This window comes from Stakelama portus (assembly GCF_003171655.1).
Classification (GTDB): domain Bacteria; phylum Pseudomonadota; class Alphaproteobacteria; order Sphingomonadales; family Sphingomonadaceae; genus Sphingomonas; species Sphingomonas portus.
Window position 1 is genome coordinate 909,103 of the sequence record NZ_QFZL01000001.1, and the last position, 112,665, is coordinate 1,021,767.

The following is a 112,665-nucleotide window of genomic DNA, read 5'->3' on the forward strand; positions in this document are numbered from 1 at the left end:
GCTTGATCAGGTCGCCTTTGATCGGCGAAGCGACTGCGATGCCGGCGGCACGGGGCAGGGGGCACCCCGCCATGCGGCCAAATGCCTGCCATGCAAGCTGAAGGCTGCCATGATCGGCGGTCTTGAGCTTCACTTCCTGGCCGAGCGAAACGACCCGACCGCCCTCTACTTCGGCAATGGCGAAGCGGGCATGGGTGCCGCCGATATCGACTGCTACGACTTCCATCGAATTCAGGCCCTCTTCGAACCGTTGCCTAAGATTACAATCCGGCGCCCGCCAGTACCGACGACGCGCCCTGTTCGGCTTCGTCGGCAAGGTGGCGCATCATGCCGAACAGCTCGCGGCCGGTGCCGATTGCCGGCGCGGGAGCGGTGGCGAGATTGCGGCTGTCCCATTCGGCGGCGTCGACCAGCGCTTCGAGCGTGCCGGCTTCGGCATCGAGCCGGACGACATCGCCATCCCGCAGTTTCGCGAGCGGGCCGCCCGCCACGCCCTCTGGCGTGACATGGATCGCCGCCGGCACCTTGCCGCTCGCGCCCGACATGCGCCCATCGGTGACCAGCGCGACCTTGAACCCGCGGTTCTGCAGCACGCCGAGCGGCGGCGTGAGCTTGTGCAATTCGGGCATGCCGTTGGCCTTTGGCCCCTGAAAGCGGACAACCACGACGATATCGCGGTCGAGCTCGCCTGCCTTGAACGCGGCCTGTACTTCGGACTGGTCGGCAAAGACGCGGCATGGCGCCTCGATCGTCCAGCGCTCACGCTCGACGGCGGACACCTTGATGCAGCCGCGCCCAAGATTGCCGGTCAGGATGCGGAAGCCGCCTTCGGGAGAGAAGGGGGTGTCGACCGTGCGAACGATGTTGTCATCGCCGCTTTTTGCGGGCAGCTCGTTCCAGACGAGCTGATCGTCCTCGATCGCGGGTTTGCGTCCATAAGCGGCCATGCCGTCCCTGGCGATGGTCAGGACATCGGCGTGCATCAGGCCGCCCCGCAGCAATTCGCGAATCACGAAGGCGGGGCCGCCGGCTTCCTCGAACCCGTTCACGTCCGCCGAACCATTGGGATAAACCCGCGTCAGCAGCGGCACGACCCGCGACAGCCGGTCGAAATCCTCCCAGTCGATGACGATTCCCGCAGCACGCGCGATCGCGGGCAGATGGATCAGGTGATTGGTCGATCCGCCGGTGGCGAGCAGCGCGATCGCCGCGTTGACGACGGCTTTTTCATCGACGCAATGACCGAGCGGGCGATAATCGTCGCCGTCCCACCCGATTTCGGCGAGCCGGTGCACCGCGGCACGCGTCAGCTGCTGGCGCAGCTTGCCCTGCGGGTTTGCAAATGCCGAAGCCGGAATATGCAAACCCATCGCTTCCATCATCATCTGATTGGAATTGGCGGTGCCATAGAAAGTGCAGGTGCCCTTGCCATGATAGGCCTGAATCTCCGCGTCGAGCAGCTCTTCGCGGCTCGCCTTGCCCTCGGCATATAGTTCGCGGACATGCGCCTTTTCCTTGTTGGCCAGGCCCGACGCCATCGGCCCGCCGGGAATCAGCAGCATCGGCAGATGGCCGAAACGTAGCGCCCCCATCAACAGGCCCGGCACGATCTTGTCGCAGATCCCGAGCAGCGCGGCGCCTTCGAACGTGCGGTGGCTGAGCGCGACTGCCGTCGAAAGGGCAATGGTGTCGCGGCTGAACAGCGACAATTCCATCCCCGAATAGCCCTGGGTCACGCCATCGCACATCGCCGGGACGCCGCCCGCCACCTGCGCCGTCGCGCCGACCTCCAGCGCCCAGATCTTCATCTGTTCGGGGTAGCGATAATAAGTCGCATGCGCCGAAAGCATGTCGTTATAGGCACTGACGATGCCGATATTCATCCCGCGTCCGGTGCGCAGCTGATCGCGCTGCTCGTCGGTGCCGGCATAGGCATGGGCGAGGTTGGCGCAGCCGAGCCGGGGCCGGTCGGCGCCGCTTTCGCGTTCACGACGGATCAGGTCGAGATAGGCCTGACGACGGTCCCTGGAACGGTCGATGATGCGATCGGTGACCGCCGCGATTTCGGCATGGAGAGTGGCCATAAACGCTTATCCCTGAACCGGTTGCTCTGAACGTGTCGGGGCGCGGCCCATTACGCGCTCCAGTGGATGTCGACCGGCAATTCGGCTTCGGCGAGGACGCGACCGATCGGGTAGGGCGATCCTGCACCTTCGGCGATCGCCGCTTCCAGAACCTCGCGCTTCGTGTCGCCCGACACGGCGACCATCAGCGCGCGCGCCGACTTGATCGCTTCGAGCGAAAGCGTCACCCGCGCAACCGGCGCTTCGGGCGGCAGCGGATCGGGCATAAGGCCCAGCGCGCGTCGCTCCTTGGGGCCGGTAAGCGCTTCTTCGAGGTCGGGGCCGGGAAAGATCGACGCGGTATGCCCGTCGCCGCCCACGCCCAGCAGGCAGAGGTCGAGCGGCCAGTGCACGTCCTGAAGCCGCGCATCGGCGGCGCGGCCCGCAGCCTTGTAATCTTCCGCCGCTTCGCTGGTGATCGGAATCACGCGCGCGCCCTTGGGAATGAAGGTCTTGCCGATCATCGTGACGTTCGAAAGATCGTCGCCCATCGGAACCAGCCGATCGTCGGTCGGGACGATGGTGACGCGTTTCCAGTCGATCTTGGCAGCGGCAAGCCGTTCATAGATCGGCAGCGGGGTTTTGCCGCCGGGCAATGCGATCACGCAATTGCCGCGCGTATCGATGGCGCTTTCGATGATGAAGCCGATGTCTCCGGCGACTGCGTCGGCCATTTCGGCCGCGTCGTCATATTCCCACCATTCGATCTCAGTCATGCAATCTCCATTGGCGCGGCATGTGGCACGCGCCCGATTTTCCTACCCTTGCGCGCCCCCAAAGGTTCCGCGCATGCGAAGTTCATTCGTGCCAGGTCACGCCATCGCGCTCGGTAAGCGCAATCGCGGCCGAAGGGCCCCAGCTTCCCGACGAATAGGATTTGGGCTTGATGCCGTTGGCGGCCCAGCCTTCGCGAACCGCATCGATCCAGGCCCATTGCGCTTCCACTTCGTCGCGCCGGACGAACAATGTCGGATCGCCTTCGATCAGGTCGAGCAGCAGCCTTTCATAGGCGATGCGCCGCTGGGTCCCGGCAAATTCGGTGTCGAGCGAGAGGTTGAGCGGCACTTCGCGCAGGCGGATGCCTTCGCGGTCGAGCCCCGGCTGTTTGGCCATCACCAGCAGACGGACATATTCTTCGGGCTGCAGCCGGATCACCAGCGTATTGGGCTGCAGCATGCCGCCGCGCTCGGCGAAAATCGAATGCGGCACCGGCTTGAACTGAATGACGATCTCGCTGCGCCGCTCGGCCATCCGCTTGCCGGTGCGCAGATAGAAGGGCACGCCCTGCCAGCGCCAGTTATCGACATGCGCCTTCAGTGCGACGAAGGTTTCGGTGTCCGATCCCTTCTCCAGTTCCTCGTCATATCCGCGCACGATCTTTCCGGCGACGGCGCCTGCGCCATATTGGCCGATGACCGTCAGATGCCCGACATCCTCGGCTTCGATCGGGCGGAGCGAGCGGAGCACCTTCACTTTTTCGTCGCGGATCGACGTGCCGTCGAAATGCGCCGGCGGCTCCATCGCGATCAGCGAGACGAGCTGGAGCATATGGTTCTGCAGCATGTCGCGCAGTGCGCCGACTTCGTCATAATAGCCCGCGCGCCCCTCCAGGCCCACGGTTTCGGAAATCGTGATCTGGACGTTGTCGATGCCGCGCGCGTTCCACACCGGTTCGAACAGCGAATTGCCGAAACGCAGCGCAAGAATGTTCTGGACGGTTTCCTTGCCCAGATAATGGTCGATCCGGAAGGTGCGGTCCTCGGGGAAAGCCTCCGCGACGATGTCGTTGATTTCGCGGCTGGTTTCCAGATCCTTGCCGAGCGGCTTTTCCAGCCCGATGCGAACGTTCTCAGCGGTGAGCCCGGCGCTTTTCAGCCCCTTGATGGTGGGGCCAAACAGCCAGGGCGCAGTCGACAGGAAAATGGCAAGGCCGCCCGAAATATCGCCGAGCGATTCGGCGAGCGCCTCATATCCCTCGGGAGAGGAAGCATCGAGCGCGTGATAACGCACGCGATCGAGAAACGCCTTGACCATGTCCGGGTCGAGCCGGTCCGCGGGCACGAATTCGTCGAGGGCCTTGGCCGCGAATTCGCGGAAACCGGCATCGTCATATTCCGACCGCGCGGTACAGGTGATCGTCAGCGTTTCGGGAAGCAGCGCATCGGCGTGAAGACCGAAGAGCGAAGGCAGCAACATGCGCTGCGAAAGATCCCCGGTCGCTCCGAACAGCAGCAGTTTCTCGACGGGCTGAACCATGAAGTTCCTTCAGATTGGGCGCGAGGGCCGAAAAGCAACCGCCGCAGCGATACGGATGCCGTAGGGGCGATACAAGCACCGCAGCGCAGGAACACGTCCGATTTCTTCGAACGCGTTGTTCCGAAAGCTCAGAGCACCAGCCCGGCGGTGGGATCGAGCCCGGCCATGATGTTCAGATTCTGAACCGCCGCGCCGCCCGCACCCTTGCCCAGATTGTCATAGGTGGCGATCAGCCGCGCATGACCGGTATCGGGATTGGCAAAGACGCGCAGCGTCAGGCGATCGGTGCCCGAATCGGCTTCGATATGGACCGCGCTGGTGTCGACCGTCGGCAGCACGCGCACGATCTTCGAATCGCGATAGGCCTCCTGCAACGTTGCTTCGATCGTCGCGGCAGACGGGCGACGCGGCAAGGCGTTGAGCGGCAGCGGCACTTCGGAAATCATGCCCCGCATCACCCGCGCGACCGCAGGTTGAAAGATCGGCGGTTCGGCGATCCGGGCGTGCTTTTGCATTTCGGGCAGATGCTTGTGCGCAAGCGTCAGGCCATAAGCGCGATAGGCAGTGTGCGTGTAGTTCGCGGCGCTTTCGTCCTCGAACTCCTCGATCATGCTGCGTCCGCCGCCCGAATAGCCCGATGCGCCCGAATAGGAGAGGGGCCAGTCGTGCGGGACGAGCCCGGCGCGTACCAGGGGACGGACCAGCGCGAGGAACCCGGTCGGCCAGCAGCCGGGATTGGTGACGCGCGCCGCTTCGGCGATCGCGGCGCTTTGTCCCGGTTCGAGCTCGGCCATGCCATAGACCCAGCCTTCGGCTACCCGATGCGCCGAAGAGGCATCGATCACCCGCGTGCGATCGTTCGCGATCAGCGAAACGGCTTCGCGCGCGGCATCGTCGGGCAGGCACAGAATGACGAAATCGGCGTCGTTCAGGATTTCGGAGCGCTTCTTCGCATCCTTGCGATCCTTGTCGGCAAGCGTGAGGAGTTCGATCTCCTTGCGCGGCGCCAGCCGTTCGCGGATTTCAAGACCGGTGGTGCCGGCAGCGCCGTCGATGAACAGGCGAATGGTCATGCCATCCTCCGCCGGGCAACGATGTCGCCATAGCTGCCGCTGGTGCAGATATCGGCGAGCGGTTCGCGCACCACTTCCTTGGCGGTCACATGCACGGCATTGTCGCCGTCCACCATGATCGCGACATGGTCGTCGAAGAAAATCAGGTCGCTGCGCTCAAGCGCTGCATCTTCGGCGAGCGCACTGCCCAGCTGCGAACGTTGCAGATCACAGAAGCGTGGACATTGCCTGCCCGCGCCGGCCAGCGCGTAGAAGACCAGGCCGGTGCAATTGAATCCGGCAGGCGAACGCCCGCCGGGCTTTGCCGGGGCCCCGATCTGGGCTTCGGCAATCGCAACGAAATCCGAACCCTTATCCGAACCCTTATCGGTGGTGCTGTCGGTGGCGCCCGAAACGTCCGGTGCCGTTTCGCTCAGCGCAGCTGCGGCAACATAGCCGACCGATCCGTCCGCGACGCAGATTCCCCAGCCATATTCGCTGGACAGCTCGAGCAATTCGAAACGCTCGCCCGGCAGGATTTCGGAAAGAACCGGAGAATCCTTGGCGCGCGCGGCCCGAACCGGCGAAGCGGTTACGGCATAAAGCGGCTCGGCACGCGAATAATGCGGCGCGAAAATCCGTCCCGCGAGACGCACATCGGCAAGGTCGCGGCGGACGGCGTCGATTCGCGGGTCAGCGCGCCAGGAACGGCCCTGGAGTTCGAAACGGCTACGCGGTGCCTCTGCCGGTGACGGCATCGTCGAATGCGTCGCCAGCGAGGAAATGCCCGAATTCTGCAAGAAAATCTGCCCCTTCAGCGGTGCGTGCGACGAATATGTTGCGTTTGTCGGTATCGTCGCGCTGACGACGGAGATAGCCGAGCGCGCCCAATCTGTTCAAGGCGCGCGTAACGACCGGCTTCGAGACATTCAAGGCTCGTGCAAGGCCGCGCACGGTATGCGGCCCCTGTTCGAGGTACACCAGAAGCAGCAGCGCCATCTGGCGATTGGTAAGATCCGGCTCGCCGGACCGGACATAGCCGACCAGCGTGTTCTTCCAGGACGACAGCGATTGCTCGGACAAGGCGTTCACGGCATATACTCTTATGGTTACCCGGCCCGATACTGTTGGGCCATTCGAGCGTATAACGCGTTCCGGCGGCCTGGGTTTCAGTGCGCGAGCGAAATGTTCGGGAAACGGGCCGCAACGGTGGTTGATCGTGCGGCGACCCTCGCCTATGTCGCGCCTTTCCACGCAAAGGTCCGCTTGCTGTCATGTTCACTTTCCTGCTCGTCGTTCAGGCCATTATCGCCGCATTGCTGGTGACGGTCATCCTCATGCAGCGTTCGGAAGGCGGCGGTCTTACTTCGGGCGGCAGCCCGGGCGGCCTGATGTCGGCGCGTGGCGCGGCGGATTTCCTCACCCGTTCGACCGCAGTGCTCGCGACTCTGTTCATCGCGATGAGCATTTTGCTGGCGGTGCTCGCGGCGACGCGCGGCAGCTCGACGATCGACACCAGCCTCGCGCGCCAGCCGGCGCCGGCGCAGGTTGCACCGGCCGAGGGCGATGCGGCGGCTCCGCTTGCGGAGGGTGCGGCGCCTGCCAATGGCAGCGACGACGCCGATATTCCAATCGCGCAATAACGCGAACCGCACAGTTTTTTTGGCGGCGCCCTGATTCGGGCGCTTGCCGTTCCTATGTTTTCGGGGCTAGGCCGTTTCTCCCATGGCGCGGTATATTTTCATCACCGGCGGCGTGGTCTCCTCGCTCGGTAAAGGTCTTATGGCGGCAAGCCTTGCCGCCTTGTTGCAGGCACGCGGATATCGGGTGCGGATTCGCAAGTTCGATCCGTATCTGAACGTCGATCCGGGGACCATGTCGCCCTATCAGCATGGCGAAGTCTATGTCACCGATGACGGGGCAGAGACCGACCTCGATCTGGGCCATTACGAACGCTTTACCGGCGTTGCGTCGCGCCAATCGGACAACATCACTTCGGGCCGGATCTACAAGACGATCATCGAGCGCGAGCGGCGCGGCGACTATCTGGGCGCCACCGTCCAGGTGATCCCGCACGTCACCGATGCGATCAAGGCATTCGCGACGGCCGATACCGAGGATCTGGATTTCGTGCTGTGCGAAATCGGCGGCACGGTGGGCGATATCGAGTCGCTGCCCTTTATCGAGGCGATCCGCCAGCTGAAGAACGAGCTGGGCCGCGGCCAGACGATCAGCGTGCACGTAACCCTGGTGCCCTATATCGCCGCCGCGGGCGAGCTGAAGACCAAGCCGACACAGCATAGCGTGCGCGAACTCGCCTCGCTCGGCGTCCAGCCCGACGTGCTTGTCTGCCGCTGCGAACAGCCTTTGCCGGAGAGCGAGCGCGCCAAGATCGCGCTGTTCTGCAACGTCCGCAAGGAAGCGGTGATTCCCGCGCTCGATGCGTCGAGCATCTATGCGGTGCCGTTGCAATATCATGGCGAGGGGCTCGACAGCGAAGTGCTCAACGCCTTCGGCATGCCCGCGCAGGACAGCCCGCCGCTCGACCGCTGGACCGAAATCGTCGAACGCCTCCAAAATCCGGAAGGCGAAGTGACGATCGGCGTCGTCGGCAAATATGTCGGCCTTCCCGATGCCTATAAATCGCTGCACGAAGCGCTGGTGCATGGCGGCATCGCCAACCGCGTGAAGGTGCACGTCCGCTGGCTCGACGCCGAATTGTTCGAAAAGGACGAAGCGGAAATCGCCGCGCAGCTCGAACCGATGCACGGCATCCTGGTCCCCGGCGGCTTCGGCGAGCGCGGCAGCGAGGGCAAGATCAAGAGCGTCAGCTTTGCGCGCGAACGCGGCGTGCCGTTCTTCGGAATTTGCCTCGGCATGCAGATGGCGTGCGTCGAAGCGGCGCGCGGGCAGGGGCTCGATCACGCCTCCACCACCGAATTCGGCCCGACCGACGAACCGATCGTCGGCCTGATCACCGAATGGATGACCAAGGACGGACTTCAGAAGCGCGAGGAAGGCGGCGATCTGGGCGGCACGATGCGGCTTGGCGCCTATCCGGCGAAGCTGACCGGCAACAGCGTTGTCGGGTCGATCTATGGCAGCGACAATATCAGCGAGCGCCATCGCCACCGCTATGAAGTGAACACCGGCTATCGCGATACGCTGGAAAAGAACGGCCTCGTCTTTTCGGGCATGTCGCCCGACGGCGCGCTACCCGAAATCGTCGAACGGCCCGACCATCCCTGGTTTATCGGCGTACAGTTCCACCCGGAGCTGAAGTCCAAGCCATTCGACCCGCACCCGTTGTTCGCAAGCTTCATCGAAGCAGCGGTCAAGCAGAGCCGGCTCGTCTGATCGCCTGACCACAAGCAAAAGGCGCCCGGACAATGTCCGGGCGCCCCTGCTGCGACGCCCAAAGGGAGAAAGACGTCGCAAGCCGTGGTGAGCGATTTTATGCCGCGTTTGCAGCCTTGTGCTCGATCGAAGGCTGCGCTTCGCCAGTCGTCACGGCAATCTTTTTCGGTTTCATAGTTTCAGGCACTTCGCGAACCAGGTCAATGGTGAGAAGGCCATCGGCCAGATTGGCGCTTTCAACCCGTACGAAATCGGCCAGTTCGAAACGGCGTTCGAAGCTGCGATTGGCGATGCCGAGATGCAGGAACGCGCTTTCGTTCGCGGCCCTGGATTCCGATTCCTGCTTCTTGCCCGAAACCGTCAGCAGATTCTGCTGCGCGGTGATGTCGATCTCGTCGCTCTTGAAGCCGGCGACCGCAAGCGTGATGCGATAGCGGTCCTCGGCAAGGCGCTCGAGATTGAACGGCGGATAATTTTCGCTGCTCGCCTGGCGCGCACTGGCTTCGAGCATGTCGAAGAGGCGATCGAAGCCGATGGTCGAGCGGCGGAAGGGAGTAAAGTCGAACTGACGCATGTTTCAAATCCTCCAATGAGCAAAATGGTACGTCCATTCGGCACCCAGACATTGCGATGCCGATATCTGCATGGCCCCGCAGGCACCATGCGACCGTGAAATTGGAATGCGCCGGCGCGGTTTCAAGAGGCCGAATCGGACGACGCCCGGGCAAGGTTCGGCAACAGGCGGGATGAAGGTGCGCCGGGCGTGCGCCAGACGGTAAAAATGCGGGGCCGCACAATGTCGCTCCGCGGTTTCCGGAAACGCGAAACGCCCGGACCGTTTCCAGCCCGGGCGCCTGCGTGACGAATGCTCGTCAGCCCCCTTTGTCGGCTTCGCCCACACGCCCGTCCTGAGACAAGCGGGGCGGTAAGCCTCCCCGAACCACGGCCTTTTTGCCTGCGCTTCGATGAGCGTTTGCTACGTGCCCGGACCGCGTTTGTCACCGGCTATGCGCATAAGTGGCGCAGATTGGAGTCACCCTGTGGCGCGTGCGCAACAGCTTTGCCATTTGCCAGCAGGGCCGAACCTGCCCTAGAGCAACGGCCTTTCCAGAGGTCCAGGGTCCCACTGCATGCTGTTATCGCGGTACGAGCGAATGATCGCCCGACGCTATCTTCTGCCCGGGCGGGGCGAGGCGTTCATTGCCATCGTCGCGGGAATCAGCCTGGGCGCGGTGATGCTGGGCGTCGCCGCGCTGATCGTCGTCATGAGCGTGATGAACGGCTTTCGCGCAGAGCTGTTCGACAAGATCACCGGCCTGAACGGCCATGCGGTGATTCAGGGCTATGGCGGGCAGTTGCGCGACTGGCGGGCGATCGTCGAGGAAGCGCGCCAGACGCCGGGCGTCACCAGTGCGACGCCGCTGATCGAACAGCCGCTGTTCGCGACATTCAACGGTCGCGCCGAAGCGGTGCTGGTGCGCGGCATGGAAGTGCGCGACATCCGCGACAATCCCGTGCTCGACGGCAAGGAAGTTCTGGGCTCGCTCGATCAGCTGACGCCGGGTTGCGAATGCGTGGGTATCGGATCGCGCCTTGCCGATCAGTTGGGGGCATCGATCGGATCGAGCATTTCGATCATGAACCCGCTGGGGTCGAGCACGCCGTTCGGAACCGTGCCGCGCATCGTGAAATATCGCGTCGCGACGATCTTCGAAGTCGGCATCTATGATTATGACAAGGCATTCGTGCTGATGCCGATGTCGCAGGCGCAGACACTGTTGCTGCTCGGCGATGCGGTCGGGATGGTCGAAATCGACACCAATGATCCCGATCGCGTCGATCAGATACTCGCGCCGCTGGAAAAGAAGATCGGCGACAAGGGGCAGCTGGTCGACTGGCGGATGATGAATTCGGAACTGTTCGAGGCGCTGGCGGTCGATCGGGTGGTGACTGCGACCGTGCTGTCGCTCATCATCCTGGTGGCCGCGTTCAACATCCTGTCGTCGCTGATCATGCTGGTGCGCGCAAAGACGCGCGACATCGCGATCCTGCGCACCATGGGAGCGACTCGGGGCAGCATGTTGCGGATCTTCATCACGGTGGGGACGACGATCGGCACGATGGGGATCGGCGCGGGACTTGTCCTGGCGGCGATCTTCATCACCTTCCGCCAGCAGGTCGTATCGTTCATCGGCCTCGTCACCGGACAGAATATCTGGGACCCGCAGATGCGCTTCCTGAGCGAATTGCCGGCAAAGACCGACCCATGGGAAGTGTTCGGCGTCGTGGTGACGGCGTTCATCCTGACCTTCCTCGCAACCCTGATCCCTGCGTTCCGCGCGGCGGGAACGGATCCTGTCCAGGTGCTCCGCTATGAGTGATGCCGTTGTCGAAATCCGCGGAATGCGGCGCAGTTTCACGCAGGGCGGCATCACGATCGAAGTGCTGCGCGGAATCGACCTGACCATCGGCAAGGGCGAAATCGTCGCGCTGCTCGGCCCATCGGGATCGGGCAAGTCGACGATGCTGCAGGCGGTCGGGTTGCTCGAAGGCGGCTTTGAAGGATCGCTCAAGATCTGCGGGCGCGAAGCATCGCAACTCGATTCGCGCGGCCGGACCGAACTGCGCCGCGAGACGCTGGGTTTCGTGTACCAGTTCCACCATTTGCTGCCCGATTTCACGGCGCAGGAGAATGTCGTCCTGCCCCAGCTGATTCACGGCGCAACGCGTGCGGAGGCCGATGCGCGTGCGGAAAAGCTGCTCGGTGCGCTGGGGCTCGCTCAGCGGCTGACGCACCGCCCGAGCCAGTTGTCGGGCGGCGAGCAGCAGCGCGTGGCGGTGGGCCGCGCGCTGGCGACGCGGCCGGCGCTGGTGCTGGCGGACGAGCCGACCGGCAATCTGGACGAAGCGACCGCCGATGTCGTGCTGATCGAATTTCTGCGGCTGGTACGTGAGGAAGGGTCTGCGGCGCTGGTCGCGACTCACAATGAACGGCTGGCGGCGAAGATGGACCGGATCGTGCGGCTGCACGAAGGATATCTGGGATAGCGACCCCGCGTGCGGGGATAGGGGATATGGTGGTGAGGCACGTTCGGCCTCACCACCGCCCCCGGTGCGCTCGCGGAGGAAGCGAGCGCCCGCAAAGTTTCAATGTCCGTTGCCCGCCTGGGGCAGCAGGATCACATATTGCCCGTTCGCTTCCATTGCTTCGGTGTCTGCGGCGGCTTCGCCATTGCGCAGGAGCCGGCCCAGTTGGGTCAATGTCCCGAACATGTTGATCGCCCCTTGCAGCGGCCGCCCGCGACGATCGCGGCGTGGCTTTGGCGCTGCATTGCGCGGTTCGCGGCGTGGGGGCACCGGGGCGTTGCGCTGCATCCGCGCGGCCACCGATGCGGCATCCGCGGTACGCCCGAATTCGCGCCAGACGACGCGGAAGCCTCGCGGAACCTCGGTCCATTCGCCTTCGGGCGCGCGGATCAGGTCGCAACCGCATTGGTGACAGCTGGAAAAATCCAGCCCCTGATTATGATGGTGCACCGAATCGGCCATATGGCCCATCAATTTGCAAAGCCCAGTCATCTCAATGACCTCCATTTGCGTGGTCCGCGCCGGCTGCCTGAACCTGCCAGGCAGTGATTTCGCGGAGATTTTCGTCTTCGCTCTCAAGAGCGAGATCGGGATTCCAGATTTCGAAATTTTCGCCGGCGCCGACAAACAGCGCGCGGTTGCCGATGCGGCCGAGATGGCGCATCGCAGCGGGAATATTCGCCGTGCCGCAGCCCTGACGCAGCGGTTCGACGACACCGAAGGCGCGACGCACGCGGCGATGATGTCCGCGCGGATCGCGGCCCGCGCGTTCATCGGCAATCCGCCGCCGCTCGGTCTGACGCCGCAGCGTGCGCAGATGATCGCGACGATAGCTGACAAGGCAGGGATCGGCCTCGTGCCGGGCCACCATCAGCTGGTTTCCGTCGGGTGCTTCGTTGAGCGCGTCGGCGACGAAACCGGGCAGGGTGACATTGCCCTCGCCATCCACTTCGCAAAGTGCGCTGCCGTGAAACAGGGTTACCATTTTTGCCCTCATGAAACCGTTACTGAGTTCACTGGAAGTTCAGAGCTATTTCCCTAAACCTCTGTCTTGCGGGGCATTTTTCGAACTGCCCCATATTTGCCATAATAAAGCCTGATTCTGATCCTGCGATGAACCGTTCATTTTGGTCGATGAAATGTTAACGATGTTCTCGCCCGAAATTGGGTTAATTGCCACTCCGGTGGAATCCTGTTCCGTGTTCGCACGCTAGGGGTTTTACCCCGTGGTCAGAGCGCCGCGCGCGTTCTAGCCGACGAGAAAGCTGTGGATTTCCGCAAGCATCGCTTGGCAAGGCGGGGTCCGCCATCCTAGGTTCGGGTATGGCGCATTCGGGTTTCGTACCGCTTCGGGTTTTCTCCTCCTACACGATGCTGGAAGGGGCCATCGACCCCAAGGCGATTGCCAAGCGCGCGCGCGAGCTGGGTTTCCCCGCCGTGGCGGTGGTCGATCGCAACGGCCTCTATGCCGCAATGTCCTTTTCCGACGCGTGCATGAAGGCGGGGGTGCAGCCGATCGTCGGCACATTGCTCGCGGTCGCGCGGCCCGATACGCCCGAAGGCAAGCCGCCGATCATCGACTGGCTGGCGCTCTATGCCCAGGATATGGCGGGATATGAAAATCTGTGCGCGCTGGTGTCGATGGCGCATCTCGACAGGCCGATCGAACTGGACGCGCATGTCCCGTTCGAAGCACTCGACGGGCGGGCCGACGGACTGATCGCACTGACGGCGGGCGGGGAAGGGGCGCTGGCGCGCCTCTATGCCGATGGGCAGGATCTGGCTGCGGCGGCCTATGCCGACCGGCTGCAGGGCCTGTTCGGCGACCGGCTCTATATCGAATTGTCGCGGCGACTCGACGAAACCGAAGGCGCGGCGGAGCCGAAATTGCTCGATCTCGCCTATGCGCGCGACATTCCGATCGTTGCGACCAATCCCTGCTGTTTTGCCGAAGAGGATTTTCATCAGGCGCATGACGCGATGCTGTGCATCGCCAATTCAAGCTATGTCGCCAGCGACGATCGCCCGCGCAGCTCGCCCGACGCGTGGATGAAACCGGCCGGCGAAATGCGCGATACCTTTGCCGACCTGCCCGAAGCGATCGCCAACACGCTGATCGTCGCGCAGCGTTGTGCGGTGGCAGCGCCCAAGCGCAAGCCGATCCTGCCAAGCCTGGCCGGCGACCGCGAAGGCGAAGCGGCCAAGCTGCGCATCGATGCGCGGGCGGGCCTGATCGACCGGCTGCGCAAGATCGTGGCGTTGCAAGACGGGCTCGCCCGTGCCGAAGCGGGCGCCGGAGACGGGCTGGAGACCGCAACCGCACCGGTGAGTGAGGAGGCGTTGCTCGCGCGCTTTCCCGAATATTTCAAACGGCTGGATTACGAGCTCGACATCATCGTCGACATGGGATTCCCCGGCTATTTTCTGATCGTTGCCGATTTCATCAAATGGGCGAAGGATCACGACATTCCGGTGGGGCCGGGACGTGGTTCGGGCGCGGGTTCGGCGGTTGCATGGGCGCTGACCATCACCGACCTCGATCCGCTCGATCTCGGGCTGCTGTTCGAACGATTCCTCAATCCCGAACGTGTGTCGATGCCCGACTTCGACATCGACTTCTGCGAAACCCGGCGCGGCGAAGTGATTCGCTATGTCCAGCAGAAATATGGCCGCGACACCGTCGCGCAGATCATCACCTTCGGTACGATGAAGGCGCGCGCGGTGCTCAAGGATACGGGCCGCGTGCTTCAGATGAGCTATGGCCAGGTCGACCGGCTGGCCAAGCTGGTTCCCAACCATCCCACCGATCCCTGGACGCTCGACCGCGCGCTCAACGGCGTCAGCGAACTCCACAGCGAATATCACAATGATCAGGACGTGCGCCTGCTCTGGGATCTCGCCGCCAAGCTGGAAGGATTGCCGCGACACAGTTCGACTCACGCTGCCGGCGTGGTGATCGGCGACCGCCCCTTGTCGCAACTGATCCCGCTATATCGCGATCCGCGATCCGACATGCCGGTGACGCAGTTCGACATGAAATATGTCGAAGGCGCAGGGCTGGTGAAATTCGACTTTCTCGGCCTCAAAACGCTGTCGGTTCTGCAAAAGGCCGTGCAACTGCTTGCCCAGCGCGGTGTCGAAGTCGATCTGTCGGCGCTCAAATGGGACGATGAAGGCGTCTATGAACTGCTCCAGCGCGGCGACACGGTGGGCGTGTTCCAGCTGGAATCCGAAGGCATGCGCCGCACGCTTGCGGCGGTGCGTCCGTCCAATTTCGGCGACATCATCGCACTCGTCTCGCTCTATCGGCCGGGCCCGATGGACAATATTCCGACCTTTGGCGCACGCAAGAACGGCCGCGAGCAAGTGGTCTATCCGCACGACCTGCTCGAACCGATCCTGAAAGAGACCTATGGGATCTTCGTCTATCAGGAACAGGTGATGCAGGCCGCGCAGATCCTGGCCGGATACAGCCTGGGCGGCGCGGATTTGCTGCGCCGCGCGATGGGCAAGAAGATCAAGGCGGAGATGGATACCCAGCGCGAAATCTTCGTCGCCGGGTGCGCCGAGCACAATCAGATCCCGGAGGCAAAGGCGAACGAGCTGTTCGACTTGATCGACAAGTTCGCGGGCTATGGTTTCAACAAATCGCACGCCGCCGCCTATGCGCTGCTCGCCTATCAGACCGCCTGGCTGAAAGCGCATCATCCGCAGGAATTCTTTGCCGCGTCGATGTGTTACGACATCGACCAGACCGATAAATTGTCGGTGTTCGTCGATGATATGAAGCGCGCCGACATTCTGTGCCTGGCGCCCGACATCAACGCCAGCGAAGCCGAGTTTTCGGTCGAGCAGGGGGATGCGGGACTGGCGGTTCGCTATGCGCTCGCCGGGCTGAAGGGCGTGGGCGAACGCGCGATGGAACAGCTTGTCGCCGAGCGCGAAGCCAATGGCCGGTTCCAGTCGCTCGACGAATTTGCGCATCGCGTCGATCCGCGCCTGATCAACAAAAGACAGCTGGAAACGCTGGCGAGCGGCGGCGCATTCGATTCGATCGACCCGGACCGGGCGGGTGTTCACGCCGCCGCCGAAACCATATTGGCGGTGGCCCAGCGGACCCATGAAAACCGCACGAGCGGGCAGGGCGGGCTGTTCGGCGACAGCGAGCCCGCGGGCAATGCGATCCAGTTGCCGGGCAATGTCCATTGGTCGCTCGCCGAACGGATTCAGGCGGAGCGCGATGCCTTCGGCTTCTATTTCTCCGCGCACCCGCTCGATCGCTATGCGCATCTGGCCAGGGTGCATGGCGCCCGATCGCTCGCCAGCCTGTCGGAAATCAGCATTCCGGAAGGCGCGCGCATCGGCGCAACCGTATCCGCGTTGATCGAGGACGCGCGCTGGCGCACCTCCGCGCGCGGCAACCGCTATCTGATGGCAACGATTTCGGACGCAACCGGCCAGTTCGTTACCACCTGTTTCGACGAAAACGCTTCCACGGATCTGGAAGATTGCGCGCGCAATGGCGGCTGCGCGGTGCTGACCGTCGAGCTGGACCGGCGCCCGGGTGAGGAAACGCCGCGCGTTACGGTGCGCCGCGTGCAGTCGTTCGAAGCGCTCGCCAATTCGGCGCGGCTCGTGCTCGATCTGGCGATCGACGACCCGATGGTGCTGCCCCGCCTTGCCGGCATCGTCGGCAATCAGCGCGGGGGCCGGGGCGAAGTGCGCGTGCGCGCGGCCCTGGGCACCGATGGCGAAGCGGAGCTGGTGCTCGGGCGCGATTTCCTGCTCGATGGCGAACTGACCGCGCGGATCGAAAGCCTTGACGGCATTCGCCGGGCCGAGTTGCGCGATGCGGAGGAACCCCGGCTCGCTTCCGTGGCGTAACCCGATCCTTCCCTCTCGACTTCGTGTGCAGGCCGGCTAGGCTGGCGAAAACGAAAACAGAGAGGTGAGGTTATGCTGGGCGGTATGCAGGACCATGAGCTGCGCGTCATGCGCCTGCTCGAACATGCGGAACGCGAACATTGGGACCGCGAGCTGGTCAGTCACTGGGCCGATGGCAGCGAAACGCGGACGACCTGGGCCGGGGTGGCGCGCGACGCGCGCAAGCTGGCACAGGCGCTGGAGCGGATGGGGTGCAAGCCCGAAGACCGTATCGCCACGCTGGCGATGAACCATCATCGCCATCTGGTGGCATGGTATGGCGCAATCGGCATGGGCGGCGTCGTCCACACGATCAATCCGCGCCTGTTCGAGGATCAGCTCGCCTTTATCGGCAACCATGCCGAGGACAAGATACTCCTCTATGACAAGGCATTCGCGCCGCTGGTCGAAAAGATGAAGCCGCAATGGAAGACGATCGAGCGTTATATCGTCTTCGACGGCGACGGTCCCGACAGTTTCGAGGCCGTGATTGCGCAGGAAGACGGCAATTATGTCTGGCACGAAGGGCCCGAACGCGATCCGTGCATGCTCTGCTACACCAGCGGGACGACGGGCAATCCCAAGGGCGTCGTGTATACGCACCGTTCCTCGGTGATCCACGCGATCACCGAGTTGCAGCCCGATGTGTTCGACCTCAGCCAGAAAGCGGTCTGCATGCCGATCGTGCCGCTGTTTCATGCGGTCGGATGGGGGCTGCCCTTCGCCGCGCCCGCATGCGGGTGCAAGCTGGTCATGTCGGCAGTGAACGATGCGCAGATCCTGTGCGAATTGATGAACCGCGAAAAGGTGACGCACAGCGCCGGGGTTCCGACGGTCTGGTTCGCGATGTTCGGCCATATCGACAAATCGGGCGATTCACCGCGCCATCTGGAGGTTGTGACCATCGGCGGATCGGCCGCGCCGCGCGCGATGATCGAACGGATCATGAAAATGGGCGTGCGCGTCAATCACGCCTGGGGAATGACCGAGACTTCGCCCATCGGCACGATCGGCGCGCAGCCGCCCGATTGGGACGAAATGGATTTCGACGCGCAGGTGGCGCATGTCACGCGGCAGGGAAAGGCGCCGTTCGGCGTGGAAATGCGTGTTACCGATGACAATAACAAGCCATTGCCACGCGACGGCGAAAGTTCCGGGCATCTTCAGGTGCGCGGCCCCTGGATCGTCGATACCTATTTCAATGACGAAGGCGGGCCCTGTCTGACGGCGGACGGATGGTTCGATACCGGCGATGTCGCGGTAATCCATCCCGACGGGACGATGCAGATTACCGATCGTGCGAAGGACGTCATCAAATCGGGCGGCGAATGGATCAGTTCGGTCGATCTGGAAAATGCCGCTGTGGGGGCCGAAGGCGTGGCCGAGGCTGCAGCGATCGGCGTCCATCACCCCAAATGGGAAGAGCGGCCGATCCTGCTGATCGTGCGCAAGCCGGGCAGCGATGTGACCGAGGAAGCGATCCGGGCATATCTGGCGACACAGGTCGCAAAATGGTGGCTGCCCGACGAGATCCATTTCGTCGACGAATTGCCGCATACGGCCACCGGCAAGCTGCTCAAGACGGCGATCCGCGAGAAATATCGCGATTATAGTCTGGCGGCTGCCTGACAAAAAAAGAGCCGGCCACATAGGCCGGCTCGATGGGTACGGATCTATCGATGGCCGGGCGTGTCACCACGCCCGGCCATTTGCTTTATTGCTGCATCGCTTCGAATGCTTGGCTGACGGCGTCGGCCTTGGCATCCTTGAATTCGGCGCAGTTGCGGATCTGCTCGATCGCACGGCGCAGGCTGAGCGTGCCGCCTTCGAGTTCGGGCAGGATCTTCTGTTCGATCGTATCGGCGGCTTCGCGGGTGCACAGCTGGCTGAAAGCGCCGCCGGCACGGGCGAAGAAGATGCCGCCGCCGCTGGTTTTCAGCGTGCCGAAATTATCCGCCAGATAGCTGAACGCCGCATCGCGCGCGCCCGGGCTGCCGAGCAGCTGATAGAGCGCAAAGATGCGCTGGTTGGCGGGCATCGCATCGCTGGTGAACACCTTCAGGAAGAACTGACCGATCGCCGGATCTTCCGAATCCATCAGGCCGCTGGCCGCGACCTGCTGGAAATGCTGGTCGGCACCGGCATAGGCCTTCTGCATTACCTTGGCAGCGAACGGAGCGCCGCGTTCGTCGGCAGCGATACGGATCGCAGTACCACGAAGCGCCGGGGCGAGCGCGGCATCGTCACCGGCCAAGAAGGCGTCGAGCGCGGTCAGCAGCTTGGCACGAAGCGCTTCGTCCCCGCCGGCACCGGCGACGAGCGCGATCAGGTCGCTGCGCAGCGCACGACGGTCGCTATTGTCATCGGCATAGGCACCGGTGGTAACGTCGCTGCCAATGGCTTCGAGTGCCGGACGATAGATGTTGGCGATGGTTTCGCGCCATGCCGGTTCGGCCGCTTCGCTGATCAGGCCGCGTTCCTTCAGCCCGGCCAGACGTTCGCCGTTATCGACAGCGACCTGATGGTCGGGATGCGTCGCCAGCACGCGCGCGGCCTCAACCAGTTTCTCAACCGGAAGATGCCCGGCATGGAACGACGCCCAGAGGCTGTCGGTCAGCGCAATCGCCTCGCTGGCGGGCAGCGTGTTCGCCGAAGCGATCAGCGCGTCCCAATCGGCATCGTCCAGCTCGAAGCGATAATAGCCCTGGCCACCGGCATTGGGCATCAGCGCCCCGTCACCCGGAACGGCGGCTACCGCCATGCTGGGCTGGTCGACGAGCGTGCAGACCCGCTCTGTATCGCCGCGACGCATGCACAGCGGCACGATCCACTGGCGCGGTTCCTGGGTGGTCCCGAGATACGCATAGGGCGCCTGGGTGGCGACATAGCCGTCCCCCTGACGATGGAGCGTGATGACGGGCACGCCCTGCTGATCGACGAAGCTGCGCAGCGACTGAAGCACGCGCGGATCCTGCGCCGCAGTGGCGAGCGAATCGAAGAAATCGTCGGTCGACGCCGTGCCATAGGCATGACGCTTCATGTGCAGCCGCACGCCTTCGCGGAATTTCTCGTCGCCCAGATATTCGGCGATCATCGCGACGACCTGTCCACCCTTGCCATAGGTGATCTGGTCGAAGGCGGAATCGACTTCGGAATCGGCAGTGATCTGTTCGTGGATCGGGCGACCGACCTTCAGCGCATCGAGCACCATCGCTTCAAAGCCTTCGCGGACAGCACCATTGTTGATGTCCAGATCGGGGCGCCATTCGCTGCCGATGCGATAGCCCATCCAGTTGGCGAAGCTTTCGTTGAGCCAGATATCGTCCCACCATTTCGGCGTCGAATAGTCGCCGAACCACTGGTGCGACAGTTCATGCGCGACGATCATGCCGAACGTGCGCATATCCTCGCGCGTCGGGTCCGAACTGAGCAGCAGGATGTCGTCGCCATAAACATCGGCCCCGGCATTCTCCATCGCGCCCGGCATGATCGGCGACCCGATCTGGTCGAGCTTGGGGAAGGGGAAGGGCTGGTCGAAATAATCCTCGAGCAGCGCGACGATCGGGCCCGACTGGTCGAGCGCGAACTGCATCCGCTCGGCATTGGGCTTGGTCGCCACGATACGCAGCGGCATCGGTTCGGGCCGCTGCGGCGTTGCGGGGATCGTCGTTTCGGCCGTCACGAACGGGCCGGTGATCATCGCGACCAGATAGGTCGGCAGCGGCGGCGACGTCCGGAAATGGTGGCGGACCAGATTGCCTTCGGTTTCCTCGCTGACCTCCGGCATGTTCGATACCGCGACATTGCCCGGCGCGGTCGCGATGCTGACGGTGAACGGCGTCTTGTATCCCGGCTGATCGAAGCCGGGGAAGGCCGCGCGCGCGTCGATCGATTCGAACTGCGTCCAGCTATACCATTCATCGTCGACATTGACGCGATACAGGCCCGAGGGCTGATCGTCGTTGAACTTGGCTTCATAGTCGAATTTGAGCGTGATCCGCCCGGCGGGCAATTCCCGCCCGAAATCGATCTGCGCCAGTCCGAACGGGTTCACCTGTTCATAGGTGATCGGATAGCTTTTGCCGTCGGCTTCAACCGAAGCGCTGGCGACATCGAGGTCGCGACCATGGATATAGATTTTCGTCGCGTTCTGGTTCAGCGTCGCGTCGATTTCGGTGTGACCGGAAAAGGTCGGGCTTTCGGGCAGGATGGTGAAATCGAGCCGATAGGCAGTCGGGGTGGCGATATCGGGAAGCTTGCCGGTCGGAACCGTTTCTTCCTGCGTAGTCGGTGGGGACGGCTGAGTCTGTGCCGACGCCGTGCCGATGCTCAGGGCAACGCAGGCGACAGAGAATATCCGGCGCATCAAGAATCCTTTCGTACCGCGGAAGTGCAAGGGCTTAAGATCGCGGCGTGTTTCGTGCAAGGTTACATTGTATCAATCGAATAATTCTCCCTGCGCACCGCGCGGCGGCCGAAACAGGTCGGTGCGCACGCGCGGAACCGGCCTGTCGAGTCCATGGCGCCGCGCGGCGATATGGAAGCGCCTGCGCATCAGTTCGCCCCAGACACCCTGGCCGCGCATCCGCGAAAAGAAACCGGGATCATTGTCGCGCCCGCCGCCGCGCATTGCCTGGATCGTCGCCATCACCTTGCCGGCGCGATCGGGGAAATGCGTGTCGAGCCAGGCCCGGAACAGCGGGGCGACTTCGTGCGGCAACCGAACGGGAATGAAGGACGCGGCCCGTGCGCCGGATTCCGCAGCACGCTCCAATATATGTTCGAGTTCGTAATCGGTGATCATCGGGATCACCGGAGCGATCGATACGATGACCGGTATGCCGGCATCGGCCAGTCGGCGCACCGCGGTCAGTCGCCGTTCGGGATGTGGCGCGCGCGGCTCGACCGTCATCGCGATCCGGGGATCGAGCGAGGTTATCGACACCATGACCGACGCCAGCCCCTTCGCCGCCATCGGCGCGAGCAAATCGATATCGCGCAGCACGCGATCCGATTTGGTGGTGATCGTCAGCGGATGGCTGGTTTCGGCGAGTATTTCCACACATCCGCGCATGATCCGCCACTCGCGCTCGATCGGCTGATAGGGATCGGTATTGGTGCCGAACGCGATATTCGCACAGACATAGCCCGGCTTCGCCAGCGCCTCGCGCAGCAGGGCAGGGGCATCGGGCTTGGCGAACAGCCGGGTTTCGAAATCGAGACCCGGCGAGAGGTCATGATAGGCATGGGTCGGCCGCGCGAAGCAATAGATACAGCCATGCTCGCAGCCGCGGTAAGGATTGATCGAACGATCGAAGGGGATGTCGGGCGATTTGTTGCGCGTGATGATCGTTTTCGGCTTTTCCACCGTCACGGTCGTGCGCAATTTGGGCGCGCCGCCATCGATTGCTTCGCGCGCGTCGATCCAGTCGCCATCCGCCTCGCGCTCGGCAAGGCCGAAACGCGTGCTTTCGCGGTTGAGCGTCGCACCACGCGAGGGCCGTGGTTTTCCCATTGCGCAAAGATAGGACTAGCGTTAGAACATATCAAGAACATTGGAGTGTGATATGGCCCGCATCAACTATGTCGAACTGCCGGTGCGCGATGTGCCGGGGCTCAAGCAATTCTACACCCAGGCCTTTGGCTGGAGCTTCACCGATTTCGGTCCCGATTATGCCGGCATGACCGGCGGCGACGTCGATCTGGGCCTGAACGGCGATACCGATCAATGGACGGCGCAGCTGTTGCCGGTGATCGAAGTCGAGGATCTGGAAGCGGCGCTGGATCAGGTGCTGGCGGCGGGCGGTACGGTGACGCTGCCGATCTTCAGCTTTCCCGGCGGTCGGCGCTTCCATTTCAAGGACCCGCACGGGCATGAGCTCGGAGTGTGGAAGTCGGAAGCGCAGTGATCCCGCATGGCGGGAGCCCGGTCAGCGCTCGGTAAGGCGGGGCATCAGCTCGACGAAATTGCAGGGGCGGTGCCGGATGTCGAGCTGGTCCCTGAGGATGCCGTCCCAGCCATCCTTCACTGCTCCGGTGGAACCGGGCAGCGCGAACAGATAGGTGCCGCGCGCAACCCCGGCGGTCGCACGCGACTGGACCGTCGACGTGCCGATCGACTGAAAGCTCAACCAGCGGAAGAGTTCGCCAAAACCGGGAATTTCCTTTTCCCACACCATGGCGAAGGCTTCGGGCGTGACGTCGCGGCCGGTAACGCCGGTGCCGCCGGTCGAAATCACTGCATCGACACCCGGATTGTCGATCCAGATGTCGAGCTGCGCGGCGATCCGCACGGCATCGTCGGGAAGGATCATGCGATCCGCCAGCTCGTGCCCCGCTTCGGTAAGCCGTGCGACCAGCGTGTCGCCCGACCGGTCATCCTCCGGCCCGCGCGTATCCGATACCGTCAGAACTGCAATGCGAACCGGACGGAAGGGGATGTTCTCGTCAATTGGCACCGTTTGCCGCCGAAAAACCGGGAGCGGCGGTCACACGCACCGCCGCATCGCCGGGGAGACCCGGGAAGCGCGGCCACATGCCCTGCGCCAGCGCGGCGCGGCTGGCCGAAGCCTTGCCTTCCTGCCGCTCGTACATCCAGTAATTGCGCAGGACGATCATCACATATCCCCGCGTTTCCCAATAGGGGATGCTCTCGATATAGAGCAGCGGGTCGCCATTGTCGTGCGTGGTCGAATTCCATTCGGCCACCGGAGTCGGTCCGGCATTATAGGCCGCGATGACCTTGGGCAGCAGCCCGCCGGTGAAGGGGGAATCGCGCAGCTGCTCAAGATAGCTCTGCCCGATTTCCATGTTGACCGAGGGATCGGTGAGATCGGCATTGGCGTAATCGACTCCGTGCCGACGGCTGACGTCGATCGCCGCACCCTGCTTGACCTGCATCAGCCCCATCGCCCCCGCGGCGCTGCGGATATCGGAATTGAACCGCGATTCCTGCAGCGTGTGCGCATAGACGAGCGCGCGATCGACGCGCCATCCGCCGTCGGGCGTCCAGTTCGGAGCGGGATAGCGCGCCAGTTCGGCCTCGGACGTGCCGTTGGGCGCATTGTGCGACAGCCAGAGCTGAGTCGCCGGCAGGTTGAGTCGTCCGGCCAGGCGGACAAGCGCGGGATGTTCCTCGGCGGTTTCGAGCCGCGCCTGATGGCGCAACACTTCGTCCGCAAGGTCGTTTTCGCCGATTTCGGTCAACGCGGCGGCGACGCGGATATTGGGATAATGTTCGAGCGTCCGCCAATCCTGAACGACATAGGCTTCGCCATTGGCGGCGGCATCGAAAATGCCGAGCGCTTCCTGCGCAAGCATGCCGTAGAAGGTTTCGCCATATTGGGCGGCAGCCTTCAGGCTGGGCGACACCCGCTCGGGATGGCCGCACGCCATGTCCGCGCGCGACAGCCAGTACAGCCCCGCCGAACGCATATCGCCATCGGCGGCGCGCACGCTGACCGCATTGAACGCGGTCGCCGCGCCTTCGCAATCGCCCTGACGCCATGCCGCGAGCCCCTGAACCCAATCGCCCAGTGCCGCGAAATCGCCGACGCCCTGCTGCGCGAAGGCCGCCATGCGGCGGGCATTCGCGTCGTCATTCGCGGTATAATATATCCACGCGATCTTCTGTTGCCATTCGGTCAGTGCATCGGGCGGCAGATCGGCGGCAAATTGCCCCAGCAGCGCCTCGGCCCCGGCGCCGTCATCCTGTTTGATATAGGGCTGCATAGCGAGCACGACTTCGGTCGCGGCGCTGTTCGTGCTGATCGAGCGCAGCCGCTGGCGCACCGGCGCACCATTGTACCAGCGCAACGCCTGCTCATAGGGAAGCGCCGGCGTCGAGGTCGCGCCGCGCAGGTCGGCGAGGCGCGACAATTGCCCGGCCTGCGGCAATTCGGGCGCCTGAGCGAGCAGGTCGAGCAGCGGCTGAAGCTCGACGCGCGGCGACCCTGCGGCAGTATAGAGTTCGGCACGCGCAATGGGGTGGAGAATGCCGGGCCGCATCGCGTCGAGAAGCTGCGCCGCTTCGTCCCAGCGCTGTGCGCGGATCGCGGCGAACACTGCCGCATATTGGCGGCGCTGTTCGGCATTGAGCTGATCGGGAATGCCGTCATTGTCGCGCGCGTTCGCTGCGGCCTTGTCGCCGTCATGGGTCAGCGCCAGAACCGATGGGGGCAGTTCGAGCCCCTTGTCCCCGGCATGAGCCGCGGCGGGCATCGCCAGCGCAGCGGCAGCTAGAATGATACGCATCGTCACAGGCTGCTCCCCCGGATCAGCAACATTTGAAGGTTCTTCCAGGCGTCCGCCTTGTTGGCGGGATGCTTCAACAAAAATCGGGGATGAAGGCACGCCACTGCCGCCATTTTGCCCCGCGAATGGTTTACATAGCCTAAACCATCGTTCGCGTCCGCCCCGTCCGTCTCAAGCAGGAGTCGTTCCGTCGTACGACCGAGCAAAAGCAGCTGTTTCGGAGATGCGAGCGCAATGTGATGCCGGGCCAGGTCGGCAAGGCGCGTTTCGGAATCGGGCGGCAATTGGGTGGCGACCGGCGCCGCCCATGCCACCGGCGCGATATAGACGTCTGCGCGCGTCATCCCGATCGCCGCGAGCATCCGGTCGAACAGGCGCCCGGGGGCTCCGCCGATCAGTGCAGGTGATTCGCCATTTCCCGATTCGGGCATGTCGGTGACGATCATCAGCGGCGCCGAAGGATCGCCTTCGGGAGCGACGCGCGGTGCAAACCAGCCATTTTCGGGCGCATGTTCGCTCATCCGCCACGCCAGGAAGGATTCGAGGGTCTGAGGCAGCGGCTCCGGCGCAGCAGCCTCGCCGCCGCCGGTCGTCGCCGCCGTTGTTGCCGTAGCGGCGGCGGGCGGCGGCGCGCGCGTCAGCCAGTCGCGCGGCGCATCCTGCAACAGCATATCGACGCCGGCATCATGCCACCATTCCAGCGTACTCGCTGCCTCTGCTCGCCAGTCAAGAATTGGTTCTGCCCCCATAAGCCCTTTAGAATCCCGGGTTGACGTCGCGGTCAATCTGCCTTCATCCGGTCAGAGACAAGACGTGGCGGACACGCGACGACAGGCATAACGAGTGTCCCGGAAGGAGATGAGCATGAGCGAACGCGAGTCGATGCCCTATGACGTGGTGATCGTCGGTGCCGGTCCCGCCGGGCTGTCGGCGGCAATCCGGCTGAAGCAGCTTGCCAATGAGGCCGGCAGCGAACTGTCGGTCTGTATCCTGGAAAAAGGGTCCGAAGTCGGCGCGCATATCCTTTCGGGCGCGGTGATCGATCCCAAGTCGCTCGATGAATTGCTGCCGACCTGGCGCGACGACGGCTGCCCGCTGGCGCAGACGCCGGTGACCGAGAATATTCACTGGCATCTGTCGGCGAAGCATAAATCGTCGATGCCCAATTTCATGATCCCGCCCTTCATGAACAACAAGGGCACCTATACCGGATCGCTCGGCAATCTGTGCCGCTGGCTGGCGGGCAAGGCCGAAGAACTGGGCGTCGAGATTTTTCCGGGCTTCGCCGCTGCCGAAATCCTGTTCAACGACGATGGGTCGGTAAAGGGTGTTGCCACCGGCGACATGGGCGTTGCGCGCGATGGCGAGCACAAGCCCGATTATCAGCCCGGCCTCGAACTCCATGCCCGCTATACCCTGTTCGGCGAGGGGTGCCGCGGTCACCTGTCCAAACAGGTGATGCGCATGTTCGATCTGCGCAAGGATTGCGACCCGCAGATTTACGGCCTGGGCATCAAGGAATTGTGGGATATCGATCCGGCCAAGCATGTGCCGGGGCGTGTCATCCACACCCAGGGCTGGCCACTGGGCGAAGACGCCGATGGCGGCGGCTTCCTCTATCATCAGGCGGACGGGCAGGTGGCGCTCGGCTTCGTCACCTGGCTCAACTATTCCAATCCCTATCTCTCGCCGTTCGAAGAGATGCAGCGCTGGAAGACGCATCCGGCGATCGCGGAGATCCTCGCGGGCGCCAAGCGCGTTTCCTATGGCGCGCGCGCGATCAGCGACGGCGGGTTCCAGTCGGTGCCCAAGCTGGTGTTCCCGGGCGGCGCATTGATCGGCGACAGCGCCGGATTCCTGAACGTGCCGCGTATCAAGGGCACGCATACCGCGATGAAAAGCGGCATGATGGCCGCCGAAGCGGCGTTCGAAGCAGTCAAGGCGGATCGCAGCGCCGACGAACTGACGGCCTATCCCGCCGCCTATGAATCGAGCTGGGTTTATAAGGAACTGCGCATGGTGCGGAACACCGCGCCGCTGGTGAAGAAGTTCGGCGACGAATGGGGCACCATATTCGCGGGCATGACGATGTGGGCCGAATATCTGGGCATCCGCATGCCGTTCACCATGCACCACCACCCGGATCACGAAAGCCTGGTGCATGCCAGCCAGGCGAAACCGATCGCCTATCCCAAGCCCGATGGCGTGCTGACGTTCGACCGGCTTTCCTCGGTATTTCTGTCGAATACCAATCATGAGGAAGATCAGCCCTGTCACCTGACGCTCAAGGATCCGGACATTCCGATCGACTATAATCTGCCAGTGTACGCAGAGCCCGCGCAGCGCTATTGCCCTGCGGGTGTATATGAAGTCGTCGGCCTGGAAGAAGGAACCCCGCGGTTCCAGATCAATGCGCAGAATTGCGTCCATTGCAAAACCTGCGACATCAAGGACCCCACCCAGAACATCAACTGGGTCGTACCCGAAGGCGGCGGAGGCCCCAATTATCCCAACATGTAAATGGCTGGTATCGGCGCTGGCCCTGCTGACGATGGTCGGCGCAGGGCCGGCGCTGGCGCAGCAAGTCGACGGACGCGCCTATGTCCGCGCAATGGCTGCGGACGCGGACGGCGACGTGCGGACCGCGGTTGCCGCCTATGCCAATGCGCTGAACAATGCGCCCGACGACGAGATGGTTGCGCTGCGCGCCTATCGCGAAGGGCTTGCCGCCGGCGACGAGGCGCTGACGACGCGCGCGGCGCGGGTGCTGGCATCGGGCGAAGCGACGCCACCCGATGTTTCGCTCTATCTGCTGGCGGTCGCGGTGCGCGACAAGGACAGTATGGCGATCGACCGGCTGATGGCCGATATTGCCAAAGGGCCGTTCAATTTCATGCTGCCGTCGCTTCGCGCCTGGCAGGCATATGAAAATGGCGGCGATCCCTTCGCGCCGCTTTCCGAACCGAGCGACAGCGGGCTGGAGCGCCGTTTCAACGCCGAAAATCGCATGCTGCTGGGGCTGGCGACCGGCGATGTCGCCGTCGCATCGGGCGCCATCCGTGCGCTGATGGCGACGGGGCGGGGCAATCCCGATCTGGCGCTCGACGGTGCCGTCATCCTGGCATCGACCGGCCAGCGCGATGCCGCGCGCGCGCTGGCGATCGGCGCACAGGGCGAACTTTCCGAATATCTCCGGCGCATGGGACGGCAAAAGCCCGGCATGGCATTCGCGCTGTCGCGGATAATGCTGCGCGTCGCAGGGGATCTGGCGCATGAGGACGCAGTGGTGCTGTCGATCATGCTGACGCGGACCGGGCTGATGCTCGATCCGCTGGACGATCGGCTGCGGCTGTTGCTCGCCGACGCGCTTTCGCGCGACGGTGCCGACCAGGTCGCGCTCGAAGTGCTGGCGCAAATCCCCGCGTCCAGTCCGTTCGACGATGAGGCCCGGATCGTGTCGATCGACGTGCTCGCGCGCGCCGGGCGAACCGAGGAAGCGCTGACGCGCGCCCGGGAAATCGCCAACCGGCGCGGCGCGACGAGCGAGGACGCGCAAAGCTATGGCGACCTGCTGGCGGCGAACGAGCGCTACGAAGCCGCCGCGCAAGCCTATGCAATGGCGATTGCGCGTGCCGAAGGCTCCGCCAATTGGGTGTTGTATGTTTCGCGTGGCCGCGCGCTCGACGCGGCAGGGCATTGGGACGATGCGCTGGCGGCGCTGCGGCAGGCGGTGGCGCTGGCGCCGGATGAACCGGTGGCGCTCGACACGCTGGGACGCGCGCAGATCGAACGCGGCGTCAATCTGGCAAAGGCGACGAACCTGATCGAACGCGCACATGACCTGCGCCCCGACGATCCGCAGATTACCGATTCGCTGGGCTGGGCCTATTTCCTGCAAGGCGATGTCGATCGTGCGGTGCCGCTGCTGGAACTCGCGGCAAAGGGCGCGCCGGGAAGCACCGAGATCAACGAGCATCTGGGCGATGCCTATTGGCATGTCGGTCGCCGGTTCGAGGCGCGTTATGCCTGGCAGGCGGCTTCGGTCTATGCCGATGCCGAACAGAGCGCGCGGTTGCAGCGGAAAATCAGCCATGGCCCCGGCACGGCCATGGCCGCCGACTGATCCGAAATGATCGTCGAACAGGCGCGGGCCAAGCTCAATCTGGCGCTTCATGTCCGCGCGCGGCGCGCGGACGGCTATCATGAGCTGGTGACGCTGTTCGCTTTTGTCGATCATGGCGATGCGGTGTCGGTGAAAGCGAGCGATGCTCCCGCATTTGCGGTGAGCGGAGACTTCGCCGATGCCCTGGTCGGCGAAGCGGATAACCTCGTGCTCCGCGCCGAACATGCGTTTTGCGCGGTTTTCGGCATTGCGCAAACGCATGCGATCCATCTGGAAAAGCGATTGCCGGTGGCGTCGGGTATCGGCGGTGGATCGGCCGATGCGGCGGCGACGCTGCGTGCGCTTGCGCGGTTGCATGGCATTGCGGCCGATGACGCCCGTCTGTGGCAAATCGCCGACGATCTGGGGTCGGATGTGCCCGCCTGCCTTGCCAGCACGACTGTGATTGGAAAGGGGCGCGGGGAAAAGCTGCAGCCGATTGCAGGCGCGCCCGGCACTCCGGTGTTGCTGGTGAACCCCGGCATCGCGGTTTCGACCGGCGAGATTTTCCGACGCTGGGACGGCGCCGATGGTGGCGCGTTGCCGTCGGGACCGGTGATCGAAGTCGCCATGGCGTCGCGCAACGACCTTTATCCCCCCGCGCGGGAGATCGCGCCCGCGATTGGCGATAGTATCGCCTGGCTCGAAACAATGGCCGGAGTCCGGATGGTGCGGATGTCGGGTTCGGGAGCGACCTGTTTCGCGCTGTTCGACACCGCGGACGATTGCGCGGCGGCGCATCGGCGCGCGCGCGCAGAGCATCCTGATTGGTGGGCAGTCGCTACCCAATTGGTGTGAGCATTTACCAACGATCCTAACCCGCTGTTGACCAGCGTGCGGCTATGCCGTCGGGCAGCGGATCGAACGCCGGGAGCGCAACGTCCGTCGGTGGTCCCCGCTTCGGCGGGCGCCATCCCCGGTGACAAGCCGGCCAACATGCGGCACATGCCGCTGCGATGATTCACCTGACACGCGAAGGCCATATCGCCCTGTTGACGCTCGACCGGGCGGCTGCGCGCAATGCCATTCCGGTTTCGGGCTGGGACTCGCTCGCCGCCGCCGTGACCGAAATCGCCGCGAGCGACGCACGCGCGGTGATCCTGCGTTCCGCCGCACCGGGGATTTTCAGCGCGGGCGCGGATATCGGCGAGTTCGACACGCTGCGCAACGACCCCGATCAGCGAACCCGCTTCCGCCGTGCGATGCGCGCGGCGATGGATCCGCTGGCGGCGTTGCCGATGCCGGTAATCGCGGCGATCGATGGGGGATGCTATGGCGCGGCAGTCGCGCTCGCACTCGCATGCGACTTTCGCATCGGCGGCGGCGCGGCGGAATTCGCAGTGACCCCGGCGAAGCTCGGCATCGGCTATCCGCGCGAGGATGTCGCCCGGCTTGCGGCCCAGGTGGGGAAGGGGCAGGCTGCCCGGATGCTGTTCACCTGTGAAATCATCGACGCGATCGATGCCGAGAAAATCGGGCTGATCGAGCTGCGGACCGAAGATGCCATACCGCTCGCCACGGCCTTTGCCGATCGCATTGCCGCCAACGCGCCCGAGGCGGTGCGCCTGCTCAAGCGCACGCTCGGTGATCCGCGGCAACAGGCGCATGACATGGATTTCGAAGCGAGCTTCGGCGGCACCGAATTTGGCGAGGGGCTGGCGGCATTCCGAGCGCGGCGGCGACCGAGCTACTGATGGCGCCCGAAGTCCTTAACGGCCACGACACGGGCCTGCTGGTCATCTGCGATCATGCGTCGTCGCATGTTCCGGACGACATCGATCTCGGCGTCACTCTGGACCCGGACGATTTGTATCAGATGCATATCGCGGTCGATACGGGCGCCCGGGACGTCGCAAAACGGCTCGCCGAGGGTTTCGATGCACCGGCGGTGCTCGCCACAGTGTCGCGCCTTGTCATCGACCTGCATCGCGAGCCTGACCATCCCAGGCTGATCCCCACCGAAAGCGACGGTTGGGATATTCCGGGCAATATCGGTGCCGATCGCGCGGCGCGGATCGCGCGCTTTTACGATCCTTATCACGAAGCAATCGCCGAACGCGTGGCAGCCGATCAGCCCGAACTGATCGTTTCGATCCACAGCTTCACGCCCAGGCTGGCGACCAGCGATGCTGCGCGGCCGTGGACGGTCGGCATCCTCTACAATCAGGACGAACGTGCCGCGCGGATCGCAATCGACTGGTTGCGCGGGCAAGGGCTGGAGGTGGGCGACAACGAGCCCTATTCGGGCAAGCTGCTCAACGCGACGCTCAATCGCCATGGCGAAGCGCATGGCATCCCCTATCTGGCCGTCGAAGTCCGGGCGGACGGTATCGCCGATCCCGATGGCGTCCGCCTCTGGGCCGCGCGGATGCAACAAATGATCGGATTTGTGCGCAATAGCCTTGCGTCCGAAGGGTCTCCCGCGACATAGGCGTTCGCGCCATGACCAATCGTTTCGATAAAAGCCGGCTTCCGAGCCGCCATGTAACCGTCGGCCCCGAACGCGCGCCGCACCGCAGCTATTATTATGCGATGGGCCTCGATGAGGCCGATATCGCCAAGCCGTTCGTCGCGCTCGCCAGTGCGGGCAATGACAGCGCGCCGTGCAACACCACGCTCAACGCCCAGGCCGATGCCGCGCGACAGGGCGTGATCCAGAATGGCGGCACGCCGCGCCGGTTCAACACCATCACCGTCACCGACGGCATCGCGATGGGGCATCAGGGGATGAAATCCTCGCTCGTCAGCCGCGAGATCATCGCCGATTCGGTCGAGCTGAGCGTGCGCGGCCATTGCTATGACGCGCTGGTCGGCTTTGCCGGGTGCGACAAATCGCTGCCGGGCATGATGATGTCGATGCTGCGGCTCAATATCCCGTCGATCTTCGTCTATGGCGGGTCGATCCTGCCGGGCCGGTATCAGGACAAGGACGTCACCGTCGTCGACGTGTTCGAAGTGGTGGGCAAATTCGCCGCCGGGACCTGCCCGATTTCCGAAGTCCATGCGCTCGAAAAGGTCGCATGCCCGGGCCATGGTGCCTGCGGCGGCCAGTTCACTGCCAACACCATGGCGTGCGTGGGCGAGGCGATTGGCCTGTCGCTGCCCAATTCGAACATGGTGCCCGCGCCCTATTCGACGCGCGAGCAGATCGCGGTTGCGGCGGGGCATCAGGTAATGGAACTGATCGAGCGCAATCTGCGCCCGCGCGACATCTGCACGCGCGAAGCCTTTATCAACGCCGCGCGCGTGGTGGCGGCGACCGGCGGATCGACCAATGCGGCGCTGCACCTGCCGGCAATGGCGAATGAAGCCGGGATCGAATTCGATCTGCACGATGTTGCGGAAGCCTTTAAATCAACGCCTTACATCGCGGACCTCAAACCCGGCGGCAATTATGTCGCCAAGGATATGTATGAGGCCGGCGGCGTCTATATGCTGATGAAGACGATGCTCGAAGGCGGGTATCTCGACGGCAATTGCCTGACCGTCACCGGCAGGACGCTGGGCGAGAATATCGACCAGGTCAGCTGGAACCCCGACCAGAAGGTAATTCACGACATCAGGACGCCGCTGTCGCCGACCGGCGGCGTGGTCGGCCTGACCGGCAGCCTTGCCCCCGAAGGTGCGATCGTAAAGGTGGCTGGTCTGGCACGGCTTGAGTTCGAAGGGCCGGCGCGGGTGTTCGATTGCGAGGAAGATGCGTTCGCCGCAGTCGAAAAGCGCGAGATCAACGAAGGCGAAGTGATCGTGATCCGCTATGAAGGGCCCAAGGGCGGCCCGGGCATGCGCGAGATGCTGTCGACCACGGCGGCGCTCTATGGCCTTGGCATGGGCGAAAAGGTCGCGCTGATCACCGACGGTCGTTTTTCGGGCGGGACGCGCGGTTTCTGTATCGGCCATGTCGGCCCGGAAGCCGCCGAGGGCGGGCCGATCGCACTGGTCGAAAATGGCGACCCGATCCGCATCGATGCCGTGGCCGGGACGATCGACCTGCTGGTTGCCGACGATGTCCTCGCGCAACGCCGGGCGGCGTGGAAGCCGCGCGTCAACGACTATCAGTCGGGCGCGCTGTGGCGCTATACCCAGACGGTCGGTCCTGCCTATAAGGGTGCGGTGACGCATCCTGGAGCCAGCGCCGAAACGCATGTCTACGCGGACATCTGATCCGGCACGGCTTCTCTGTGTCGCCTTGTTGCTGCTTGCGGGCTGCGACTCGCAGCTGCGCGACAAGACCGACGAGGTCAGCGAACAGGCCAATCGCGAGGCGATGGCGAAAGCCGAAGGAAAGATCCTGTGCGCGCCCGATGGCGCCACAGGCTTTTCGCGCGTGTGCACGATCGACCGGACTCCCACCCAGGACGGCCTCTATCTGACGATCCGCCAGCCAAGTGGCGGTTTCCGCCGCCTGCTTGTTACCAATGACGGACGTGGCGTGATCGCCGCCGACGGGGCGGAGCAAAGCGTGGTAACGCCGATCAGCGACAGCGAGATCGAAGTCGCCGTGGGGAAAGATCGCTATCGCCTGCCCGCCACCGTGAAACCGATGGCGGCACAATGATTCCTACGGGTGTCGCTGTCGTCACTGCCGACGCCATGCGCGCCGCCGAGGAGGCCGTTTTCGCCGGCGGCGTTTCCCAGATCGACCTGATGGAGCGCGCCGGCGCGGCGGTGGCGCGCGAAGCATTGCGCTTTGCGATGCTCCGGCCGGTGCTGGTGCTCGCGGGGCCGGGCAATAATGGCGGTGACGCCCATGTCGTTGCCCGGCTGCTCGCCGCGGCCGGGCTGGATGTCGTGGTCGCGGCCTGGGGCGAACCCAAGCCGGGTGTCGCGGCGGAAATGCGTGCGCGCTGGACCGGGCGAACGGTCCCGATCGGGAAGGCCGAACCGCGCCCGGTTCTGATTGACGGGCTGCTCGGCATCGGCAAGGCGCGACCCTTTGCGCCCGATCTGGCGGCCCAGCTGAAAAAACTGTGCGACGGAGCCGAGTTCGTCCTGTCGATCGACATTCCCAGCGGGTTCGATACCGACAGCGGCGATGCGCTGGGATCGCCGCTGCACGCGCATTGCACGGTCGCGCTCGGTGCGCTCAAACCCGTGCACTGTATCGGCGAAGGGCGCGAAAAGAGCGGCGCTGTGCTCTGTGCGGATATCGGCATTCCGGTCGAATCGGCATGGCGAAGCTTGACGCGCCCGAAACTGGCAACGCCGCCGCCGGACGCCAATAAATATACGCGCGGACTTGTCGTCGTGATCGAAGGTGCGATGCCCGGCGCTGCGCGGCTCTGCGCAAGGGCCTCGATGGCAAGCGGCGCGGGCTATGTTGTCCTGACCGGCAGCGATCCGGGCGAGGGGCCGCCCGACGCGATCGTGCGCCGGCGGATCGGCTCGCAGCAGGCACTCGCGGCATTGCTCGACGATGATCGTATCGGTGCCGTCGTCTTCGGCCCCGGCCTGGGCCGCGAGGGCGATGCCGCGCGCTGGCTCGACACCGTGCTGGCGTGCCGCCATCCGCTCATCCTCGATGGCGACGCGCTGAGCCTGCTCGGCGAATCCGCCGCACGGCGCGTTTCGGATCGTGGCGCGGCGACCTGGCTTACGCCGCATTCGGGGGAGTTCGAACGCATGTTCGGCGCCGCCGACGAGAGCAAGATTATCCGCACGTTGCACGCCGCCAAAGCCAGCGGTGCGACGATCCTGCACAAAGGCGCTGATACTGTGATCGCCGTGCCCGATGGACAGGCGATCCTTTCCGCGAACGCTTCGGTCTGGCTGTCGACCGCAGGGACGGGCGATGTCCTGGCCGGCATTCTGGCCGCACGCATTGCCGCTGAACCGGCATCGCCGCTGGATGCTGCAGGCGCTGCAGTGTGGCTTCATGGCCGCGCCGCCCATTATTGCGGACCCGCGCTCCATGCCGACCGCTTGATCGACGCGCTGCCCATCGCCATAGCCGATTGCCTGTGACTCAGGAAATCATCGAATATGTGGCCTCACGCGGTGACGGCGTGACGCAATCGGGGCGCCATGTCGCGCTGGCGGCGCCGGGGGATCGCGTCAGTGCCGACGGCATTGTGACGCCGGGCCCGCACCATCGCGAGCCGCCATGCCGCCACTTTCCCGAATGCGGCGGTTGTCAGTTGCAGCATCTCGACGATGCCGCATGGTCCGATTTCATCGTCCAGCGGATATCCGGTGCGCTCACCGCGCATGGCATTACCACCGACGTTCGCGCGCCCGCACTATCGCCGCCACGCACGCGCCGCCGGGCGACGCTTCATGCCGAACGGCGGGGGCGGCAGGTGCATCTGGGCTTTACGCGTCAGACCAGCCATCATCTGATCGATCTTTCCGAATGCTGGGTGCTCGCGCCCGAATTGTTCGCGCTGATCGCACCGTTGCGCGGCTTGCTCGCCTCGATGCTCGGACGGTCGCGCGCCGAAGTGCAGCTGACGCTGGTCGATCAGGGTGTCGATGTCTGCGTTTCCGGCGTGCAGGCGGAGGGGCTGAGCAATGCAGAGGCGCTGACCGGCTTTGCCGGACGGCACCGGCTTGCCCGGCTTTCGATCGACGATGGCTATGGGCCCCAGCCGCGCTGGGAGCCCGAGCCGGTTACCGTGACGCTGGGCGGAGCGCCCGTGCCGTTCCCGGTCGGGGCCTTTCTGCAGGCGACGGCAGAGGGCGAGGCCGCGCTGGTTTCCGCCGTGCAGGAAGCGGTGGGCGAAGCGGGCGCGGTGGCCGATCTGTTCGCCGGGCTCGGCACCTTCGCGCTCTCGTTCCCGAACGCCAAAGTCTATGCCGCCGAAGGCGCGCGCGACGCTTTATTGTCGCTGAAGGGCGGGGCCGGGCGCGCCCAGCGGATGATGCTGGCCGAACATCGCGACTTGTTCCGCCGCCCGTTGATGGTGGAGGACATCAACCGGTTCGATGCGATCATCCTCGATCCGCCGCGCGCCGGCGCGAAGGACCAGATTGCCGAGCTGGCGAAGGCAGCCGCACCCGTGATCGCATATGTTTCCTGTAATCCCAGCACCTTCGCGCGCGATGCTGAGATGTTACAGGACGGTGGCTATCGCCTCGAATGGGTACAGCCGGTGGGCCAGTTCCGCTGGTCGACGCATGTCGAGGTGGCGGCGAAGTTCGTGCGTCAGGCCTGACGCAACAACGTGATCTTCGCCTTGCCGTGCACGCGTTCGGCATCGATATCGAACCCGGCGAGGCTGACCGCCTCGTCGCGTGCGGTTTCGATGCTGATCCATGTGGCGGGTCCGGTCCAGCCAAGCCGCGAGAGCTTGTCGAGCGCGACCACGCCCGCGCCGCTGCCATAGGGCGGATCCATCAGGATGACGTCGAGCGGCGCAGCGGCCGGGCCGAGCGCCAGCACCGACGTCGCCCGGATGTCCGCCCGGATACTCAGTTTTTCGGCATTGGCACGCAACGCATCGAGCGCCGCGCGATCCTGTTCGACGAACAGGCAGGACGCGGCGCCACGTGACAGCGCCTCGAAACCCAGCGCGCCCGACCCCGCAAAGAAGTCGCCGACCGCGAGCCCTTCGAAATCGCCCAGGCGGCTTGCGAGCATCGAAAACAATGCCTCGCGCGTGCGATCGGCGGTCGGCCGTGTCGCCTGACCCTTGGGCGCTATCAGCGGCCTGCCGCGCATCGATCCGGCAATGATCCGCATCAGCGCCTCGGCCCGCGCGGACGCGGCGGACGCTTGCCGGGCGCTCCGGTGCGCGCTCCGGTACGCGGGCGGGTCGAACGGGGCGTGTCGCCCTGCGGGCCATTTTCCCCGGTACGCACGGGACGTTTGCCCGGTGCAGGCTTAGGCCCGCGCACCGAGCGCGGCTTGCCCGTGTCCGCCGCCGCGTCGGCGGTGCGGACGGGCCGGTTGGCAGGCTTGCCCCGCTGCGGCCGATCCTCGACACCTTCGGGGCGCGGACGGCGGCGGTCGTCGGCGCGTGCTGTCGGACGAGCATCCTTTTTGGCGGGCGCCCCGCCGGATTTTGCAGCAGCGCCGGGGCGTGCCGCCTTGCGTCGCGGATCGGTGTCGGTGCGGCTCGGCTTTGGCGCTTCGGGCGCTTTGGCTACCGGCGGAACATAGGGTTTATGGGCGAGCTGGAGATTGGACGCCGCCTTGCCGCCACCGGGCGCGTCGAGCGTCTTGCGGAAAAGCACCAGATCATGCTGTCGCACTTCATCGACGGCGCCGGTCGGCAGATCGGCGAGCAGGAACGGGCCGTATCGCGTGCGGATCAGGCGCGAAACCTGAAGCCCCAGATGTTCCAGCACCCGGCGAACCTCCCGATTCTTGCCTTCGGTCAGGGTCAGTTCGATCCAGACATTGGCACCGGTCCGGCGCTCCATATTGGCATCGATCGGGCCGTATCGGACACCGTCGATCTCGACTCCGTCCATCAGCTCCTCAAGCTGCGCCTGCGTTACGTCGCCATAGGCGCGGGCGCGATAGCTGCGTTCGACACCGCTTGCGGGCAGCTCGAGCTGGCGCTTGAGACCGCCGTCGGTGGTCATCAGCAACAGCCCCTCGGTGTTGAGGTCGAGTCGACCGACCGGAATGACGCGGGGCAGGTCGCCGGGCAGCCGGTCGTAAATCGTCGCGCGGCCCTTGGGATCGTTCGCCGCGGTCAGCACGCCCGCTGGCTTGTGAAAGCGGAACAGCCGTGCGGGAGCGGGCGCCTGAACCGGCTTGCCGTCCACGGTGACGCCACGCAGCGACGTGAGCAGTGTAGCCGGCGTATCGAGCGTAACGCCGTCGATGGCGATACGCCCTTCGGCGATCATGCGTTCGATCTCACGGCGCGACGCAATTCCGGCACGGGCCAGCAGCTTCGCGATTCGTTGCGCTTCTCGGGGCTTTGATAGGGACACGGGGCGTGCCTATAGCCAGTTTGTCGCCGCCAGCCAAAGCAATGCGAACAGGGCGATCGGTCGCTGACGAAAAAATGATCGAAATCGCGTTCGGTGCGTTGCGAGAGGGAAAGGGTGGTGCTGCATAAAATGTTGTTCGGAAAGAAGAAGCGTCACCTCGCGCGGCTGCTGGTGGTCGAGGACGAACCGCTGATCGCATTCGACACCGAACATTATCTGGGCGACGAGGGATTCGAAGTGGTCGCGACGGTGGATTCGGTCGCGCATGCCGTACGCGTGATCGCGACTGAAGATGTGCTGCACCTCGTGCTGGTCGATGTGAATCTTGCCGATGGCAGCGGTCTCGACGTCGCGCGCGAAGCGATGGCGCGTGACATTCCGGTGCTGTTCGTCACTGGTCATTTCCCGGGCGAAGCCGAAGCGCTCGCTTCGGGCTTCCTCGCCAAACCCTATCAGCAGCGCGATCTGTTGCTCGCCATCGAAGCGATCGAGGCGATGGTCCTGGGCGAAAAGCCCCGCCGCCTGCCGCCGCGTTTCAGCCTGTTCGACCGCGCGGCCTGACAGGCTTGCCCCAATCTGCGCTTTGCTTCGCGGCATTTGGCGTTAGGGTCTGCGCCGGATCGGGGAAGGGGAGCCACGCATGCAGGCTGACGCGCAGCACAAGTCGAGATATTATGGCGGTGCGCTGATTGCGCTGGCGGCGGTTTTGCTGCTGCTGGCGCTGCCTTGGCTGACGATTACACTTGACGGCGCGACTGTTACGGCGCGCGGGATTGACCTCATTACCGGCACAGCCGCGCGCGGCGAGGATGCCGCGCTGCTCGCCCCTTCGATGACCTTTATTCTCGGCCTGGCGATCGTGGTCGTGACGATCGGTTTTGGGCTGTTCGGCCGCGCGATCGGTGGGGCAAGCATGTTGCTGGCGGGCACGGTGGTGGGCGGCTGCGTTGTTGCGATCGCAGTGCTCTACACCATGTTCGCAGGGCCGGGGCCGTTGCGAGAGGCTATCGTGCATCCCGCATCCGGCCTGTTGCTCGCATCGGTCGCGTTCATAGCTGCATTTTTCGCCGCCAAGCGGGCCGCACCCGCCCGCTGGCGTGAAGGACTGCCGCAAGGAGTCGCGCCCTATTTCGAAACCGGGCCGCTGGCGGCGCTGGCGCTCGGTATCTCATCGGGGTTTCCCTACGCGATGATCGGCGCGACGCTTACCACGCGACTGGCGCAGGATGGGATCACCAAATCGACGGTCACCGCCTTCGCGCTGGCGTTTCTCGTCTACAATCTCAAATGGATGTGGGCGTGGATTGTCGACGGGGTGCGCATCCCGCTGCTCGGCCACCTCGGTCAGCGCGTTTCGTGGCTGATCGTGTCCGGCGCGTTCGTGATTGCCGCCGTGATCAATCTCGCGCTGTGCGATCCGTCGGCAGACATCGCCTATATGGCGCTTTCGGCAGTGCTGGTGGGGATCGCGGGCTCGACTTTCGACATCGTGATCGACGCCTATCGCATCGAAATCCTCGAACCACGCCAGCTGGGCGTGGGATCGGGCATGTCGCAATATGGCTGGCGGATCGGCAGCGCGGGCGCAGGCGCCATCGCACTGGTCGTCGCGGCACGCGGCGGATGGGAACTGGCCTATATCGCCTGCGCGATGCTGGCGCTGCCGGCGGTGTTCACCGGCCTGATCGTGGGCGAGCCGCCCCGCCGCAAGGTGACGATCGCGCGGCGTGGCGTCGCCGAAGTGGCCAAATCGGTATGGGGACCATTCGCGCAATTCTTCATGCGCCAGGGCGCGGTCCTCGTGCTGATCTTCATTCTGGTCCACAAGATCGGCGACACGCTGAGTCAGCTAACCGTACGGTTGCTCTTCGATGACCTGGGATTCACCAACGACGAGATTGCCTTTTACGACGTTGGTGTGGGCTTTCTTGCCTATCTGATCGGCATCTTTGCCGGTGGCTTTCTGTATGCGCGCATGGGGATGAAGCATTCGGTGCTGCTCAGTCTGGTGCTGATGGCGGTATCGAACATCAGCTTTGCGGGGCTGGCCGCGCTGGGCCATTCGAACCTGGGCATGGCCGGCGCGATGGCGTTCGAGAATTTCGCCAGCGGGTTCGGCGGCGTGGTAGTGGTGGCCTATTTCTCGGCCCTGACCGATCTGCGGTACACCGCTGCGCAATATGCCCTGATCTCGGCAGCGGCGAGCATTGTCGGCCGCTTCATTTCGGGCACCACGGCCGGCGCGATGATCGAAGCGATCGGATATGTGAACTTCTATCTGTTCACTTTCTTCATTGCGATTCCCGGCGTGCTGATCTTCTGGTGGATGATTCACACCGGGCTGGTCGACCGTTCGATCGGCAGCGCGGGTGTGGAAGGCGAACAGGAGTAATAGCGATACCCCGGTCTTCCGACGCAGCGGTCGAACCCGCATAATGGCGATCTATATCGCGACGTTGCTGGTGCAGATATTCTGCATCGTCCATGTGATCCGCAATGGGCGCAACGGCCTGTGGGTGCTCGCGCTGATCTTTCTTCCGCTGGTCAGTGCGATTGTCTATTTTCTGGTCGAAATTCTGCCGGGAAGCGGCGCCAATCGCCATGTTCGTGCGGCGCGGGCCCGCGCGGTCCAGACGTTCGACCCGCAGCGCGAATTGCGCGAGGCGCGCGATCAGCTCGACCTTGCCGACACTGTCGCGAACCGGGTTCGCGTCGCCGATGCACTGGCCGGGCTGGACCGCTGGGACGAAGCGGTCCCGCTTTACCGGGAGGCGCTGTCGCGCAGCGCCGGCGGCGATGCCGCTATCCAGGCGCGGCTCGCAAAAGCGTTGTTCGAAGCCGGCAAGACCCAGGCGGCGTTGGACGAACTCGACGCGCTCGAACCCGCGACGATCCAGAGCGATCGCGACCAGCGCATGTTGCTGCGCGCCCGTATCCTGGAGGATATGGGCCGCGAAGAAGAGGCGCTGCCGCTCTACGCCGATGTCGCCACGCGCTATCCCGGTGAAGAAGCGCGCTGCCGCTATGCGGCGCTGCTGATCCGGCTTGGCCATGACGGTGAAGCCCTGGCCGTGCTCGAGGAAGTCGAGAGCCGGATGAAGCGGCTGGACCGCCGACAACGCGCCGCCGATGCCGGCATGTACCGCTGGGCGATGGACGAGCTGCGCAAATTGCGCGCGTCAGGGCTCCAGCGGTAGCGCGAGATCGGCGAAGCTTTCGGACAGCGCATGGGCAGTCGCCAGCACGCCGTCGACGCCACGCGTGCCGAGCAGATCGTCGAGCAACAGCCCGGCGGCGGCGCGGTTAAGCCGTACCTTGCCGAGTATGGCGAGCACGGCACCTTCCGCAGCCGTCATCCGCGGGCAGCACCAGGGCGCGATCTGGATCGGGCGGGACGATGCGACCGACATTTCCTGCATCAGCGCGCGCAGCAATAGCAGCGGACGGCGGAAATCCTTGCCGAACGCCATGACGAAAGCGTGTGCGGCGCAGGCATCGTTCAGACCGTTCGCGCCCATTTGCCGTACGCCGAAGAGGAGCAGGCGCGCGCCGGGATCGTCGGGTTGCATCACCGGGAGCGCGTCGGCGAGTGTCTTGGTAGCGGCGTGGTTCACGAATCTGTCTCCTCTCGCGCTGTTGGGAGAGAAGTGTCGCTAACACGCTATTGCAAGTCAATCGCAATAATAATCAGTCGGGCAATTCCGCGTTCGCGGTGAGGACGGTGCCCGCAAGATAGAGCGAGCCGAGGATCAGAACGACCGGTGGGATCCCATGCGGATCGCAGCGACTGCTTGCGATCCGCACTGCGTTCGTCACGTCCGGCGCGGTTGCCGTGAACGAAATTCCCGCGGCATGGGCGGCGCGGGAAAGCTCGGCGGGGGCATGATGGGCATGGCCCGGCACTGGCACGGCGATCAGGCCGTCGGCGAGCGGCGCCAGCGGATCGAGCAGTCCCGCCATATCCTTGTTCGCGAGCATGCCGAGGATCAGCTGGATCGGGCGGCGATGCCCCGAAGGCGTGGCGGCGATGCCGCCGATCGCATCGGCAATCGCCTGACCCGCGGCGGCATTGTGCCCGCCATCCAGCCAGAGCGGAACGTCATCGGGCAGCATTGCGGTCAGCGGACCCGCGCCGAGCCGCTGCATCCGCGCTGGCCAGCGAGCACGCGCGCTGGCCACTGCAAGCGCGTCATCGTGTACCGGCACAGCCTGTTGATGCCGCAGCATCGCGACGGCGAGCGCCAGATTGCCTGGCTGATGCGGCCCGGCAAGCATGGGCAGGGGGAGCCGCAGTTGCCCCTTTGCGTCGGAATACAGGATATGTTCGTCGGCGACGCGATAGCGCCAGTCGCTTCCTTCGGCATGCAATTGCGCCCCCGCAGCCTCAGTCACTTCGGCGACGCGCGCTGCGACGGACGGGGGGTACTGCATCGTCACCATCGGAACGCCCGCCCGTGCGATACCTGCTTTCTCGGCCGCGATTCCCTCCGGAGACGTGCCCAGAAACGCTTCGTGATCGACGCCCAGCTGCGCGATTCCCGTGGCGGCGGGGCGGGGAATGACATTGGTGGCGTCAAGCCGTCCGCCAAGCCCCACTTCGATCACGCAGGCATCGGCAGGCGTGCGTGCGAAGGCGAGCAGCGCGGCGGCAGTCGTCACTTCGAAAAAGCTCGCCCCGATATTGCCGCCGCGTGTCGCGGCATCGAGCGCTTCGTCGAGCAGTGCGGCAAGCGCGGCGTCCTCGATCAGCTTGCCCGCGATGCGAATCCGCTCGTTGAAACGAACCAGATGCGGGCTCGAATAGACATGGACGCGGTAGCCTTCCGCCTCCAGCGCGGCGCGCAGGAAGGCACAGGTCGATCCCTTGCCATTGGTGCCGGCGACATGGAACACCGGCGGCAGCCGCTCCTGCGGGTTGCCGAGCCTGTCGAGCAATTCGGTGATGCGACCAAGCCCCAGCACGTCCGCACCGGGGGACAGCGCCATCAGCCGGTCGAGCTGGCGCTGCACGTCAGGATCGGAGGATGTCGCGTGATCCGGCACGAAATGCCCCGCAATGTGCGAGCGGCTGGCGCGTCAGGCAGCCGCCTTTTGCGCGCCAAGCAAGTCGATCAGCTGGCCCAGCGTATCGCGCAGATCCTTGCGATGGACGACCATGTCGACCAGCCCGTGATCGCGATAATATTCGCTCGTCTGGAAATCGTCGGGCAGCTTTTCGCGGATCGTATTTTCGATCACCCGGCGACCGGTGAAGGCCAGCGTCGCGCGCGGCTCGGCGATCTGGACATCGCCCAGCATCGCATAGGCCGCCATGACGCCGCCCGAGGTCGGATCGGTGAGGACGACGATATAGGGCAGTCCGGCATCGTGCAGCATCTGGATCGCCACGGTGCTGCGCGGCATCTGCATCAGGCTCAAAATGCCTTCCTGCATGCGCGCGCCGCCCGACGCGGCGAAGATGATATAGGGGCAGCGCGCCGCGATCGCGGCTTCGCAACCCGCGACGAACGCTTCGCCGACCGCCAGGCCCATCGATCCGCCCATGAACGCGAAATCCTGAACCCCGACGACGGCCGGGTTGCCCAGGATGAAGCCCTTGGCATTGATCAGGGCGTCCTGTTCCTCGGTACTGGCGCGCGCCGCCTTCAGCCGGTCGACATAGCGTTTGGAGTCGCGGAATTTGAGCGGGTCCTCCGCCACCTGCGGCATGGCGAGCAGCGAATAGTCGCCCGAATCGAACAGCATCGCGAAGCGTTCCTTCGGCCCGATCCGGTCATGATGCTCGCAATGCGGGCAGACATGGAGGTTTTCCTCCAGTTCCTTGGTGAACACCATCGTCCCGCATCCCTTGCACTTGTGCCAGAGATTGTCGGGCGTCTCGCGCTTGGTGACATAGGCGAGCGCGTTGCGGACGCGGCCGAGCCAGGTCGGGCTGGTGCTCATACGGTTTCCTTTCGCGCGGCCATCATGGCCGACTTGAGCGATTCGATATAGGCACGGACCGGCTCTGCGGCATCCGCGCCATGTTCGGCGACCAGATCGACGATCGCCGAGCCGACGACAACCCCGTCGGCAGTTTTCGCGACATCGGCGGCCTGTTGCGGCGTGCGAATGCCGAAACCGACGGCAACGGGCAAGTCCGTCGCGGCCTTGAGCTTCGCGACCGCTTCTTCGATCGTGGTCTGCGCGGCCTGCTGCATCCCGGTGATCCCGGCGACCGAGACATAATAGAGAAAGCCCGATGCGCCGTTCAGGACCGCGGGCAGCCGCGCGGCATCGGTCGTCGGCGTGGCGAGGCGGATCACGTCGATTCCCGCGTTGCGGAACGCTTCGACTTCGTCGGTTTCCTCGGGCGGGATATCGACGATGATCACGCCATCGACGCCGGCTTCTGCTGCTTTGGCCGCAAATTCGCCGGGCGTGGGCCGCGTCATCGTGTTGGCATAGCCCATCAGGACGAGCGGGAAATCGGGATGGCGCTGGCGGAAGGAAGCCGCGATCGCGAGCACGTCCCTGGTTTTCGTGCCCGCGGCCAGACTGCGCAAATTCGCGGCCTGAATGGCGGGGCCGTCGGCCATCGGGTCGGTGAACGGCATGCCGAGTTCGATCACATCCGCGCCCCCCGCGACAAGCGCGTCGAGGATCGCGCCGGTGGCGTCCGGCGTGGGATCGCCGGCGGTGACGAAGGTGACAAGCGCGGCGCGACCGGACGAAAAAGCGACGGAGAGACGAGTCATTTCTTCGGATTCCAGATAGCGGCTACGATACCGCCAAAGGCCGCGATAGCGACCGCATAGGGTGCGAGGTCAGGCGCGACAGTATCACGGCCCATCACCACAAAAGCCAGTGCCGAAAGAATGAACCCGACGGGCAAGCCGATCAGAAAGAAGACCAGCCCACGGAGTGGTGACAAACTCATATCTCCACTCCCAAGGCCTCGGCGACGGTGAAGATATCCTTGTCGCCGCGGCCCGACAGATTGACCACGACAATCTGATCCTCGTTCATTTCCATGCACTTGTCGGGCAAAGCGGCCAGTGCATGCGAGCTTTCGAGCGCGGGGATGATCCCCTCGAGCTTGCAGCAGAGCTGGAACGCCTCAAGCGCCTGTGTGTCAGTGATCGGCACATAGTCGACGCGGCCGCTTTCGTGGAGCCAGCTATGTTCGGGGCCGATGCCGGGATAGTCGAGCCCCGCCGAGATGCTGTGCGCCTCGGTAATCTGGCCGTCTTCGTCCTGGAGCAGATAGGTGCGGTTGCCGTGGAGGATGCCGGGGCTGCCACCCATCAGGCTGGCGGCGTGCTTGCCCGTTTCAATGCCATGGCCCGCCGCTTCGATACCGAGCATCTTTACGTCGGGATCGTCGAGGAACGGGTGGAACAGCCCGATCGCATTCGATCCGCCGCCAACCGCCGCGACCAGCAGGTCGGGCAGGCGCCCCTCGCGCTTCAATATCTGTTCGCGCGCTTCCTTGCCGATCACGCTCTGAAAATCGCGGACCAGTTCGGGATAGGGGTGGGGCCCTGCGGCAGTGCCGATGATGTAAAAGGTGTCGTGGACGTTCGCGACCCAGTCGCGCAGCGCCTCGTTCATTGCATCCTTCAGCGTCTGGGCGCCGCTGGTCACCGGTTGCACTTCGGCGCCCAGCAGTTTCATGCGGAAGACGTTGGGCTTTTGCCGCTCGACATCGGTCGCACCCATGAAAATGGTGCAGGGCAGGCCGAAGCGCGCCGCCACCGTCGCGGTCGCGACGCCGTGCTGGCCCGCGCCGGTTTCGGCGATGATCCGCGTCTTGCCCATGCGGCGGGCGAGCAGGATCTGGCCGATGCAATTGTTGATCTTGTGCGCGCCGGTGTGATTGAGCTCTTCGCGCTTGAAATAGATTTTGGGACCTTTCCCCGCTGGCGCCTGCGCGCGCAGATGCTCGGTCAGCCGCTCGGCATAGTAAAGCGGACTGGGGCGACCGACGAAATGTTCGAGCAGATCGTCGAATTCCGCCTGAAACGCCGGATCGGCTTTCGCCGCGCGATATTCACGCTCAAGATCGAGGATCAGCGGCATCAGCGTTTCGGCGACGAAACGCCCGCCAAACTGGCCGAAATGGCCGCGCGCGTCGGGATAGGATCGCAGGGAGTTGGGCAGGGTGCTGGCTTCGGTCATGCTGGGTTCCGGATAGAGACAGAGAGATGGGGTCGCTTCGATGGAAAAGCGATCAGCGCCATCGCGTCTCGTGGCGGGCCGTGCAGGCGGTCAGCGTCAACATTGCGCCACGGCTTTGCAGAAGGCCGCGATCTTGTCCACATCCTTGACGCCCGGCGCGCTTTCCACGCCCGACGAGACATCGACCATGCGCGCGCCGGTTAGTTGAATGGCGGGAACGACATTTTCCGGAGTCAACCCGCCCGCCAGGATCCAGGGAACCGGGTGACGACGTCCCCGGAGCATGGCCCAATCGAATCGCAATCCCATTCCGCCGGGCAACAGCGCGTCATCCGGCGTTTTGGCATCATAGAGAACATGATCGACCGGGATGCCGGCATAGCGATTTGCCGAATCGAGATCGGACGCGCGGCGAACCGAGATAGAGGGCCATACCGAATAGCCGCGAGAACCGAGCGCGGCCACGCGCGCAAATTCGGTTTTGTGCAATTGGAGAATGTCGATCCCCGACGCCTTGATCGCGGCGTCGATCAATCCGTCATCGGGATCGACGAAGACACCGACCTTTTGCACATGCCCCGGCACGCGGGCGGCAAGGGCAGCGACCTGCTCGAAACCGACATTCCTGGGCGAGGGAGGGAAGAAGACGAAGCCGACATGGCTGGCGCCGCCGGCAATCGCCGCGTCAATCGCTTCGGGCGTCGATACGCCGCATATCTTTACCGAGACTCGCATGGAACAGCGCCTATAGGCCCCGCGGCGTACAAGCAGAAGTGCAGGCTTTGTTACGCCTGCGATCCATGTTCAGCGTGAAGAAAGGTCGCGGCTGGCAACCATATTTGCTCAGCGGCGTTTACACCCGCGACAAATCGAACGGTCAGAGGGGCTTATGGAACAGCTGGAAAGCTTTATCGAGCGTCGCAACAGCACGGGAATGGCACTGGTGTTCCTTGCCGTCGGCCTTGTCATCGTTGCCACCGGCTATGGTGTCGGCAGCGCGATCACCGAAGTGGTCGATACGCTCGTCGCCTGATGCGCGGGCGCCGGACGGGCTAATCGGCCTCGAACATCGCGACCGCACCGTAATTGGCGCCATGTTTCCGATAGACTGCGAAACAGACGATCAAGAGGCCGTTTTCGGGCGTGCCGTATAAGCGACAACGCCCCTTCGTCGCCTCAAACGCTTCGCCGTCTCCGATGGTGACTGCATCTATGGTGATGTCGGTCTCCTCCCCGGGATGGCCGCGAAATACCAAAAGCTGACGATCGCCCCGGAAAAAGGTGACGCGGTTGCCGCGCTCAATCACCGCACGATTGCATTCGGGCACCGCGACATCGCGGGCGGAGTCGCGATTGCGCAATATTCCCGCCAGCGGAGCGTTGGTTTCGCATCGGCCGGTCACAACCAAAGGCGGGGACGAACCATCCTGCGCATGCGCGACAGGAATGATCCAGGCTGCGGCACAGATCGCCGCGATGCAAAATCGGCGCATGGACTCCCCGTTTCTCAGAGGGTGGCTTCGATTTCCCGTGCCGCGACATCGGGATCGGATGCCTGCGTGATCGGCCGCCCGACCACCAGGATCGATGCGCCGCCGTCGAGCGCCTGTCGCGGCGTGACCACGCGCTTCTGATCGCCGGCATGGCCATTCGCCGGACGCACGCCGGGAACGACGAAAAATCCCTGCGGCCATGTCCTGTGCGCGGCTTTGACTTCGGCGCCCGAGCAGACGATCCCGTCGAGCCCGGCTTCACGCGCGAGTTCGGTAAGGCGGACAACCTGTTCATGCGGATCGGGAGCGAGGCCGATCGATTGAAGGTCGTTCGAATCGAGGCTGGTCAACATGGTCACCGCCACCACCCTGGTCCCGGTAGGCGCAGCGGCCTTCGCATCCTCCATCATCGCGCGCCCACCGGCGGCATGAACGGTGAGAATGGCAGGCTCCAGCGGGCGCAGCGCCTGGATCGCCTTTGCCACGGTATTGGGAATATCGTGCAGTTTCAGGTCGAGGAAGATCGGCAGGTCGAGCTTCGCCATTTCATGCACGCCATGCGCGCCGTTCGCCATGAAGAACTCAAGCCCCAGCTTTATCCCGCCGACATGCGCATGCACGCGCTGGGCGATGGTCTTGGCGCGTTCCAGATCGGGAGTATCGAGAGCAACGAACAGGGGCGAGCGCATTATTTCTCCTCGGGCGGACTGGATTCAACGGGCGCCAGCGGCAATTCGCCGGCAGGCGCCACAGGTTGCGGATCCGGCGTTTCAGCCGGTGGCGGCGGTGCCGCATTGACCGCGCGCAAATCGGCGATCGCGCGTTCGAGCCCCGCCAGCCGCTGCCGCAACCGCCAGCGCAGCGCGTGATAGGCAAGCAGCATCGGCAGAAAGCCAAGCAGGAAGGTAAGGATCAGCAGGAAGGGCAGGCTGAAATCCGCGATCAGTCCGCCCCACAGGTGCAGCGCGATCCGCTCGTCGCCATTGTAGATCACGAACGCCGCGACCAGGCCTCCGAGCAGCAGCCAGAACAATATCTTGAGGAAGCGCATGCTTCTCCTTCCCTCGGCAAAACGGCCCGATTTCTTAGCGGTCTTCTATGCCGGGTCGCGGCGCTTTGCCAGTGTCAGCCGATTTCGGCGCGCAGTTCGGCAAAAAGGCTGGGAATGGCTGTCAGGCGCGGCTCTTCCTCATCGAGTATGGCGAGGAACACCCTGCGCTTGATCTGCGCCACGCGTTCGTGCGGCAGGCCGCTGGTGGCGGGCAGGGTGGAAAGGACGATGTCGATCATCCGTTCGGCACCATGCAACCGGCCCCACAGATAGTCATTCTCGCGGTACGACCGGCTGAAGAACGCGCCGAAGCTGTTGAACTGAATACCTTTCAGCGTTGCCTCCGCGCCGCCCTTGCGGATCGATCCGGCATCCTCCGGCGCAATCCGGTCGACGCGGATCGGGTCGTATTCGTTCATATTCTCGCCATGGAGCATCGGCAGCGTGGCGATGTCGAAAAAGGGGAAACCCAGATATTCGAGCAGGATCGGGCGGCGCGCCTCTCGCGACAAGGCGCTGAACCCTTCCGACAGCCGGGCATCGGTTTCGGCATCGAGCCGCTTCAGATCCATGATCCTGGCCATGTCGTCGATCAGCGCGCCCGCGTCTCCGCCCGCGCCAAGACGCCGGACCGATTCCCGAAGCCGGGAAAAATGATCCGCGCGACGGCATTCCAGATAGCCGGCCAGCGAATCGTAAATGGCGGTGCGCATCGGTGAGAGTTCGGCGCGCTGATATTCGGTGTCGAGTTCGGTGAGGCGCCGCGCGAGCAGGCGCAGCCGCCGGATGCGAAACCCGAGATCATGTTCGCGCAAAAATTCGAGAGTTGCCGGACTTGCGCCGTTCGATTGTCCCGCGCCGAACCGGCTCTGTCCGCGCGACTGCACCGAGCGCATCAGCGCGGTGCGGATCTCGCGCAGCCGGTCGCCGCCTTGATGGTCGCCGACCGTGTGCAACAGGCTGGCCATGCGATCGACCGCGCCGTCGATCTTGAGCAGGCCATAGGCAGTGTGGCCATATCCCGCGCGTGACGCGGCGGCGACCTGCGACCGGCTGCGCCATGCCGAAAGCCGCTTGGGCGTCGGATAATCCAGAAACAGCGTATAGCCGAACAGCGCCTCGACCTGAGTTTCGACTTCGGCGCGAATTTCCGCGACGATCGCCAGCATCCGTTCGATCCGGTCGGACCGCTCGGCAACGGCCTCCAGATTGTCGCGGATCGGCTGTTCGCGGGGCAATTCGGAAAGCGCGCCCATGATCGTCTGGAAAAATCCCGGATTTTCACGCGAATCGCCATAGAAATCGAACCGGGTATTGGGCGTGGGATCGATATAGACGAAACGCCGGTCGACCTGGCGGCGCGCCGGGCGTTCGCGCAGCGCATCGATCGCCGGGCCGAACGGCGCATTGGCCAGCACCGAACCGTCGATCAGCACGGCCTTTTCCGCCGCATGATCCGCCCATTGGCGCGGCAGCACATGTTCCAGGAAACGGTCGCGACCGGGCCAGGCCAACCCAAGGTCGACCACCATCTCATCGACTTCGTTCACCTTGGCGGGCGGAAAGGCGCCGGGGAAACTCGATGTGGCGCGGGCGGAGAAGGCAAGCTCGATCGAATCGCCCAGCCGATTTTCGGCGGTGCCATGGTCGGAAAATCCGAAGACCAGCCGATGCTCGTTTTCGATCACTTCGGGCGGTGAATTGAGGCGCAACCGTTCGGGATGTCCGCGAAAATCGGTCACGGTAACGAACAGGTCGAGCGGTTGCCCATCGGGCAGCAGCCGCTTGCCGGTCGGGCCGTTCTCCATCGCTTCGAACGCATCGAACAGCATTTCCAGCAGGCGACGCCCGCCAAAGGGCGGCTCGAACCATCGCGACCGGACGAAATGCTCCAGCTTGGTGCGCACTTCCTCCTGCGCGCCCGGCTCCACTGTCTGCTCGATGCTCTTGCCACGCCCCATCGCCATCCATGCGATCGGCAGCGCCCAGAATTTGGCAAGCCGGTGCGATGGCGCCTGTTTGGGATCGAGCAGCGCCAGCACATCGGCGTTCTTCAGCCACAATTCCGTCAGCGGATCGAGCGACTGGCCGCGCGATATTGCTTGTGCCAGATAGATCGCGTTGATCCCGCCGGCACTCGCACCCGACAGGATATCCACCAGCACGCGCAGCTTGATGCCGGTGGCTTCGTGTATTTCATCCAGCAGCGCGCGATAGGCGCCCTGGCTGCCGCTCGCCGGGCTATCGCCATCGCGCGCGGCCTGGCTCGCGCGGGCGAGCCGCCAGATCTCCTTGGTGATGCCGTGCATATAGACGGCAAGGCTGATGCCCCCATAGCAGACGAGCGCGAGCCGCAGCTCCTTGTCACGCGTAACGGTCATCAGCGGCTGTCGAGCGTCGCCCAGACGGGCAGATGGTCGGACGCGGTTACCGCCGCTGCGCTGCGATGCACCCCGCTGTCCGAAACGCGCAGGTCATGCGAGACCATGATGCGGTCGAGCCGCCCGACCGGTCGCCGCGCGTGATAGCTGGCGCCGGTATCGGCATAGCGAAATTCCCGCCCGAAATCGCGCAGACACCCGGAAGCCGCGCTCCATTCATTGAGGTCGCCCATCAGCACGGTCGGATATTGCGTCGTGCTGGCGGCGATATGCGCCATGATCGCATGCGCCTGACGCCGTCGCCACAGCCCCGAAAGATCAAGGTGCATGCCGACGACACGGATCATCGTCCCGCGCACGCGTATATCGGCCATCACCGCGCCGCGCGGTTCGAGCGCCGGCAGGTGGATAAGCTCGAAATCGACGATTTGCGCATCCTTGGGGACCAGCAACGCGTTGCCGTGCCATCCCATGCTGTTGGCGCGCACTTCGAACGGCACGGCTTTCCACGGGCTATGCTCGTCCAGAAGATGCGGGGTGATGACTGCGTTTCGCGCGCCGAAACGGCGATCGGCTTCCTGCAGCGCCACGATGTCCGCACCGACTTCCGACAATACGTGCAGCGTGCGTTCGGGTCGGCGCCGACGGTCGGTGCCGATCGCCTTGCGCATATTGTAACTGGCGACCTTGATCATTGCGCCCTTATCGCGGGCTTGGACCTTTGGGGGCAAGAGCCGTTACGCGTTCGAATCGTCAATTGATTGTCCGGCTGCCAGTTTTGCCGCAGCGATCAGGCTTTCGCCCGTCTCAACAGCGGCTTGCGGCGTCATGGTTACGGCAACGCCGTTCGGGCCGTCTAGCAGGACCTTGCCCCGCTCGGCACTCGCCACTCCGGCGTCGTGACGCAGTTTATCATGTGCTTCCGGTTGCACCGTCGCGCTCCTTCTTTTTTGTCGCGGCCGGGACGCTCTCGCTGGTCTGCCCATCGCTATCGACCACACGAAATTCGTCTGTCGCATCGCTTATAGACCCCAAACGAGTCAGCTGCGGTTGCGTTGCAATTTGCTGTTATTTCCTGTCGCGAACGGGACGGACCGTTGCAGCGCGAAGCTCAGCGCCGCATCGACAGCCATTGGTCGAGCATGCGAGGATAGAGCTTATGCTCTTCCACGATCACCCGGGCACCAAGCGTTTCCGCAGTATCGCCGGGCAGGATCGGCACTTGCGCCTGACCCAGCACTTCGCCGCCATCGAGCTCTTCGGTAACGACATGGACCGAGCAGCCCGCCATGGCGTCTCCCGCAGCGATGGCACGCGCATGGGTGTCGAGCCCCTTATATTTGGGCAGCAATGACGGGTGAATGTTGAGGATGCGTCCGCGCCATTTCGCGACGAAATCGTCCGATAACAGCCGCATATATCCGGCAAGCGCGATCGCTTCGACGCCGGCGTCGCGCAGCGCGGCGTCGATCGCGGCTTCATATTCGGGTTTGGGAATGCCGCGCGGCGACATCGCGAATGTCGGAACGCCTTGTTCCGCCGCCCATGCAAGACCCGGGGCCTCGTGCTTGTCGCTGGCGACGAGCACGACATCATAACCACTGTCGGGCGCACGCGACGCTTCGACCAGACTCGCCATGTTCGATCCACGACCGGAGATGAGGATGCCGACGCGGCTTTTAGCCATGGTGCGTCGCGGTCCAGGGCGCACGCGCGCTCCAGCTTTCGGCGCTGCCCGAAACGGTGCATCCGCGCTCGCCGGCTATGACGTGCCCGATCCTGTGGACTGTCTCGCCCGCAGCTTCCAACGCCGCCACAACCGCATCGGCCGCGTCCGGCGCAACCAGAACGGCCATGCCGATCCCGCAATTGAAGGTGCGCGCCATTTCTTCCGGCTCGATATTTCCCTGCCCCTGAAGAAAGGCCATCAGCCGCGGCTGTTCCCAGCGATCGGCCTCGACCATCGCATGGCACCCCTTGGGCAGCACGCGCGGGATATTTTCCAGCAGCCCGCCCCCGGTGATGTGCGCAAGCCCATGGACGCGCCCTTCGGCGAGCAGCGGCAGCAGGCTGCGCACATAAATGCGAGTCGGTGCCATCAGCGCGTCGATCAGCAATCGTTCCTGGTCGAACAGCGCAGGGCGGTCGAGCTTCCACCCCTTGTCGGCGGCAAGCCGGCGAACGAGCGAATAGCCGTTCGAATGCACGCCATTGGACGCAAGCCCCAGAATCACGTCGCCGGCCCGAACCTGGGTCCCGTCGAGCAACCGGTCGCGCTCGACCGCACCGACGCAGAAACCGGCGAGATCATAGTCGCCATCGGCATACATGCCCGGCATTTCCGCCGTTTCGCCGCCGATCAGCGCACAGCCGGCCTGACGGCACCCTTCGGCGATACCGGCGATGACTCGCTCGGCAATACCGCTCTCGAGTCGTCCGCTGGCATAATAATCGAGGAAGAAGAGCGGTTCGGCGCCCTGCACGATCAGATCATTGGCGCACATCGCGACCAGATCGATCCCGACGCCATCATGGCGGTCATGTTCGATTGCGAGCTTGAGCTTGGTGCCGACGCCGTCATTCGCCGCGACCAGCAAAGGATCGGTGAACCCCGCCGCCTTCAGGTCGAACAGGCCGCCAAAGCCGCCAAGATCGGCGTCCGCGCCGGGGCGGCGCGTGCTGCGCGCGAGCGGCGCAATCGCGCGGACAAGAGCATTGCCGGCAGCGATCGAGACGCCCGCATCGGCATAGGTATAAGGGCCATCGCCCCGTTCCGGATCGTTCATGGCAATCGCGCCTAGCGATATCGCGCTTGGATTTCCACGCCCGCTTCGCCAAAAGGGCGCCAACATGATCCAACGTCGTCATTTTCGCATGTTCGTCGCCGCCTTGTCGCTGGCCCTGCTGGGCGTGGCGGGCATGGTCGTGGCGCAGGGAACGCGCAACAACGGCTTCGACAGCTCGGGCAGTTTCGAAGTCGGCGGAGTCGAAGTCGATGTGCGCGCCGACGATGCCGAAAGCGCGCGACAGGCCGGATGGCGTTTGGCGACGCGCAAGGGCTGGGCGCAGCTGGCGCAACGGCTTGCGGGACGCAAGGGCGCAACGCTTTCCGATTCGACGCTCGATTCGATCGTTACCGGCATCATCATCGAACAGGAAAATGTCGGGCCGAATCGCTATATCGCGCGGCTTGGCGTGTTGTTCGATCGCAACAAGGCTGGCGCGTTGCTGGGCGTTTCGGCGCATGTGACGCGCTCCCCGCCGATGCTGTTGCTGCCGCTCGAATGGTCGGGCGGGGCAGGGCGCATGTTCGAACGCACCAATGCCTGGCAGGACGCCTGGGCGCGGTTCCGTTCGGGCAACAGCGCGATCGATTATGTTCGTCCGCAAGGCACCGGCCCCGATTCGCTGTTGATGAACGCCGGGCAGACATTCCGGCGCGGCCGCGGCTGGTGGCGCGAAGTGCTCGACAGCTATGGCGCCGCCGACGTGCTGATCGCCGAAGTCGAACTGCGCCGCGAATATCCGGGCGGGCCGATTACCGGCATCTTTACCGCCAGCCACGGCCCGGACCGGTTGCCGCTGGCGCGATTCGCGCTTCGCGTGAACAACAGCGATTCGCTCGATGCGCTGCTCGACGCGGGCGTTCAGCGGATCGACAAGGTCTATCAGGACGCGCTGACATCGGGGCTGCTCAAGACCGACCAGCTGCTTTCCTTCCATCCGCCGACACCGCAGGTCGAGGAAGAAGCGCCCGAACAAACTGCCGTAGACACGACGCCGTCGGTGCAACCGACGACGCCCGCCGACACCGCCACTAGCTTGTCGGTTCAGGTTGATACTCCGGATGCGTCGGCCTTCCTTACGTCTGAAGGCGCGCTCCGAGGGATACCGGGCGTGCGCTCGGTTACGACCAGCAGCACCGCGCTCGGTGGCGTTTCGGTAATGCGCGTCACCTATGACGGCAGCATCGGATCGCTGCGCGCCCAGCTCGAAGGACGCGGCTGGAGCGTGCAGCAGGGGCCGGGCGTCCTGCGGATCAGCAAGCCTTCGGCAGCGCCGCCGCGCCCAGCATCGACGGAACCTGCAGGCCAGGAATGACGCAACTGCGCCTGCCGCTCGGATTGCCCGAGCCGCGCGACGCGGAGTTTCTGGTGAGCGATGCCAATGCCCGCGCCGTCCAGCAACTCGATCGCTGGGGAGCGTGGCCGGTGATGGCCGCGCTGCTCGTCGGGCCGCGCAAGTCGGGCCGCAGCCTGCTCGCGCGCATCTTTACGGCCAAGACCGACGGCACGATGATCGACGACGCCGAGCGCGTTGCCGAAGCGGACATTTTTCACGCCTGGAACGATGCGCAGGCACGCCGCCATCCCTTGCTGATCGTTGCCGATGCGCCGCCGCCCTCATGGTCGATCCGCCTGCCGGACCTGCGTTCGCGGATGATGGCCACCCCGGTACTGACGATCGATCCGCCCGACGACATGCTGATGGGGCAATTGCTCGGGCGCTTTTTCGATCGCCGCCTACTGGTGCCTGCGCCGGACCTGATTCCCTGGCTCGTGGCCCGGGTGGAACGCAGTTATGTTGCGCTCGTTCGCATAGCTGACACATTGGAGGACGATGCTGCGTCACGCGGCACGGCGCGCTTGTCGATCCGGGCGGCGAAAGGCACATTGGAAAATGCCGGGCTGTTGCCCAAATCGGAACCGGAAGCTTTCAGCGAGACCCCATGAACCGACCTGCCAGCCTCCGATTCGAAAATGACGATCCCTTTGCGGTCGATCGTACCGAAAGCCGTTATTTCAATCGCGAGCTTTCATGGCTTGCGTTCAATGGGCGGGTGATGGAGGAAGCGTCGAACCCGGCGCATCCGCTGCTCGAACGGCTGCGCTTCCTGTCGATCTCGGGATCGAACCTCGACGAATTCTTCATGGTGCGCGTCGCCGGGCTCAAGGGGCAACAGCTTCAGGAAGTCGAGCAGCGTTCGGCCGACGGCCTCACGCCAGGGCAGCAGCTGGTCGCGATCATCGCCGAAGGCAATGAGCTGGTCGCCAACCAGCAGGCCGCTTGGAAGAATCTGCGCCCCGAACTGGCCGAAGCGGGCATCACGGTGCTCGAGGCCCAAGACATTGCCGGCGAAGAAGCCGAATGGCTCGAACGCCATTTCCGCGATCAGATTTTTCCGATCCTGACGCCGCAGGCACTCGATCCGGCACATCCCTTTCCGTTCATTCCCAACCGGGGATCGAGCGTCATTTTCGATCTCGTCCGGCGATCCGACCGCGAGCCGATCCGCGAACTGGTGCTGTTGCCGACAACCATGTCGCGTTTCATCCGCCTGCCGGGCGATGCAGCGCGCTATGTCATGGTCGAAACGCTGCTCATCCATTTTTCCAAGCTGCTGTTCCCGGGCTATGATGTGAAGGAATCGGCGGTTTTCCGCGTGCTGCGCGACAGCGATATCGAAATCGAGGAAGAGGCCGAGGATCTCGTTCTCTATTTTCGCAGCGCGATCAAACGCCGGCGGCGCGGGCGCGTGATCCGGCTCGAGATGGAAAGCAGCATCTCTCCCGCGCTCGAAGCGACGCTCAAGGAAGAGCTGGGCGGCAGCGACGCGATCCTGACCGAAAAGGGGAGCTTCCTGGGCATCAGCGACCTTTCCGCGCTGGTGGAAGAGGACAGGCCGGACCTTAAATTCCCCCCCTACAGCCCGCGCTTCCCCGAGCGGGTGCGCGAATATGGCGGCGATTGCTTCGCCGCGATCCGCGCCAAGGATATCGTCGTCCATCACCCCTATGAGACATTCGACGTCGTGCTCGCCTTTCTGCGACAGGCCGCGCAGGATCCCGATGTCGTCGCGATCAAGCAGACGCTGTACCGCGCGGGCAAGCAGTCCGCGGTCATCAACGCCCTGATCGCCGCCGCCGAGGCGGGCAAATCGGTAACCGCCGTGGTCGAGCTGAAGGCGCGTTTCGACGAGGAGCAGAATCTGCTCTGGGCTGCAGCGCTCGAACGCGCAGGCGTGCAGGTGGTGTACGGCTTCATCGACTGGAAAACCCACGCCAAGATTTCGGTGGTCGTGCGGCGCGAAGGCGATGGCTATCGCAGCTACTGCCATTTCGGGACGGGCAATTATCACCCGATCACGGCGCGTATCTATACCGATCTCAGCTTCTTCACTGCGGATGCGCGGATCGGTCGCGATGCCGCGCAGATCTTCAACTATGTCACCGGCTATGTCGAACCGCAGGCGCTGGAGCTGATCGACATCAGCCCGCGCAATCTGCGCGCGCGACTGATGGAACTGATCGACGAGGAAATCGCCCATGCGCATGCCGGTCGGCCGGGAAACATCTGGGCAAAGATGAATTCGCTGGTCGATCCGGCGCTGATCGACAAGCTGTATGAAGCGAGCGATGCCGGAGTGCAGATCGACCTGATCGTGCGTGGCATTTGCTGCCTGCGTCCCGGGGTCGAGGGTCTTTCGGACAATATTCGCGTCAAATCGATTGTCGGGCGTTTTCTGGAACACAGCCGCATCTGGGCGTTCGGCAACGGCAAGGCACTGCCCAATGACGGCGCCAGGGTCTTCATTTCCTCCGCCGACTGGATGCCGCGCAATCTCGACCGGCGAGTCGAATATATGCTGCCGATCCTCAACAATACCGTGCACGACCAGATTCTCGATCAGGTGATGGTCGCCAATCTGCTCGACAACGAACAAAGCTGGGAACTGCATCCTGACGGAAGTTACGAGCGCATCCATCCCGATGGCGCGCGACCGTTCAACCTCCACCGTTATTTCATGACCAATCCGTCGCTTTCCGGGCGCGGCGCTGCGCTGGAGGCGGGGGGCGATGCCGTTCCCAAGCTCACCATCCGCCGTCGCCGCACACCGGCACGGGGACATTGAGCGTGGCGACCTTGTTATTCCGCAAGCCGCGCCTCGATCCGGCGCTGACCGATACCCGGCGCGCGATCATCGACATCGGCTCCAATTCGATTCGTCTGGTCGTGTATGACGGCCCCGCGCGACTGCCCGCGACGCTGTTCAACGAAAAGGTGATGGCGGGCCTCGGCAAATCGCTCGCCGAAACGGGCGCTATCGAAGAATCCTCGCTGGCGATGGCGCGCGCCGCGCTGGCGCGCTTTGCCGGGCTCGCGCGCGAGATGGAGGTTTCCAGCCTTCGCACCGTTGCCACCGCCGCAGTGCGCGATGCGAGCAATGGGCATGAGATCATCGCCGCCGCCGAAGCAGTCGGGCTCGACGTCGAAATATTGTCGGGGCTCGAGGAAGCGATGGCTTCGGGCATGGGCGTGCTGTCGGGCATTCCCGATGCCGACGGGATTGTCGGCGATCTGGGCGGCGGCAGCCTGGAACTGGTGCGCGTGGTCGCCGGCGCCGTTACCGATCGGGTGTCGTTTCCGCTGGGCGTGCTGCGGATTGGTGCGATCCGGGAAAAAGGGCATGGCGCGCTCGACCGCAAGGTCGCGCGCCTGTTGCGCGAGGCCGGCTGGAAGGGGCGGGGCGAAGGCCTGCCTTTCTATCTTGTCGGCGGCTCGTGGCGCGCAGTTGCGCGGCTCGACATGCATCTGTCCAAATTCCCGCTGCCCGTGGTGCACCAATATGCGATGTCGCCCGAGCAGATCACTCGGCTGGGCCGCACCGTCAGCCATATTTCCAAGAGCAAGCTAAAATCGGTCGCCGGGCTTTCGAGCGGGCGTATCGCGACGCTGGGCGATGCCCAGATGCTGCTTTCCTCGGTGCTCAAGCATCTTGGCAGCAGCGGGACGGTGGTATCGGCATTCGGATTACGCGAAGGGCTGCTCTTTTCGACGCTTTCGCCCGAGGCGCGGCGCGAAGACCCGTTGATCGCCGCCGCGCGGGAGGAAGGCGACCGGCTGGGCCGCTTCCCCGGCCATGGTGATTTGCTCGACCGGTGGATCGCGCCGCTGTTCGCCGACGAACCGTCCGACCTCAGCCGCCTGCGCCATGTCGCGTGCCTGCTGGCCGATGTCGGCTGGCGCGCCAATCCCGAATTCCGCGCCGAACGCGGGCTGGAAGCGGCATTGCACGGCAATTGGGTGGCGATCGATGCGACCGGGCGCGCGATATTGGCGCAGGCATTGTTCACGTCGCTCGGCGGCGGGCTTACGACGCCGCCTGCGCTGACGGTGCTGGCCCCGACCGAACTGCTCGAACGCGCGCAGCTATGGGGTCTGGCGATCCGGCTGGGCCAGCGGCTGAGCGGCGGCGTGGCGCGGCCGCTCGAACGCTCGCGCATCGAAGTTGCCAAGGGCCGCCTGCACCTGCGCCTCGAACCGGTCGACGCTGCGCTCTATGGCGAAGCGGTTCAGCGCCGCCACAAGACGCTGGCGTCGGCGATGGCGCTGGAACCCGAATGCAGCCGATAATCAGCCGCAGGTGATTTTGGTGATCGTGCCGTTTTCGTCGGTATAGACGTTCACCCGATCGCCCCGGAAATCCATCGTGACCATCGTATCCGGCGGAATCGGCCGCAGCGTGCGTGCGCCCGAAAGCCGCTGCGCGTCGCGCGCCGTACCGCCATTATAGGGTTTGCCGACCAGCGATTGCGCCGGACCTGCCTGACACAAGCCGCCATCGGCAGGCGGCGGCGCGGGTTCGGGGGGAAGATCGGGAGTACAGGCGCCCAGCATCAGCGGCGCAATCAAAACCATTCGTTTCATGCAACTTCCTCGGTACGCGTCATCTTGAGCTTACCGTTGCGTACCGTGAACCCAAGCTGACCCTCGACCAGGGCAAGCGCATCGCGGCCGAACTGCTCATAGCGCCAGCCTTCGAGGATAGGCAGATTTTCCCGCTGCCCCGCAGCCAGCGCCTCAAGCTCTTCGGAACGGGCGAGCAGGCGCGCGGCGACGCTGATTTCCTTTGCGCGGATCTTGAGCAGCAGCTTGAGCAGATCGGCGACCAGCGCGCCGTCCTTGCCCAATGCCGGCTTGCGCGAATCGCGCGAGGGCATTTCGTCGCCCGAAAGCGGTTGCGCATCGGCAAGTGCCGCCAGCAGCCGCCCGCCGATATCGTTTGACGACCATGCGCCGGAAAGGCCGCGCACGCGCCCCAGATCGGCCTGTTTGCGCGGCGGATTGGCGGCCAGATCGGCCAGCGTTTCGTCTTTCACGATGCGGCCGCGCGGCAGATCCTTGTTCTGCGCCTCGATCTCGCGCCAGCGCGCCAGCGCCTTGAGACGGCCGAGAACATCGGCCTTGCGGCTGGGAATGCGGACTCGCTGCCATGCCGCATCGGGATCATTATGGTAGTTTTCCGGGTTGGAAAGCCGTTCCATTTCCTCGTCCAGCCAGGCGCCGCGCCCGGTCTTGACCAGCTTGTCGAGCATCTTGGGAAAGATCATCGACAGATGCGTCACATCGGCGATCGCATAGTCGATCTGACGCTTGTCGAGCGGACGGCGGCTCCAGTCGGTGAAGCGCGCGCCCTTGTCGATGACAATGCCCAGATAGCTGTCGACCAGATTCGAATAGCCGATCTGTTCGCCTTGCCCTAGCGCCATCGCTGCCACCTGGGTGTCGAACATGGGGTGGGGGGTCTTGCCGGTAAGGTTGTAGACGATTTCGATATCCTGCCCGCCGGCATGGAATACCTTCAGCACGTCGCGATTCTCGGTCAGCAGCTCAAGCAGCGGTCCAAGGTCGAGTCCCTCGGCCTTTGGATCGATGGCGGCGGCTTCCTCATCATCCGCAATCTGGATGAGACATAACTCGGGCCAATAGCTGTTTTCCCGCATGAATTCGGTGTCGACCGCCACGAAAGGCTTTTGAGCGAGGCGGTTGCAGAGATTGGCGAGGGCGGCAGAGTCCTCGATAAGGCCATGAATATGCATCGTGGCCCTTTAGACCGACATGCGCGGGTTGACAAAGGACGATGCGACGAGGATTCGCGCCGCTCGTATCAAATCGAGCGTCGATATGGCCTTTGCCCGTATTCCGAGCCTTATCTTACGGCGAAAGAAAGCGGTATCGCGGCTGATCTCATCGACCGAAAAACAGAGTTTGAAGCCATGCATCCCTATCGTACGCACAATTGCGGTGCGCTGACCGCGGCCAATGTCGGTGAAGAAGTCCGCGTTTCGGGCTGGGTTCATCGCAAACGCGATCATGGCGACCTCGTCTTCATCGACCTGCGCGACCATTATGGCCTGACGCAGATCGTCACCGAAGTCGACGGCCCGGCCTTTGCCGTGATCGAGTCGCTGCGCAGCGAATCGGTCGTCACCATCACCGGCAAGGTGGTCGCGCGCGACAAGGAAGCGATCAATCCGAACCTGCCGACCGGCGAAATCGAAGTCCGCGCGAGCGAGGCGACGGTCCAGTCGCAGGCGCAGGACCTGCCGATGCCGGTGTTCGGCGATTCGGAATATCCTGAGGATATCCGCCTGCGCTATCGCTATCTCGATCTGCGGCGCGAGAAAGTGCACAAGAATATCCTGCTGCGCTCGAACGTGATTTCGTCGCTGCGCCGCCGGATGATCGATCAGGGCTTTACCGAGTTCCAGACGCCGATCCTGACCGCGTCGAGCCCCGAGGGCGCGCGCGACTATCTGGTGCCCAGCCGCGTCCATCCCGGCAAATTCTATGCGCTGCCGCAGGCGCCGCAGATGTTCAAGCAGCTGCTGATGGTCGCCGGCTTCGACAAATATTTCCAGATCGCGCCGTGTTTCCGCGACGAAGACGCGCGCGCCGACCGCAGCCCGGGCGAATTCTATCAGCTCGATTTCGAAATGAGCTATGTCACGCAGGACGATGTGTTCGCCGCGATCGAACCGGTGCTGCACGGCGTGTTTGAGGAATTCGCAAATTGGGAAGGGCTGAACCGCACCGTTTCGGCGCTGCCGTTCAAGCGCATTCCGTACAGGGAATCGATGCTCAAATACGGCAATGACAAGCCGGACCTGCGCAATCCGATCCTGATCACCGACGTGTCTTCGCATTTTGTCGGATCGGGCTTTGGCCGTTTCGCCAGCATCGTCGAGGGCGGCGATGTCGTCCGCGCGATCCCGGCACCGGGCACCGCGGAAAAGAGCCGCAAATTCTTTGACGACATGAACAGCTGGGCACAGGGCGAGGGCTTTCCCGGCCTTGGCTATGCCACGCGCAAGGGCGGCGAATGGGGCGGGCCCATCGCCAAGAACCATGTTCCGGAAAAGATGGACCAGCTTGCCGAAGAACTCGGCCTTGGCCCCGATGACGGCATCTTCTTTGCCGCAGGCAAGGAAGCGCAGGCGGCCAAGCTGGCTGGGCTGGCACGCACCCGCGTTGCCGAGCAGCTGGAACTGATCGACCAAAGCCGGTTCGAATTCTGCTGGATCGTCGACTTTCCGATGTTCGAATATGACGAGGACGCCAAAAAGGTCGATTTCAGCCACAACCCCTTCTCGATGCCGCAGGGCGAGATGGACGCGCTGGAGACCAAAGACCCGCTCGATATCCTCGCCTGGCAGTACGACATCGTCTGCAACGGCGTGGAACTGAGCTCGGGCGCGATCCGGAACCATCGCCCGGACATCATGTACAAGGCGTTCGAAATTGCCGGCTATTCGCGGGAAGATGTCGATACGAACTTTGCCGGCATGATCAATGCGTTCAAATTCGGCGCGCCGCCGCATGGTGGCTCGGCGCCGGGCGTCGACCGCATCGTCATGCTGCTCGCCGACGAACCCAATATCCGCGAAGTCATCGCCTTCCCGATGACGCAGCGCGCCGAAGACCTGATGATGGGCGCGCCGAGCGAGGTTTCGGAAAAGCAGCTCAAGGAACTGCACATCCGGCTCGCGCCATCGGTGGCGGCGGAAAAGGCGAAGCGGGAGGCCGCTGAAATCGTGTCGCCGGACGCCGGTTGAACGGCGTCGGCATGCGGTCAGCCCGCTGAGGCGCGCCAGGCGACATAGGCGGCGGTGACGAGGATCATCGCCGCGAACGCCTTGCGCGCCATCGGGGCGCGTGCCGCGAACAGCGGCGACAAACGCGCTCCGCCAATTGCGCCCGCCGCGCCGCCCGCGATCAGTGCCAGGAACACCGGCCAGTCGACCAGACCCGACGCAGCATAGCTTGCGCTGGTGGCTGCGCCGAACAGCGTGACCGATACGAGCGATGACGCCGCAGCATGCGCCAGTGTCATGCCCGTTGCCGCCATCAGGCCCGGCACGATCAGAAATCCGCCGCCGATGCCGAAGAAGCCGGCGGCAAGCCCCGTAATCAGTCCGATCGGCGCCAGCCGCATCGTTCGCGACGGATCGATATGGACGCCCGGATCGCCTTCGCTACGCGGCTTGCGCAGCATCGACAGGCCGACCAGCGCCATCGCCAGCGCGAACCACAGAATAAGCGCCTGTCCGTCGACTTGTTTGGCGATGTGTGCGCCGGTCAGCGTGCCCGCCAGACCCGCTCCGCCGAATACGAGCGCGCACGGCCATTTGACGCGACCCGCGCGTGCCTGCGCCGTCAGGCCCATCGCCGCATTCACGGCGACGGCGGCCGCCGATGTGCCGATCGCGACATGCGGATCGCGCACGCCGACGAAATAGAGCAGCAGCGGCGTCGCCAGTACCGACCCGCCGCCGCCGAACAGCGCGAGCAGCATCGCGACCACCGCGCCGCTCAGCGCGGCGGCGCCATAGGTCCAGAGCGGGTCCATCGGATCAGGCCGCCGCTGCCGGGCGGTTCCACGGCATCAATGCCAGCAGTTTGGCCATGCCGCACCAGCCGCTGACGCCGGCAAAGGTCAGACCCGCGCCGATAAATGCCGAAAGCGCGAAGAAACCCGGGGCCACGACAAGCCCCAGCACCACGCCGGTCAGCACCAGCAGCCCGGCAGCGATCTGAACCTGTCGCATGATTTCCAGCGGCGCCTTGCGGTTCTCGGCGACGGGCAGTCCCGCCGCCTCCCACGCATCGACACCGCCGTCGAGCACATAGGAATCCCCCGCCACGCTGTTTTCCAGCCGGATGCAGTTCGCCGCAGTACGGTTTCCGGTCCGGCAGGTGAAAATCACGTCCTTGCCCGCCTCGACGCGCAGATGCGCTTCTTCAAATGCGGAAATGGGGCGGGAGAGGGCGCCCGGCACATGACGGCGCGCGAATTCGTCCGCTTCGCGAATGTCGATCAGGATCGCATCGCCGGTCTCGATCCGACGCGCCGCTTCGGCAGGCTTCAGAGGTATCAGTTTCGTCATTGGTCCGACTCCAAGGGGCAAAAGATATCCGCGAGCGTCATCACCAGCTTCACCGCGGCGGGGTCCTTGATCCGGTACCAGATCGTCTGCGCCTCGCGACGCGTGGCGACGATCCCTTCCTCGCGCAGTTTCGCGAGATGCTGGGAAAGCGCGGATTGCGACAATCCGACCTTGGGCAGCAATTCGCCGACCGATCGTTCGCCGTCCGCAAGCTGGCACAGGATCATCAGCCGACGTTCGTTGGCCAGCGCCCGCAGCAGCTTTGCCGCTTCGCTCGCATTGGCCTGAAACTGAGCGATGTCCAGATTCGCAGTGTTCAACATGCCTCGTTATATATCAGTTGATTCTAATTTAGCAAGTGCTTATGTACTGCGTCAGGAGGCAATGTCATGAAACCTGAAATCCAGACTTTCTTCGATCACGCGACCAACACCGCCAGCTATCTGGTTTCCGATCCGGTCACCGGGGCGGCTGCGGTCATCGATCCCGTGCTCGATTTCGAACCGGGCGGCGGCAAGCTCGCCACGACCAGTGCCGACGCAATGCTGGCGGCGGTGGAGGAACAGGGGCTGAAACTGCTCTATGTGCTCGAAACCCATGCCCATGCCGATCATCTGTCGGCGGCCGATCATATCCGTGCCCGTACCGGGGCGAAGATCGTGATCGGGGCCAACATCACCAAGGTTCAGAAAACCTTCGCGCCGGTGTTCGAAGCCGAAGACGTCGCGACTGACGGGACGGTATTCGACATATTGATGTGCGAAGGGGACACGCTGCCCTTTGGCGAGCTCGACATCGGCATCTTGCACACGCCCGGCCACACGCCCGCCTGTGTCACTTATCTGATCGGCGATGCGGCCTTTGTCGGCGATACGCTGTTCATGCCGGATTATGGCACCGCGCGTGCCGATTTTCCGGGAGGCGACGCTGCGACACTCTATCGGTCGATCCGCAAGATTCTGGCACTGCCGCCGGAAACCCGGATTTTCGTCGGGCATGATTATCTGCCCGCCGACCGCAGCGACTATCGTTGGGAAACGACCGTGGCCGAGGAGCGCGCCGCCAATGTCCATGCGCACGAAGGCGTGAGCGAAGCCGATTTCGTCGCGATGCGCGAAGCGCGCGACGCAACGCTCGCGGCGCCGCGACTGCTGCTCCCGTCGCTTCAGGTCAATATCCGCGCCGGCGCGCTGCCGCCCGAAAGCCCGGAAGGCCATGTCTTCCTGCGCATTCCGGTGACCCGGGCGGCCTGATCCTGCTGCCATGCGCCCTTCGCCGTGCTAGCATGCATGACGGAGGACGCATGGCGACAGATCTTTCGGACTATGAATCCGGCAAGCATTTCAAGGGCGATTACCGCGAGGCACTGGAAACGCTCCAGAAACGGCTCGCACATATCCAATATGCCCATATCGTCCACCGGCGGCGCGCGATCATCGCGTTCGAAGGATGGGACGCGGCGGGGAAGGGCGGCATCATCCGCCGACTGACCGCGCAATGGGATCCGCGCTATTTCGAAGTATGGCCGATCGGCGCGCCCACGCCCGAGGAAAAGGCGCATCATTTCCTCTGGCGCTTCTGGCAACGCCTGCCGCCGCTCCACAATATCTCGGTATTCGATCGGACCTGGTACGGGCGCGTGGCGGTCGAGCGAGTCGAAGGCTATGCCAGCGAGGCGGAATGGCGTCGCGGCTATGACGAAATCAATGCGTTCGAAGCGCAGCAGATCGACACCGGCACGACGCTGATCAAGATTTTCGTGCATGTGACGCAGGAGGAACAGGACGCGCGGTTGCGCGACCGGCTTTCGCATCCGTGGAAGCGCTGGAAGACCGGGCTCGACGATTTCCGCAATCGCGCCCGCCGGGCGGATTATCTTGATGCCTATGCCGAAATGTTCGCGCGCACCGACACCGAAAAGGCGCCGTGGATCGTGATCGACGGCAACAACAAAAAGGCCGCGCGCATCGCGGCGCTGACCGCGATCGCAGACCGGCTGGAAGCGTGCGTACCGATGCAGCCCCCTGAACTTCCTCCCGAAGTCGTCAAGGTTGCCCGCGCCGCACTGGGCGACTGGGATTAACCGTCAGGCAGGTGCGAATTCGCCCTTGTCGTCCATCACGTGCAGCATGCCGTCGGCGATCGCGAAATAAGCGCCCTGGAGCCTAAGCTTGCCGGCTTTCTCGCGTGCGGGGACAAAGGGAAAGGTGCGCAGATTGGCGATCGAGACGCGAACCGTCTCCAGCTCCAGCGCCCGCGTCGCTTCCGGGCCATCGCCATGTTCGGCGACAACCCGCTCGCGCGCTTCGTCGAGCAGGTCGACCCAATGATCGATGAACCCGCCTTCGCCCGGCGCGCTGCCGTCGAAGCTCTGGGTCAGCGCCGCATGCACGCCGCCGCATTTGCCATGCCCCATCACGACGATTTCCGCGACTTCCAGCTGCGTCACCGCGAACTCCAGCGCCGCCGAAACGCCGTGGCGTCCGCCACCGGTTTCGAACGGCGGGACCAGATTGGCGACATTGCGCACGACGAAAATCTCTCCCGCCGTGGTGTCGAATATCTGCGCGGGGTCGACTCGGCTGTCCGAACAGGCGATCACCATCACCTTCGGGTTTTGTCCGCCCACCAGATCTTCCCACCGCGAGCGTTCGCGCTTCCAGCCGGTTTCCCGAAAACGGTGATATCCTGCGATCAGATCAGCGAAATCGGTCATTATCTTCCCCTAGGTTTCGGTTGCCTAACTAGCGCGTGTTGTGTCCGGGGCAAGCCATCGCTATCTCGCGCGCATGAACGAAATCAGCCCGCTGCCCCGGCCCGAGCGTCAACGCAAACCCGACTGGATCCGCGTCAAGGCGCCGACTTCCGAAATGGTCGCCGAAACGCGCAAGCTCATGCGCGCGAAGAATCTGGCGACGGTGTGCGAGGAAGCGGCATGCCCGAACATGGGCGAATGCTGGTCGAAAAAGCACGCCACGGTGATGATCCTGGGCGATACCTGCACGCGCGCCTGCGCCTTCTGCAACGTCAAGACCGGCATGCCGCGCGCCGTCGATCCGATGGAGCCGCAGCATGTTGCCGATGTCGCGATCCAGATGGGCCTCGAACATATCGTCATCACCTCGGTCGATCGCGACGACCTGCCCGATGGCGGCGCGATGCAGTTCGTGAAGGTTATCCGGGCGCTGCGCGATCAGGCACCGAACACGACGATCGAAATCCTGACGCCCGATTTCCGCAACAAGCATGAACGCGCGCTGGAAATGATCGTCGACGCGCGCCCCGACGTGTTCAATCACAATCTTGAAACGGTGCCGCGCAACTATCCGATGATCCGCCCCGGTGCGCGCTATTATGCGTCGTTGCGGCTGCTGGAAACCGTGAAGAAGCTCGATCCGTCGATCTTCACCAAATCGGGCATCATGCTGGGTCTGGGCGAAGAACGGCTCGAAGTGCATCAGGTGATGGACGACATGCGTTCGGCCGACATCGATTTCCTGACGATGGGCCAGTATCTTCAGCCGACGCCCAAACATGCCAAGGTGCAGGAATTCGTGCCCCCGCAGGGTTTCGATGCCTATGCGGCCGTGGCGCGCGCCAAGGGCTTCCTGCTGGTCGCTTCGTCACCACTGACGCGCTCGAGCTATCATGCGGGCGACGATTTCGCGAAGATGAAGGCCGCACGCGACGCCAAGCTGGCGCGCGCAGCGAGCTGACCGGAACCCGCGCCGAACGACAGACAATGCCCAAACATACCGAGCAGCGCCATCTTCCCTACACCCCCGAACAGATGTTCGATCTGGTGGCGGATGTGGGTTCCTATCCCCAGTTCCTGCCGTGGGTGTCGGCGATTCGCGTCCGTTCGAACAGCGATACGATGATGGTGGCGGATATGGTCGTGGGGTTCAAAAGCCTGCGCGAGACCTTCACGTCGAAAGTATCGAAGCATCGCCCCGATTCGATTCATGTCGAATATATCGAAGGGCCGCTCAAATTCCTGCACAATGACTGGAAATTCCGGCCCGACGGGCAGGGGGGCTGCATCGTCGATTTCTGCGTCGACTTCGCGTTCAAGAACCGGGTGTTCGAAATGCTCGCCGGTCAGGTTTTCGACCGGGCGCTGCGCAAGATGATCACGGCGTTCGAGGAGCGCGCCGAAGCGCTTTACTCCGGCGACGATTCCGGTTCGGCTTCCTCGGGTTCGGGGTCGTCGGGCGGCAGCAACAGTTCGAGCGCGCACAACGCCGCCTGAAGCCGGATCGAACCGCGCCCTTCATTGTCGAAACGGCGCGAATCGGCAATGACATCGGTGGGATCGGCGCCGCGTTCGGCGCGCGCGAAGACGACTGTCCCGACAGGCTTTTTCTCAGTGCCGCCCGCCGGTCCGGCAACGCCGGTGATCGCGACCGCGACATTGGCATGGCTCTTTTCCAGCGCGCCCTGTGCCATGCTCCATGCCACTGCGATCGAAACCGATCCGAAAGTCTCCAGCACGTCCTGGCTGACTTTCAGCACCTCCATCTTGGCTTCGTTCGAATAGCTGACGAACGAGCATTCGAGCACCTCGGAAGAGCCGGGGATTTCGGTCAGCGCCGCCGCGACCAGCCCCCCGGTGCAGCTTTCCGCAACCGTGATGGTGCGCCCGCAGGCGCGATTGGCGTCCACCACCTTGCGTGCGGCATCGACCAGTTCCGCGGGCAACACTGTATCCATTACTTTGCTGCCGTATCTGCAGTGCAGACCGTAAAGGGAATGCCGCTGTCATCGGATTCTTCGTCTTCGGTCGCTTCACCGTTCGCTGCGGCTTCGGCTGCCTCCGCAGCGGCCTTTTCGGCCTTGCGCTGTTCGGCGACCATGACCCCTTCAAGACCGACGGCGAACAGACCGGCGAGATTTTCCGGCGGAAGCGGTGCCAGCTGGCCGATGGCACGATCGATATAGTTGCAGGCTTCCGGATCGAGCTTTTCGGCAAGCACCGGTCCCAGAATCGCACCCAGCATCACCGAAAGCATCGAAGGGTCGATCGATTCGGGCAGGTTCAGCTCGTCCGATTCGGCGCTGAGCCGCTCGATCGCCGCCAGCGCGACCGGGCTGGCCGCTTCACCGGCAGCATCATACCCCGCGATCATCGCATCGCCGCCGGTCGCGAAGAAGGAGGTGCCCGACAGCTTGGGCTTGCAGGCTTCGCTGACCGCGCGCAACACGCCGGGCAGCGCCATCTGAAGACTGGCCTGAATTTCCACGGGCGTCAGGCACGGTTTGGTCGCTTCGGTCACCGCCTGCGCATGTGCCGCGGTACCCATAAGCGCGAGCCAGCCGGCCCCCGCAGTTGCAAAACGCTTCAACTTCATGCGCCGCTCCCAGTTAGCCTGACGGTGGCAATCGCCTGTGCCGCCATGCCTTCGCCCCGTCCGGTAAAACCCAGACGCTCCGTTGTCGTGGCCTTGATGCTAATCTGCTCGGGAGGGAGCCGCAACAGCGCCGCGACGCTTTCGCGGATCGCCTGACGATGCGGGCCGATCTTCGGCGTCTCGCAGATGATCGTCGCGTCGACGAAATCGATGATGCCCCCACGTTCCCGGATCAGCGCGGCCGCGTGCTCCAGAAACCGGGAAGAGGCGGCGCCGGCCCATTGCGGGTCGCCTGGCGGGAAATGGAGTCCGATATCGCCTTCGCCGATGGTGCCGAGCAGCGCGTCGGTGATGGCATGGAGCAGCACGTCGGCATCGCTATGCCCCGAAAGGCCGAGCGGAGAGGGGATTTCGACCCCGCCCAGCCACAGCGGCTTGCCTTTGGCATAGCGATGGACGTCGAAGCCGGTGGCGCTGCGCGAGATCATCGCGCTGCCCAGCCGCGCTTGGGCAAGCGCCAGATCGTCGGGATGCGTGATTTTCTCCAACAGCGTGTCTCCGGGGATCAGCGCGACTTCGCCGCCGCCAAGGCGCAACATCTGCGCATCGTCGGTCGCCTCGCGATCTTCGGGCCAGCCGCGATGCGCCGCAAGAATGGCATCGAAGCGGAACGCCTGAGGTGTCTGGACGCGCACCAGCGCGGTGCGATCGACGATATCGCCCAATGTGCCCGTGCCAGCGTAGCCGGCCAGCGTATCGGCGACCGGAAGCGTCGGGATCGCGCCCGGCGCCGATTCGAGCGCCGCCAGCAATCCATCGATCACCTGCGCTGGAATGATCGGGCGCGCCGCGTCATGGATCAGCACGCGATCCGCGCCGCCCTGCGCAGCAATATATTCCAGTCCGTTGCGCACCGATTCGCGACGGTTCGCACCGCCAATGACAAAGGCAATGTCGCCAAGCGCGGCCTGCAAGGCCGATTCCTGCCCTGCGCCGATCACCAGCAATATCGAATCCACTGCCGGATGCGCGGCGAGCGCGGCATGGCTGTGCGCCACCACTGGCCTGCCGGCGAGCAGGCGATATTGCTTGGGGCTGCCGCCCATACGCGAACCCGTTCCGGCGGCAACGATGATCGCAACGGTGCGTCCCATGGCGATGCGCCCTAGACGCGTGCGGACAACTTGCCAATCATCGCTTGTACCGGTAGCGGCCCTTGCCTATTTTTCAGGCAGACCATGACGACACTTGCTCCCATCCAGATCGGCGATGTGCGGATCGACGCGCCGGTATTGCTCGCGCCGATGACCGGCGTGACCGACCTGCCGTTCCGCCGCGCGGTGCGCCGGTTCGGCTCGGGCCTCAACGTGACCGAGATGATCGCCAGCGCCGCCGCGATCCGCGAAACGCGCCAGTCGGTGATCAAGGCGGCATGGGATCCGATCGAGGAACCGGTGTCGATGCAGCTGGTCGGCTGCACCCCGCATGAAATGGGAGAGGCGGCCAGGCTCAATGAGGATCGCGGCGCCGCGATCATCGACATCAATATGGGCTGCCCGGTCCGCAAGGTTACCAATGGCGATGCCGGGTCGGCGCTGATGCGCGACCTGAAACATGCCGCCGCGATCGTGAAGGCGACGGTGGAGGCAGTGTCGGTTCCTGTCACGCTCAAGATGCGGATGGGCTGGTGTCATGACAGCCTCAACGCACCCGAACTCGCGCGGATTGCCGAGGATCTGGGCGTCAGGATGGTGACCGTCCACGGCCGTACCCGCAATCAGATGTATCGCGGCTCCGCCGACTGGACCTTCGTGCGCAAGGTGAAGGACGCGGTCTCGATTCCCGTCATCGTCAATGGCGATATCTGCTCGGTCGCCGATGCGCGCGAGGCGCTGGCGCAATCGGGCGCCGACGGTGTGATGATCGGGCGGGGTGCCTATGGCCGTCCCTGGCTGCTGCGTCAGGTGATGGATGCGCTGTGCCTCGGTCAGGAACGCGAAGATCCGACAATTGATGAACAATATCAGGTGATTATTCGCCATTATACCGAAACGCTCTCACATTATGGAGAGCAGGTCGGCGTCAATATGATGCGCAAGCATATCGGATGGTACACACGCGGCCTGCACGGCTCGGCAGAGTTTCGCAACAAGGTCAATCAGGAACCCGACGCAACGCGCGTGCTCGCGATGCTCGACGAATATTACGCCCCGTGGCGATCGCGCGAAGCGGCGTAGCGCCCATGCCGCAGGACGCGCCGATTGCCGGACCGTCCTTTGCCGAGCTGTTCGCCGCGATGCCGGTCGCGGTACTGATTCTCGATCCCGAAGAGCGGGTCGTCCACGCCAATGCGGCGTGCGAGCTGCTGCTCAACCATTCCGAAAAGTCGATGATCGGGCAACGGCTGCACAGCATATTGACGCCGCCCGCAGATGATGTGTCGCGCCGCAGCGGCCATGGCTTTGCGGCATTCGATACCGAAGTGCGCGTGGTACGCGGCCCGCGCCTGCGCGTCGATTATCTGGAATCGATGATTGCCGACAATCCGGGCTGGCGCATCCTGACGCTCCACCACGCGCCGACCGCACGTCGCACCCATGGCGTCGAACGCAGCGCCGGCGCACGTGCCGCGATCGGCGCGGCGGCCATGCTGGCGCATGAGATCAAGAATCCGCTTTCGGGCATTCGCGGCGCCGCGCAGCTTCTGGAAGGCGGCGCGGAGGAAAGCCCGGAGCTTACCCGGCTGATCACCACCGAAGTCGATCGCATCACTGCGCTGATCGATCTGATGCAGGATTTCACCGACACGCGGCCGATGAAGCTCGAATCGACCAATGTCTATCCGCTGCTCGAACATGCCAGCCGGCTGGCGCTGACCGGATTTGCGCGCGATATCCAGCTGGAGGAACGATTCGATCCTTCGCTGCCCCCGGCGATGATCGATCGCGACGCGTTTCTTCAGATTCTGCTCAACCTGCTCAAGAACGCCGCCGAGGCGCTGGTCGATACGCCCGAGCCCCGGATCACGCTTTCCGCCGCCTATCGCCACGGCATGTCGGTGAGCAGCGGTCCGCGGCAGGTCCGGCGCCCGCTGCCGATCGAGATTGTCGTGTCCGACAATGGTCCGGGCGCGCCGGAGGATATCGCCGACCATCTGTTCGAACCGTTTGTTTCGGGCAAACCGGAAGGGAAGGGGCTTGGCCTGCCGCTGGTCGACAAGCTGGTTCGCGACATGGGCGGCATCGTTCAATATGCGCATGAGGAGGGCGTGACGAGTTTTCGCCTGCTGCTGGCAAGGGCAACCCAATGAGCGGAAACATCCTGATCGTCGATGACGACAATGCGATCCGCACCGTCGTGGCCCAGGCGCTGAAGCGTGAGGGCCATCATGTCCGGTCTGCGGCCAGCCTGGCGGAATTGCGGCGCGAACTGGAACACGGTGTTCCCGATGTGCTGGTGACCGACGTCGTGCTGCCCGACGGCAACGGCCTCGACATGGTCGGGCCGCTGATCGCGCAATATCCCGACCTGCCGGTGATTGTCTTTTCCGCGCGCAACACGCTGACCACCGCGGTGCGCGCGACCGAAGTCGGCGCATTTGATTATCTGCCCAAGCCGTTCGACCTAAACACGCTGGCGCAATCGGTGGCCGGAGCGCTCGAACGGCGGCGGCGGGCACCCGCAGCGCAGCCCGACACCGATGAAGCCGCTTCCTCGCCTTTGATCGGCCGTTCGCCGGCGATGCAGGAAGTCTATCGCGTCATCGCGCGCGTCGTTTCGAACGACCTGACCGTCCTGATCTCGGGCGAATCGGGCACCGGCAAGGAACTGGTCGCTCGCGCCATTCACGATCTGGGATCGCGCCGCCGGGCGCCGTTCGTGGCGCTCAACATGGCGGCGATCCCGCGCGAACTGATCGAAGCCGAGCTGTTCGGGCACGAACGCGGCGCCTTTACCGGTGCGCAGGCGCGCGTGGCAGGCAAGTTCGAACAGGCCGAAGGCGGCACGCTGTTCCTCGACGAGATCGGCGACATGCCGATGGAGGCGCAGACGCGGCTGCTGCGCGTGCTGCAATCGGGCGAGTTCACGACGGTGGGCGGGGCGCGGACGATCCGTGCCAATGTCCGCATCGTCGCCGCGACCAACAAGGATCTGGCCCAACTGGTGACTGCCAACCAGTTTCGCGAAGATCTCTTCTACCGGCTCAATGTCGTGCCCGTGGCACTGCCGTCGCTGCGCGAACGGCGTCAGGACATCGCGCTGCTCGCGCATCATTTCCTGGAACGCGCGGCCGAAGACGGGCTGCCGCGCAAGCAATTGAGCGATGAGGCAGTGGCGTTGCTCGAGGCCTATGACTGGCCGGGCAATGTCCGCGAGCTGGAAAATCTGATGCGGCGGCTCGCGGCGCTCAGCCGCGATTCGCTGATCGGTTCGAGCGATATCCGCGATGCGCTGGGCGAGGGGGGGCTGATCCCCGCCGCATCGGGCGATGAGGGGATCGAGGCCGCAATTCGCGCCCGGCTTGCCCGGCTTGCCGTCGAAGAGCCTGCGACGCTTGAGGATGGTTCGTTGTACGATCGGATCATCGGAGAGGTCGAACGCCCGCTGATCGAAGCAATGCTGGCACAGCATGGCGGAAACCAGCTGCGCGCCGCGCGGGCGCTCGGGATCAATCGCAACACGTTGCGCAAACGGATCGAAGTGCTCGACATCGATCTTCGATAAGACTGCCGTTCCGCCAATCCCTGCCGGGGCTTTCGGCTCATCGGCAAATTGCCACATCATGTCCTCTGCCGCCGAATTTATGTGTTTTCCGGGCAACGCTCCTGTTGTAACCAAGCAACGATGGAGCCTGTTGTGGACCCTGGAGTGACATCTCCCCGGCGAAAGCGCTTCGGCGTAACGGCGGCAGTTGAACTCGGAGTTCTGATCCTCGCGCTCGTGATGGGCGTCGTCACCTATATGGTGATCACGCGCGCGGATGCCGCGGGCCAGGTCGTGGGACCGGCCATCAGCGCGCTGTTGCTGCTCGGCAATCTCGTGCCGCTCGTCGCGCTGATCGTGCTGATCGGTCGCCGCATTGCCAAGCATCGGGCCGCCAAGTCATCGGTCGCCGGGGGCGGAAGGCTCCATGTCCGGCTGGTCGCGCTTTTTTCGGTAATCGCCAGCGTGCCGATCATCCTGACCGTGATCGCGGCGTCGACGATGTTCCATTCGAACACGCAATTCTGGCTGACCGGCCGTGCGGCGAATGCAATCGACGATGCCATCAGCCTGGCCAAGGAAGGGCAGAATCTGATCGCCCAGCGCTGGGGCGGGGAGGCGCGCCAGATTACGCTGGATATCGCCAAATATTATCCCCGTGTTCCCACCGATTCGGCGGAATTCCAGTCGTTTTTCGATCAGCAGACCTATTTCCGCAATCTCGAGCAATCGGTGCTGTTCACCTATGAACCCGGCAAGAAGCTGCGCGTCCTCTATCTGTTCAATCCGCCCGAAGAGGCGGCGTTTCTCCAACGCGTCGATCCGTCGCTGCTCGATACGCTGACGGTCGATTCAACGCCCGACGTCTATCTGACCGCCGACACCATCTGGGTCGTGGCCAAGGTGCCGAAGGTGCCCAATCTCTATCTCTACGCCGGGACCAGCGTGAATGCCGAGTTCCTGAACAAGCAGCTGGTTTCCGCCGAATCGATCACGCGCGAATATGAAGCGATTCAGGCGCGGGCACGCGGCGTGCAGATGCAGTTCAATGCCGCCTTGTTCGTCGTCGCGCTGCTGATCGTCGGCTTTACCATGCTGATCGCGCTGGCCGTTGCCGACCGGCTCGTGCGCCCGATCGACAGGCTGGTCGATGCCGCAGGCAGCGTTGCCGAAGGCGATCTGAGCGCGCGCGTCCCCGTTTCGGCGGCGAGGGACGAAATCGATACGCTGGGCGTTGCGTTCAACAGCATGACCGAGCGGTTGCAGGAACAGACATCGGCGCTGGTCGACGCCAACCTTCAGCTCGAAAGCCGCCGCGCGCTGATCGAAGCGGTGATGTCGGGCGTGACCGCCGGCGTCGTTTCGATCGGTCCCGACCGGCGCATTCAGCTGATCAACGATTCCGCGCGCATCCTGCTGCATATCGGCGAGACCGAGCCGGTGGGACATGCGCTTGCCGACGTCGCTCCGGAACTCGACACCCTGCTCGACAGCGGCGACCGCGAGGCGATCGTTCAGATGACCACCGGCGGCGAGGCGCGCACGCTCGCGGTCAAGGTCACGCGCGATGAAAGCGGTCAGGTGCTGACTTTCGACGACATTACCCAGCAATTGCTCGATCAACGGCGCGCCGCATGGTCCGACGTCGCCCGGCGCATCGCGCACGAGATCAAGAATCCGCTGACGCCCATTCAGCTCGCCGCCGAACGGCTCCAGCGCCGCTATGGCCGCAAGCTGGAAGAGGATGAGGGGACCTTTGCCCGGCTGACCGACACGATTGTCCGTCAGGTCGGCGATCTGCGCCGGATGGTCGACGAATTTTCCTCCTTCGCGCGGATGCCCAAACCGGTTTTCCGCGAAGAATCACTGCTCGATATCGCGCGTCAGGCGATGTTCCTCCACGAAGTCGCGCATCCGGGCATCCGTTTCCATGTCGAAGCCGAAGAGGATCTGCCGGCGTTCGTCTGCGACCGTCGCCAGATCGGCCAGGCGCTGACCAATGTGGTCAAGAACGCCGTCGAGGCAGTCGAGGCGCGCGAGGAAAATGCCGAACCGGGCGAGATCCGCATGACCGTCGCGGCGGGCGAGGGGCATTCGCTCCTTGTCGAAGTCGCCGACAACGGGATTGGCCTGCCGGTCGAACGCGACCGGATCGTCGAACCCTATATGACGACGCGCAGCCGCGGCACCGGGCTTGGCCTCGCGATCGTCAAGAAGATCATCGAAGAACATTTCGGCACGATCGCCTTCGCCGACCGGCCTCAGGGCGGCACGGTGGTGCGCATGGTCTTCGATACCACGCTTTTGTCGCATCTCGCGACCGAAGCGAGTGAAGAAGACGGGAAGGGGAATGAACCCCGTCCCGTCGCGCTTACCCGCAATGAAAGTGGACGCTCATGACACTCGACATCCTCGTCGTCGACGACGAACGCGACATTCGCGAGCTGGTCTCCGGCGTGCTCGAAGATGAAGGCTATCAGACGCGCGGCGCCGCCGACAGCACTGCCGCGCTCGAAGCCATTGCCGAGCGGCGCCCGTCGCTGGTTCTGCTCGATGTTTGGTTGCAGGGATCGAAGCTCGATGGGCTGGATCTGCTCGACGAGATCAAGCGGCGCGATCCTTCGATCCCGGTGCTTGTGATTTCGGGGCACGGCAATCTCGACACCGCAGTGGCGGCGATCCGGCGGGGCGCATCCGATTTCATCGAAAAGCCGTTCGAGGCCGAGCGGCTGCTGCTGATGGTCGAGCGCGCGACGGAGACCGAACGGCTGCGCCGCGAAGTCGCTTCGCTGCGCGCAACGGTGGGGTTCGAAGCGGACCTGACCGGAAATTCGAGTGCGATCAACACCGTTCGCGCGACTCTGAAACGAGTGGCGTCGACGGGAAGCCGCGTGCTGATCAATGGCGGGCCGGGAACCGGCAAGGAGGTGGCGGCGCGGCTGCTCCACGGGTGGAGCCAGCGCGCCGGCGCGCCGTTCATCATCGCCAGCGCCGCGCGCATGACCCCCGAACGTGTCGAAGAGGAATTGTTCGGTGTGGAAGAGGGCGGCGATCTGGTGCGCCCCGGCCTGCTCGAACAGGCGCATGGCGGCACCTTGTTCCTCGACGAAATCGCCGACATGCCGGTCGCGACCCAGGCGCGCATTCTGCGCGTGCTGACCGATCAGAGCTTCTCGCGGATCGGTGGCCAGCGGACCGTGAAAGTGGATGTCCGGGTCGTTTCCGCGACGTCGCGCGATCTGATGGGCGAAATCGCGGCGGGGAATTTCCGCGAGGATCTCTATTATCGGCTCAATGTCGTGCCGGTCACCATTCCGGCGCTGGCCGAACGGCGCGAGGATATTCCCGTGCTGGTCGAACATTTCGTCGCGCATTATGCGCGCGAACGCCGCGTGCCGACGCCCGAAATCGCTTCCGACGCGCTGGTCGCGCTGCAAAGCTATGAATGGCCCGGCAACGTCCGCCAGCTGCGCAATGTGGTCGAACGCACGGTTATCCTGGCGCCCGGGGACCGGATCGGTCGCATCGACCTCGATCTGCTTCCGCCCGAAGTGCTCGGCACCAGCAACCAGTCGGAAGGCGGCATGGGCACCAATGCGATCATGGGATCGCCGCTCAAGGAAGCACGCGAGACATTCGAACGCGAATATCTGCGCATCCAGATCCGCCGTTTTTCGGGAAATATCTCGCGGACGGCGAACTTTATCGGGATGGAGCGTTCGGCACTCCATCGCAAGCTCAAGCTGCTGGGCATTACCGAGACGCGCGAGGACCGGAACTGACCCGATCGGTGCACCGCAATTGCCGGTGCTGGACGGGCGGCCCGGGGCACCCTAGATTGCAACCCGTCCGTCGCGAATGGCGTGACGATCCGACGCCGGGAACCGGCGCACAGCGGGACAAATCCCGCCAATAACAGAAGGAAAACGCGGCATGGCAGAAAAGCAGACTTCGCTTCAGGACCTGTTTTTGAATTCCCTGCGCCGATCGAAGACTCCGGTGACCATGTTTCTGGTCAAGGGCGTCAAGCTTCAGGGCATCGTCACCTGGTTCGACAATTTCTCGGTGCTGCTGCGCCGCGACGGCCAGTCCCAGCTGATCTACAAGCATGCGATTTCCACCATCATGCCCGCCGGTGCGATGGACCTGCCCGCGCTTTTGGAAGCGGTGGGAGAACATCAGTCTAAGAACCCGGTTTTGCAGGAAATTTTCCTCAATGCGATCCGCAAGGCGCAGGAAAATGTCACGATGTTCCTGGTCAATGGCGTGATGCTGCAGGGCCAGATTGCGGGTTTTGACCTGTTCTGCATGCTGCTTCAGCGCGAAGGCATGGCGCAACTCGTCTACAAGCACGCCGTTTCGACGATCCAGCCGGCCCATCCGCTGAATCTCGCCGAAGAGACGAACAGCTCGGACGACGATTGAGTACCGGATTCGATCGCGACGCCGATGATTTCGCACGCGGCGCGCGTGCCGTCGTCGTCTATCCCGATATCGGTGGATCGGCACGCGATGCCGATGCGCGGCTGGAGGAGACTGCCGGTCTCGCCGCCGCGATCGGGATCGACGTGGCCGAACGCACTGCATTCCGTATCCGCCAGCCAAAGCCGGGGACACTGATCGGCTCGGGCCAGGTCGAAATGCTCGCCGAAACGGTGCGCGATCACGAATTGCAACTTGCCGTGTTCGACGCGGCGCTGACGCCGATCCAGCAACGCAATCTGGAAAGCGCGCTCGGCTGCAAGGTGATCGACCGTACCGGGCTGATACTTGAGATTTTCGGCGAACGCGCACGCACTGCCGAGGGGCGGCTGCAGGTCGAACTCGCGCATCTCGATTATCAGGCGGGGCGGCTGGTACGCAGCTGGACTCACCTTGAGCGCCAGCGTGGCGGCTTCGGCTTTCTGGGCGGACCCGGCGAAACCCAGATCGAAGCCGATCGGCGGCTGATCCGCGATCGCATGGCGCGTTTGCGCCGCGAGCTCGATCAGGTCAGCCGCACCCGCACGCTGCAGCGCGACCGGCGCCAGCGTGCGCCCTGGCCCGTGATCGCGCTGGTCGGCTATACCAATGCCGGAAAATCGACGCTTTTCAATCGCCTGACAGGTGCCGACGTCATGGCGGAAAACCTGCTCTTCGCGACGCTCGACCCTACGCTGCGCCAGATTTCGCTGCCCGGCATCGACAAGGCGATCCTGTCGGACACCGTCGGTTTCGTCTCCGAACTGCCGACGCAACTCGTCGCGGCGTTCAAGGCGACGCTGGAAGAAGTGGTTTCGGCCGATCTGCTGATTCATGTCCGCGACATTTCGCATCCAGACAGCGAAGCGCAGCGCGCCGATGTCGAGAAAGTCCTGTCCGAAATCGGCGTCGACGAAACGACGCCGCGGATCGAAGCGTGGAACAAGATCGACCTGCTCGACGAAGAGCGCCGCGCGGAACTGCTCGCCGAAGCCGAGGGTCGCGAAGATCTGATGACGGTATCGGCTGTGACGGGGGAGGGCGTCGACGCGCTGCGCCGCGCCATGGCCGAACGGCTGACCACCGGCCATCGCCGCTATGTCGTTCGCCTCGACCCCGCCGATGGTGCGGGCGCCGCCTGGCTGCATCAGCATGGCGAAGTGCTGGAACATTGGATGGACGAGGGGGATGCCCTGTACGAAGTGCGCATGGCGCCGCGCGACCATGAACGGTTTCTGTCGCGGACCTGACAATTTCGGAAAGGGGCAGCTTGCGCTATTTCGTCGATACCGAATTCAACGGCTTTCTGGGCGAACTGATCTCGATCGCGCTGGTCCCGGAAGCCGAGGATATGGCACCATTTTACGCTGCGCTGGCATGTGATGCGCCCACCCAATGGGTGCGCGAAAATGTCATCCCTTCGCTGCGCACCGATCCGATCCCGCGCGAGCAATTGTCCGAACGGTTCGGCGCCTATCTCGCAAACGACCCGGAGCCGATCCTGGTGGCCGACTGGCCGGAGGATCTGGCGCATGTCCTGTGCCTGACCGTCACCGGGCCGGGGCGTCGGCTGGTTACGCCGCCGCTTCGGTTCGAATTGCTCCAAAGCAGCGGTTTCGATGCGGCTGCGGCCAGCGAAGTGCCGCACAATGCCTATTACGATGCCGTGGCGCTGCGCCGGCACGTCCTGTTGCGCATGCGTTAGGCGCCGGCGGCCTTGGCATCCTGCCAGAGCCGCTCCATCGCATCGAGATCGAGATCGGCGAAGCCGTCGCCGGCAACATCCTCCATTGCCCGAAAGCGCCGTTCGAACTTGGCATTGGCCGCGCGCAGCGCCGCTTCGGGCTCGATACCCTGTTTACGCGCCCAATTGACCACTGCGAACAGCAAGTCGCCGATTTCCTCTTCGCGATGCGCCGCATCGGTGGCCGCATCGACTTCGGCGATTTCCTCGATCACCTTGGCACGCGCACCATCGGCATCGGGCCAGTCAAACCCGACGCGCGATGCACGTTTCTGTAACTTTTCCGCGCGTAACAGGGCAGGGAGGGAAAGCGCCACTCCCGCCAGGGCGCTGTTATCACCCTTCTCCCCCCGCTCTTCGGCCTTGATTTGTTCCCACAGGTGATGGCCGCCATTTTCGGCATCGCCAAAGATATGCGGATGGCGGCGCTCCATCTTGTCGCTGATCGCAGCGATGACGTCGGGCAGCGCAAACGTGCCGGATTCCTCGGCCATGCGCGCATGGAACACGACCTGGAGCAGCAGGTCGCCAAGCTCGTCGCGCAATTCGGCCATGTCGCTGCGCGCGATGGCGTCGGCGACTTCATAAGCTTCTTCGATCGTATAGGGCGCGATCGTCTCGAATGTCTGGACGGTATCCCATTCGCATCCGCGTTCGGGATCGCGCAGCCGCGCCATGATCGCCACGAGGCGGGCGATATCGCCGCGTCCGATGCCGGGGGGGAGGCTCCAGTCACTCATTTCGGGATATCCGCTAGAACGATAATATACATTATGTTAAATCGAGCTGGTGTCAGCCACGGCTGGTGGTTCGAGGATCAACGTCTGTCCCTCTACGCGCCAGGAGCCGAGCCGGGACAGAAAGTTCATGCCCAGCACATCCAGATCGCCGAAATTGGATGCCACCACCACACCCAGATTGTCCGTGCGTAGCGATCCGATCGCCAATTTCTCCACCGTCCCATGCTTTGCCAGCACGGTTCCGTTGGCAGTCGACAACAGCACGGGAAAGTCGCTGTCGGGCGTGATTCCGGCGGCCTGCGCAGTCGCTTCGGACAGCGCCGTTGTGGTCGCGCCGCTGTCGATCAACATCATTCTGCTGATGCCATTCAGCGTGACCCGCGCATAGAAATGGCCGTCTGGCGACATGCGAATGCGAACGGCATCGCCCACAACCTGCTGGCTGGAAATTCCCAGTCGGTCGCCGATGGCCGCAAAGAAATTCTGGATCTGATAGCGGTGAGACACCAGCAGCAACACGACAAGCGCGATTGCCGCCCAACCCAAAATGCCGCGGAGCCAGGTGGCCAACGACAAACGGCGCGACGCCAAGGTGCCGGCGATCGCGACGAGAACCACGACAAGCCAAATCGTATTCGGGCCGAAGCCGTTCAAAAAGCGATCTCCATCCCGTCATAGCCCGGGACCACGCCCGCCGGCAGTTCGGCGGCGAGGCTAGCATAGTCCATCGAGTTATCCATGTGGATCAGCGCGGCTTCACCGATATTGCACGCCGCAATCCATTGCAGCGTATGCGCAAGGTGCGGATGCGTCGGGTGCGGGCGGCGCCGAAGCGCATCGACCACCCAATAATCCATTCCTTGATATACAGACTGCATTTTATCTGTCAAGTCATTGAAATCAGTAGAATATCCTATCGATACGCCGCCGCTTTCAAAGCGGAAACCCGCCGAAGTTATCCCGCCATGCGGTTGATCGACCACGCGCACGTTGATGTCGCCGATCGTGATCGCGTCGGGAAGCATTTCCCCGGCGACCACCGGCGGATAGCCTGCTCTCCCCCTGAAGATATATTCGAAGCGCGTCCGCAATTGCTCCAGCGTCCATGGGCGCGCCAGACCGCGCACAGGCTCGCCGCCGCGCGCATGCATCACCTGCCTCAGATCGTCGATCCCGTGACAATGATCCGCATGGTCGTGGGTCCAGATGACCGCATCGACATTGTCGACCTCTGCGGTGAGCAGCTGTTCGCGCATATCGGGGCTGGTATCGATCAGGATACGCGTCGTGTCGGTCGAAACCAGCACCGACGCGCGGGTCCGCCGGTTCCTGGGTTCGGTTGGATCGCACGCACCCCAGTCATTTCCGATCCGCGGCACGCCAGACGATGTGCCCGAGCCGAGGATGCGGATCTTCACGCGCGCGTCTTGGCGAACAGCCGGTGGAAATTCTCGCGCGTCACGTCCGCCAGCGCGTCCGCATCCTCACCGCGCAATTGCGCCAGAAAACGGCAGGTATCCGCCACAAATGCCGGCTCGCCAGTCTTGCCGCGATGCGGCACCGGCGCGAGGAACGGCGCATCGGTTTCAACCAGCAGCCGTTCGCGCGGCAGTCGCACGGCGGTTTCCTGCAGATCCTTCGCATTCTTGAACGTCACGATCCCCGAGATCGAGATGTAGAAGCCCAGATCGAGCGCGATGTCGGCAAATTCACCGCTGGCGGTGAAACAATGGATCACGCCGGGAAGGGCCCCCTTCCCCACTTCCTCGCGCAGGATGTCGGCGGTGTCCGCTTCGGCATCGCGTGTGTGGACGACGATCGGCAGCTGCGTTTCGCGGCTCGCGGCAAGATGCGCGCGGAAACTGGCGCGCTGGCGATCGCGGTCGCTGTGATCATAATAATAATCGAGCCCGCTTTCGCCGATACCGACCACGCGCGGATGCGCGGCCTTGGCGACCAGCTTGGCGGTATCGACATCGGGATGGGTATCGGCCTCATGCGGATGGATGCCGACCGTTGCCCAGACGTCGCTTTCGCGCTCGGCGGTGGCGATGATATCATCCCATTCGCTTTCGCGCGTGGAAATATTGAGCATCGCCGCAACGCCGCTCTCCCGCGCGCGCGCCAGCACATCGCCTTGTTGTTCGAACAGGCCCTTGTAATTCAGATGGCAATGGCTGTCGGCCAGCTTCATGCCGATTCCTCTTCGGTTTTGAGCTCGAGCCGCGGGAACAACGGGGTGGGCTGTTCGAGCCGGAAATCGCTTTCGGCGAGCGGCGAATACCAATGCGATCCGATGGCCTCCGGCGTGCGCAGCTCAGGCGCGATGCCCATGCGATCGAGCAGCGTGGCAGCGTTTTTCGGGATCACCGGCAGGATCGACACCGCCAGCTGGGCGATGCAGATATAGAGCGTCGCGAGCACCGTCTCCATCCGCTGCGGATCGGTTTTGCGCAGCGCCCAGGGCGCCTGTTCGTCGATATAGGCGTTGCAGGCAAACACCGCCTGCACCCATGCTTCGGTCGCCTGATGCAGCGCGAGGCTTTCGAACGCGGCAGGCACGGTTTCGCGCACCGCCTTGCCCACGGTTTCGAACAAGGCCTCGTCGGCGGCATCATGGCCGTGAATCTGCGGCGGAGACGCACCGCAATTCTTGAAGATCTGAGTCAGCGTCCGCTGCGCCAGATTGCCGAAGCTGTTGGCCAGATCGGCATTGGCCCGCGTGACGATCGCTTCGTCGCTGAACGTCCCGTCCTGCCCGAAGCTGACGTCGCGCAGCAGGAAATAGCGCAGCGTATCGACGCCATAGAGCTCGGCCAGCGCCATCGGATCGACGACATTGCCGGTCGATTTCGACATTTTCTCGCCGCGATTGAGCAGGAAGCCGTGCCCGAACACCTGTTTGGGCAGCGGCAGCTTCGCCGACATCAAAAATGCAGGCCAATATACGGTGTGGAACCGGACAATGTCCTTGCCGATCAGATGCAGGTCCGCCGGCCAGTATTTTTCGAACATCACCGCGTCGTCGGGGTACCCGACTCCGGTGATGTAATTGGTCAGCGCGTCGACCCAGACATACATGACATGTCCCGGGCTGCCCGGGACCGGCACGCCCCAGTCGAAACTGGTGCGGCTGACCGACAGATCGGCAAGCCCGCCCTCGACAAAGCGCAGAATCTCGTTGCGGCGGCTTTCGGGACGGATGAAATCGGGATTGGCGGCGAAGAAATCGAGCAAGGGCTGCTGATATCTGGAAAGGCGGAAGAACCAGGTTTCCTCGGCAGTCCATTCGACAGGGGTTCCTTGCGGCGACAGCTTCTGCCCCCCTTCCCCGTCGGTGAGTTCCTTTTCCTCGTAAAAAGCTTCGTCGCGAACCGAATACCAGCCTTCATAGCGATCGAGATACAGGTCGCCGGCATCCGCCATCGCCTTCCAGATCGCCTGACTGGCGGCATAATGTTCGGGTTCGACCGTGCGGATGAAGCGGTCGCACGAAATATCGAGCTTGTCCGACATGTCACGGAAATATCCCGACATTTCGTCGGCAAGCGCGCGCACTTCCATATCGCGGCCGCGCGCGGTCTGGACCATTTTCAGGCCATGTTCGTCGGTGCCGGTCTGAAACCGCACGTCGCGCCCCGCCTGGCGCTGGAACCGCGCGATCGCGTCGGCCGCAATCATCTCATAGGCATGGCCGATATGCGGCCGCCCATTGGGATAATGGATCGCAGTGGTGATATAATAAGGCTTTCCCATGCGCCGCGACTTAGTGCCAATTTGGCGCTGCGGGAAGAGCGCGCTTCGCCTTCGCGCTATTCGCCCCGGACGGGTGCGATCTTGGCGACCATACCCGCCATTTCGAATATAGTCGCAGTCGAATCGAGCGAAAGGCCCACGGCAATGCCGCTCAGATCGCGCGCGGCGGTATAGCTGTCGAGCGCCTGGCGCAGTGCCGGGCCTTCCAGCGTGCGCGCCCGTTCGGCAATGAAACTCGGCACCCGTTCCAGAAACGCTTCATAGCGCGGCTGGGCGGCTTTGGCGCCCAGCAGCTTGGAAAGGCGCGATCTGACCGCATTGGTGGGATCGCCATCCGCCGCGATGCTTTCCAGTTCCTTTTCGAGCGCCGCCATTTCCAGCCCGGCAAAGCTCAGCGCGCGCCCGGGCGATCCATCGCCCGCGCGCACCAGCGCCGCGATCTCTTCCTCCGGAGCATCGGAAAGCTCACGCCGAAGGATCGACCGGACCTGTTCGTCCTCCAGCGCCTCGAACCGCAGCGTGCGGCATCGCGAGCGGATCGTGGGAAGCAAGCGGCCGGGCGCATGGCTGACCAGCAGGAAGATCGTGCCTTCGGGCGGCTCTTCCAGCACCTTGAGCAGGGCATTGGCCGCGCCGGGCCGTTCGACATCATCGATGCTGTCGATCACCACCACACGCCGCTGTGACAGCGACGGTTTGGTACTGAAACTGGCGATCAGCTGGCGCACCTGATCGATCTTGATACTGCGTGCGACATTTTCGCCGGGCTTGTCCGCGTCCTTGGGCAGGCGGATGAGCTCGCGATAATCGGGATGCGAATGCGCCGCGAACAGCCGGGCGATGCGGTGCTCCGCGGGAACATCGATTCCCGGCGGCAATCCCTCCGCGCCATCGGCGGCCACCGCCAGCATCCGCAACGCGGCGGCGCGGGCAAACTGCCCCTTCCCCACCCCTTCGGGGCCGGTGAGCAGCCACGCATGGTGCAGCGCGCGCGATTCAATCGCTTGCGCCAGCGTCGTGCGCGCGACTTCGTTTCCGATCAACGGGGTCATGGGAGCAGCTTAGCGATCGCGGGCGCGCGGCATAGGCCCCACGCCGCGCGCACCGATCAGGCCAGCCCGATCAGCGACATCAGACCCATCCATGCGCGACCGAAAAAGCCTGCCTCGCCGACATCGTTTTCCGCGACGAGCGGCAACTTCTGCGGCTCCATGCCGGGCGTCGTGATGACCAGATCGGCGATATGGTCGCCCGCTTTGATCGGCGCCTTGATCGGCCCCATGTAGACGACCTTCGCATCCATATTGAGGCCCAGCCCCGACGGGATCGTGACCGAAAGGTTGCGCGGCGCGATCAGGCCGACCGTGCGGGCCGAACCGCCCTGCACTTCGGCTTCGGATACATGACGTCCCTGTGCGACGACCTGCTTGTCCTGCCACGAGCCGAAGCCCCATTCCATGAAGCGGACCGATTCCTCGGCGCGGCCATTATAACTGTCCAGCCCGGCGAGAACCATGACGAGGCGACGGCCATTCTGCTCGGCCGACCCGGTAAAGCCATAGCCGGCTTCTTCGGTATGCCCGGTCTTCAGGCCATCGGCACCATCGACGCGGCCGAGCAGCGGATCGCGATTCTGCTGCGTGATCACCTGCCCGCTGCTCAGCGTGCGGGTATAGTCGTGGCGGCTGTAGAAGGTCTTGTAGAGATCGGGATAATTTTCGATGGTCGCCGATGCGAGCGTCGCAAGGTCGCGCGCACTGACATAGGTGCGGCCTTCGTCGGGCCAGCCGTTGGAATTGCCGAAATGGCTGTTGGAAAGGCCCAGCTTCTGCGCCTGCTGGTTCATCAGATTGGTGAACGCCTGTTCGGTGCCCGAAATACCCTCGGCCAGAACGACGCACGCATCGTTACCCGACAGCGTGACGATGCCATAGAGTAGTTCGCGAACCGAAATCTCTTCACCGGTTTCCAGGAACATGGTCGAACCGGCCTGTGGGCCGTGCCAGCGGCGCCAGGTTTCGGGGCGAACCTTAAACTTGGTGTCGAGCGACAATTCGCCGCGCTTGATCAGGTCGAACGCGACATAGACCGTCATCATCTTCGCCATCGAAGCAGGCGGGATGCGGCGATCGGGATCGCGCTGAAACAGCACCGCCCCGGAAGACAGGTCCTTCATGAAAGCGATCGGCGCCGGGGTTTCGAAAGTCGGCGTCTGAGCAGTTGCAGGTGCGACGAGCGTCAGCGCAAGCGCGGCGGCGATCAGCTTTTTCATGGCGGCCATTTCCGAGTGGCTAGAGGTTACTGGGTCACGATCCTCGCATCGCCAAAGCCACGACGGACCGCGATGGCCCGCCCGCCCTCGGCGGCGGTGCGGCTTGGATAGGGCCCCATGCGCACGCGGTAAAGCCCGCGTGTTTGTTCAACGAACCCGCCAAGGCTCTGCGCGAGCTGCTGCGCGCGCGCGCTGTTCGACAGTGCGGCCACCTGAACGAAATATCCGCCGGTCGCCGGAGGCGCGGTTGTCGTCGGCGTCGGTGTCGGTTGATACACGACACCCGGCTGCGGCGGCTGGTACGGCGACGGCGCAGGGGCCGAAGCGACCGTTGGCGGCGCGCCGAGTTGCTTGCGCAACGGCACCAGCAGCGATTCGGGCGCATCGATTCGCGGCGTCGCCGGGCTGCCCGCCCGCAGCGCGGCTTCATCCTGCGCCGGCGGCGTCACTTTGCGCACCCGCACGCCCGCGACGCGCGAAATGCCCAGCTGTTGCGCAGCGCCCGGCGAAAGCGCGATGATGCTGCCGCCCGGCTGCATGCCGCCGGTTATCATCACCAATATGGTGCGACCGGTATCGAGCGCGGTAACTTCCACGAACGTTCCGGCGGGAAGGCTGGGATGGACGGCAACGACCTGTTGATTGGCCGCCGGATCGCCGCTGGCAACCCCGCGCACTTCGGCATAGCCGACCTGATCATAGCGGAGTTCGTCGGACTGATGCTGCGACGAACCCTGGGGGCCGCTCGACGGCGGAGGACCGCCCGGTACCGGTGCGCTCGCCGCCGGATAATCCTGCTGCGCCTGGCGCTGTTGCGGATATTGCGGCTGTGCGCCGGGCGGCGCGTAGCTGGCACCTGCCCCCTGCTGCGCGGGATATCGCGGCTGGATATCGCCGTCGATGCCGCTCTGCGGCGCGTTGCCGGCATAAGGCTGTTGTTGCACGGGCGCCGGCTGCGCATAGGTCGAGCCGGGCTGCGAATAGGGCTGCTGGGGAGCCTGTTCCTGCGTGTACCGGTTGGCGGGATATTGACCGGGCGAATAGGCCCAGCTCTCCCCGCCATGGGAGGTCCCACAGCCGGCCAGCAGGAGTGCGCTCAGCGCCGCAAAACTAGCGTTCCACTTCATCGGCAAGCAGGCCTACCGACAAAGCGTAAAAATTTGAGCAATTATAATCGAGGATCACGCGATAATTTCCGGTGAGCAGATAGGCGGTCTTTCCCGGCCCATCCGGTTCGAGCAGCGAAGCAAGCACATTGTCGCCCGGCCAGGGGCGATTGAGCGGCACCAGCCCCAGCGCGCGCCATTCCGCCATCGTCTTCCACTCGCTATGTCGTTCATGTACGCGCGGGCAGCGCGGCGACAAGGTGTGATTGCCGATCGCGTCGCGGTTCAGGCCCGATGGCACCGACACCGCGATTCCCCAGGGCTGGCCCGGCCGCCAGCCGGCATTGACGAAATAATTGGCGATCGAAGTCAGCGTGTCGGCATCGCTGCTCCAGATATCGGCAAGGCCGTCGCCATCGCCGTCGCGCGCCAGCCGGAGATAGACCGACGGCAGAAATTGCGGTCCGCCCAGCGCGCCTGCCCAGCTGCCGATCAGCTTGTCGCGCGGCACGCCCATGTCGATCATCTTGAGCGTGGCGATGAATTCCGCCGCGAACAGATCGCGCCGACGCCCTTCATAGGCCAGCGTCGCCAGCGCGCTCGGTGCGTCGAAACCGCCCATGATCGCGCCGTAATTGGTTTCATGGCCCCAGATCGCAACCATGATCGATTCGGGAACACCGGTTTCCGCTTCGATACGCGCCAGGCGGCTGCGCATCCGCTGCCACGCCTCGCGCCCGCGCCGAATCCGCGCCGCGTCGACATGCCGCGCCTGATAGGGTGCAAAGGCAGGGATCGGCGCATTGGGGTTGCCCCCCGGCTGATCGCGATCGAGCTCGACCACGCGCGATTTGAATTCCAGCGTCGGCATGACGGCGTCGATCGTCCGCTGACTGACGCCTTCGGCCCGCGCCTGTGCCGCGAGCTGAGGCAGATAGTTCTGGAAACCGGCAGCATCCTGCGCCTCGGCGCCGGGGGCGTTGGCAAGCGCCAGACCGAGCGATGTCATGGCGAGCGTGAGAAAGCGCATGGCGGGACCGTAAATTCGCATCCCCCGTCTCTGCCACAGCGGCGAACAAGGCTGAACCCCCCAAAGCAGGACTTGCGAAAAACAATATGGGTCGCGATAGCGCTTGCCGACGCGGAGAGGTGGCCGAGTGGTTTAAGGCAGCGGTCTTGAAAACCGCCGTGGGTTCACGCTCACCGTGGGTTCGAATCCCACCCTCTCCGCCAGTATTTGCTGGCCTACCGCTTTGCTGCTTGAGGCCGTTGGTTCCGAGTTCGGACTCTCCGCCAGTTTTTGTTTGAGCCTCAAGCGCCGGCGGCGACATCCGTCGCCTTGGCTTTCCTCGCATAAGCTCGGGCGGCCGTTCGGCCTTGCGAACCCTGACGGGTTCGAAGAATCGCCCTCCCGCTCCGGAGGTCTTTGTGCGCTAACGCCTTCGGCTGCTTGAGCGCTTGGCTGGCTTCGAGCGTGCTCTCCGGCGTTATTTGCTGGCCTAACGCTTCGCTGCTTGAGGCCGAGGGGCCGAGATGGGGCGTTGGCTGCGTGCACCCTGCGGCATTCTTGATTTTTCTGCGGCTTCCAACGGCGTGACCAAAGATTTCCTAAAATTGCTTTGAATCGGGCAATTTCGGAGATCTTTGCGTGCCAATTCTAGCGCGACTGAAAATCAGCAGACGAATTTTCGTAGTGGGGTTGGCCTCGTTGATCGGGTTGCTGCTGGTGACCGCACTTTCGATGGCCGAATTGCGCACCTCGCTGACGCGCAGTTTCGAGGCACGGACCCAGCAGACGCTCGACGTCGCCTATAGCCAGCTTGAGCGGTATCAGGCCGAAGAACAGGCCGGGCGCATGACCCGCGAACAGGCGCAGGCTGCGGCAATTCGGGCAGTGGAGTCGCTGCGCTTTGGCGAACTGAACTATTTCTTCCTGTTCGATTACGACCTGAAAATGGTCGCCCATCCGGTCAAGCCGGAGCTGGTTGGTACCGGCCTTGGCGAAAAGACCGATGCCGCCGGCAAGCTGCATTACCGCGCGATGCGCGACGCAGGTAAATCGGGCGGCGGGTTCGTTCAGTACGTGTACGAAATGCCCGACGGCTCGGGTGTGAAGGAGAAGCTCTCCTATGCGCGCGGGTTCAAGCCCTGGGGCTGGGTCATCGCGACGGGCGTGTTCAACGACGAGATCGACGCCGCCGTTCACAGTGCGATGATCGATCTTGCCAAGATGATCATCGTCGTACTGATCGCCCTCTCGGCGCTGATCTGGGTGATCAGCCGATCGATCACGCTGCCGCTTGGCGCCATCACGACGCGGATGCGCAGCCTGGCCGATGGCAATGTGTCGGACGCAATCCCCGGCGTCGACCGCAAGGATGAGCTGGGCGAAATGGCCGGCGCGCTTCAGGTCTTCCGCGATCAGGCAATCGCCAAGGCCGAAGCCGAAGCCGCCAACGCAAAGGCCGATGCCGACCAGAAAATGATCGTGTCGCTCGTCTCGAACAAGCTGGAAAAGCTCTCCGAAGGTGACCTGACCAGCACGATCGAGGAAAATGTCCCGCAATCCTACGCCGCGCTGAAAACCAACTTCAACACCGCGATCGCCAATCTCAGCGAACTGATCGGTGCCCTTGCGGAAGCATCGCACAGCATCGAAACCGGATCGAGCGAGATCGCGGCAGCGTCGGACGATCTTGCCCGCCGTACCGAGAGCAATGCGGCAAGCCTGGAAGAAACCTCCGCCGCGCTGGCGCAGATGAACGATCGCCTGAAATCGAGCGCGGAGGCCGCCGAACGCACGGTGGAATTCGCCCAGGGCGCGATCGGCATGGTCGATAATGGTCGCTCGACGGCGGAAAGGGCGACCAGCGCGATGGATCGTGTCGGCGAAAGCGCGCGCGGCATCGACGATGTGATCGAAGGTGTCGACAAGATCGCCTTCCAGACCCGCGTCCTTGCGATGAACGCCGCCGTAGAGGCGGGCCGTGCGGGCGAAGCGGGCCGTGGCTTCGCAGTCGTCGCAGATCTGGTGTCGGCACTCGCGATGCGCGCGGAGGAAGAGGCCAAGCGTGCCCGCGAACAGCTTACCACCACGCAGGCCGATATCGGGATCGCCGTCGGTGCGGTGCAGGATGTCGACACCTCGCTCGCCAACATCACCGACAGTGTCCGCGAAGTGCATCAGTTCGTCGAAAGCATGGCAAACGACAACCGTGCGCAGTCGCTGACCATTGGCGAAATCGCTAACGCCATGACCAGCATGGATCAGTCGACCCAGCAGAATGCGGCCATGGTCGAACAGACATCGGCTGCTGCCCGCGATCTCGCAAGCGAAGTCATCAGCCTCGCAAATCAGTCGGCGCGCTTCACCGTCGCCAACAAGGGCGGCCAGCCGAAAAAGCCGAAAACGCCTGCTCCGGCAAGGTCGGCATCTGCAAAGCCGATCAAGGCGGTGTCGCCCGCGCCCAGGCAATTCGAAGCTGCCGGTTCGTCGGTTCGCAACGGTTCGAATGCTGCCGACGGCGATTGGGCGAGCTTCTGATCCGCAGCCGCCCGGCACCAGGGCCGGGCGGCAATCACATTCATTTCGACCCTGGGCGATTCGCCTGTCTGCCCTCTGGGCACGGGCAGACGGAAACCGCCTCCCGCGACCGAGTGTCGCGACCATTTAGTGAGAAGTTCCGATGACCTATTTCGCCCGTTGTTCCACCCGCAACCTGTCGCCGATCGCGCTTGCGATTGCGGGCTACGCAGGAATCGGATCGGCCTGCGCCCAAACCCCGCCGGCCGATCCGCAGGTCCCGCCGGCGGAAGCGGTGCAGCCTGCCGAGCAGGCCAATCCCTCGATCCGCCCCTATCCGGCGCAGGCAAACGGACACGGCGTGAAGATCGGGGGCTATAACGGCTCGCGTTGGGCGGAGGATTGGCGGCTCATGGCCAATCCCGAGAAGCGCAACGACCCGCTCGACCGGCTGAAATATCTGCCGTTCAACGAAGCCGGCGACTTCTATCTGACCCTGTCGGGCGAAGCACGTCTGCGGATGAATTATTTCGAAAATCCCGGCATTGTCGAAAGCGAACATCGCCGCGAGGATATACTGCGTCTGGTCGGCGGCGCGGATCTGCATCTGGGTGGGAATGTCCGCTTCTATGGCGAACTCGGCCATGGCGGCATCGGCGGGCACAACATCGGCAACCCTTCCGCCAAGGCGCGCAACGACCTGATCGTGCAGCAGGCTTTTGGCGAAGTCAGCGGTACGCTGAGCGGCATAGAGGTCGGCGTGCGCTATGGACGTCAGGAGTTTTCCGACGGCGCGCCGCTGCTGGTGACGACTCGCGATAACAGCACGATCCGCACCTCGCTCAACGGTTTCCGCGGTTGGGCGATGGGCAGCCGCGTCCGGTTCGACGTGTTCGATTTCGAATATACCGCGTTCGGCACCGGCGGGATCAGCGATGACAGGTCGGACGACGATACGCGCTTTTCGGGCGTGACGATGGGGATCGTGCTGCCGACCTTCGCCGAAGGGCAGCTCTATCTCGATCCGTTCGTGTGGCGTGAACGCGAAAACGGAATCACCTGGGGCGCAATGACCGCGCGTGAAGAGCGGCTTTATACCGGTGCGCGCCTGTGGGGCGATGTCGGTCCGTTCACGATCGACTGGACCGTGGATCATCAGGGCGGCAGCTTTGGCGACCGCGACATCGATGCGTGGAACTTCTTCCTTGCCCAGACCTATGATCTCGGCCTTGGCGGGTGGAAGCCAGAATTGGGTATCCACTTCGATTATGGCAGCGGCGGCGGAGCCTATGGCGACGGCCCGCTGAAGGTCGCAACGACGCCGGTCGGCGGCAATATCGTCTATAGCTATCAGGGCGCACTCACCATCGCCAACCTGTTCCAGGTGACGCCCAACGTGACGGTACGGCCGGTGAAGGATGTCGTTGTCACTCTCTCCTACAACAAGCTGTGGCGCGCAAACGACACCGATGCCGTCTATCGCGCGAATGGAAAACCCTATGCGGGCACGCAGAATCTGTCGGGCAGCGATGTCGGCCAGGCCTTTCGTGCCCAGGTCTCGTGGAAAATCACGCCGCGCTGGTCGGTGACTGGTCGCTATGAATATTTCGCGGCGGGCGATCTTCTCACCCGGCTGAACTACACCGACTCCAGCTATGCCGCGATCTGGACCAGCTTCCGCTTTTAGGTCGCACGGGTACGTTTCGCCTTTCAATCGACCAGGCTATTCAACCGCCGCGCTGCCGCTGCTTTCCTTTCGTCGGTCGATGTCATCGGCCAGAAGATGCACCAGCGACCCCACGGAGTTGCGCAAGGTCTCGATTTCGCCCGTCCCGAGGGTGATTCTCCGGGCAAGGGCCTCGGGTATTGTGAGCGCTTGCGTGCGCAGCTCCCGACCCTGAGGCGTCGGTGCGACCAGCACGCGGCGCTCGTCCTGCGGGTCGCGGCTGCGGGTGACGAAGCCACCGCGTTCCATGCGCTTCAGGAGCGGCGTCAGCGTACCGTTGTCGAGATGCAGGCAGGAGCCGATTTCGCCAACGGTCACCGGCGCGCGCTCCCAAAGGATGAGCATCACCAGATATTGCGAATAGGTGAGCCCCAGGGGCGCGAGCAACGGGCGATAAAGCCGCTGGAGGAGGTTGGTCGCCGCATAAAGCGGAAAGCAGACCTGATTATCCAGCCGCAGGGGGTCGTCGCTCGATTCAGCCATGGGAGTTCTACCTGGTCTTCACGGACAGTTCGACATCGATATTCCCCCTGACCGCGTTGGAATAGGGGCAGGCCTTGTGCGCGTCGGCAACGATCTCCTCGGCGCTGGCCTGATCGACACCGGCGATGGTGACGTCAAGCGCAACCGTCAAGCCGAAGCCGCCGCTTCCGTTGGGCGCCATGCCGACCGTGGCGATCACGACGACATCGTCGTCCTTGATCTTGTTTTCCTTGTTGCGCGTCACATGAATCACGGCATTGCCGAAACAGGCGGCATAGCCGGCCGCGAACAATTGCTCGGGGTTGGTGGCGTCTTCCTTGCCGCCGAGTTTTCTGGGCAGGCTGAGGTCCAGGTCCAGCAGCCCATCGTCGCTTGTCACCGTGCCGGCGCGTCCGCCGACTGCCGTTACCTTGGTGGAATAGAGCGTGCTCATCTTCGTCTCCGTTCGATAGAATAACATTCTTAGCGATAATATGGCTAGCGATGTAATTGGGTGTTCCCCTTCCAGCTTACAAGAGCCGATCCGGTCCGCAGTTCTCGAGGCGATGGACTGGCCGCTACGTCACCTGGCTGAACGCCGGGATGGGCGAGCGACGGATGTCGGAGAACCAGACGCCCCCTGCGCTGCCAGCTGAACAGAGTCGCTTGACGGACACTGCGCGCGGGACGACACAGATATAGCCGACATGGGAGAGACCGGATCAACCCGGCACCGAAGGAGCAACCGCCCCGGAAACTCTCAGGTAAAAGAACCATGCGGCGTAAAACTCTGGAGAGTGACGGCGAAAGGATCAGATCCCGGCGCCATCCGCCGACGGGATAGCGATCTCAGGCACAAGGGACAGATGGGGCATGCGACAAGGCCGGCACGACCGGCGGGGAGAGTGCATGCGTCAAAATGATTCCGAAGGATTCCGTCGAGCGATCAGCATCACCGAAATGTTCACGATCGGCATCGGACCATCGAGTTCGCACACGGTGGGACCAATGCGCGCCGCGCACGACTTTGCCAGCGCCATCCTTGAATCCGGGGCGTCGCCGACACGCGTGACCTGCGAATTGTTCGGATCGCTGGCGCTGACCGGACGGGGTCATGCCACCGACAGCGCGACCATATTGGGACTGGCGGGATGGGAGCCCGAGCGAATCGATCCCGACGCCATTCCCGGGCTGCTCGCCGAAATACGCGACGCAGGGCGGATGATGCTCGGCGGAAAAATCGACCTTCCCTTCGCCGAGCGTCGCGACATGCTGTTCCGCAAGCGCAAATTCCTTCCCGAACATCCCAATGGCATGACCCTGACCGCGAGCCTGCCGGATGGATCGACGATGGTCGAAACCTATTTCTCGATCGGCGGCGGCGCGATCCTGCGCCGCGGGGCACAGGTGGCCCAGCACAACATCGCCCTGCCCCATATGTTCGCTTCGGCGGCGGACCTGCTCGACATTGGCGACGCCACCGGCCTTTCGATTGCCCAGATCATACGGACCAACGAATCGGTCTGGCGGACGGCGGAAGAAAGTGACGCGTTTCTCGACACTGTGCGCGATGCGATGATGGCATGCATCGATCGCGGGCTGACGCAGAGCGGCGTGTTGCCCGGTGGGCTCAACGTCCCGCGTCGCGCCGCGGCGTTGCAGAACAGCCTCACCGGCGCCCGCCCCGGTCGCAATCCCGCCGAAGTGTTCGAATGGGTCAGCCTGTGGGCGCTGTCGGTGAACGAAGAAAATGCTGCCGGCGGCCGCGTGGTGACGGCGCCGACCAATGGCGCGGCGGGCGTGATACCGGCTGTGCTCAAATTCTACGAAACGCTGATCGACGGCGCCGATGCCGCCGGCGTGCGCACCTTTCTCTACACCGCTGCGGCGATCGGAATGCTGTACAAGAAGCGCGCTTCGATCTCGGCTGCCGAAATGGGGTGCCAGGGCGAGGTCGGGGTCGCCTGTTCGATGGCTGCGGGCGCGCTTGCCGCCGTGCTTGGCGGGACCAACAGCCAGATCGAAAATGCCGCAGAGATCGGCATGGAGCATAATCTGGGGCTGACCTGCGACCCGATCGGCGGGCTGGTGCAGATCCCGTGTATCGAGCGCAATACGATGGGCGCGGTAAAGGCGATCAATGCGGCCTATCTGGCGCTGCGTGGCGATGGTCGCCACTTCGTCAGCCTCGATTCAGTGATCGAAACGATGCGCCAGACCGGCCAGGATATGCGTTCGAAATATAAGGAAACCAGCCTGGGCGGGCTGGCCGTCAACGTCGTGGAATGCTGACGGACCATCACGCCGTTATCGCGTTGAAATCCTCTTCGCTCAGCGGATCGCGGAATTCGACACCTGCGGCGAAATCATCGGCCCAGACGACGCTGGCGGCGCAATAGCCGACTTTCGGCAGGGTCAGCCAGATCATCGTACCGTTGCGCAGCGCGCTGTAGGTTTGCAGGCGCGCGCCATGTGGCGACAGATCGACGACCCGGCAAAGCGCGCGATCAAGCCCGCCGCGCCCGACCTTTGCGTCGAGCGAGACCGGCTTGCGCGGGCTGCGCCGACGGCCGAGCCCTTCGGCGGGTTCGACCTCGGCTGCGAACTGAACGGAGCGTGCCTGCAACATGGCGGACACGCTACGCCTCGCATAGCTAACGGCGTGTTAACGCCGTCAGCCGGTTCGCGATTACTTTTTGCCGAGCGAAAGGCCACCGAAGCGCTTGTTGAAGCGCGCGACCTGACCGCCCTGATCGAGCAGGCGCTGGTTGCCACCGGTCCATGCCGGGTGCGACGTCGGGTCGATGTCGAGCTGCAGCGTGTCGCCTTCGCTGCCCCAGGTGGAGCGCGTTTCGAACACGGTGCCGTCGGTCATCTGCACCTTGATCATGTGGTAATCGGGGTGCGTTTCTTTTTTCATGATATGAAATCCTTCACAAAACCACCGGTTTCCGACCGGCAGCGAAGGCGGCGCCCTACACGCGCAGGGCGTCGGATGCAAGATACCGAACGCCCTGGTTTCAGGCCTTGGGCGGATCGGCGATCATCGCAGTGAAATTCGCCTGCGCCGCGACCTGACCATCGATCAGCGCCTTGCCGGCAAATTTGCAAACGCTCGAGCGTTTCTGGACGAATTCGACTTCCAGCCGCAGCAGCACGCCGGGTTCGACCGGCTTGCGGAACTTGGCGTCGTCGATCGCCATGAAATAGACGAGCTTGCCCGACCCCGACAGGCCGAGCGACTCAACCGCAAGAACGCCCGCTGCCTGCGCAAGCGCCTCGACGATCAACACACCGGGCATGATCGGCCGACCCGGGAAATGGCCCTGAAAAAAGCCTTCGTTGATCGTCACGGCCTTGATCGCGGCGATCGACCGATCAGGAACCAGTTCCTCGACTCGGTCGACCAGCAACATCGGATAGCGGTGCGGAAGCGCCGCCATCACCTTCGCGATATCGAGGGGGCCGATCGAGCCCCCTCCCTGATCGGCCTCGCTCACCGGCCCTGCGGCTGCGACTGCGTCGGCGCAGGCTGCTGTTGCTGCTGGCCCTGCTGGCCGGGCTGCCAGCCTGCCGGCGGATTGGTCGACACCGACGGTACGACGGCGTTGAGTTCGGTCACGACATCGGCGGTAAGATCCAGCGTCGGCACGAACTTCAGCGTGGCTTCCGGGCGCAGAACGATGGCGATCTGGCGACGCGCCATGACGCGATCGAGTGCGCCGCCGAGCTGCGACGCGATCTGATCTTCGACATAGGCCTTGGCGAGCGCAACGGGAGCAAGAATCTGCTGGATCTCCTGCTCGGCCTGCTGACGGCGCTGCTGGAGCTGCTGATATTGCTGGGCGAGCGCGTTGCGGTCAGCATTCGGATTCTGCTGTGCCTGACGGAACGCTTCGACCTGCGGAGCGATTTCCTGCTGAAACGCAGTGTTGCGCTCGTTCGCCTGCTGAATCTGAGCCGCATAGGTGGCCTGGATCTGCTGGACCGCCGCCTGATAGGCCTGCGAATTTTCGACAGCTGCTTCGATATCGAGCACGCCGACTCCCGGTGCCGCCTGGGCATGCGCGGACGGAGCGATCGCGGCCGATGCAGTCGTCACCAACAGGGCGGCAGCAGCCGCCGTAAAAATGGTTTTCATTAGAACTGAGTCCCTACGTTGAATGTAATCAGCTTGGGGTCGTCCCCGGGCTGAGTCAGAATGGCCTTGGCGATGTCCAGTCGCAGCGGACCAAAGGGCGAATTCCAGTTGACGCCGATACCCACGGTAATACGCGGCCGCGCACTGTTGCCGACGAAGCGTTCCAGGAACGGCTGCGTGGTATTGAGCGCAGGATTGTTCGCCTCGGTGCCGACGCAGGTACCCGACGCGCTCGCCGCATAGCCCACCGAACAGGTGGTAAGACGCACCGCCGAATTGCCGGCGTCGTTGGTATAGCTGTTGTAATACAGAGCATTACCGGACGTGTCGGTTATCGCCACCGAATATGGCAACAACGTGGGCGAACCATCGTCATTGTACAAAAGATCGCCGTTCGTGGCGGTTGCCTGCTGGAAGGTGAAGGTCGGTTCGGGCCGGGTGATGTCGAACAACGCACCGGCCTGGATGAAGATCGACGGACGCAGACCGAGTTCACGCGCACCCGCGCCCAGGGGGATTTCGAGTTCCGCCTTGGTAAGATAATAGGCCTTGCCACCCAGCGCGTCGTCGACGATCGAATCCTTGTCGGTGATCAGCGTCTGGGTGCCCGCGGTCGGATCCCCCGAATAATAGAGGCGCTGGACGCGCGGACCGACGCCACGAATATCGAAACCGCGGAACTGCGGTTCGCCCAGCCAGTAGCGGTCGGTGATACGAACGGGATCGATGCCGGGGCCCCGGCTCGCTTCGAGCGAGTGAATATATCCGCCCTCTGCACCGACCGAGAAAATGAACCCGCTGCCGAGCGACCAGTATTTGTCGAAGTCCGCGCGCCCGCGAATATAGCGCACGTCGCCGCCCAGACCCGCGAAATCGACGCCGAGCACGAGCCGCTGACCCGCGGACGGCCGAAGCCGGCTGTTCAGGCTGTCGAAGATCAACGACAGGCCGACCAGCGACGTGATGCGTTCGCCGATGGCATCGCAATAATAGCGTCCTGCCTTCAGCGGATCGCAGGTATCGACGGTGCCGTCGCCATTCGTGTCCTTGTAGAAAGTCGACTTGTCGAGCGTCACATCATCCAGCTGGAAATTATAACGACCCGACAGCGTCCAATATTCGGTGAGCGGAATACCCGTCACGATCTGGAAACCGGTCGAAACCTGGCTGTAGGTCGTGTTGCGGTCCGTACCGATATAGTTGAACGCATTGAGGTCGCGGCGATAGATCGTGCCGCCCAGCGCGATATTGTGATCGAACAGATAGGGCTCGGTGAAGCCCAGTTCGACCGACTTCGAATAGCTAGAATAATCGACCGAGGCCGACAGCGTCTGCCCCCTGCCGCGGAAATTCCGCTGCTTGATCGACCCCGAAACGATGAACCGCTCGAGACTCGAAAAACCTGCAGAAAGCGTCAGTTCGCCGGTCGGACGTTCCTCGACATTCGCGGCCAGGATGATTCGGTCATCCGAAGATCCCGGCTTCTGCTCGACTTCGAACCCATCCTGGAAATAGCCGAGCGAGTTGATACGGTCTTCGGACCGCTTGACCTGGAAGGTATTGAACGCGTCACCCTCCGCCACACGGAACTCGCGGCGGATCACTTCGTCGCGGGTCTGGGTGTTGCCGGTGATGTCGATACGCTCGATATAGGTCCGGTTCGCTTCGGCGATGTGGAAATTGAGCGCCATGGTGTGCGTTTCGGCATCACGCGAATATTCAGGCTGCACATCGGCAAAGGCATAGCCATAGGCGCCCGCCAGCTGGCTGAGCTGGTCGATGGCGTCTTCGACCTGCTTGGCATTATACCAGTCGCCTTCCTTGAACGGGAGCGATTTCCCCAGCCGATCTTCATCGAAATCGCGAATATCGCTGTCGACCGTCACCGGGCCGAATTTATAGCGATCGCCTTCTTCGACGACATAGGTGATGATGAAATCGCGCTTGTCCGGCGTCAGTTCGGCGATCGCCGAAACCACGCGGAAATCGGCATAGCCTTCGGTCAGATAGAATTGGCGCAGCTTCTGCTGGTCATAGGCGAGGCGATCCTGATCATAGCTCGTGTTCGAGCTGAGGAGCGTCCAGAATCGCGTCTGCTTGGTCGCCATCTCGCCGCGCAGCTTGCCGTCGGAAAACTGCTCGTTGCCGATGATGTTGATCTGGCGGACCTTCGACTTCGGCCCCTCGGTGATCTCGAAAACGACATCGACGCGATTCTGGTCGAGCTGCACCATCTGCGGTTCGACGATCGCGGCGAAGCGGCCCTGACGGCGATATAGTTCGATAATTCGCGCGACGTCCGCACGAACGGCCGACCGGGTGAAGATCTGACGCGGAGCCAGATGGATCTCCGGCGTGATCTTGTCGTCCTTCAGGCTCTTGTTGCCTTCGATCAGCACGCGATTGATGATCGGGTTTTCGCGAATGTGGATGACGATGTTTCCGGTTTCCGCACCGGAAATCGAATCGACCGTCATCAGATCGCTGGCGTGGAGATCCTTGATCGCCTGGTCGAGCGATGCGTTGTCATAGGGCTGACCCACCCGCAGACGCGTGTAGGACAGCACTGTTGCCGGTTCGAGACGCTGGGTCCCTTCCACCGTCAGCGAGCGGATCACCTGCTGCTGCGCCTGTTGCTGAGGCTGCGCGTCCTGCGGCGCGGTTGCGGCTGGCGGAGTCGCGTCCTGCGCGAACGCGGTGCCGCAGACGACACCCGAAAGCATCGTCCCCGTCAGGAGCGCCGCAGTCGCGCGCGCACCGAAATTCCTAGCCGTGATTGCTGTCACCGTCCCACTCAAGTCGGAAATCCTCGTTTATTCGACCGCACGTGCGCACCTGCGCCCGCCCTGCCCTAACCATTTCAGCCAATCAACCCGGCCAGATTTTTCCACACGCCATAAGAGCCGATATCGTTGAAAGTAACCACGAGCATCAGCGCCAGAATTGCCGCCAGGCCACCGCGAAACGCCCATTCCACCACTTCCGGCTCGACGGGTTTCCGCCGCACTGCCTCGATCGCATAAAGCAAAAGATGCCCGCCATCGAGCATTGGAATTGGCAACAGGTTTATGAACCCCAGATTGATGGAAATCAGCGCGATGAGAAAAACGAATTCCGTCGGCCCCATCATCAGCCGCTGGCCCGAAATGCCCGCCATGCGGATCGGCCCGGCCATTTCGGAAACCGGACGGCGCCCGGTGATGATCTGGCCCAGGCCGTCGACCATCGATTGCATGATCGCCATCGTCGTCGAAACGCCGACGACAGGCGCCTCCAGCAACCCGACTTTCTCCTGAACCGGTTCCCCCGGCCCGATGCCGAGCTGACCGATACGATATTCGTTGCCGAACCGGTCGCGCTCGACGCGCGTGCCGATCACGGCCTCGATTTGACGCGCCTCGCCGTTACGCTCGAAATCGACGGTCACCTGCTCGTCGGGCCGCAGCTGCGTATATTGGATCATGTCGCGGAAAGTATGGACCGATCGTCCGCCGATCGCAGTGATCCGATCCCCGGCTTCAAGACCCGCTGCCGCTGCAGGGCTGCCTTCGACGATGCTGCCGGCAACGGTCGGCGTCCGATTCTGGCCGTACACGACGGCGAAGGCGCCCAGGATCAGGATTGCGACAAGGAAATTGGTGATCGGCCCGGCAGCGACGATGATCGCACGTTGCCAGAGCTTTTTCGATTGAAAGGTCTTCGCGCGCTCTTCCGCGGGCAGCGCCAGCCACGCGCTGCTCGGTTCGCCCGCCGGGTTCATGTCTCCGGCGAACCGGACATAGCCGCCCAGCGGCAACCAGCCGAATTTCCAGCGCGTGCCGCGCTTGTCGGTAAAACCGCCGACTTCGCGGCCGAAGCCGATGGAAAATTCCTCCGCCTTCACGCCGAACATCCGCCCGGCGAGATAGTGACCGCCTTCATGCACGAACACGAGCGGTCCGATCACCAGCACGAAGGCGACAATCGCCAGCAATATTGCGGGAAGTTCGATCAAGCGACGCAGTCCTTCACACGCATGCCCGCGATGCGCCGGGCCTCGGCGTCGATCGCCAGCACCGCGTCCAGCGTTTCCGGGGCAGCCGGGTCATAGCAATCAAGGGTATCGGCAACGATTGCGGCAATTTCAAGAAACCCGACACGCCGGTCGAGGAATGCCGCCACGGCGACTTCATTGGCGGCGTTGAGGATGGCCGGTCGCGCACCATCGGCCGCTAGTGCCGCCCTTGCAAGCCGCAGCGCCGGGAAGCGTTCATAATCCGGCGCTTCGAATTCAAGCGACCCGATTGCGGCAAGGTCGAGTCGCGCGCATGGCGTCTCCATCCGTTCGGGCCAGGCGAGCGCATAGGCGATCGGCGTACGCATATCGGGTGTCCCGAGCTGCGCGAGCACCGACCCGTCGATATATTCCACCATCGAATGCACCACCGACTGGCGATGCACGATGACGTCGAGCTGATCGGGCGCGATCGGGAAAAGATGGCGCGCCTCGATCAGTTCGAGCCCCTTGTTCATCATCGTCGCCGAATCGACCGATATCTTGGCACCCATCGACCAGTTGGGATGCGCCACCGCCTGTTCGGGCGTGATCGCGCGCATTGCTTCGATCGGAGTCGCGCGGAACGGTCCGCCGCTCGCCGTCAGGATGATCCGGCTGACACTGCGCGGCGCGGTGCGGTCGAGGCACTGAAACACTGCATTATGTTCCGAATCGACCGGCAACAAGGTCGCGCCATGGCACCGCGCCGCAGCGGTCATGATCGCACCCGAGGAAACCAGCGATTCCTTGTTGGCGAGTGCGACCGTGTGGCCCTGTTCCAATGCGGCCATGGTCGGCTTCAGCCCTGCACAGCCGACGATCGCCGCCATCGTCCAGTCGCAATCGAGCCTTGCGGCTTCGCATACTGCGTCTGCACCACCCGCCACGGCGATGCCGGTTCCGGCCAGCGCCTGCGAAAGCGCGGAAAGACGCGAGGCATCGGCAACCACGGCAAGCCGGGCATTGGTGCGGATTGCCGCCGCCGCGAGCTTTGCCACGTCGCTATTGGCAGTCAGCGCGACGACTTCGAACCGCTCGGGTTCGCGTTCGATCAGATCGAGCGTCGAACTGCCGACCGATCCTGTCGCACCAAGGATTGTAACCCGCTTCACATCAGCCATTGCGGCACCAATACCAGCAATGCCGCAACCGGCGCCACCGGAACCAGCCCGTCCAGCCGGTCCATCAATCCGCCATGGCCGGGCAGGATATTGTCCGAATCCTTGACGCCGGCAACACGCTTCACATGGCTTTCGAAAAGGTCGCCCAGCTGCGACAGCGCCGCCAGCAACGGTGTCGCCGCCGCCAGTCGCACCGGCAGGCCGAACCGCGTCATCAATGCGCCGAACAGCCCGGCCAGGACGATGCCTCCGGCAAGACCCGACCAGGTCTTGGCAGGGCTGATCGAAGGCGCAAGCAAAGGCCCGCCAAAGGTACGCCCGGTAAAATAGGCGCCGATATCGCAGGCCCAGACCAGCGCCATCGCCCACACCGCGAGTATCAGCCCCTGATCCTGCGAACGCAGCGACAGCAGCGCGAGCACGGGCAGACCGACATAGAGCGCCCCGCCGCCAAGCTGGACGTTACGTGTCAGCGCGATGAGGAATATCGCCGCCCCAAAGACCAGCCCGAGCGCCAGAAAGCCCGGCCCCGCCGCGAGCGGACACATGATCGCCAGCGGCACCGACAATGCATATTGGGCGAGGCGCTTGCGCGGCATCCGCTCGCCCGAAAGCACCGCCCATTCGCCCATCATCAGCACCGCGACGATCACCGTCACTGCCCAGAAGGCAAAGCCGCCGAGCCACAGAATCGCCGCAGCGAGCGCGATCAGCACGCCACCGACGACCGCGCGAGTCGCCAATTCTTTCGGACTCCAGCTCACAAGCCCCCGAAGCGACGTTCGCGCATGCCATATTGCTCCAGCGCCGCAGCAAGACATTTCCCGTCGAAATCCGGCCAGAGCGTGTCGACGAAAACGAGTTCGGCATAGGCCGCCTGCCAAAGCAGGAAGTTCGACAGCCGCTGTTCGCCGGAGGTGCGGATCATGAGATCGAGAGGCGGCAAATCGCGCGTCGCGAGCGCCCCGGCAAATCGCGCCTCATCGATCGCGTCGGGGGCAAGCGTGCCATCCGCCACGTCGCGTGCCAGCGTGCGCGCCGCCGCGACGATCTCCGCCTGCGATCCATAGTTGAGCGCGATGACCAGCACGGGCCCGGGATTTCCCGCCGTGCGCGCCACCGCGTCGTCGATCATCCTGACCAGATCGGGCGCCATTTTCGTATAATCGCCGATAACGCGCAGGATCACGCCTTCCGAAATCAGTTCGTCGAGCTCGCTCGCCAGAAAATGGCGCAGCAGGCCCATCAGGTCGCGAACTTCGGTTTCGGGACGGCGCCAGTTTTCGGACGAAAAGGCGTAGAGCGTCAGTGCTTCGATCCCGAGCTCGCGTGCCGCGCGCGCGACACGGCGAACCGCCTCGACACCCTGTTTATGCCCGGCGATACGCGGCAGCCGACGCGCCTTTGCCCAGCGTCCGTTGCCATCCATGATGATGGCAACGTGCCGGGGCACGCCCGGCGCACCGGAAAGGGGCGCGGGTTGTTGCGCGGCCACTTTCATCCTTCCGTCCGTTCGTGCGGGAATGGTGCGTGCACGGCGACCTCTTGCCAGGGAATCCGGACTATAGACGCGTATCCCGGAAACAGCGCAATCCGGAATTTCGCGATGCCCGCGGGCGTCACTTGCCCAGGATTTCCTTTTCCTTGTTCGCCGAAACGCTGTCGATCTCACCGATCATGCTATCGGTCAGCTTCTGCACTTCGGTTTCCATCCGCTTGCGCTCGTCTTCGCTGATCTCGCTCTTCTTTTCGTCGGCCTTCAGGCTGTCATTGCCGTCGCGGCGCACATTGCGCACGGCGATCCGCGCCTTTTCGGCATATTGCCCGGCAAGCTTGGCGAGTTCCTTGCGGCGTTCCTCGGTCAGGTCCGGGATCGGCAGCCGCAGCGTCTGTCCATCGACAATCGGATTGAGGCCCAGTCCCGCCGATCGGATCGCCTTGTCGACCGGGCCGACATTCGACTTGTCCCATACCTGAACCGAAAGCAGGCGCGGTTCGGGCGCCGAAACGGTCGCCACCTGATTGAGCGGCATCTGCGCGCCATATACTTCGACGGTCACCGGATCGAGCAAAGTCACCGACGCACGGCCCGTGCGCAGGCCGGCAAGATCATGTTTCAGCGCCTCGACCGCACCGTTCATGCGGCGCTCGAGATCGGCCTTGTCATATGCGGCCATTTTCAGTCCCTCTGTCCTATGCGTTCGTGAGTTCTTCTTCGTTCCGAACCACCGTCGAAACGCCTTCGCCGTTCAGCACCGCGGCGAGATTGCCCGCTTCGCGGATATTGAACACGACGATCGGAATATTGTTGTCGCGGCACAATGCCACCGCGCTGGCATCCATGACGCGCAGATTGTCGGCAAGCACACGGTCGAAACTCAGCGTTTCGTACCGCTCGGCGGTCGGCACCTTCTTGGGGTCGGCATTATAGACGCCGTCGACGCTGGTCCCCTTGAACAGCGCATCGCAATTCATTTCCGCCGCCCGCAACGCTGCGGTCGTGTCGGTTGTAAAGAACGGAAGACCCGTGCCTGCTGCAAACAGCACCACCCGGCCCTTCTCCATGTGCCGCTCCGCGCGGCGGCGGATATAGGGTTCGCACACGCTCGCCATCGGAATCGCCGACTGGACACGCGTCTGGACGCCGATCTTTTCGAGTGCATTCTGCATTGCCAGTGCGTTCATCACCGTCGCCAGCATGCCCATATAATCGGCCGAGGCGCGATCGAATCCCTGAGCGGCACCGGCAAGGCCACGGAAGATGTTCCCGCCGCCCACGACCATGCAGATTTCGAGCCCGCTATCCTTTGCCTGCTTCACTTCCTGCGCAACACGGTCGCAGGTTTCGGGATCGATGCCGAACTGCCCCTGCCCCATCAGGACTTCGCCCGACAATTTGAGCAGGATGCGTTTCATGCGGGAAAGAGTCATGCAGGCGCCGTCTCTGGATTAGAATTGCCGGGGGTAAGCGGCGCGGACCTTAGAGGCGCGCCATTGCGATTCCAAGCGCAGAAACCCGATTGCACGCGAACAAGTTACGTTTGTCATCAAATCTGCTAGGCTTTTGCGTCGCCACGCTTCCGGCGGCCTGTTGCGCGAGGAGCCGTTGATGCGCCCGATTGCTTTCGCCCTGTTTGCCAGCGCCTGTTTTGCCGCGCCCGCGTCCGCGCAAATCTATTCCGGAGCGCAGGTGTCGCGCGCCAGCGCGCCGCCGATCTGGGACAATCCCCATTCGGAACCTGCTGCACTCAGGATCGAAACCGGTGTGGGCGCCGATCTGCTGCAGATTCGCTCCGACATTCGCGATGGACGCAATAGCGGGCAGCTTTCCCGCCGCGAGGCACGCGAGCTACGCCGACAGGGCCATGCGATCGCCGGCATGGAACGCCGGTTTCGCGATGGCGGTCTCAGCGCCCCGGAACTCGCCGAATTGCGGACGCGCGTCGCGCTGCTGCGCGACGATCTGATCGCCGCGCGCAGCGGCTCCCGCGACTGACGCACGCCGAGGAAAAAAGAAGCGCGGCCACCGGGTGGTGACCGCGCTCCTGAACTTACAACGGAAACAGGCTTACTTCTTGATGCCTGCCGTCGCGGCGACTTCGGCAGCGAAGTCGCTCTCTTCCTTCTCGATGCCTTCGCCGAGCTGGAAGCGGACATAGTCCTTGAGCACGATCGTCGTGCCCGCATCCTTGCCCGCCTTGGCAACGACGTCGGCGATCGGCGTCTTGTTGTCCATGACGAACAGCTGGCTCAGCAGCGCATTTTCCTTGGCGAACTTCTTCACCGCGCCATCGACCATCTTTTCGACGATCTCGGCCGGCTTGCCGCTTTCGGCTGCCTTTTCATGCGCCACGGCGCGTTCGCGCGCGATGACGTCCTGATCCAGGTCGTCGGCGTTGAGCGCGAGCGGGAACGCGGCGGCGATGTGCATCGCCAGCTGCTTGCCGAGCGGTTCGAGAACATCGACGCCCGCGTCCGATTCGAGCGCGACGAGCACGCCGATCTTGCCGAGGCCCGGCGCCGCGGCATTGTGGACATACGGGATCACCGCGCCCTGCGACACTTCGAGCCGCTTGGCACGGCGGATCGACTGGTTCTCGCCGATCGTCGCGATGTTGTTGGTCAGCGCTTCCTCGACGGTCTTGCCCGAACCCAGCTTCGCGCCCTTAATCGCGTCGATGTTGTCGCCGGCTTCCAGCGCGACTTCGGTCACTTCACGGACGAACGCCTGGAACTGGTCGTTCTTGGCGACGAAATCGGTTTCCGAATTGACTTCGACCGCGGCACCCTTGGTGCCGGCAACCGCGACGCCCACCAGACCTTCGGCGGCGGTGCGGCTCGACTTCTTGGCGGCGGCGGCAAGGCCCTTGGTACGCAGCCAATCGACAGCGGCTTCCATGTCGCCGCCATTTTCCGACAGCGCCTTCTTGCAATCCATCATGCCCGCGCCGGAACGCTCGCGCAGTTCCTTGACGGCGGCAGCGGTGATCTCGGCCATGTTCTTTTCCTTCAGCAATCCAGCCACGGCGATGCGCGGCCAATGTTCAAAAACGGCAACCCGTTTGCACCGGGCTTGTCGAGGCCCCGTCCTGCCTCTTCGTTACAAGAGCAAGACAGTGCTTCGACAGGCCGGCACAAACGGGTGAATGCGTGTCGAAGCGCCCTCAGGCGTCGATCTGACGCTCGCCTTCCTCGGCAGTGCCGGGTTCGGTCGAAGCGGCGGGCGTTTCCGGCTCGCTGACAGCTTCCTCGACCGGGGGTTCGGCCATCGCGCCCAGATCGGTGCCGCTCGAAGCCATCGCATCCTGACCACCGCGAGTCGCGGCGATCGCAGCGGCTTCGCAGTAAAGGCGGATCGCGCGGCTCGCATCGTCGTTCGCCGGGACCGGGAAGGCGATGCCGTCCGGCGACACGTTCGAATCGAGGATCGCAACGACGGGAATGCCCAGCGTGTTGGCTTCCTTGATCGCCAGCTCTTCCTTGTTGGCGTCGATCACGAACATGATGTCGGGAATGCCGCCCATGTCGCGAATGCCGCCCAGGCTGAGTTCCAGCTTGTCGCGCTCACGCGTCAGGTTGAGGATTTCCTTCTTGGTCAGGCCGTGGGTATCGCCCGACAGCGTTTCCTCTAGCGTCTTCATGCGGCGAATCGACTGCGAAATCGTCTTCCAGTTGGTGAGCATGCCGCCCAGCCAGCGGTGGTTGACGAAATGCTGGCCCGACTTGCGGGCGGCATCGGCGATCGGCTCCTGCGCCTGGCGTTTGGTGCCGACGAACAGCACCTTGCCGCCACCGGCGACGGTCGCATTGATGAAGTCCAGCGCGCGCGCGAAAAGCGGCACGGTCTGGCTGAGGTCGATGATGTGGATGCCGTTGCGGTCGCCGAAGATGTAAGGCTTCATCTTCGGGTTCCAGCGGTGGGTCTGGTGGCCGAAATGGGCGCCAGATTCGAGCAGCTGCTGCATCGTGACGACGGGTGCCGCCATGGATAGTCTCCTTCCGGTTGATCCTCTGGGAAGCGATGACTCCATGTGCGCAAAGGCACCGGTGGAGCACCGGGTTATGTGCTTCCCATGCGGGTTGAGGGCGCGCGCTTAGCCCAAAGGCCACATTCGATCAACCCAAATTCACTACTTGACGATGGAACATCGGTGGAACATAACGGGATTGTAACGCGACTTTGTGGAACATACCACAAACGGATGCGACGCGATACCGGCGGCTTTGGCGGTCGGACAGGATATGGGGATCGGAAAATGAGCGCTGTTCTTGGCTATGCCTTCTTCGCCACTGTGTTCGGTTTCAGCATCTGGGCAGTAGCAGCGAGCGTCCTGCCGAAAATGGAGCGCATCCGCTTCCTGTTGGCGCATGGTCCGCTGGCGATCGATGCACTGCCGCCGCGTCCCCGGCCTTCGCGCCGGACATGCGATGTGCGCATTACCGCTTCGCACAGCCGTGCACGCGCTGCGGCCTGACGCGAATTTTCGAATCGGGCGACCGGATCGCCGCGCCGGCCTGTTACTGGGCGACGCCCGTAACCGGTGAAGCGCCGCGCCGCGCGACAATGGTTTCGCCGGCAACGCAACGCTGCCCGGGCGCAACCTGACAGGTCAATTCGTCGGGCAGATAGATGTCGACGCGGCTTCCGAACCGGATCAGGCCGATCCGCTGACCCGCGACGATCATGTCGCCCGGCTTTACGAACGAAACGATCCGCCGGGATACGAAACCGGCGATCTGAGTGATCGCCACACGCATGCCGTCGCGGTCTTCGACCACGATATGCTGGCGCTCATTCTCCTCGCTCGCCTTGTCGAGTTCGGTGTTGAGGAATTTCCCGGATACATAAATGACCTGGCGCACGGTGCCGCCGATCGGAGTGCGGTTCACATGCACGTCGAACAGCGTCATCTGGATCGACACGCGCACCAGCGACGCTGATCCCATCCCGGAAGCGCCGACCAGATCGGACGGTAGCGCCACGCGTTCGACCATCGTCACCTGCCCGTCCGCCGGCGCGAGGATCAGCCCCTCCCCCTGCGGCACGACACGCACCGGATCGCGGAAAAACGCCGCCACGCCGATCGTCAGCAGCAACATCGGCCAGACCCAGAAATCCCAGACCAGCAGCGTGAAGAACGTCAGGACACCCGCGATCAGGACATATTTGCGCCCTTCCGGATGGACTTCCGGCAAACGCCATTTGACGGGATGCGTGCTTGTTTCTGGGCGATCGGGACGGTCCATGGTGCGGGTCTAGCGGTCCCCGCCGGGCTCGACAATCGCACAACGCACATGCGGAAAACGCGAATTGCGGCGTGCACCGGCACCCGGGCCGCATCGCCTGCTCCGATTCAGCTTCGGTTAGGCATCTTTCCCCGGAGCGGACGCGCATCGGCATCGTTGAAGCTTCAGTCATTACAAGGAGTAAGGCCGATGTCCACCAACACCGATATCGCGAAGCTCGACGATCTGATCGTCACCACCGTCGACAGCATTCGCGGCTATGAATATTCGTCCGAACATGCCGATGCCGGGCGATACGCTACATTTTTCGCCGAAATGGCACAGGACCGCCTCGAAATGCTCGACCAGTTGCAACAGGCAAGCCGCGCGCTCGGCGGCACGCCTGCGGAATATGGTTCGCTGGCCGGCACGGTCCATCGCCGGATCGAGGCTTTTCGGCGGGTGCTCGGCGGCGGCGACGAAGCGATGATATCCGAAATCGAGCGCGGCGAGGATTATCTGAAGCAAGAATTCGAACGCGCGATGCAGGACGAACATGTCTCGGCGGAAACCCGGGCGGTGATGGAGCGATGCTATGACTCGGTTCGTGCCGGGCATGACCGGGTCAGCGCGATCAAACACGCGATGGAAGAAGCCGCCTGAACCAAGATGCAAAAAGGGCGCGGAAGCCATCGCCTCCGCGCCCTTTTAAACGCGCTTCGAAACCCGGCTTATTCGGCCGCTTCGGTTTCCTGCGGGCGGGTATCGCGACGCTCGGCGATACGCGCCGACTTGCCGCGGCGACCGCGCAGATAATAGAGCTTGGCGCGACGCACGACACCGCGACGGACGACTTCGATGCTGTCGATGTTCGGCGAATAGAGCGGGAAAACGCGCTCGACGCCTTCGCCGAACGAAATCTTGCGCACGGTGAAGCTCGAACCCATGCCCTTGTTCGAACGCGCGATGCACACGCCTTCGAAATTCTGGACGCGGGTGCGCTCGCCTTCAACCACCTTCACGCCGATCTTCAACGTGTCGCCGGCGCGGAACTCCGGAATCTTCTTCGCCTCGTTGAACTTGGCGATCTGTTCAGCTTCGATCGTCTGAATGAGGTTCATCTCAATTCGTCCCTAATCTTCTCGCCGCGCACCAGAGGGAGACTGAACCCGAGCGCCCTCATGGCGCTCCCAAAGGTCCGGCCTCCTTAGCCGTGTATCTCGCTCAGCCATCGACTTTCGCCAGGCCGCGATTTTCGCATGATCCCCCGATCGCAGCACTTCGGGGATCGTGCGTCCTTCCCATTCTACTGGTCGGGTATATTGCGGATATTCGAGCAGCCCCGTTTCGAAGCTCTCGTCATCTCCGCTTGAAGGCGCGCCCATTACGCCGGGAAGCAGGCGAATGCAAGCATCAAGCAGCACCAGCGCGCCCATTTCTCCGCCCGAGAGGACATAGTCGCCGATCGAGACGGGTTCGATCGCGCGTGCCTCGAACAAGCGCTCGTCAAATCCTTCGAACCGGCCACAAAGGATCGATACGCCCGGCCCCTGCGCGATTTCGCGAACGCGCTGTTGCGTGAGCGGCGTTCCGCGCGGCGTCATCGCCAGGATCGGGCAGTCACCGGCGACGCTGTCGACGGCGGCGGCGAGCACATCGGCGCGCAGCACCATCCCCGCCCCGCCGCCCGCCGGCGTGTCATCGACCGAACGATGCTTGTCAGTGGCGAAATCGCGAATCTGCACCGCATCGAGCGACCAACTGCCCTCGCGCAGCGCCCTGCCCGCCAGCGACACACCGAGCGGCCCGGGAAACATCTCGGGATACAGCGTCAATATGGTTGCAGCGAAAGGCATCGGTTTCCCGGAGAATGAATGGCGTGCGGAGTGCGTTGTTATGACGGCGATAGCAAGCCGCGTTTCAGTGCGTCCAGTCGGCGATCCGCAAGCCGGTCACGATGCGGAAATCGCGTGCATTGGTCGTCGCGAGCGTGACATCGAGCGCCAGTGCATGCGCAGCGATCAGCCGGTCGAACTTGCCGCGCGCCGCGCGGGCGGCGGGGAACGCCTTCGCCGCCGCAACATCGAACGGCAGTACCGGCACGCGGGCCATCAGGGCATCGATCTGGCTGCTGGTCTCACCAGGCCGCCGGGCAAGACCAGCGGCCAGTTCCGCGAGCGTAATGGCAGACATTGCAGTCGCTCCCACCGGCATCTGCTCGATACGGTGCACGATCCTGCTCCCGCCGCGCAAAATCCGGATGCACACGCTGGTATCCAGCACGAATTGAAGGTCGCCGTTCGCCATCCCCCGGCGATAGCATCGGTCGAGGGAACCTGTCGCCCCGCTGCACGCTTGCGCTCTTCATGGACGATTGCATCAT

Annotated in this window: 113 protein-coding genes, 1 tRNA gene and 1 riboswitch (2 of these 115 cut by a window edge); of the genes, 45 read left to right on the top strand and 69 right to left on the bottom strand. The window is 63.7% G+C overall.

Features of this window, described 5'->3' with window-relative positions; all coding sequences use genetic code 11:
* The 7 genes from glk to DKB74_RS04285 form a co-directional block, all read right to left on the bottom strand.
* Positions 1–226: the 5' end (the start) of a glucokinase gene (gene glk / locus DKB74_RS04255; RefSeq protein ID WP_109806814.1), read on the bottom strand. Its footprint begins 743 nt before the window's first position; the window shows 226 of its 969 coding nt (coding positions 1–226); the start codon lies at positions 224–226; the stop codon falls past the left edge of the window.
* 34 nt (positions 227–260) lie between these two features.
* On the bottom strand, positions 261–2,084 hold the full coding sequence (edd, locus tag DKB74_RS04260; RefSeq protein WP_109806815.1) for a phosphogluconate dehydratase: 1,824 nt from the start codon (positions 2,082–2,084) through the stop codon (positions 261–263).
* A gap of 50 nt (positions 2,085–2,134) precedes the next feature.
* On the bottom strand, positions 2,135–2,839 hold the full coding sequence (pgl, locus tag DKB74_RS04265; protein WP_109806816.1) for a 6-phosphogluconolactonase: 705 nt from the start codon (positions 2,837–2,839) through the stop codon (positions 2,135–2,137).
* An 82-nt stretch (positions 2,840–2,921) separates the two neighbouring features.
* Positions 2,922–4,379 carry a glucose-6-phosphate dehydrogenase gene (gene zwf / locus DKB74_RS04270; RefSeq protein ID WP_109806817.1) on the bottom strand — a complete coding sequence of 486 codons (1,458 nt, stop codon included), beginning with the start codon at positions 4,377–4,379 and terminating at the stop codon, positions 2,922–2,924.
* A gap of 128 nt (positions 4,380–4,507) precedes the next feature.
* A complete protein-coding gene (argC, locus tag DKB74_RS04275; RefSeq protein ID WP_109806818.1) occupies positions 4,508–5,452 on the bottom strand; it encodes an N-acetyl-gamma-glutamyl-phosphate reductase in 945 nt (314 codons plus the stop codon).
* On the bottom strand, positions 5,449–6,231 hold the full coding sequence (locus DKB74_RS04280) for a C40 family peptidase (protein WP_161956793.1): 783 nt from the start codon (positions 6,229–6,231) through the stop codon (positions 5,449–5,451). The genes argC and DKB74_RS04280 overlap by 4 nt, the downstream gene beginning before the upstream one ends.
* A complete protein-coding gene (locus tag DKB74_RS04285) occupies positions 6,161–6,430 on the bottom strand; it encodes a MarR family transcriptional regulator (protein WP_239987397.1) in 270 nt (89 codons plus the stop codon). The genes DKB74_RS04280 and DKB74_RS04285 overlap by 71 nt, the downstream gene beginning before the upstream one ends.
* Positions 6,431–6,705: 275 nt before the next feature.
* On the opposite strand from DKB74_RS04285, the gene secG reads away from it, so the two are divergent.
* Positions 6,706–7,074, top strand: coding sequence for a preprotein translocase subunit SecG (gene secG, locus DKB74_RS04290; protein ID WP_109806820.1), 369 nt, complete (start codon positions 6,706–6,708; stop codon positions 7,072–7,074).
* Positions 7,075–7,156: 82 nt separating this feature from the next.
* Entirely contained in the window at positions 7,157–8,788 is a 1,632-nt protein-coding gene (locus DKB74_RS04295) for a CTP synthase (RefSeq protein ID WP_109806821.1), read from the top strand.
* Positions 8,789–8,885: 97 nt separating this feature from the next.
* Here DKB74_RS04295 and DKB74_RS04300 read toward each other — a convergent pair whose 3' ends face one another.
* Positions 8,886–9,362, bottom strand: a complete 477-nt coding sequence (locus DKB74_RS04300) for an Hsp20 family protein (RefSeq protein WP_109806822.1) — start codon at positions 9,360–9,362, stop codon at positions 8,886–8,888.
* Between the two features lie 556 nt (positions 9,363–9,918).
* Here DKB74_RS04300 and DKB74_RS04305 point away from each other — a divergent pair.
* Positions 9,919–11,169, top strand: a complete 1,251-nt coding sequence (locus DKB74_RS04305) for a lipoprotein-releasing ABC transporter permease subunit (RefSeq protein ID WP_109806823.1) — start codon at positions 9,919–9,921, stop codon at positions 11,167–11,169.
* The gene (locus DKB74_RS04310; RefSeq protein WP_109806824.1) at positions 11,162–11,836 is read left to right on the top strand and encodes an ABC transporter ATP-binding protein; all 675 of its coding nucleotides are present in this window, start codon (positions 11,162–11,164) and stop codon (positions 11,834–11,836) included. Before DKB74_RS04305 ends, DKB74_RS04310 begins: the two co-directional genes overlap by 8 nt.
* 99 nt (positions 11,837–11,935) lie before the next feature.
* On the opposite strand, the gene DKB74_RS04315 is transcribed toward DKB74_RS04310, so the two are convergent.
* Together DKB74_RS04315 and DKB74_RS04320 are read right to left on the bottom strand one after the other, a co-directional pair.
* Positions 11,936–12,367: a hypothetical protein gene (locus DKB74_RS04315; protein WP_109806825.1), complete on the bottom strand. Its 432-nt coding sequence runs from the start codon at positions 12,365–12,367 to the stop codon at positions 11,936–11,938.
* A gap of 1 nt (position 12,368) precedes the next feature.
* A complete protein-coding gene (locus DKB74_RS04320) occupies positions 12,369–12,860 on the bottom strand; it encodes a hypothetical protein (RefSeq protein WP_109806826.1) in 492 nt (163 codons plus the stop codon).
* A gap of 338 nt (positions 12,861–13,198) precedes the next feature.
* Here DKB74_RS04320 and dnaE point away from each other — a divergent pair, with 338 nt between their 5' ends.
* Complete coding sequence (gene dnaE / locus DKB74_RS04325) at positions 13,199–16,759, top strand: DNA polymerase III subunit alpha (RefSeq protein WP_109806827.1); 3,561 nt, start codon at positions 13,199–13,201, stop codon at positions 16,757–16,759.
* Between the two features lie 72 nt (positions 16,760–16,831).
* On the top strand, positions 16,832–18,427 hold the full coding sequence (locus DKB74_RS04330; protein WP_109806828.1) for a long-chain fatty acid--CoA ligase: 1,596 nt from the start codon (positions 16,832–16,834) through the stop codon (positions 18,425–18,427).
* Between the two features lie 85 nt (positions 18,428–18,512).
* Here the strand turns inward: DKB74_RS04330 and DKB74_RS04335 are convergent, their stop codons facing one another.
* Together DKB74_RS04335 and DKB74_RS04340 are read right to left on the bottom strand one after the other, a co-directional pair.
* Positions 18,513–21,164, bottom strand: coding sequence for a M1 family metallopeptidase (locus DKB74_RS04335; protein WP_239987362.1), 2,652 nt, complete (start codon positions 21,162–21,164; stop codon positions 18,513–18,515).
* A gap of 72 nt (positions 21,165–21,236) precedes the next feature.
* A complete protein-coding gene (locus DKB74_RS04340) occupies positions 21,237–22,313 on the bottom strand; it encodes a PA0069 family radical SAM protein (protein ID WP_109806830.1) in 1,077 nt (358 codons plus the stop codon).
* A gap of 52 nt (positions 22,314–22,365) precedes the next feature.
* Here DKB74_RS04340 and DKB74_RS04345 point away from each other — a divergent pair, with 52 nt between their 5' ends.
* A complete protein-coding gene (locus DKB74_RS04345) occupies positions 22,366–22,707 on the top strand; it encodes a VOC family protein (RefSeq protein ID WP_109806831.1) in 342 nt (113 codons plus the stop codon).
* A gap of 21 nt (positions 22,708–22,728) precedes the next feature.
* On the opposite strand, the gene moaB is transcribed toward DKB74_RS04345, so the two are convergent.
* Genes moaB through DKB74_RS04360 form a run of 3 tightly spaced genes read right to left on the bottom strand, consistent with a single transcriptional unit; the run spans position 22,729 to position 25,800 of the window.
* Positions 22,729–23,256, bottom strand: coding sequence for a molybdenum cofactor biosynthesis protein B (moaB, locus tag DKB74_RS04350; RefSeq protein ID WP_109806832.1), 528 nt, complete (start codon positions 23,254–23,256; stop codon positions 22,729–22,731).
* The gene (locus DKB74_RS04355; RefSeq protein WP_164497901.1) at positions 23,246–25,051 is read right to left on the bottom strand and encodes a lytic transglycosylase domain-containing protein; all 1,806 of its coding nucleotides are present in this window, start codon (positions 25,049–25,051) and stop codon (positions 23,246–23,248) included. Before DKB74_RS04355 ends, moaB begins: the two co-directional genes overlap by 11 nt.
* 2 nt (positions 25,052–25,053) lie before the next feature.
* On the bottom strand, positions 25,054–25,800 hold the full coding sequence (locus DKB74_RS04360; RefSeq protein ID WP_109806833.1) for a uracil-DNA glycosylase family protein: 747 nt from the start codon (positions 25,798–25,800) through the stop codon (positions 25,054–25,056).
* Between the two features lie 115 nt (positions 25,801–25,915).
* Here DKB74_RS04360 and DKB74_RS04365 point away from each other — a divergent pair, with 115 nt between their 5' ends.
* The 9 genes from DKB74_RS04365 (at position 25,916) to DKB74_RS04405 (ending at position 36,367) form a co-directional block, all read left to right on the top strand.
* Positions 25,916–27,571, top strand: a complete 1,656-nt coding sequence (locus tag DKB74_RS04365) for an electron transfer flavoprotein-ubiquinone oxidoreductase (protein ID WP_109806834.1) — start codon at positions 25,916–25,918, stop codon at positions 27,569–27,571.
* Between the two features lie 31 nt (positions 27,572–27,602).
* On the top strand, positions 27,603–29,174 hold the full coding sequence (locus DKB74_RS04370) for a tetratricopeptide repeat protein (protein ID WP_161956794.1): 1,572 nt from the start codon (positions 27,603–27,605) through the stop codon (positions 29,172–29,174).
* Positions 29,175–29,180: 6 nt separating this feature from the next.
* Positions 29,181–30,011 (top strand): 4-(cytidine 5'-diphospho)-2-C-methyl-D-erythritol kinase, encoded by an 831-nt coding sequence (locus DKB74_RS04375; RefSeq protein WP_109806836.1) that lies wholly within the window; start codon positions 29,181–29,183, stop codon positions 30,009–30,011.
* 158 nt (positions 30,012–30,169) lie between these two features.
* Positions 30,170–30,907, top strand: coding sequence for an enoyl-CoA hydratase/isomerase family protein (locus DKB74_RS04380; RefSeq protein WP_109806837.1), 738 nt, complete (start codon positions 30,170–30,172; stop codon positions 30,905–30,907).
* Entirely contained in the window at positions 30,907–31,644 is a 738-nt protein-coding gene (locus DKB74_RS04385; protein WP_109806838.1) for an N-formylglutamate amidohydrolase, read from the top strand. The genes DKB74_RS04380 and DKB74_RS04385 overlap by 1 nt, the downstream gene beginning before the upstream one ends.
* Positions 31,645–31,655: 11 nt before the next feature.
* Positions 31,656–33,377 (top strand): dihydroxy-acid dehydratase, encoded by a 1,722-nt coding sequence (gene ilvD, locus DKB74_RS04390; RefSeq protein ID WP_109806839.1) that lies wholly within the window; start codon positions 31,656–31,658, stop codon positions 33,375–33,377.
* Positions 33,358–33,771, top strand: a complete 414-nt coding sequence (locus DKB74_RS04395; protein ID WP_239987363.1) for a hypothetical protein — start codon at positions 33,358–33,360, stop codon at positions 33,769–33,771. The genes ilvD and DKB74_RS04395 overlap by 20 nt, the downstream gene beginning before the upstream one ends.
* The gene (locus DKB74_RS04400; protein ID WP_109806840.1) at positions 33,768–35,177 is read left to right on the top strand and encodes an NAD(P)H-hydrate dehydratase; all 1,410 of its coding nucleotides are present in this window, start codon (positions 33,768–33,770) and stop codon (positions 35,175–35,177) included. The genes DKB74_RS04395 and DKB74_RS04400 overlap by 4 nt, the downstream gene beginning before the upstream one ends.
* Positions 35,174–36,367, top strand: coding sequence for a class I SAM-dependent RNA methyltransferase (locus DKB74_RS04405; protein ID WP_109806841.1), 1,194 nt, complete (start codon positions 35,174–35,176; stop codon positions 36,365–36,367). Before DKB74_RS04400 ends, DKB74_RS04405 begins: the two co-directional genes overlap by 4 nt.
* On the opposite strand, the gene rsmD is transcribed toward DKB74_RS04405, so the two are convergent.
* Together rsmD and DKB74_RS04415 are read right to left on the bottom strand one after the other, a co-directional pair.
* Positions 36,358–36,894, bottom strand: a complete 537-nt coding sequence (gene rsmD / locus DKB74_RS04410; protein WP_109806842.1) for a 16S rRNA (guanine(966)-N(2))-methyltransferase RsmD — start codon at positions 36,892–36,894, stop codon at positions 36,358–36,360. The two genes, DKB74_RS04405 and rsmD, sit on opposite strands and share 10 nt — an antisense overlap.
* Positions 36,894–38,099 carry a pseudouridine synthase gene (locus tag DKB74_RS04415; protein WP_109806843.1) on the bottom strand — a complete coding sequence of 402 codons (1,206 nt, stop codon included), beginning with the start codon at positions 38,097–38,099 and terminating at the stop codon, positions 36,894–36,896. The genes rsmD and DKB74_RS04415 overlap by 1 nt, the downstream gene beginning before the upstream one ends.
* A 129-nt stretch (positions 38,100–38,228) precedes the next feature.
* Between DKB74_RS04415 and DKB74_RS04420 the strand changes: the two genes are divergently transcribed.
* The 3 genes from DKB74_RS04420 to DKB74_RS04430 all read left to right on the top strand — a co-directional run bounded on the left by DKB74_RS04420 (position 38,229) and on the right by DKB74_RS04430 (position 41,296).
* The gene (locus tag DKB74_RS04420; protein WP_109807121.1) at positions 38,229–38,660 is read left to right on the top strand and encodes a response regulator; all 432 of its coding nucleotides are present in this window, start codon (positions 38,229–38,231) and stop codon (positions 38,658–38,660) included.
* Between the two features lie 412 nt (positions 38,661–39,072).
* Positions 39,073–40,491, top strand: a complete 1,419-nt coding sequence (locus DKB74_RS04425) for an MFS transporter (RefSeq protein WP_109807122.1) — start codon at positions 39,073–39,075, stop codon at positions 40,489–40,491.
* Between the two features lie 43 nt (positions 40,492–40,534).
* A complete protein-coding gene (locus DKB74_RS04430; RefSeq protein ID WP_109806844.1) occupies positions 40,535–41,296 on the top strand; it encodes a tetratricopeptide repeat protein in 762 nt (253 codons plus the stop codon).
* Here the strand turns inward: DKB74_RS04430 and DKB74_RS04435 are convergent.
* From DKB74_RS04435 to DKB74_RS04465, 7 genes are all read right to left on the bottom strand, one after another.
* Positions 41,279–41,713, bottom strand: a complete 435-nt coding sequence (locus tag DKB74_RS04435; protein WP_239987364.1) for a DUF6628 family protein — start codon at positions 41,711–41,713, stop codon at positions 41,279–41,281. The two genes, DKB74_RS04430 and DKB74_RS04435, sit on opposite strands and share 18 nt — an antisense overlap.
* Positions 41,714–41,786: 73 nt before the next feature.
* Entirely contained in the window at positions 41,787–43,142 is a 1,356-nt protein-coding gene (locus DKB74_RS04440; protein WP_193504356.1) for a bifunctional folylpolyglutamate synthase/dihydrofolate synthase, read from the bottom strand.
* 33 nt (positions 43,143–43,175) lie between these two features.
* Positions 43,176–44,042, bottom strand: coding sequence for an acetyl-CoA carboxylase, carboxyltransferase subunit beta (accD, locus tag DKB74_RS04445; protein ID WP_109806845.1), 867 nt, complete (start codon positions 44,040–44,042; stop codon positions 43,176–43,178).
* Positions 44,039–44,836 carry a tryptophan synthase subunit alpha gene (trpA, locus tag DKB74_RS04450; RefSeq protein ID WP_109806846.1) on the bottom strand — a complete coding sequence of 266 codons (798 nt, stop codon included), beginning with the start codon at positions 44,834–44,836 and terminating at the stop codon, positions 44,039–44,041. The genes accD and trpA overlap by 4 nt, the downstream gene beginning before the upstream one ends.
* A complete protein-coding gene (locus DKB74_RS04455) occupies positions 44,833–45,018 on the bottom strand; it encodes a hypothetical protein (RefSeq protein WP_109806847.1) in 186 nt (61 codons plus the stop codon). Before DKB74_RS04455 ends, trpA begins: the two co-directional genes overlap by 4 nt.
* Positions 45,015–46,259: a tryptophan synthase subunit beta gene (trpB, locus tag DKB74_RS04460; RefSeq protein ID WP_109806848.1), complete on the bottom strand. Its 1,245-nt coding sequence runs from the start codon at positions 46,257–46,259 to the stop codon at positions 45,015–45,017. Before trpB ends, DKB74_RS04455 begins: the two co-directional genes overlap by 4 nt.
* A gap of 96 nt (positions 46,260–46,355) precedes the next feature.
* A complete protein-coding gene (locus DKB74_RS04465; RefSeq protein WP_109806849.1) occupies positions 46,356–46,994 on the bottom strand; it encodes a phosphoribosylanthranilate isomerase in 639 nt (212 codons plus the stop codon).
* A 154-nt stretch (positions 46,995–47,148) separates the two neighbouring features.
* Between DKB74_RS04465 and DKB74_RS18685 the strand changes: the two genes are divergently transcribed.
* On the top strand, positions 47,149–47,292 hold the full coding sequence (locus DKB74_RS18685; protein ID WP_154670828.1) for a hypothetical protein: 144 nt from the start codon (positions 47,149–47,151) through the stop codon (positions 47,290–47,292).
* Positions 47,293–47,311: 19 nt separating this feature from the next.
* Here DKB74_RS18685 and DKB74_RS04470 read toward each other — a convergent pair whose 3' ends face one another.
* From DKB74_RS04470 to purM, 8 genes are all read right to left on the bottom strand, one after another.
* On the bottom strand, positions 47,312–47,752 hold the full coding sequence (locus tag DKB74_RS04470) for a hypothetical protein (protein WP_109806850.1): 441 nt from the start codon (positions 47,750–47,752) through the stop codon (positions 47,312–47,314).
* A gap of 14 nt (positions 47,753–47,766) precedes the next feature.
* Complete coding sequence (gene pyrF, locus DKB74_RS04475; protein WP_109806851.1) at positions 47,767–48,441, bottom strand: orotidine-5'-phosphate decarboxylase; 675 nt, start codon at positions 48,439–48,441, stop codon at positions 47,767–47,769.
* Positions 48,441–48,803, bottom strand: coding sequence for a LapA family protein (locus DKB74_RS04480; RefSeq protein WP_109806852.1), 363 nt, complete (start codon positions 48,801–48,803; stop codon positions 48,441–48,443). Before DKB74_RS04480 ends, pyrF begins: the two co-directional genes overlap by 1 nt.
* Positions 48,804–48,877: 74 nt before the next feature.
* Positions 48,878–51,184, bottom strand: coding sequence for a patatin-like protein (locus DKB74_RS04485; RefSeq protein ID WP_109806853.1), 2,307 nt, complete (start codon positions 51,182–51,184; stop codon positions 48,878–48,880).
* Positions 51,184–51,879 (bottom strand): endonuclease/exonuclease/phosphatase family protein, encoded by a 696-nt coding sequence (locus DKB74_RS04490; RefSeq protein ID WP_109806854.1) that lies wholly within the window; start codon positions 51,877–51,879, stop codon positions 51,184–51,186. Before DKB74_RS04490 ends, DKB74_RS04485 begins: the two co-directional genes overlap by 1 nt.
* Before the next feature lie 42 nt (positions 51,880–51,921).
* On the bottom strand, positions 51,922–52,116 hold the full coding sequence (locus tag DKB74_RS04495) for a hypothetical protein (RefSeq protein ID WP_109807125.1): 195 nt from the start codon (positions 52,114–52,116) through the stop codon (positions 51,922–51,924).
* A 179-nt stretch (positions 52,117–52,295) separates the two neighbouring features.
* Positions 52,296–52,871 (bottom strand): phosphoribosylglycinamide formyltransferase, encoded by a 576-nt coding sequence (gene purN / locus DKB74_RS04500; RefSeq protein ID WP_109806855.1) that lies wholly within the window; start codon positions 52,869–52,871, stop codon positions 52,296–52,298.
* Positions 52,864–53,970: a phosphoribosylformylglycinamidine cyclo-ligase gene (purM, locus tag DKB74_RS04505; RefSeq protein ID WP_109806856.1), complete on the bottom strand. Its 1,107-nt coding sequence runs from the start codon at positions 53,968–53,970 to the stop codon at positions 52,864–52,866. The genes purN and purM overlap by 8 nt, the downstream gene beginning before the upstream one ends.
* A gap of 64 nt (positions 53,971–54,034) precedes the next feature.
* Here purM and DKB74_RS04510 point away from each other — a divergent pair, with 64 nt between their 5' ends.
* The 4 genes from DKB74_RS04510 to DKB74_RS04525 are packed head-to-tail and all read left to right on the top strand — an operon-like array spanning position 54,035 to position 59,599.
* Positions 54,035–55,285 carry a heavy-metal-associated domain-containing protein gene (locus DKB74_RS04510; RefSeq protein ID WP_239987365.1) on the top strand — a complete coding sequence of 417 codons (1,251 nt, stop codon included), beginning with the start codon at positions 54,035–54,037 and terminating at the stop codon, positions 55,283–55,285.
* A complete protein-coding gene (locus DKB74_RS04515) occupies positions 55,282–55,917 on the top strand; it encodes a P-loop NTPase family protein (protein WP_109806858.1) in 636 nt (211 codons plus the stop codon). The genes DKB74_RS04510 and DKB74_RS04515 overlap by 4 nt, the downstream gene beginning before the upstream one ends.
* A complete protein-coding gene (locus DKB74_RS04520; RefSeq protein ID WP_109806859.1) occupies positions 55,914–58,097 on the top strand; it encodes an RNA degradosome polyphosphate kinase in 2,184 nt (727 codons plus the stop codon). Before DKB74_RS04515 ends, DKB74_RS04520 begins: the two co-directional genes overlap by 4 nt.
* A 2-nt stretch (positions 58,098–58,099) precedes the next feature.
* Complete coding sequence (locus tag DKB74_RS04525; protein WP_109806860.1) at positions 58,100–59,599, top strand: Ppx/GppA family phosphatase; 1,500 nt, start codon at positions 58,100–58,102, stop codon at positions 59,597–59,599.
* Here DKB74_RS04525 and DKB74_RS04530 read toward each other — a convergent pair whose 3' ends face one another.
* Entirely contained in the window at positions 59,600–59,893 is a 294-nt protein-coding gene (locus DKB74_RS04530) for an I78 family peptidase inhibitor (protein ID WP_109806861.1), read from the bottom strand. It abuts the gene before it with no gap.
* Positions 59,890–61,065 (bottom strand): ribonuclease D, encoded by a 1,176-nt coding sequence (gene rnd / locus DKB74_RS04535; protein WP_109806862.1) that lies wholly within the window; start codon positions 61,063–61,065, stop codon positions 59,890–59,892. The genes DKB74_RS04530 and rnd overlap by 4 nt, the downstream gene beginning before the upstream one ends.
* 177 nt (positions 61,066–61,242) lie before the next feature.
* On the opposite strand from rnd, the gene aspS reads away from it, so the two are divergent.
* A complete protein-coding gene (gene aspS / locus DKB74_RS04540) occupies positions 61,243–63,081 on the top strand; it encodes an aspartate--tRNA ligase (protein ID WP_109806863.1) in 1,839 nt (612 codons plus the stop codon).
* Between the two features lie 17 nt (positions 63,082–63,098).
* Here the strand turns inward: aspS and DKB74_RS04545 are convergent, their stop codons facing one another.
* Genes DKB74_RS04545 through DKB74_RS04555 form a run of 3 tightly spaced genes read right to left on the bottom strand, consistent with a single transcriptional unit; the run spans position 63,099 to position 64,736 of the window.
* Positions 63,099–63,875: a sulfite exporter TauE/SafE family protein gene (locus tag DKB74_RS04545; protein ID WP_109806864.1), complete on the bottom strand. Its 777-nt coding sequence runs from the start codon at positions 63,873–63,875 to the stop codon at positions 63,099–63,101.
* Between the two features lie 4 nt (positions 63,876–63,879).
* Positions 63,880–64,413 (bottom strand): rhodanese family protein, encoded by a 534-nt coding sequence (locus DKB74_RS04550; RefSeq protein ID WP_109806865.1) that lies wholly within the window; start codon positions 64,411–64,413, stop codon positions 63,880–63,882.
* Complete coding sequence (locus DKB74_RS04555; protein WP_109806866.1) at positions 64,410–64,736, bottom strand: ArsR/SmtB family transcription factor; 327 nt, start codon at positions 64,734–64,736, stop codon at positions 64,410–64,412. Before DKB74_RS04555 ends, DKB74_RS04550 begins: the two co-directional genes overlap by 4 nt.
* Before the next feature lie 66 nt (positions 64,737–64,802).
* On the opposite strand from DKB74_RS04555, the gene DKB74_RS04560 reads away from it, so the two are divergent.
* Positions 64,803–65,666 (top strand): MBL fold metallo-hydrolase, encoded by an 864-nt coding sequence (locus tag DKB74_RS04560; RefSeq protein WP_109806867.1) that lies wholly within the window; start codon positions 64,803–64,805, stop codon positions 65,664–65,666.
* A gap of 50 nt (positions 65,667–65,716) precedes the next feature.
* The gene (locus DKB74_RS04565) at positions 65,717–66,496 is read left to right on the top strand and encodes a polyphosphate kinase 2 family protein (RefSeq protein WP_109806868.1); all 780 of its coding nucleotides are present in this window, start codon (positions 65,717–65,719) and stop codon (positions 66,494–66,496) included.
* Between the two features lie 3 nt (positions 66,497–66,499).
* On the opposite strand, the gene DKB74_RS04570 is transcribed toward DKB74_RS04565, so the two are convergent.
* Positions 66,500–67,129, bottom strand: coding sequence for a carbonic anhydrase (locus DKB74_RS04570; protein ID WP_109806869.1), 630 nt, complete (start codon positions 67,127–67,129; stop codon positions 66,500–66,502).
* 73 nt (positions 67,130–67,202) lie between these two features.
* Here DKB74_RS04570 and lipA point away from each other — a divergent pair, with 73 nt between their 5' ends.
* Both lipA and DKB74_RS04580 read left to right on the top strand, forming a co-directional pair.
* Positions 67,203–68,129, top strand: a complete 927-nt coding sequence (gene lipA / locus DKB74_RS04575; protein ID WP_109806870.1) for a lipoyl synthase — start codon at positions 67,203–67,205, stop codon at positions 68,127–68,129.
* 26 nt (positions 68,130–68,155) lie between these two features.
* Positions 68,156–68,665 carry a type II toxin-antitoxin system RatA family toxin gene (locus tag DKB74_RS04580; RefSeq protein WP_109806871.1) on the top strand — a complete coding sequence of 170 codons (510 nt, stop codon included), beginning with the start codon at positions 68,156–68,158 and terminating at the stop codon, positions 68,663–68,665.
* On the opposite strand, the gene DKB74_RS04585 is transcribed toward DKB74_RS04580, so the two are convergent.
* The 3 genes from DKB74_RS04585 to DKB74_RS04595 are packed head-to-tail and all read right to left on the bottom strand — an operon-like array spanning position 68,578 to position 70,918.
* Positions 68,578–69,126 carry a CinA family protein gene (locus DKB74_RS04585; RefSeq protein WP_109806872.1) on the bottom strand — a complete coding sequence of 183 codons (549 nt, stop codon included), beginning with the start codon at positions 69,124–69,126 and terminating at the stop codon, positions 68,578–68,580. The two genes, DKB74_RS04580 and DKB74_RS04585, sit on opposite strands and share 88 nt — an antisense overlap.
* Positions 69,126–69,764, bottom strand: coding sequence for a hypothetical protein (locus DKB74_RS04590; RefSeq protein WP_109806873.1), 639 nt, complete (start codon positions 69,762–69,764; stop codon positions 69,126–69,128). Before DKB74_RS04590 ends, DKB74_RS04585 begins: the two co-directional genes overlap by 1 nt.
* Positions 69,761–70,918, bottom strand: a complete 1,158-nt coding sequence (locus tag DKB74_RS04595; protein WP_109806874.1) for a bifunctional 2-C-methyl-D-erythritol 4-phosphate cytidylyltransferase/2-C-methyl-D-erythritol 2,4-cyclodiphosphate synthase — start codon at positions 70,916–70,918, stop codon at positions 69,761–69,763. Before DKB74_RS04595 ends, DKB74_RS04590 begins: the two co-directional genes overlap by 4 nt.
* 84 nt (positions 70,919–71,002) lie before the next feature.
* Between DKB74_RS04595 and dusB the strand changes: the two genes are divergently transcribed.
* From dusB to DKB74_RS04635, 8 genes are all read left to right on the top strand, one after another.
* Complete coding sequence (dusB, locus tag DKB74_RS04600) at positions 71,003–72,001, top strand: tRNA dihydrouridine synthase DusB (RefSeq protein WP_109806875.1); 999 nt, start codon at positions 71,003–71,005, stop codon at positions 71,999–72,001.
* A gap of 5 nt (positions 72,002–72,006) precedes the next feature.
* Positions 72,007–73,074, top strand: a complete 1,068-nt coding sequence (locus DKB74_RS04605; RefSeq protein WP_109807126.1) for a two-component system sensor histidine kinase NtrB — start codon at positions 72,007–72,009, stop codon at positions 73,072–73,074.
* Positions 73,071–74,489: a nitrogen regulation protein NR(I) gene (gene ntrC, locus DKB74_RS04610; protein WP_109806876.1), complete on the top strand. Its 1,419-nt coding sequence runs from the start codon at positions 73,071–73,073 to the stop codon at positions 74,487–74,489. The genes DKB74_RS04605 and ntrC overlap by 4 nt, the downstream gene beginning before the upstream one ends.
* A 120-nt stretch (positions 74,490–74,609) precedes the next feature.
* Positions 74,610–76,868 carry a sensor histidine kinase NtrY-like gene (locus DKB74_RS04615; RefSeq protein WP_109806877.1) on the top strand — a complete coding sequence of 753 codons (2,259 nt, stop codon included), beginning with the start codon at positions 74,610–74,612 and terminating at the stop codon, positions 76,866–76,868.
* Positions 76,865–78,250 (top strand): nitrogen assimilation response regulator NtrX, encoded by a 1,386-nt coding sequence (ntrX, locus tag DKB74_RS04620; RefSeq protein ID WP_109806878.1) that lies wholly within the window; start codon positions 76,865–76,867, stop codon positions 78,248–78,250. Before DKB74_RS04615 ends, ntrX begins: the two co-directional genes overlap by 4 nt.
* 130 nt (positions 78,251–78,380) lie before the next feature.
* Entirely contained in the window at positions 78,381–78,893 is a 513-nt protein-coding gene (gene hfq, locus DKB74_RS04625; protein ID WP_275658158.1) for an RNA chaperone Hfq, read from the top strand.
* A complete protein-coding gene (gene hflX / locus DKB74_RS04630) occupies positions 78,890–80,179 on the top strand; it encodes a GTPase HflX (protein ID WP_109806880.1) in 1,290 nt (429 codons plus the stop codon). Before hfq ends, hflX begins: the two co-directional genes overlap by 4 nt.
* Before the next feature lie 20 nt (positions 80,180–80,199).
* Positions 80,200–80,634 (top strand): hypothetical protein, encoded by a 435-nt coding sequence (locus DKB74_RS04635; protein WP_109806881.1) that lies wholly within the window; start codon positions 80,200–80,202, stop codon positions 80,632–80,634.
* Here the strand turns inward: DKB74_RS04635 and mazG are convergent.
* From mazG to DKB74_RS04680, 9 genes are read right to left on the bottom strand one after another with little or no spacing between them, the layout of a single operon-like run.
* The gene (gene mazG / locus DKB74_RS04640; protein ID WP_109806882.1) at positions 80,631–81,413 is read right to left on the bottom strand and encodes a nucleoside triphosphate pyrophosphohydrolase; all 783 of its coding nucleotides are present in this window, start codon (positions 81,411–81,413) and stop codon (positions 80,631–80,633) included. The genes DKB74_RS04635 and mazG overlap by 4 nt on opposite strands.
* 36 nt (positions 81,414–81,449) lie before the next feature.
* Positions 81,450–82,067 (bottom strand): retropepsin-like aspartic protease family protein, encoded by a 618-nt coding sequence (locus DKB74_RS04645; RefSeq protein WP_109806883.1) that lies wholly within the window; start codon positions 82,065–82,067, stop codon positions 81,450–81,452.
* The gene (locus DKB74_RS04650; RefSeq protein WP_109806884.1) at positions 82,064–82,831 is read right to left on the bottom strand and encodes an MBL fold metallo-hydrolase; all 768 of its coding nucleotides are present in this window, start codon (positions 82,829–82,831) and stop codon (positions 82,064–82,066) included. The genes DKB74_RS04645 and DKB74_RS04650 overlap by 4 nt, the downstream gene beginning before the upstream one ends.
* The gene (locus tag DKB74_RS04655; RefSeq protein ID WP_109806885.1) at positions 82,828–83,607 is read right to left on the bottom strand and encodes a TatD family hydrolase; all 780 of its coding nucleotides are present in this window, start codon (positions 83,605–83,607) and stop codon (positions 82,828–82,830) included. The genes DKB74_RS04650 and DKB74_RS04655 overlap by 4 nt, the downstream gene beginning before the upstream one ends.
* Positions 83,604–85,169 (bottom strand): methionine--tRNA ligase, encoded by a 1,566-nt coding sequence (gene metG / locus DKB74_RS04660; protein WP_109806886.1) that lies wholly within the window; start codon positions 85,167–85,169, stop codon positions 83,604–83,606. The genes DKB74_RS04655 and metG overlap by 4 nt, the downstream gene beginning before the upstream one ends.
* Positions 85,170–85,225: 56 nt before the next feature.
* Entirely contained in the window at positions 85,226–86,221 is a 996-nt protein-coding gene (locus DKB74_RS04665; protein WP_109806887.1) for an AAA family ATPase, read from the bottom strand.
* 56 nt (positions 86,222–86,277) lie between these two features.
* The gene (locus DKB74_RS04670; RefSeq protein ID WP_109806888.1) at positions 86,278–87,441 is read right to left on the bottom strand and encodes a D-alanyl-D-alanine carboxypeptidase family protein; all 1,164 of its coding nucleotides are present in this window, start codon (positions 87,439–87,441) and stop codon (positions 86,278–86,280) included.
* A 26-nt stretch (positions 87,442–87,467) separates the two neighbouring features.
* A complete protein-coding gene (locus DKB74_RS04675) occupies positions 87,468–88,568 on the bottom strand; it encodes an SPOR domain-containing protein (protein WP_109806889.1) in 1,101 nt (366 codons plus the stop codon).
* Positions 88,552–89,577 carry a lytic murein transglycosylase gene (locus DKB74_RS04680; RefSeq protein ID WP_193504358.1) on the bottom strand — a complete coding sequence of 342 codons (1,026 nt, stop codon included), beginning with the start codon at positions 89,575–89,577 and terminating at the stop codon, positions 88,552–88,554. Before DKB74_RS04680 ends, DKB74_RS04675 begins: the two co-directional genes overlap by 17 nt.
* Positions 89,578–89,690: 113 nt before the next feature.
* On the opposite strand from DKB74_RS04680, the gene DKB74_RS04685 reads away from it, so the two are divergent.
* From DKB74_RS04685 to DKB74_RS04695, 3 genes are all read left to right on the top strand, one after another.
* Positions 89,691–89,780: transfer RNA gene (locus DKB74_RS04685), tRNA-Ser, on the top strand.
* Positions 89,781–90,255: 475 nt separating this feature from the next.
* Positions 90,256–92,091 carry a methyl-accepting chemotaxis protein gene (locus DKB74_RS04690; protein ID WP_239987367.1) on the top strand — a complete coding sequence of 612 codons (1,836 nt, stop codon included), beginning with the start codon at positions 90,256–90,258 and terminating at the stop codon, positions 92,089–92,091.
* Positions 92,092–92,233: 142 nt separating this feature from the next.
* Positions 92,234–93,757, top strand: coding sequence for an alginate export family protein (locus DKB74_RS04695; RefSeq protein ID WP_109806891.1), 1,524 nt, complete (start codon positions 92,234–92,236; stop codon positions 93,755–93,757).
* 36 nt (positions 93,758–93,793) lie between these two features.
* Here the strand turns inward: DKB74_RS04695 and DKB74_RS04700 are convergent, their stop codons facing one another.
* Positions 93,794–94,279 carry a MarR family winged helix-turn-helix transcriptional regulator gene (locus tag DKB74_RS04700; protein ID WP_109806892.1) on the bottom strand — a complete coding sequence of 162 codons (486 nt, stop codon included), beginning with the start codon at positions 94,277–94,279 and terminating at the stop codon, positions 93,794–93,796.
* A 7-nt stretch (positions 94,280–94,286) separates the two neighbouring features.
* Positions 94,287–94,712 carry an organic hydroperoxide resistance protein gene (locus tag DKB74_RS04705; RefSeq protein ID WP_109807128.1) on the bottom strand — a complete coding sequence of 142 codons (426 nt, stop codon included), beginning with the start codon at positions 94,710–94,712 and terminating at the stop codon, positions 94,287–94,289.
* Between the two features lie 244 nt (positions 94,713–94,956).
* A riboswitch (glycine riboswitch) is annotated at positions 94,957–95,044 on the top strand.
* Positions 95,045–95,167: 123 nt separating this feature from the next.
* Between DKB74_RS04705 and DKB74_RS04710 the strand changes: the two genes are divergently transcribed.
* Positions 95,168–96,550 (top strand): L-serine ammonia-lyase, encoded by a 1,383-nt coding sequence (locus DKB74_RS04710; protein ID WP_109806893.1) that lies wholly within the window; start codon positions 95,168–95,170, stop codon positions 96,548–96,550.
* A 7-nt stretch (positions 96,551–96,557) separates the two neighbouring features.
* On the opposite strand, the gene DKB74_RS04715 is transcribed toward DKB74_RS04710, so the two are convergent.
* The 11 genes from DKB74_RS04715 to pyrH all read right to left on the bottom strand — a co-directional run bounded on the left by DKB74_RS04715 (position 96,558) and on the right by pyrH (position 106,487).
* Entirely contained in the window at positions 96,558–96,887 is a 330-nt protein-coding gene (locus DKB74_RS04715; RefSeq protein WP_109806894.1) for a PilZ domain-containing protein, read from the bottom strand.
* Positions 96,888–96,947: 60 nt separating this feature from the next.
* Complete coding sequence (rpmE, locus tag DKB74_RS04720) at positions 96,948–97,178, bottom strand: 50S ribosomal protein L31 (RefSeq protein ID WP_109806895.1); 231 nt, start codon at positions 97,176–97,178, stop codon at positions 96,948–96,950.
* A 100-nt stretch (positions 97,179–97,278) separates the two neighbouring features.
* Positions 97,279–97,758 (bottom strand): 3-hydroxyacyl-ACP dehydratase FabZ, encoded by a 480-nt coding sequence (gene fabZ / locus DKB74_RS04725; protein WP_109806896.1) that lies wholly within the window; start codon positions 97,756–97,758, stop codon positions 97,279–97,281.
* Complete coding sequence (locus DKB74_RS04730) at positions 97,755–98,399, bottom strand: OmpH family outer membrane protein (protein WP_109806897.1); 645 nt, start codon at positions 98,397–98,399, stop codon at positions 97,755–97,757. The genes fabZ and DKB74_RS04730 overlap by 4 nt, the downstream gene beginning before the upstream one ends.
* Positions 98,399–101,185, bottom strand: a complete 2,787-nt coding sequence (bamA, locus tag DKB74_RS04735; protein WP_239987368.1) for an outer membrane protein assembly factor BamA — start codon at positions 101,183–101,185, stop codon at positions 98,399–98,401. The genes DKB74_RS04730 and bamA overlap by 1 nt, the downstream gene beginning before the upstream one ends.
* Positions 101,186–101,259: 74 nt before the next feature.
* Complete coding sequence (rseP, locus tag DKB74_RS04740; RefSeq protein WP_193504360.1) at positions 101,260–102,393, bottom strand: RIP metalloprotease RseP; 1,134 nt, start codon at positions 102,391–102,393, stop codon at positions 101,260–101,262.
* Positions 102,390–103,547, bottom strand: a complete 1,158-nt coding sequence (locus DKB74_RS04745) for a 1-deoxy-D-xylulose-5-phosphate reductoisomerase (RefSeq protein WP_109807131.1) — start codon at positions 103,545–103,547, stop codon at positions 102,390–102,392. The genes rseP and DKB74_RS04745 overlap by 4 nt, the downstream gene beginning before the upstream one ends.
* On the bottom strand, positions 103,544–104,299 hold the full coding sequence (locus DKB74_RS04750) for a phosphatidate cytidylyltransferase (RefSeq protein WP_239987369.1): 756 nt from the start codon (positions 104,297–104,299) through the stop codon (positions 103,544–103,546). The genes DKB74_RS04745 and DKB74_RS04750 overlap by 4 nt, the downstream gene beginning before the upstream one ends.
* A gap of 17 nt (positions 104,300–104,316) precedes the next feature.
* Complete coding sequence (locus DKB74_RS04755) at positions 104,317–105,057, bottom strand: isoprenyl transferase (protein WP_109806899.1); 741 nt, start codon at positions 105,055–105,057, stop codon at positions 104,317–104,319.
* 118 nt (positions 105,058–105,175) lie between these two features.
* Positions 105,176–105,733 carry a ribosome recycling factor gene (gene frr, locus DKB74_RS04760; protein ID WP_109806900.1) on the bottom strand — a complete coding sequence of 186 codons (558 nt, stop codon included), beginning with the start codon at positions 105,731–105,733 and terminating at the stop codon, positions 105,176–105,178.
* 16 nt (positions 105,734–105,749) lie between these two features.
* Complete coding sequence (pyrH, locus tag DKB74_RS04765; protein ID WP_109806901.1) at positions 105,750–106,487, bottom strand: UMP kinase; 738 nt, start codon at positions 106,485–106,487, stop codon at positions 105,750–105,752.
* Positions 106,488–106,665: 178 nt separating this feature from the next.
* Here pyrH and DKB74_RS04770 point away from each other — a divergent pair, with 178 nt between their 5' ends.
* Entirely contained in the window at positions 106,666–107,052 is a 387-nt protein-coding gene (locus DKB74_RS04770; protein ID WP_145960900.1) for a hypothetical protein, read from the top strand.
* 72 nt (positions 107,053–107,124) lie between these two features.
* On the opposite strand, the gene tsf is transcribed toward DKB74_RS04770, so the two are convergent.
* Together tsf and rpsB are read right to left on the bottom strand one after the other, a co-directional pair.
* Positions 107,125–108,054: a translation elongation factor Ts gene (gene tsf, locus DKB74_RS04775; protein WP_109807132.1), complete on the bottom strand. Its 930-nt coding sequence runs from the start codon at positions 108,052–108,054 to the stop codon at positions 107,125–107,127.
* A gap of 166 nt (positions 108,055–108,220) precedes the next feature.
* Positions 108,221–109,042 (bottom strand): 30S ribosomal protein S2, encoded by an 822-nt coding sequence (gene rpsB, locus DKB74_RS04780; RefSeq protein WP_109806903.1) that lies wholly within the window; start codon positions 109,040–109,042, stop codon positions 108,221–108,223.
* A gap of 270 nt (positions 109,043–109,312) precedes the next feature.
* Here rpsB and DKB74_RS04785 point away from each other — a divergent pair, with 270 nt between their 5' ends.
* Positions 109,313–109,531, top strand: a complete 219-nt coding sequence (locus DKB74_RS04785) for a hypothetical protein (RefSeq protein WP_109806904.1) — start codon at positions 109,313–109,315, stop codon at positions 109,529–109,531.
* 43 nt (positions 109,532–109,574) lie between these two features.
* Here DKB74_RS04785 and DKB74_RS04790 read toward each other — a convergent pair whose 3' ends face one another.
* The gene (locus DKB74_RS04790; RefSeq protein WP_109806905.1) at positions 109,575–110,303 is read right to left on the bottom strand and encodes a phosphatidylserine decarboxylase; all 729 of its coding nucleotides are present in this window, start codon (positions 110,301–110,303) and stop codon (positions 109,575–109,577) included.
* Between the two features lie 189 nt (positions 110,304–110,492).
* Between DKB74_RS04790 and DKB74_RS18765 the strand changes: the two genes are divergently transcribed.
* Positions 110,493–110,945 (top strand): PA2169 family four-helix-bundle protein, encoded by a 453-nt coding sequence (locus DKB74_RS18765; protein WP_161956795.1) that lies wholly within the window; start codon positions 110,493–110,495, stop codon positions 110,943–110,945.
* A gap of 68 nt (positions 110,946–111,013) precedes the next feature.
* Here the strand turns inward: DKB74_RS18765 and rplS are convergent, their stop codons facing one another.
* The 3 genes from rplS to DKB74_RS04810 form a co-directional block, all read right to left on the bottom strand.
* The gene (gene rplS, locus DKB74_RS04800) at positions 111,014–111,403 is read right to left on the bottom strand and encodes a 50S ribosomal protein L19 (RefSeq protein WP_109806906.1); all 390 of its coding nucleotides are present in this window, start codon (positions 111,401–111,403) and stop codon (positions 111,014–111,016) included.
* A gap of 12 nt (positions 111,404–111,415) precedes the next feature.
* Positions 111,416–112,138 carry a tRNA (guanosine(37)-N1)-methyltransferase TrmD gene (gene trmD / locus DKB74_RS04805; protein ID WP_109806907.1) on the bottom strand — a complete coding sequence of 241 codons (723 nt, stop codon included), beginning with the start codon at positions 112,136–112,138 and terminating at the stop codon, positions 111,416–111,418.
* Positions 112,139–112,202: 64 nt separating this feature from the next.
* On the bottom strand, positions 112,203–112,589 hold the full coding sequence (locus DKB74_RS04810) for a PIN domain-containing protein (protein WP_109806908.1): 387 nt from the start codon (positions 112,587–112,589) through the stop codon (positions 112,203–112,205).
* Positions 112,590–112,648: 59 nt separating this feature from the next.
* Between DKB74_RS04810 and DKB74_RS04815 the strand changes: the two genes are divergently transcribed.
* A protein-coding gene (locus DKB74_RS04815) for an NAD(P)/FAD-dependent oxidoreductase (RefSeq protein ID WP_109806909.1) crosses the window boundary here: on the top strand, positions 112,649–112,665 show its 5' portion. 889 nt of this gene lie beyond the right edge of the window; only the first 17 of its 906 coding nucleotides appear in the window; it begins with the start codon at positions 112,649–112,651; its stop codon lies beyond the right edge, outside the window.

Excerpts from the sequence above, each read along its gene's own strand:
- DKB74_RS04320 (WP_109806826.1), bottom strand. The coding sequence starts at position 12,860 with ATGGTAACCCTGTTTCACGGCAGCGCACTTTGCGAAGTGGATGGCGAG.
- pyrF (WP_109806851.1), bottom strand. The coding sequence starts at position 48,441 with ATGCGCTCGCCCCTGTTCGTTGCTCTCGATACTCCCGATCTGGAACGC.
- DKB74_RS04365 (WP_109806834.1), top strand. The coding sequence starts at position 25,916 with ATGAGCGAACGCGAGTCGATGCCCTATGACGTGGTGATCGTCGGTGCC.
- DKB74_RS18765 (WP_161956795.1), top strand. The coding sequence starts at position 110,493 with ATGTCCACCAACACCGATATCGCGAAGCTCGACGATCTGATCGTCACC.
- DKB74_RS04380 (WP_109806837.1), top strand. The coding sequence starts at position 30,170 with ATGATTCACCTGACACGCGAAGGCCATATCGCCCTGTTGACGCTCGAC.
- DKB74_RS04485 (WP_109806853.1), bottom strand. The coding sequence starts at position 51,184 with ATGACCGTTACGCGTGACAAGGAGCTGCGGCTCGCGCTCGTCTGCTAT.
- trpA (WP_109806846.1), bottom strand. The coding sequence starts at position 44,836 with ATGACTCGTCTCTCCGTCGCTTTTTCGTCCGGTCGCGCCGCGCTTGTC.
- edd (WP_109806815.1), bottom strand. The coding sequence starts at position 2,084 with ATGGCCACTCTCCATGCCGAAATCGCGGCGGTCACCGATCGCATCATC.
- DKB74_RS04695 (WP_109806891.1), top strand. The coding sequence starts at position 92,234 with ATGACCTATTTCGCCCGTTGTTCCACCCGCAACCTGTCGCCGATCGCG.
- ntrC (WP_109806876.1), top strand. The coding sequence starts at position 73,071 with ATGAGCGGAAACATCCTGATCGTCGATGACGACAATGCGATCCGCACC.
- dnaE (WP_109806827.1), top strand. The coding sequence starts at position 13,199 with ATGGCGCATTCGGGTTTCGTACCGCTTCGGGTTTTCTCCTCCTACACG.
- DKB74_RS04420 (WP_109807121.1), top strand. The coding sequence starts at position 38,229 with ATGTTGTTCGGAAAGAAGAAGCGTCACCTCGCGCGGCTGCTGGTGGTC.
- DKB74_RS04590 (WP_109806873.1), bottom strand. The coding sequence starts at position 69,764 with ATGAAGTTGAAGCGTTTTGCAACTGCGGGGGCCGGCTGGCTCGCGCTT.
- tsf (WP_109807132.1), bottom strand. The coding sequence starts at position 108,054 with ATGGCCGAGATCACCGCTGCCGCCGTCAAGGAACTGCGCGAGCGTTCC.
- DKB74_RS04555 (WP_109806866.1), bottom strand. The coding sequence starts at position 64,736 with ATGTTGAACACTGCGAATCTGGACATCGCTCAGTTTCAGGCCAATGCG.
- rplS (WP_109806906.1), bottom strand. The coding sequence starts at position 111,403 with ATGAACCTCATTCAGACGATCGAAGCTGAACAGATCGCCAAGTTCAAC.
- DKB74_RS04790 (WP_109806905.1), bottom strand. The coding sequence starts at position 110,303 with ATGGACCGTCCCGATCGCCCAGAAACAAGCACGCATCCCGTCAAATGG.
- DKB74_RS04455 (WP_109806847.1), bottom strand. The coding sequence starts at position 45,018 with ATGAGTTTGTCACCACTCCGTGGGCTGGTCTTCTTTCTGATCGGCTTG.
- DKB74_RS04315 (WP_109806825.1), bottom strand. The coding sequence starts at position 12,367 with ATGACTGGGCTTTGCAAATTGATGGGCCATATGGCCGATTCGGTGCAC.
- DKB74_RS04515 (WP_109806858.1), top strand. The coding sequence starts at position 55,282 with ATGACGCAACTGCGCCTGCCGCTCGGATTGCCCGAGCCGCGCGACGCG.
- DKB74_RS04285 (WP_239987397.1), bottom strand. The coding sequence starts at position 6,430 with ATGGCGCTGCTGCTTCTGGTGTACCTCGAACAGGGGCCGCATACCGTG.
- DKB74_RS04705 (WP_109807128.1), bottom strand. The coding sequence starts at position 94,712 with ATGAGCACGCTCTATTCCACCAAGGTAACGGCAGTCGGCGGACGCGCC.
- lipA (WP_109806870.1), top strand. The coding sequence starts at position 67,203 with ATGAACGAAATCAGCCCGCTGCCCCGGCCCGAGCGTCAACGCAAACCC.
- DKB74_RS04680 (WP_193504358.1), bottom strand. The coding sequence starts at position 89,577 with ATGCGCTTTCTCACGCTCGCCATGACATCGCTCGGTCTGGCGCTTGCC.
- rnd (WP_109806862.1), bottom strand. The coding sequence starts at position 61,065 with ATGCATATTCATGGCCTTATCGAGGACTCTGCCGCCCTCGCCAATCTC.
- DKB74_RS04615 (WP_109806877.1), top strand. The coding sequence starts at position 74,610 with ATGGAGCCTGTTGTGGACCCTGGAGTGACATCTCCCCGGCGAAAGCGC.
- DKB74_RS04545 (WP_109806864.1), bottom strand. The coding sequence starts at position 63,875 with ATGGACCCGCTCTGGACCTATGGCGCCGCCGCGCTGAGCGGCGCGGTG.
- pgl (WP_109806816.1), bottom strand. The coding sequence starts at position 2,839 with ATGACTGAGATCGAATGGTGGGAATATGACGACGCGGCCGAAATGGCC.
- DKB74_RS04785 (WP_109806904.1), top strand. The coding sequence starts at position 109,313 with ATGAGCGCTGTTCTTGGCTATGCCTTCTTCGCCACTGTGTTCGGTTTC.
- rpmE (WP_109806895.1), bottom strand. The coding sequence starts at position 97,178 with ATGAAAAAAGAAACGCACCCCGATTACCACATGATCAAGGTGCAGATG.
- DKB74_RS18685 (WP_154670828.1), top strand. The coding sequence starts at position 47,149 with ATGGAACAGCTGGAAAGCTTTATCGAGCGTCGCAACAGCACGGGAATG.
- DKB74_RS04520 (WP_109806859.1), top strand. The coding sequence starts at position 55,914 with ATGAACCGACCTGCCAGCCTCCGATTCGAAAATGACGATCCCTTTGCG.
- DKB74_RS04710 (WP_109806893.1), top strand. The coding sequence starts at position 95,168 with ATGCGTCAAAATGATTCCGAAGGATTCCGTCGAGCGATCAGCATCACC.
- DKB74_RS04700 (WP_109806892.1), bottom strand. The coding sequence starts at position 94,279 with ATGGCTGAATCGAGCGACGACCCCCTGCGGCTGGATAATCAGGTCTGC.
- DKB74_RS04530 (WP_109806861.1), bottom strand. The coding sequence starts at position 59,893 with ATGAAACGAATGGTTTTGATTGCGCCGCTGATGCTGGGCGCCTGTACT.
- DKB74_RS04385 (WP_109806838.1), top strand. The coding sequence starts at position 30,907 with ATGGCGCCCGAAGTCCTTAACGGCCACGACACGGGCCTGCTGGTCATC.
- argC (WP_109806818.1), bottom strand. The coding sequence starts at position 5,452 with ATGACCATTCGCCTGTTCATCGACGGCGCTGCCGGCACCACCGGTCTT.
- DKB74_RS04470 (WP_109806850.1), bottom strand. The coding sequence starts at position 47,752 with ATGCGCCGATTTTGCATCGCGGCGATCTGTGCCGCAGCCTGGATCATT.
- DKB74_RS04755 (WP_109806899.1), bottom strand. The coding sequence starts at position 105,057 with ATGAAAGTGGCCGCGCAACAACCCGCGCCCCTTTCCGGTGCGCCGGGC.
- frr (WP_109806900.1), bottom strand. The coding sequence starts at position 105,733 with ATGGCCGCATATGACAAGGCCGATCTCGAGCGCCGCATGAACGGTGCG.
- DKB74_RS04770 (WP_145960900.1), top strand. The coding sequence starts at position 106,666 with ATGCGCCCGATTGCTTTCGCCCTGTTTGCCAGCGCCTGTTTTGCCGCG.
- DKB74_RS04490 (WP_109806854.1), bottom strand. The coding sequence starts at position 51,879 with ATGATCAAGGTCGCCAGTTACAATATGCGCAAGGCGATCGGCACCGAC.
- purN (WP_109806855.1), bottom strand. The coding sequence starts at position 52,871 with ATGGCTAAAAGCCGCGTCGGCATCCTCATCTCCGGTCGTGGATCGAAC.
- dusB (WP_109806875.1), top strand. The coding sequence starts at position 71,003 with ATGACGACACTTGCTCCCATCCAGATCGGCGATGTGCGGATCGACGCG.
- DKB74_RS04810 (WP_109806908.1), bottom strand. The coding sequence starts at position 112,589 with ATGGCGAACGGCGACCTTCAATTCGTGCTGGATACCAGCGTGTGCATC.
- DKB74_RS04605 (WP_109807126.1), top strand. The coding sequence starts at position 72,007 with ATGCCGCAGGACGCGCCGATTGCCGGACCGTCCTTTGCCGAGCTGTTC.
- trpB (WP_109806848.1), bottom strand. The coding sequence starts at position 46,259 with ATGACCGAAGCCAGCACCCTGCCCAACTCCCTGCGATCCTATCCCGAC.
- DKB74_RS04340 (WP_109806830.1), bottom strand. The coding sequence starts at position 22,313 with ATGGGAAAACCACGGCCCTCGCGTGGTGCGACGCTCAACCGCGAAAGC.
- DKB74_RS04430 (WP_109806844.1), top strand. The coding sequence starts at position 40,535 with ATGGCGATCTATATCGCGACGTTGCTGGTGCAGATATTCTGCATCGTC.
- pyrH (WP_109806901.1), bottom strand. The coding sequence starts at position 106,487 with ATGACTCTTTCCCGCATGAAACGCATCCTGCTCAAATTGTCGGGCGAA.
- mazG (WP_109806882.1), bottom strand. The coding sequence starts at position 81,413 with ATGAGTGACTGGAGCCTCCCCCCCGGCATCGGACGCGGCGATATCGCC.
- DKB74_RS04715 (WP_109806894.1), bottom strand. The coding sequence starts at position 96,887 with ATGTTGCAGGCACGCTCCGTTCAGTTCGCAGCCGAGGTCGAACCCGCC.
- DKB74_RS04510 (WP_239987365.1), top strand. The coding sequence starts at position 54,035 with ATGATCCAACGTCGTCATTTTCGCATGTTCGTCGCCGCCTTGTCGCTG.
- DKB74_RS04565 (WP_109806868.1), top strand. The coding sequence starts at position 65,717 with ATGGCGACAGATCTTTCGGACTATGAATCCGGCAAGCATTTCAAGGGC.
- DKB74_RS04305 (WP_109806823.1), top strand. The coding sequence starts at position 9,919 with ATGCTGTTATCGCGGTACGAGCGAATGATCGCCCGACGCTATCTTCTG.
- DKB74_RS04295 (WP_109806821.1), top strand. The coding sequence starts at position 7,157 with ATGGCGCGGTATATTTTCATCACCGGCGGCGTGGTCTCCTCGCTCGGT.
- DKB74_RS04310 (WP_109806824.1), top strand. The coding sequence starts at position 11,162 with ATGAGTGATGCCGTTGTCGAAATCCGCGGAATGCGGCGCAGTTTCACG.
- DKB74_RS04595 (WP_109806874.1), bottom strand. The coding sequence starts at position 70,918 with ATGGGACGCACCGTTGCGATCATCGTTGCCGCCGGAACGGGTTCGCGT.
- DKB74_RS04480 (WP_109806852.1), bottom strand. The coding sequence starts at position 48,803 with ATGCGCTTCCTCAAGATATTGTTCTGGCTGCTGCTCGGAGGCCTGGTC.
- accD (WP_109806845.1), bottom strand. The coding sequence starts at position 44,042 with ATGAGCACCAGCCCGACCTGGCTCGGCCGCGTCCGCAACGCGCTCGCC.
- DKB74_RS04580 (WP_109806871.1), top strand. The coding sequence starts at position 68,156 with ATGCCCAAACATACCGAGCAGCGCCATCTTCCCTACACCCCCGAACAG.
- DKB74_RS04395 (WP_239987363.1), top strand. The coding sequence starts at position 33,358 with ATGTCTACGCGGACATCTGATCCGGCACGGCTTCTCTGTGTCGCCTTG.
- aspS (WP_109806863.1), top strand. The coding sequence starts at position 61,243 with ATGCATCCCTATCGTACGCACAATTGCGGTGCGCTGACCGCGGCCAAT.
- ntrX (WP_109806878.1), top strand. The coding sequence starts at position 76,865 with ATGACACTCGACATCCTCGTCGTCGACGACGAACGCGACATTCGCGAG.
- DKB74_RS04360 (WP_109806833.1), bottom strand. The coding sequence starts at position 25,800 with ATGGGGGCAGAACCAATTCTTGACTGGCGAGCAGAGGCAGCGAGTACG.
- DKB74_RS04355 (WP_164497901.1), bottom strand. The coding sequence starts at position 25,051 with ATGCGTATCATTCTAGCTGCCGCTGCGCTGGCGATGCCCGCCGCGGCT.
- DKB74_RS04375 (WP_109806836.1), top strand. The coding sequence starts at position 29,181 with ATGATCGTCGAACAGGCGCGGGCCAAGCTCAATCTGGCGCTTCATGTC.
- DKB74_RS04330 (WP_109806828.1), top strand. The coding sequence starts at position 16,832 with ATGCTGGGCGGTATGCAGGACCATGAGCTGCGCGTCATGCGCCTGCTC.
- DKB74_RS04730 (WP_109806897.1), bottom strand. The coding sequence starts at position 98,399 with ATGAAAACCATTTTTACGGCGGCTGCTGCCGCCCTGTTGGTGACGACT.
- DKB74_RS04345 (WP_109806831.1), top strand. The coding sequence starts at position 22,366 with ATGGCCCGCATCAACTATGTCGAACTGCCGGTGCGCGATGTGCCGGGG.
- secG (WP_109806820.1), top strand. The coding sequence starts at position 6,706 with ATGTTCACTTTCCTGCTCGTCGTTCAGGCCATTATCGCCGCATTGCTG.
- DKB74_RS04670 (WP_109806888.1), bottom strand. The coding sequence starts at position 87,441 with ATGAAAAAGCTGATCGCCGCCGCGCTTGCGCTGACGCTCGTCGCACCT.
- DKB74_RS04585 (WP_109806872.1), bottom strand. The coding sequence starts at position 69,126 with ATGGATACAGTGTTGCCCGCGGAACTGGTCGATGCCGCACGCAAGGTG.
- DKB74_RS04570 (WP_109806869.1), bottom strand. The coding sequence starts at position 67,129 with ATGACCGATTTCGCTGATCTGATCGCAGGATATCACCGTTTTCGGGAA.
- DKB74_RS04560 (WP_109806867.1), top strand. The coding sequence starts at position 64,803 with ATGAAACCTGAAATCCAGACTTTCTTCGATCACGCGACCAACACCGCC.
- rsmD (WP_109806842.1), bottom strand. The coding sequence starts at position 36,894 with ATGCGGATCATTGCCGGATCGATGCGCGGCAGGCCGCTGATAGCGCCC.
- DKB74_RS04675 (WP_109806889.1), bottom strand. The coding sequence starts at position 88,568 with ATGAAGTGGAACGCTAGTTTTGCGGCGCTGAGCGCACTCCTGCTGGCC.
- DKB74_RS04425 (WP_109807122.1), top strand. The coding sequence starts at position 39,073 with ATGTTCGCAGGGCCGGGGCCGTTGCGAGAGGCTATCGTGCATCCCGCA.
- DKB74_RS04300 (WP_109806822.1), bottom strand. The coding sequence starts at position 9,362 with ATGCGTCAGTTCGACTTTACTCCCTTCCGCCGCTCGACCATCGGCTTC.
- DKB74_RS04655 (WP_109806885.1), bottom strand. The coding sequence starts at position 83,607 with ATGAAGCTGGCCGACAGCCATTGCCATCTGAATTACAAGGGCCTGTTC.
- purM (WP_109806856.1), bottom strand. The coding sequence starts at position 53,970 with ATGAACGATCCGGAACGGGGCGATGGCCCTTATACCTATGCCGATGCG.
- DKB74_RS04665 (WP_109806887.1), bottom strand. The coding sequence starts at position 86,221 with ATGACCCCGTTGATCGGAAACGAAGTCGCGCGCACGACGCTGGCGCAA.
- zwf (WP_109806817.1), bottom strand. The coding sequence starts at position 4,379 with ATGGTTCAGCCCGTCGAGAAACTGCTGCTGTTCGGAGCGACCGGGGAT.
- trmD (WP_109806907.1), bottom strand. The coding sequence starts at position 112,138 with ATGCCTTTCGCTGCAACCATATTGACGCTGTATCCCGAGATGTTTCCC.
- DKB74_RS04335 (WP_239987362.1), bottom strand. The coding sequence starts at position 21,164 with ATGCGCCGGATATTCTCTGTCGCCTGCGTTGCCCTGAGCATCGGCACG.
- DKB74_RS04550 (WP_109806865.1), bottom strand. The coding sequence starts at position 64,413 with ATGACGAAACTGATACCTCTGAAGCCTGCCGAAGCGGCGCGTCGGATC.
- DKB74_RS04400 (WP_109806840.1), top strand. The coding sequence starts at position 33,768 with ATGATTCCTACGGGTGTCGCTGTCGTCACTGCCGACGCCATGCGCGCC.
- DKB74_RS04465 (WP_109806849.1), bottom strand. The coding sequence starts at position 46,994 with ATGCGAGTCTCGGTAAAGATATGCGGCGTATCGACGCCCGAAGCGATT.
- ilvD (WP_109806839.1), top strand. The coding sequence starts at position 31,656 with ATGACCAATCGTTTCGATAAAAGCCGGCTTCCGAGCCGCCATGTAACC.
- rpsB (WP_109806903.1), bottom strand. The coding sequence starts at position 109,042 with ATGGCGGCACCCGTCGTCACGATGCAGCAGCTGCTCGAATCTGGCGCC.
- metG (WP_109806886.1), bottom strand. The coding sequence starts at position 85,169 with ATGGGAAAGCCTTATTATATCACCACTGCGATCCATTATCCCAATGGG.
- DKB74_RS04370 (WP_161956794.1), top strand. The coding sequence starts at position 27,603 with ATGGTCGGCGCAGGGCCGGCGCTGGCGCAGCAAGTCGACGGACGCGCC.